This is a genomic window from Shewanella sp. GD03713, from assembly GCF_029843705.1.
Classification (GTDB): Bacteria; Pseudomonadota; Gammaproteobacteria; order Enterobacterales; family Shewanellaceae; genus Shewanella.
The window spans coordinates 57672-173014 of the sequence record NZ_JAOCIW010000003.1 but is presented as its reverse complement, the minus strand read 5'-3'; the positions used below and the strand labels follow the sequence as shown (position 1 = coordinate 173014).

Annotated in this window: 105 protein-coding genes and 3 pseudogenes (2 of these 108 cut by a window edge); 79 read left to right on the top strand and 29 right to left on the bottom strand. The window is 44.5% G+C overall.

Annotated elements, in window-relative coordinates:
• The 3 genes from N5E87_RS23320 to N5E87_RS23310 form a co-directional block, all read left to right on the top strand.
• Positions 1–858 carry the 3' portion of a replication initiation protein gene (locus N5E87_RS23320; protein ID WP_011711564.1) on the top strand. It extends 306 nt beyond the left edge of the window, so the window shows 858 of its 1164 coding nt (coding positions 307–1164); its start codon lies off the left edge, out of view; it ends in the stop codon at positions 856–858.
• Between the two features lie 1274 nt (positions 859–2132).
• Positions 2133–3350 carry an AAA family ATPase gene (locus tag N5E87_RS23315; protein WP_011711563.1) on the top strand — a complete coding sequence of 406 codons (1218 nt, stop codon included), beginning with the start codon at positions 2133–2135 and terminating at the stop codon, positions 3348–3350.
• Positions 3340–4413, top strand: a complete 1074-nt coding sequence (locus tag N5E87_RS23310; RefSeq protein ID WP_011711562.1) for a hypothetical protein — start codon at positions 3340–3342, stop codon at positions 4411–4413. Before N5E87_RS23315 ends, N5E87_RS23310 begins: the two co-directional genes overlap by 11 nt.
• 952 nt (positions 4414–5365) lie before the next feature.
• Here the strand turns inward: N5E87_RS23310 and N5E87_RS23305 are convergent.
• The 3 genes from N5E87_RS23305 to N5E87_RS23295 form a co-directional block, all read right to left on the bottom strand.
• A complete protein-coding gene (locus N5E87_RS23305) occupies positions 5366–6292 on the bottom strand; it encodes an Abi family protein (protein WP_011711560.1) in 927 nt (308 codons plus the stop codon).
• Between the two features lie 259 nt (positions 6293–6551).
• Positions 6552–6899, bottom strand: a complete 348-nt coding sequence (locus tag N5E87_RS23300; protein WP_279776101.1) for a hypothetical protein — start codon at positions 6897–6899, stop codon at positions 6552–6554.
• Between the two features lie 14 nt (positions 6900–6913).
• Complete coding sequence (locus N5E87_RS23295) at positions 6914–8176, bottom strand: PD-(D/E)XK nuclease-like domain-containing protein (protein WP_140906693.1); 1263 nt, start codon at positions 8174–8176, stop codon at positions 6914–6916.
• Between the two features lie 278 nt (positions 8177–8454).
• Between N5E87_RS23295 and N5E87_RS23290 the strand changes: the two genes are divergently transcribed.
• The 3 genes from N5E87_RS23290 to N5E87_RS23280 are packed head-to-tail and all read left to right on the top strand — an operon-like array spanning position 8455 to position 12707.
• Positions 8455–9282, top strand: coding sequence for a hypothetical protein (locus N5E87_RS23290; protein ID WP_279776100.1), 828 nt, complete (start codon positions 8455–8457; stop codon positions 9280–9282).
• Positions 9282–10010 (top strand): TraV family lipoprotein, encoded by a 729-nt coding sequence (locus N5E87_RS23285; protein ID WP_279776099.1) that lies wholly within the window; start codon positions 9282–9284, stop codon positions 10008–10010. The genes N5E87_RS23290 and N5E87_RS23285 overlap by 1 nt, the downstream gene beginning before the upstream one ends.
• A gap of 12 nt (positions 10011–10022) precedes the next feature.
• Positions 10023–12707 (top strand): TraC family protein, encoded by a 2685-nt coding sequence (locus N5E87_RS23280; RefSeq protein ID WP_037426871.1) that lies wholly within the window; start codon positions 10023–10025, stop codon positions 12705–12707.
• A gap of 30 nt (positions 12708–12737) precedes the next feature.
• On the opposite strand, the gene N5E87_RS23275 is transcribed toward N5E87_RS23280, so the two are convergent.
• On the bottom strand, positions 12738–13460 hold the full coding sequence (locus tag N5E87_RS23275) for an HDOD domain-containing protein (protein ID WP_037426869.1): 723 nt from the start codon (positions 13458–13460) through the stop codon (positions 12738–12740).
• A gap of 138 nt (positions 13461–13598) precedes the next feature.
• Between N5E87_RS23275 and N5E87_RS23270 the strand changes: the two genes are divergently transcribed.
• From N5E87_RS23270 to N5E87_RS23245, 6 genes are all read left to right on the top strand, one after another.
• Positions 13599–14090: a hypothetical protein gene (locus tag N5E87_RS23270; RefSeq protein ID WP_279776098.1), complete on the top strand. Its 492-nt coding sequence runs from the start codon at positions 13599–13601 to the stop codon at positions 14088–14090.
• A 68-nt stretch (positions 14091–14158) separates the two neighbouring features.
• Positions 14159–16153: a helicase-related protein gene (locus N5E87_RS23265; RefSeq protein WP_011711552.1), complete on the top strand. Its 1995-nt coding sequence runs from the start codon at positions 14159–14161 to the stop codon at positions 16151–16153.
• Positions 16154–16208: 55 nt separating this feature from the next.
• Positions 16209–17114 carry a thioredoxin fold domain-containing protein gene (locus N5E87_RS23260; protein ID WP_279776097.1) on the top strand — a complete coding sequence of 302 codons (906 nt, stop codon included), beginning with the start codon at positions 16209–16211 and terminating at the stop codon, positions 17112–17114.
• A 185-nt stretch (positions 17115–17299) separates the two neighbouring features.
• The gene (locus tag N5E87_RS23255) at positions 17300–21544 is read left to right on the top strand and encodes an Ig-like domain-containing protein (RefSeq protein ID WP_279776096.1); all 4245 of its coding nucleotides are present in this window, start codon (positions 17300–17302) and stop codon (positions 21542–21544) included.
• Between the two features lie 135 nt (positions 21545–21679).
• The gene (locus N5E87_RS23250; RefSeq protein ID WP_011711549.1) at positions 21680–22141 is read left to right on the top strand and encodes an antitoxin Xre/MbcA/ParS toxin-binding domain-containing protein; all 462 of its coding nucleotides are present in this window, start codon (positions 21680–21682) and stop codon (positions 22139–22141) included.
• Positions 22138–22587, top strand: coding sequence for an RES family NAD+ phosphorylase (locus N5E87_RS23245; RefSeq protein WP_279776095.1), 450 nt, complete (start codon positions 22138–22140; stop codon positions 22585–22587). Before N5E87_RS23250 ends, N5E87_RS23245 begins: the two co-directional genes overlap by 4 nt.
• 572 nt (positions 22588–23159) lie before the next feature.
• Here the strand turns inward: N5E87_RS23245 and N5E87_RS23240 are convergent.
• Entirely contained in the window at positions 23160–23585 is a 426-nt protein-coding gene (locus N5E87_RS23240; protein WP_279776094.1) for a hypothetical protein, read from the bottom strand.
• A gap of 74 nt (positions 23586–23659) precedes the next feature.
• Between N5E87_RS23240 and N5E87_RS23235 the strand changes: the two genes are divergently transcribed.
• The 4 genes from N5E87_RS23235 to traN are packed head-to-tail and all read left to right on the top strand — an operon-like array spanning position 23660 to position 30888.
• Positions 23660–24166 carry a S26 family signal peptidase gene (locus N5E87_RS23235; protein WP_037426844.1) on the top strand — a complete coding sequence of 169 codons (507 nt, stop codon included), beginning with the start codon at positions 23660–23662 and terminating at the stop codon, positions 24164–24166.
• 37 nt (positions 24167–24203) lie between these two features.
• Positions 24204–25442, top strand: coding sequence for a TrbC family F-type conjugative pilus assembly protein (locus N5E87_RS23230; RefSeq protein WP_224022278.1), 1239 nt, complete (start codon positions 24204–24206; stop codon positions 25440–25442).
• Positions 25439–26590, top strand: coding sequence for a TraU family protein (locus N5E87_RS23225; protein WP_279776093.1), 1152 nt, complete (start codon positions 25439–25441; stop codon positions 26588–26590). The genes N5E87_RS23230 and N5E87_RS23225 overlap by 4 nt, the downstream gene beginning before the upstream one ends.
• A gap of 2 nt (positions 26591–26592) precedes the next feature.
• A complete protein-coding gene (gene traN / locus N5E87_RS23220; RefSeq protein WP_279776092.1) occupies positions 26593–30888 on the top strand; it encodes a conjugal transfer protein TraN in 4296 nt (1431 codons plus the stop codon).
• Positions 30889–30936: 48 nt separating this feature from the next.
• Here traN and N5E87_RS23215 read toward each other — a convergent pair whose 3' ends face one another.
• Positions 30937–31776 (bottom strand): hypothetical protein, encoded by an 840-nt coding sequence (locus N5E87_RS23215; protein WP_279776091.1) that lies wholly within the window; start codon positions 31774–31776, stop codon positions 30937–30939.
• A gap of 151 nt (positions 31777–31927) precedes the next feature.
• On the opposite strand from N5E87_RS23215, the gene N5E87_RS23210 reads away from it, so the two are divergent.
• Positions 31928–33727 (top strand): ATP-dependent helicase, encoded by a 1800-nt coding sequence (locus N5E87_RS23210; RefSeq protein ID WP_086904625.1) that lies wholly within the window; start codon positions 31928–31930, stop codon positions 33725–33727.
• 13 nt (positions 33728–33740) lie between these two features.
• On the opposite strand, the gene N5E87_RS23205 is transcribed toward N5E87_RS23210, so the two are convergent.
• The gene (locus N5E87_RS23205) at positions 33741–34796 is read right to left on the bottom strand and encodes an RNA-guided endonuclease TnpB family protein (protein WP_088212891.1); all 1056 of its coding nucleotides are present in this window, start codon (positions 34794–34796) and stop codon (positions 33741–33743) included.
• A gap of 565 nt (positions 34797–35361) precedes the next feature.
• Between N5E87_RS23205 and N5E87_RS23200 the strand changes: the two genes are divergently transcribed.
• The 18 genes from N5E87_RS23200 (at position 35362) to N5E87_RS23115 (ending at position 49802) form a co-directional block, all read left to right on the top strand.
• Positions 35362–35733, top strand: coding sequence for a hypothetical protein (locus N5E87_RS23200; protein ID WP_037426830.1), 372 nt, complete (start codon positions 35362–35364; stop codon positions 35731–35733).
• A gap of 313 nt (positions 35734–36046) precedes the next feature.
• Positions 36047–36244 (top strand): hypothetical protein, encoded by a 198-nt coding sequence (locus N5E87_RS23195; RefSeq protein ID WP_037426827.1) that lies wholly within the window; start codon positions 36047–36049, stop codon positions 36242–36244.
• Between the two features lie 344 nt (positions 36245–36588).
• Entirely contained in the window at positions 36589–36984 is a 396-nt protein-coding gene (locus tag N5E87_RS23190; protein ID WP_011711540.1) for a hypothetical protein, read from the top strand.
• A gap of 178 nt (positions 36985–37162) precedes the next feature.
• Positions 37163–38230 (top strand): DUF3150 domain-containing protein, encoded by a 1068-nt coding sequence (locus N5E87_RS23185; protein WP_011711539.1) that lies wholly within the window; start codon positions 37163–37165, stop codon positions 38228–38230.
• 96 nt (positions 38231–38326) lie between these two features.
• Positions 38327–39301 carry an AAA family ATPase gene (locus N5E87_RS23180; protein ID WP_279776090.1) on the top strand — a complete coding sequence of 325 codons (975 nt, stop codon included), beginning with the start codon at positions 38327–38329 and terminating at the stop codon, positions 39299–39301.
• Between the two features lie 82 nt (positions 39302–39383).
• Positions 39384–41021 carry a hypothetical protein gene (locus tag N5E87_RS23175; protein WP_279776089.1) on the top strand — a complete coding sequence of 546 codons (1638 nt, stop codon included), beginning with the start codon at positions 39384–39386 and terminating at the stop codon, positions 41019–41021.
• 189 nt (positions 41022–41210) lie between these two features.
• Entirely contained in the window at positions 41211–42230 is a 1020-nt protein-coding gene (locus tag N5E87_RS23170; RefSeq protein ID WP_086904913.1) for a toprim domain-containing protein, read from the top strand.
• Positions 42231–42375: 145 nt separating this feature from the next.
• Complete coding sequence (locus tag N5E87_RS23165) at positions 42376–42678, top strand: hypothetical protein (protein ID WP_086904914.1); 303 nt, start codon at positions 42376–42378, stop codon at positions 42676–42678.
• A gap of 327 nt (positions 42679–43005) precedes the next feature.
• On the top strand, positions 43006–43437 hold the full coding sequence (locus N5E87_RS23160) for a hypothetical protein (protein WP_088212894.1): 432 nt from the start codon (positions 43006–43008) through the stop codon (positions 43435–43437).
• A gap of 506 nt (positions 43438–43943) precedes the next feature.
• Entirely contained in the window at positions 43944–44309 is a 366-nt protein-coding gene (locus tag N5E87_RS23155; RefSeq protein WP_011711534.1) for a hypothetical protein, read from the top strand.
• Between the two features lie 111 nt (positions 44310–44420).
• A complete protein-coding gene (locus N5E87_RS23150) occupies positions 44421–44855 on the top strand; it encodes a hypothetical protein (protein WP_279776088.1) in 435 nt (144 codons plus the stop codon).
• A gap of 121 nt (positions 44856–44976) precedes the next feature.
• Complete coding sequence (locus tag N5E87_RS23145) at positions 44977–45264, top strand: hypothetical protein (protein WP_279776087.1); 288 nt, start codon at positions 44977–44979, stop codon at positions 45262–45264.
• Positions 45265–45392: 128 nt separating this feature from the next.
• Positions 45393–46766 (top strand): DNA cytosine methyltransferase, encoded by a 1374-nt coding sequence (locus tag N5E87_RS23140; RefSeq protein ID WP_279776086.1) that lies wholly within the window; start codon positions 45393–45395, stop codon positions 46764–46766.
• A gap of 92 nt (positions 46767–46858) precedes the next feature.
• The gene (locus tag N5E87_RS23135) at positions 46859–47407 is read left to right on the top strand and encodes a hypothetical protein (RefSeq protein ID WP_011711530.1); all 549 of its coding nucleotides are present in this window, start codon (positions 46859–46861) and stop codon (positions 47405–47407) included.
• A gap of 130 nt (positions 47408–47537) precedes the next feature.
• Positions 47538–47969 carry a hypothetical protein gene (locus N5E87_RS23130; RefSeq protein WP_086903605.1) on the top strand — a complete coding sequence of 144 codons (432 nt, stop codon included), beginning with the start codon at positions 47538–47540 and terminating at the stop codon, positions 47967–47969.
• 509 nt (positions 47970–48478) lie between these two features.
• Positions 48479–48703, top strand: a complete 225-nt coding sequence (locus tag N5E87_RS23125; protein WP_279776085.1) for a 2Fe-2S iron-sulfur cluster-binding protein — start codon at positions 48479–48481, stop codon at positions 48701–48703.
• Positions 48704–48772: 69 nt separating this feature from the next.
• Positions 48773–49210: a hypothetical protein gene (locus N5E87_RS23120; RefSeq protein WP_279773653.1), complete on the top strand. Its 438-nt coding sequence runs from the start codon at positions 48773–48775 to the stop codon at positions 49208–49210.
• Between the two features lie 91 nt (positions 49211–49301).
• Positions 49302–49802 (top strand): hypothetical protein, encoded by a 501-nt coding sequence (locus tag N5E87_RS23115; RefSeq protein ID WP_239642780.1) that lies wholly within the window; start codon positions 49302–49304, stop codon positions 49800–49802.
• A 66-nt stretch (positions 49803–49868) separates the two neighbouring features.
• On the opposite strand, the gene N5E87_RS23110 is transcribed toward N5E87_RS23115, so the two are convergent.
• Complete coding sequence (locus N5E87_RS23110) at positions 49869–50522, bottom strand: hypothetical protein (protein ID WP_279776084.1); 654 nt, start codon at positions 50520–50522, stop codon at positions 49869–49871.
• A gap of 287 nt (positions 50523–50809) precedes the next feature.
• Between N5E87_RS23110 and N5E87_RS23105 the strand changes: the two genes are divergently transcribed.
• The 4 genes from N5E87_RS23105 (at position 50810) to N5E87_RS23090 (ending at position 53645) form a co-directional block, all read left to right on the top strand.
• Entirely contained in the window at positions 50810–51424 is a 615-nt protein-coding gene (locus N5E87_RS23105) for a hypothetical protein (RefSeq protein ID WP_279773652.1), read from the top strand.
• Positions 51421–51885, top strand: a complete 465-nt coding sequence (locus tag N5E87_RS23100) for a metal-dependent hydrolase (protein ID WP_037429945.1) — start codon at positions 51421–51423, stop codon at positions 51883–51885. Before N5E87_RS23105 ends, N5E87_RS23100 begins: the two co-directional genes overlap by 4 nt.
• Before the next feature lie 2 nt (positions 51886–51887).
• Positions 51888–52403: a hypothetical protein gene (locus N5E87_RS23095; RefSeq protein ID WP_140907544.1), complete on the top strand. Its 516-nt coding sequence runs from the start codon at positions 51888–51890 to the stop codon at positions 52401–52403.
• A 138-nt stretch (positions 52404–52541) separates the two neighbouring features.
• On the top strand, positions 52542–53645 hold the full coding sequence (locus N5E87_RS23090; RefSeq protein ID WP_088212906.1) for an RNA-guided endonuclease TnpB family protein: 1104 nt from the start codon (positions 52542–52544) through the stop codon (positions 53643–53645).
• Between the two features lie 82 nt (positions 53646–53727).
• Here N5E87_RS23090 and N5E87_RS23085 read toward each other — a convergent pair whose 3' ends face one another.
• On the bottom strand, positions 53728–54258 hold the full coding sequence (locus N5E87_RS23085; RefSeq protein ID WP_086903608.1) for a lytic transglycosylase domain-containing protein: 531 nt from the start codon (positions 54256–54258) through the stop codon (positions 53728–53730).
• Positions 54259–54329: 71 nt separating this feature from the next.
• Between N5E87_RS23085 and N5E87_RS23080 the strand changes: the two genes are divergently transcribed.
• The 8 genes from N5E87_RS23080 to N5E87_RS23045 all read left to right on the top strand — a co-directional run bounded on the left by N5E87_RS23080 (position 54330) and on the right by N5E87_RS23045 (position 59101).
• Positions 54330–55031, top strand: a complete 702-nt coding sequence (locus N5E87_RS23080) for a hypothetical protein (protein WP_086903609.1) — start codon at positions 54330–54332, stop codon at positions 55029–55031.
• Between the two features lie 13 nt (positions 55032–55044).
• Positions 55045–55308 (top strand): hypothetical protein, encoded by a 264-nt coding sequence (locus N5E87_RS23075; RefSeq protein WP_086903610.1) that lies wholly within the window; start codon positions 55045–55047, stop codon positions 55306–55308.
• Positions 55309–55385: 77 nt separating this feature from the next.
• Entirely contained in the window at positions 55386–56108 is a 723-nt protein-coding gene (locus N5E87_RS23070; protein WP_086903611.1) for a recombinase RecT, read from the top strand.
• A 12-nt stretch (positions 56109–56120) separates the two neighbouring features.
• Positions 56121–56768 carry a recombinase RecT gene (locus N5E87_RS23065; RefSeq protein ID WP_086903612.1) on the top strand — a complete coding sequence of 216 codons (648 nt, stop codon included), beginning with the start codon at positions 56121–56123 and terminating at the stop codon, positions 56766–56768.
• Between the two features lie 11 nt (positions 56769–56779).
• Positions 56780–57676 carry a hypothetical protein gene (locus tag N5E87_RS23060; RefSeq protein ID WP_086903613.1) on the top strand — a complete coding sequence of 299 codons (897 nt, stop codon included), beginning with the start codon at positions 56780–56782 and terminating at the stop codon, positions 57674–57676.
• 22 nt (positions 57677–57698) lie between these two features.
• The gene (locus tag N5E87_RS23055) at positions 57699–58007 is read left to right on the top strand and encodes a hypothetical protein (protein WP_086903614.1); all 309 of its coding nucleotides are present in this window, start codon (positions 57699–57701) and stop codon (positions 58005–58007) included.
• A 60-nt stretch (positions 58008–58067) separates the two neighbouring features.
• A complete protein-coding gene (locus tag N5E87_RS23050; RefSeq protein WP_256657336.1) occupies positions 58068–58571 on the top strand; it encodes an HNH endonuclease family protein in 504 nt (167 codons plus the stop codon).
• Between the two features lie 2 nt (positions 58572–58573).
• Complete coding sequence (locus N5E87_RS23045; RefSeq protein WP_279776083.1) at positions 58574–59101, top strand: hypothetical protein; 528 nt, start codon at positions 58574–58576, stop codon at positions 59099–59101.
• 111 nt (positions 59102–59212) lie between these two features.
• Here N5E87_RS23045 and N5E87_RS23040 read toward each other — a convergent pair whose 3' ends face one another.
• Positions 59213–59740, bottom strand: a complete 528-nt coding sequence (locus N5E87_RS23040) for a hypothetical protein (protein WP_256657337.1) — start codon at positions 59738–59740, stop codon at positions 59213–59215.
• A 321-nt stretch (positions 59741–60061) separates the two neighbouring features.
• On the bottom strand, positions 60062–60412 hold the full coding sequence (locus tag N5E87_RS23035) for a DUF3147 family protein (RefSeq protein ID WP_037426010.1): 351 nt from the start codon (positions 60410–60412) through the stop codon (positions 60062–60064).
• A gap of 89 nt (positions 60413–60501) precedes the next feature.
• On the opposite strand from N5E87_RS23035, the gene N5E87_RS23030 reads away from it, so the two are divergent.
• From N5E87_RS23030 to N5E87_RS22990, 9 genes are all read left to right on the top strand, one after another.
• Positions 60502–60879, top strand: coding sequence for a BlaI/MecI/CopY family transcriptional regulator (locus N5E87_RS23030; RefSeq protein WP_011711700.1), 378 nt, complete (start codon positions 60502–60504; stop codon positions 60877–60879).
• Positions 60880–60887: 8 nt separating this feature from the next.
• On the top strand, positions 60888–61868 hold the full coding sequence (locus N5E87_RS23025; protein WP_023266967.1) for a M56 family metallopeptidase: 981 nt from the start codon (positions 60888–60890) through the stop codon (positions 61866–61868).
• 13 nt (positions 61869–61881) lie between these two features.
• Positions 61882–63165, top strand: coding sequence for a TolC family protein (locus N5E87_RS23020; protein ID WP_023266966.1), 1284 nt, complete (start codon positions 61882–61884; stop codon positions 63163–63165).
• A gap of 8 nt (positions 63166–63173) precedes the next feature.
• Complete coding sequence (locus N5E87_RS23015; RefSeq protein WP_023266965.1) at positions 63174–64418, top strand: efflux RND transporter periplasmic adaptor subunit; 1245 nt, start codon at positions 63174–63176, stop codon at positions 64416–64418.
• An 11-nt stretch (positions 64419–64429) separates the two neighbouring features.
• A complete protein-coding gene (locus N5E87_RS23010) occupies positions 64430–67573 on the top strand; it encodes a CusA/CzcA family heavy metal efflux RND transporter (RefSeq protein ID WP_023266964.1) in 3144 nt (1047 codons plus the stop codon).
• Complete coding sequence (locus N5E87_RS23005; RefSeq protein ID WP_023266963.1) at positions 67563–68258, top strand: HupE/UreJ family protein; 696 nt, start codon at positions 67563–67565, stop codon at positions 68256–68258. The genes N5E87_RS23010 and N5E87_RS23005 overlap by 11 nt, the downstream gene beginning before the upstream one ends.
• A 19-nt stretch (positions 68259–68277) precedes the next feature.
• Positions 68278–68808: a hypothetical protein gene (locus N5E87_RS23000; RefSeq protein ID WP_023266962.1), complete on the top strand. Its 531-nt coding sequence runs from the start codon at positions 68278–68280 to the stop codon at positions 68806–68808.
• A gap of 21 nt (positions 68809–68829) precedes the next feature.
• Positions 68830–69162 carry a DUF6488 family protein gene (locus tag N5E87_RS22995; RefSeq protein ID WP_039978051.1) on the top strand — a complete coding sequence of 111 codons (333 nt, stop codon included), beginning with the start codon at positions 68830–68832 and terminating at the stop codon, positions 69160–69162.
• 386 nt (positions 69163–69548) lie between these two features.
• Positions 69549–69938 carry an H-NS family nucleoid-associated regulatory protein gene (locus N5E87_RS22990; protein ID WP_086903617.1) on the top strand — a complete coding sequence of 130 codons (390 nt, stop codon included), beginning with the start codon at positions 69549–69551 and terminating at the stop codon, positions 69936–69938.
• A 132-nt stretch (positions 69939–70070) separates the two neighbouring features.
• Here the strand turns inward: N5E87_RS22990 and N5E87_RS22985 are convergent, their stop codons facing one another.
• Entirely contained in the window at positions 70071–70274 is a 204-nt protein-coding gene (locus N5E87_RS22985) for a hypothetical protein (protein ID WP_086903618.1), read from the bottom strand.
• Positions 70275–70738: 464 nt separating this feature from the next.
• Between N5E87_RS22985 and N5E87_RS22980 the strand changes: the two genes are divergently transcribed.
• The 4 genes from N5E87_RS22980 (at position 70739) to N5E87_RS22965 (ending at position 78378) form a co-directional block, all read left to right on the top strand.
• Positions 70739–74071: a VPA1262 family protein gene (locus tag N5E87_RS22980; protein ID WP_176370332.1), complete on the top strand. Its 3333-nt coding sequence runs from the start codon at positions 70739–70741 to the stop codon at positions 74069–74071.
• A 554-nt stretch (positions 74072–74625) separates the two neighbouring features.
• Positions 74626–75318 (top strand): DUF5677 domain-containing protein, encoded by a 693-nt coding sequence (locus N5E87_RS22975; RefSeq protein WP_217895402.1) that lies wholly within the window; start codon positions 74626–74628, stop codon positions 75316–75318.
• Positions 75319–75456: 138 nt separating this feature from the next.
• Positions 75457–77733, top strand: coding sequence for a P-loop NTPase fold protein (locus N5E87_RS22970; protein WP_086903619.1), 2277 nt, complete (start codon positions 75457–75459; stop codon positions 77731–77733).
• Positions 77734–77817: 84 nt separating this feature from the next.
• Entirely contained in the window at positions 77818–78378 is a 561-nt protein-coding gene (locus N5E87_RS22965) for a hypothetical protein (RefSeq protein WP_086903620.1), read from the top strand.
• Positions 78379–78736: 358 nt separating this feature from the next.
• Here N5E87_RS22965 and N5E87_RS22960 read toward each other — a convergent pair.
• A protein-coding gene (locus tag N5E87_RS22960; RefSeq protein ID WP_086937296.1) for an IS3-like element ISSpu6 family transposase occupies positions 78737–80292 on the bottom strand; the annotation gives its coding sequence in 2 pieces (ribosomal slippage) (positions 78737–79830 and positions 79830–80292; 1557 coding nt in all).
• Positions 80293–80429: 137 nt separating this feature from the next.
• Positions 80430–81536: a hypothetical protein gene (locus N5E87_RS22955; protein ID WP_086903621.1), complete on the bottom strand. Its 1107-nt coding sequence runs from the start codon at positions 81534–81536 to the stop codon at positions 80430–80432.
• 240 nt (positions 81537–81776) lie between these two features.
• Here N5E87_RS22955 and N5E87_RS22950 point away from each other — a divergent pair, with 240 nt between their 5' ends.
• The 4 genes from N5E87_RS22950 to N5E87_RS22935 all read left to right on the top strand — a co-directional run bounded on the left by N5E87_RS22950 (position 81777) and on the right by N5E87_RS22935 (position 85431).
• The gene (locus N5E87_RS22950) at positions 81777–82136 is read left to right on the top strand and encodes a hypothetical protein (protein WP_086903643.1); all 360 of its coding nucleotides are present in this window, start codon (positions 81777–81779) and stop codon (positions 82134–82136) included.
• 217 nt (positions 82137–82353) lie between these two features.
• A complete protein-coding gene (locus tag N5E87_RS22945; RefSeq protein WP_256657322.1) occupies positions 82354–83064 on the top strand; it encodes a S24 family peptidase in 711 nt (236 codons plus the stop codon).
• An 88-nt stretch (positions 83065–83152) separates the two neighbouring features.
• Positions 83153–84310: a Y-family DNA polymerase gene (locus N5E87_RS22940; protein WP_279776109.1), complete on the top strand. Its 1158-nt coding sequence runs from the start codon at positions 83153–83155 to the stop codon at positions 84308–84310.
• Between the two features lie 206 nt (positions 84311–84516).
• Positions 84517–85431, top strand: coding sequence for a DNA cytosine methyltransferase (locus tag N5E87_RS22935; RefSeq protein ID WP_086903624.1), 915 nt, complete (start codon positions 84517–84519; stop codon positions 85429–85431).
• A gap of 524 nt (positions 85432–85955) precedes the next feature.
• Here the strand turns inward: N5E87_RS22935 and N5E87_RS22930 are convergent.
• From N5E87_RS22930 to N5E87_RS22915, 4 genes are all read right to left on the bottom strand, one after another.
• Complete coding sequence (locus N5E87_RS22930) at positions 85956–87302, bottom strand: hypothetical protein (RefSeq protein WP_086903625.1); 1347 nt, start codon at positions 87300–87302, stop codon at positions 85956–85958.
• 73 nt (positions 87303–87375) lie between these two features.
• Entirely contained in the window at positions 87376–88041 is a 666-nt protein-coding gene (locus N5E87_RS22925; protein ID WP_086903626.1) for a hypothetical protein, read from the bottom strand.
• 16 nt (positions 88042–88057) lie between these two features.
• On the bottom strand, positions 88058–88261 hold the full coding sequence (locus tag N5E87_RS22920; RefSeq protein ID WP_037426029.1) for a hypothetical protein: 204 nt from the start codon (positions 88259–88261) through the stop codon (positions 88058–88060).
• Positions 88262–88440: 179 nt separating this feature from the next.
• Positions 88441–89589 carry a GIY-YIG nuclease family protein gene (locus tag N5E87_RS22915; RefSeq protein ID WP_086903627.1) on the bottom strand — a complete coding sequence of 383 codons (1149 nt, stop codon included), beginning with the start codon at positions 89587–89589 and terminating at the stop codon, positions 88441–88443.
• A gap of 143 nt (positions 89590–89732) precedes the next feature.
• Between N5E87_RS22915 and N5E87_RS22910 the strand changes: the two genes are divergently transcribed.
• The 6 genes from N5E87_RS22910 to N5E87_RS22885 all read left to right on the top strand — a co-directional run bounded on the left by N5E87_RS22910 (position 89733) and on the right by N5E87_RS22885 (position 93547).
• Complete coding sequence (locus tag N5E87_RS22910; protein ID WP_086903628.1) at positions 89733–90419, top strand: hypothetical protein; 687 nt, start codon at positions 89733–89735, stop codon at positions 90417–90419.
• Between the two features lie 335 nt (positions 90420–90754).
• Positions 90755–91627, top strand: a complete 873-nt coding sequence (locus N5E87_RS22905) for a DNA replication terminus site-binding protein (RefSeq protein ID WP_086903629.1) — start codon at positions 90755–90757, stop codon at positions 91625–91627.
• A gap of 91 nt (positions 91628–91718) precedes the next feature.
• Complete coding sequence (locus tag N5E87_RS22900; RefSeq protein WP_086903630.1) at positions 91719–92321, top strand: DUF2913 family protein; 603 nt, start codon at positions 91719–91721, stop codon at positions 92319–92321.
• 29 nt (positions 92322–92350) lie between these two features.
• Complete coding sequence (locus tag N5E87_RS22895) at positions 92351–92773, top strand: hypothetical protein (protein WP_086903631.1); 423 nt, start codon at positions 92351–92353, stop codon at positions 92771–92773.
• Positions 92774–92809: 36 nt separating this feature from the next.
• Complete coding sequence (locus N5E87_RS22890; protein ID WP_041413287.1) at positions 92810–93010, top strand: hypothetical protein; 201 nt, start codon at positions 92810–92812, stop codon at positions 93008–93010.
• 213 nt (positions 93011–93223) lie between these two features.
• Positions 93224–93547, top strand: a complete 324-nt coding sequence (locus tag N5E87_RS22885) for a hypothetical protein (protein WP_086903632.1) — start codon at positions 93224–93226, stop codon at positions 93545–93547.
• A 181-nt stretch (positions 93548–93728) separates the two neighbouring features.
• Here the strand turns inward: N5E87_RS22885 and N5E87_RS22880 are convergent, their stop codons facing one another.
• Both N5E87_RS22880 and N5E87_RS22875 read right to left on the bottom strand, forming a co-directional pair.
• Complete coding sequence (locus tag N5E87_RS22880) at positions 93729–95024, bottom strand: PAS domain-containing methyl-accepting chemotaxis protein (RefSeq protein WP_086903644.1); 1296 nt, start codon at positions 95022–95024, stop codon at positions 93729–93731.
• Between the two features lie 324 nt (positions 95025–95348).
• Positions 95349–95927, bottom strand: a complete 579-nt coding sequence (locus tag N5E87_RS22875; RefSeq protein ID WP_086903633.1) for a recombinase family protein — start codon at positions 95925–95927, stop codon at positions 95349–95351.
• 159 nt (positions 95928–96086) lie between these two features.
• Here N5E87_RS22875 and N5E87_RS22870 point away from each other — a divergent pair, with 159 nt between their 5' ends.
• Both N5E87_RS22870 and N5E87_RS22865 read left to right on the top strand, forming a co-directional pair.
• Positions 96087–99071, top strand: coding sequence for a Tn3 family transposase (locus tag N5E87_RS22870; RefSeq protein ID WP_086903634.1), 2985 nt, complete (start codon positions 96087–96089; stop codon positions 99069–99071).
• Positions 99072–99280: 209 nt separating this feature from the next.
• Positions 99281–99550, top strand: coding sequence for a hypothetical protein (locus tag N5E87_RS22865; RefSeq protein ID WP_086903635.1), 270 nt, complete (start codon positions 99281–99283; stop codon positions 99548–99550).
• 9 nt (positions 99551–99559) lie between these two features.
• Here N5E87_RS22865 and N5E87_RS22860 read toward each other — a convergent pair whose 3' ends face one another.
• The 8 genes from N5E87_RS22860 to N5E87_RS22825 all read right to left on the bottom strand — a co-directional run bounded on the left by N5E87_RS22860 (position 99560) and on the right by N5E87_RS22825 (position 106417).
• Positions 99560–100465, bottom strand: coding sequence for a hypothetical protein (locus N5E87_RS22860; protein WP_086903636.1), 906 nt, complete (start codon positions 100463–100465; stop codon positions 99560–99562).
• An 8-nt stretch (positions 100466–100473) separates the two neighbouring features.
• Positions 100474–100836 carry a DUF2511 domain-containing protein gene (locus N5E87_RS22855; protein ID WP_086903637.1) on the bottom strand — a complete coding sequence of 121 codons (363 nt, stop codon included), beginning with the start codon at positions 100834–100836 and terminating at the stop codon, positions 100474–100476.
• Between the two features lie 87 nt (positions 100837–100923).
• Complete coding sequence (locus N5E87_RS22850) at positions 100924–102039, bottom strand: tyrosine-type recombinase/integrase (protein ID WP_256657323.1); 1116 nt, start codon at positions 102037–102039, stop codon at positions 100924–100926.
• Positions 102017–102601, bottom strand: coding sequence for a hypothetical protein (locus N5E87_RS22845; RefSeq protein WP_086903638.1), 585 nt, complete (start codon positions 102599–102601; stop codon positions 102017–102019). The genes N5E87_RS22850 and N5E87_RS22845 overlap by 23 nt, the downstream gene beginning before the upstream one ends.
• Positions 102602–102677: 76 nt before the next feature.
• Entirely contained in the window at positions 102678–103355 is a 678-nt protein-coding gene (locus N5E87_RS22840; protein ID WP_086903639.1) for a hypothetical protein, read from the bottom strand.
• A gap of 104 nt (positions 103356–103459) precedes the next feature.
• Complete coding sequence (locus N5E87_RS22835) at positions 103460–104275, bottom strand: DUF6884 domain-containing protein (RefSeq protein ID WP_176370333.1); 816 nt, start codon at positions 104273–104275, stop codon at positions 103460–103462.
• Positions 104275–104652 carry a hypothetical protein gene (locus N5E87_RS22830; RefSeq protein WP_256657324.1) on the bottom strand — a complete coding sequence of 126 codons (378 nt, stop codon included), beginning with the start codon at positions 104650–104652 and terminating at the stop codon, positions 104275–104277. Before N5E87_RS22830 ends, N5E87_RS22835 begins: the two co-directional genes overlap by 1 nt.
• Before the next feature lie 97 nt (positions 104653–104749).
• Entirely contained in the window at positions 104750–106417 is a 1668-nt protein-coding gene (locus tag N5E87_RS22825) for a DUF4942 domain-containing protein (protein ID WP_279776082.1), read from the bottom strand.
• Between the two features lie 1350 nt (positions 106418–107767).
• Here N5E87_RS22825 and N5E87_RS22820 point away from each other — a divergent pair.
• The 6 genes and pseudogenes from N5E87_RS22820 to N5E87_RS22795 form a co-directional block, all read left to right on the top strand.
• Positions 107768–108239 (top strand): annotated as a pseudogene (locus N5E87_RS22820) (ISAs1 family transposase); the annotation flags it as partial.
• Positions 108240–108900: 661 nt separating this feature from the next.
• Positions 108901–109335: a DUF2057 family protein gene (locus N5E87_RS22815; protein WP_086904885.1), complete on the top strand. Its 435-nt coding sequence runs from the start codon at positions 108901–108903 to the stop codon at positions 109333–109335.
• Between the two features lie 186 nt (positions 109336–109521).
• Positions 109522–109944, top strand: a complete 423-nt coding sequence (locus tag N5E87_RS22810; RefSeq protein ID WP_347881496.1) for a MerR family DNA-binding protein — start codon at positions 109522–109524, stop codon at positions 109942–109944.
• A 27-nt stretch (positions 109945–109971) separates the two neighbouring features.
• A protein-coding gene (locus tag N5E87_RS22805; protein ID WP_086937296.1) for an IS3-like element ISSpu6 family transposase occupies positions 109972–111527 on the top strand; the annotation gives its coding sequence in 2 pieces (ribosomal slippage) (positions 109972–110434 and positions 110434–111527; 1557 coding nt in all).
• A 72-nt stretch (positions 111528–111599) separates the two neighbouring features.
• Positions 111600–113846, top strand: a complete 2247-nt coding sequence (locus N5E87_RS22800) for a heavy metal translocating P-type ATPase (protein WP_086904883.1) — start codon at positions 111600–111602, stop codon at positions 113844–113846.
• Positions 113847–113856: 10 nt separating this feature from the next.
• Positions 113857–114207 carry a cupredoxin domain-containing protein gene (locus tag N5E87_RS22795; protein ID WP_011918418.1) on the top strand — a complete coding sequence of 117 codons (351 nt, stop codon included), beginning with the start codon at positions 113857–113859 and terminating at the stop codon, positions 114205–114207.
• Between the two features lie 60 nt (positions 114208–114267).
• Here the strand turns inward: N5E87_RS22795 and N5E87_RS22790 are convergent.
• Positions 114268–115180, bottom strand: a pseudogene (locus N5E87_RS22790) (IS5 family transposase).
• A gap of 81 nt (positions 115181–115261) precedes the next feature.
• Between N5E87_RS22790 and N5E87_RS22785 the strand changes: the two are divergent.
• A pseudogene (locus N5E87_RS22785) lies at positions 115262–115343 on the top strand (IS5/IS1182 family transposase); its annotated part runs 20 nt beyond the window's last position; the annotation flags it as partial.

Genomic DNA, 115343 nt, shown 5'->3' with positions numbered 1-115343 from the left:
ACAATTAAACCTGTCGCTCTTAGGCTTCAGAAACGAACGGTTTTAGCAGAGCATCCGACGACTCATGAATTTGAATCATCCGTCCTTTTCCCGACAGTGAAATATGCACGTGGAAAGTTAACAATGGTACCAAATTATGACTTGAGAGACTTTTTTCACGACGCGTCAAAAGGATACGCTTCCGTTAACGTGGCTAGATTCCTACGACTGAGGGGAAAATACTCTAAACCAATGTATGACCTATTATCGAGGTTCAAAACCCCTGAGAAGCAGTTGTATAAGACAGACGTTATGACTCTCAAAGGTATTTTCGGGTTAGTTGACGACAAAGATAACTATCTGCCAGGCAAGAAAACCATGAAGGACACATCGGTATTCGTCAATCAGGCGCTGGTAAAGTCGATTGAAGAAATAGAGGAGGCTTGTAGTGACGAGGTAATGTTTTTCAACACAGATCCTTCTGGTAAAAAACGTCATGGCATCATTGAAAACAAAACAGGCAACAAAATTACCAGCATTGAGTTCGAGTACCTTTGGATAGATCAATTCATCAAATTGCATCCAATGGATCTTGAAGCAGCAGCGGAAGTCGCAATGAATGCAGAGAATCGTCTGCGTATGAAAAAAGAAACGCTTACTCAAGAAGAGACTGAGCAGCTGGCCGTAGCTTACTACGTTCTCTCATCACACTATGAGAAATACAGACCGCGCTGTAGAGAATTATTTTACGACATTTACAAACACTACCGAAAAATATCGATTGAGAAAGCAGAAAACGAATCTGAACAAACTGAACGACCAAAACTGAAGAGTTCTGCACTCGATAAGTTAGATTTCTTGTTAAACGTCAATACCTGATCCCCCTCCCCTCCATATCAAACCTTTGGTCTTTCTCAATAGTTTACTCAAATACGAGTAAACTATTGGGTTAGTGCACGAAAAAAATATTGAGTTGGTCACGAATAAAATATAGACATGGGTACGAGTAAACTACAGGTTTAGGAGCGAATGAACTACAGATAAAGGAACGAGTAAACTAATGGTTATAGATGCGAGTAAACTATCGACATGTGAACGAGTAAACTATTGATATAGAGGCGAGTGAACTACAGACATATAGACGAGTAAACTATTGATATAGAAGCGAGTGAACTACAGATACTTGAACGAGTAAACTATTGATATAGAAGCGAGTGAACTACAGATACTTGAACGAGTAAACTATTGATATAGAAGCGAGTGAACTACAGACATATAGACGAGTAAACTATTGGTATCGAAGCGAATGAACTACGGACATATAGACGAGTAAACTATTGATATAGTAGCGAGTGAACTACCGACATATGAACGAGTAAACTATTGGTCTATTTTTGGGTTATTTTAAAATTGGATGCGACAACGAACTGATTTTTCATAAATACGAGTAAAGTACAGTCTTTCACACGAATAAACTCTAGGGGTCACACGAATAAAACACATGAGAAAGTATAAAATTCAATCAATACAGGCGCATCTACTCTGTGTTTAGGGCAATAAACAACCAAAACTCTTTACTGTGGATAACTACACGAGTAATACTTATGGGTAACACGAGTAAAATCAGTGTATTAAACGAGTAAACTTTTGATCTGTCACGAGTTAGATCTTGGTATAAAGCGAGTGAGATCTGGGAACCTGACGAGTAAGATCTAGGTGTAAAGCGAAAAAACTATTTGAAAAACACGCATAACATATTGATTCAAAATAAAAAACCCTACCCTATAGATCTTTATATCTTTAATAGATCTTAATAAAAAGATCATATCTTTTTATATTCCCAAGCAGATAGATCTTGTTTTTGATCCTTTTAAGATCAAAAGAAGAAACAGGATTCTATTCGATTCTAGTTCAACTTCCCGAATGCTCCATAGCAAACAAGTAAACCTACAACCTACAGTCTTCACCTATAAAGCATCATTGCCCTTTCATGATATGAAGCTGAGTGTATATCTAATATCATCAGACACTAACATCCAGGTGAGGAAATTAGCACACCATTAAATAGGTGCGGATTTTAATGTACCAAATATTGAAATCCACACCTTTTAGCTGTAATCTTATACGCAATTGATAAATGGAGTTAAATTGCTATGAATGAACACTTCAAAGCTCGTATGAGAACGACTGCTGACAGGGCACGAAAAATGCTTAACACCATGTCTGACTCTATTACACAGCACAAAATCGAATTTGGTTTAGATACATTTCACCAGCGTTACTCAAAAGGCGCATTAGCTAACCTGAGAGGCCTCACTCGTAAGATCGTAGAAAAATCGATTAATGAGATGGAAGCTACTGGTTACCAGTTCGATAAGAAGCTAAACGGTAGCGTTGAAGTTTATGATCTAACGGTTGAGCAAGTAGTCGATATTTACAAGCATCGTGGACATAAAGCATTGCGTGAGAAATTTGAACGCGGCTATGTAGTATTCCTTTGTAACCTCAAAGGCGGTGTAAGTAAGACTGTATCAACCGTAAATATTGCCCAAGCGTTACGTTGCCATTCTGAAATGCTTCAGCATGATTTAAAAGTGTTAGTACTGGACATTGATCCTCAAAGCTCAGCCAGTATGTTCATGAGCCATAAAAACTCCATTGGTACAATTGATAACACTGTCGTTCAAGCCGTATTTCAAGACTTAACTCGTGAAGAGCTGTTAGACGAGTTTGTCATACCTACTCAAGTGCCTGGTGTTGACATCATACCGTCAAGCATTGCAGATGCTTTTATAGCATCTCAATGGGAAGCTCTATGCGCTCAGCGTTTTGGTTCGGAAATTAATCCGTTTGAGGCGTTATCTCGCAACGTCTGTGAAAAGCTAATCAACGATTACGACTTTATCTTTATCGACTGCGGCCCACACTTAGACTCACTTTTAAAAAGTGCATTGTGTGCAGCTGACGTTTTAGTGACTCCACTTCCGCCCTCAACCGTTGATTTACATTCAACATTGCAATACGTGACTCGTATTCCAGAAATGCTGGATCATTTAGAAGCAGAAGGCGCAACAACGAATTTGAAAGGCCATTTGGCTTTTATGTCTAAGTATTCGCAGAGCGAGCAAGATATTAATAGCTCAATGATTGCCAACGCTGTATTTGCTGAAGACATGATGATGGCTAGTATTCCTGAATTATCTGCCTTTAAGCGCTGTGCAGAAACATTTGATACCGTTGTGTCAGTACATCCTGGAAGCTACACAGGGGACTCAAAAGCTCTTAAAAAAGCAAGAGAGTCGCTAGACCAATTTACTTTGGCGCTATTCCAACACATTTCAAGAATTAGAGGTTCAGAATATGGTATCTAATGCTAAAGAAGCGCGTAAGCGCGTTCCATTTGGCAGAGCCTTAGTTGACTCTGCTGGTTTAAATAGTCAATTACATCCAGAAACTACTGAGTCTGCATTTGTTGCTAATACTGATGTACTGAACGACTCTGCTACTTCAATTAAAATTAAATTGTCCAGTGGGCGTACTCTTACATTCACTCGTAAGCACTTAACGGCGGAAGAACTCAAAACAAAGTCTTTCGTACACCCATTTAACCCGCGTCCAGCCGGTGATGTAAAACCAAATTCATTACTGCGGATCCGTAAAACTATTGCAAAGGTGCAATTTTCTGATGCGTTGGCAACACGGGATTCAACTGGTTATCACTTGTTTGATGGTCAGCGCCGACGTATGGCAGCAATCTTAGAGAATGCTGGATTAAATGTGCTGTATACCGATTTTGTACTAACAGAAGAAGAAGTTCACGAAATCGTTAAATACGTCCAAACCTCTGAAAAGTATAGTTATCGAGATGCGGGTTTTCAGATGAAAAAGGCACTCGCGAAAAACGAGCTCGAGATTGCCAACAACAAAACAGTTAAGTTATCTCTGAGAGAGCTAGCTGCTCAATTCGACGTATCTTATTCGTATGTAACGAGAGCACTTAAAGCCGCAGAAATTCCAGATGAAATTATTGAGTTGTTCCCCTGCCCTTCTGCTTTAAGTTCAACACAAATTATGGCTCTTTATGACATTACTCAAAAGCATCAACTTTCAGCTTTATTGAGCGAGCAGTTACTTGAGAAAATTGAAAACATTTGCATCGATGCAAATGAAGGCGAAACATCGGTAGCGGGACTATTTGATGTCGATGGCCAGAAAAACAGTCAGATACTGAAGGTGTTCGAAGACTTTGATAAACAATCAAAACCCAAAAAGCTGGCAAATGATAAAATTGCCGAGGGTGACGACCGCAATCGTTGGGCTAAATTATCGACCCAAAATCGAAAGACCAAGGTCGAAGTAACAAGATTGTCGGAGCAAGAGATTGAGAAGCTAAAACAATTCTTAATTGATTTAGTAGAAGCAAAAAACCAGTAGTAAAAGAAACTGACAGGCCGACCGCCAAGCCTGACCTGTCATGCACTAACAAACATACTTATTCGGAGTATTTATGTCAGCAGAAGTGATGTTAACACTAGCCACGGCCTTAAACAACGCGATTACCAATAAACTACCATTCAGACTTCCTGCAATGAAGTTCTATGAACTGGAAGAACTAAATCGTTGTAGCGCGAAAATGAGACAAACAGCCAATTAAGAAAGTAAAGCCAGCAGAGATGCTGGTTTTTTTATGGAGTGATTCGGTGGAATCAAGCGTTAAATTCTGAGTTTTTTAGCATAAAAACAATAATTTAACGAGGTTATAGCTTGGTGCTGCTTTTAGATGGAACGAAAATATCTGCACCAAGCATTTTAATGGTAAAATGTTGAAGATAAAGGAAATTTTCGATTATTAAGCCCGTGATTCCACCGAATCAAGCACAGATTAATACTGTCTAGCGCTTACATACTTTACAGGAACTTACTTCAAATGATTGCGCTGTAATGGGTGATGTACCCTATGTGGATTATTGAGATGAGAGTTTGTTATTCAATTCCGTAAATTATGGTGTGTTATTGTTGGTATCCTCTCCGCCTTTTAGGGCGGGCATTCCTACCGCTAGACGATTATACCCGACAGTAAGCATGTTCTTGGCTGTTTCGGACTACTTGCGGGGATTTCCCTACAGCACGAACAAGTTTGGGTTGTGTAACTTTCGTTGACCTCTTCAAAAACAACACCTGCGTGAGCGCATTTGTATTCCATCATTGTTTTCAACATCCACCTGCCTGCATCCAACGCTGATTTGGCCAGCTTGGTTTTGAACATCGAAAGGGAATTGACGTTACCAACGAAGATGACCGCATTGCTATCGACTAGCTTCCGATTTTATTTGTGTAATTCGTTCTTTCGACGTTTGCGGATTTTGGGGTGAATTGCTTTGACACCCTAGTTTGGGTGAATCAAAAAACTAATTTTTCCCATTTCATAGACTTGAATCTTCTCGACTGAGTTAGCATCATGTGCGCTTTGCACTAATCGGCAAAGTTTAGAAATAGACTTTACATTGTGTGTAGCAATATTGTGTTGGAATCGTCTCAATTCACCCAATGTACATGCACGGTAAGCTCTCTCGATAATTTTGTTCTTTTCCAGAAGACGCTTTTTTTCCGGGGATACTAATTCCAAAAGTTGCAAAATTTTGCTTATTTTATCGCGCAAATGTTCGATAGCATCAATTTCAGTCTCTACACCATATTTTTTCCACACGGGTTCGTGATGGGAAACCCTGTTTCGGAATTCTCTTACGGTTTTGACTAGATCTTTTGTATTGATTAGCAGCTCTTTGGTCTTAGTTGTGTTCCATTCTCCTTTGAAAACGGTACCTAGGTGAGTTGGCCAAATCAAACCTGGCCCCATGAACTCTTTACTAAGAATGTACTCCCATGTGGAAAATTCAGTTTTTGCTATTATCTCTTGATGCATCGGAGTTGGATTGGCAATGTTATAACGTTTCTTTTTGTCTTGTTGAACTTGCTTTGTAGCCTTAGAGAAGTTTTTTCTGATAGCTTCGACTTCAAATGGAGGATTCTTATCAGGCTGTTCTGGGTCGAAACTTTTAAAATGGAGTTTGTTCTTCTTCCACCAAAAGTAACCTAAATCCGAAGAAGTTAGTGCAGAGTCAATTGCGTTGCGTAGCGCCACTTCTGTGGCACTAAGCAAAGGGTATATAGCAGAACAAACGTGGGTGTTCCATAAGTAAGCCCCGAGCAATTCAATATCGCTTTGAGTTTTAAACGTGACCTTATAACTTCTTAGACGTTCTTCTGTAATAAAATCTTCTATAATTTCCTTATAGCTAATTGTATGTGGCATTTATCGTTGCTCTCGAACTTCGTTGTTGACGTCGGCGTCAGTATTAAATATAATTTTTGTCAGGTTGACGTCTGGCTCTAAGGATTATATCCAAGACCTTGCGTAAAGACCTAAAGAATTTGCCCCAGCCTTGAGCTGGGGTTTTCAATTTCAGGAAGCCTAAAAATCTTTTCAAGTCTACAATGTTGGATTTAATCTATATATCTGCACCAGCTGAAACTGTGAATAAGTTACTGATAATAAATTGTATTTTTCACTTTTAAACCTCTGATTCCACCGAATCAAGCCTGAGTTTTCTGCCCAGCCCAGGTATAGTGTTAAGCTCTGACGGATTTCGTTCCGCCCAGTCCCGCATTATTTCAATCAATGCTGGATTGTTTTGCTTAAACGCTGCTGCATAAGCCTCCCCTTTTAGCACAAACCCGTTTGCACTGGCATTTAGTATCGCCTTAGCAAGCTCAGGCTGATTTGATGTAATTGCCGCACGCAGCAAAAGACCATCTTTGAAGTTCAATAGATTACCGGTGAGCCCTGCTGAGATGTACTTGGCCACCAAGTGAGGTTTTTTGTCGTAAATAGCCTTAAGTGCTTTGAGTTGCAGATTCATATTCCTTCACCACCCTATCGAGTTGCAGCCAGAGAAGATTTGCGTCTTGCCAATTTGATAACAGACTTACCTTGTTCGGTGTAGCCTCGGTACTCGTTTTTCTTAATGCTATTTTTCATATTATCAAGAATGATTGGCAGATCTTGCTCAGCGATAGCCCAATCATCATCGTGAAGCTCAAACACTTCACAAATTGCACAATCACCCGTTTCAACGGTAATGAGTGGGAATAGACGCTCTGCATACTCGGTTTCATTCAAATGTGGCTTAATCACTTTTAAGTAAAACACAGCTTGCAAATCGTAACGTAAGTCTGCGAACTGGTAGGCCGCTAACGCTGGGTTAGCACTGCGCGTGGTTTTCAAATCGCAAGGAACAATAAAATTTTTAACGGCTGTTAACCAATCCACTTTGCACTTAAGCATCAATCCGGTCTCAGGATCTCTTGTAAAGAATGCGACTTCCGCCATACCGTTTTTACGATTTAAAAATTTGTTCGCGTGAGCGTTGCGTTCAATGGCTTGATTGAGTCCTATAACGCTATCAAACATCTCCTTTGACACTGGCAGCTTAAGCGCCTTCATCGCGATATGTTGATTATCCTGAAGTAATTTAATGATTGCTGCACAGGTCACCGCTGACTGTAGTTCTGTATCACATAACGCAAAACACTCGTCACCAATGTTCGCTTTGATCCACTCCAATTGACGTGACTCAAACGGTTTTTGCGGAGCGTTGGCTTGCTCAAGGCGTTTGATTAATTCAGCAATGGTGCCGCTGGTTGTTAGTTTGTTGGCTGTGCAGGCATCTTTAAGCTCGGTTAATGACTTTGGATCATCTGGGAATTGCTCTGAGTCGAGCAGGGCAAATCTGCGAGCATTAAATACATCGGCTCCCTCTAGTGTTAATTCGTGGCTTAGAACACCGGACTCGCGGGATTTGGCGCTGAACTGTTTACCTTTACCGTTGATATACGCTTGTTCGTATTTCATTGGGCTATCTGCATAGCACTTAACCTGACTTGAGCTAATGGCATCTAATGAGTGATACACATCGTTTGGAATGTCTGAGTAAACACCTTCGATAAGTTCACCGGTGTCAGATAAGAATTGTGGTTTGCCGTCCACATAACCAGGCTTGACTAAATGCGTCAGGCTTGCAGGGATGATGCTTGAGGTTTGCTGGCAGGTGATGGTAACCATGCTCACGCTGGCAGGGTCAAAAAATGCGTTCATAGCAGAATTTAACGCATCTAAATCAAAATCAAATGAACTCATGATACTCACTCCAAAAATCTAACTCTTCAATTGAAACCATCATTACACGGCTTCCTATTGAGGCAAATTTCTAGAAATGGAGCAAAAAAATGCCCGCAAGAGCGGGCTATTGGAGTGAGCTTTTAGCTATTAGCTATAAGTTCTAGTTGTTTTAATAATGACTGCATCATACCAATCAAATTTTAATGCACAAGAAATTCACGAAAAATGACTTGAAAATTGACTTGTGGCGGCAAAACTGCTGAAATATGCAACACACTTTTTAGGTTATAAGTGCTATGAGTATCAAAAGAAAGGTAACCAAAATTGCGTTAGCAGTATCGCTTGGTTTGTGTCATCCGCTGGCTATGGCCAACAGTGGCTTAGATGCTTTGTTAGAGGCAAACAAATCAGCTAAGCAGGCACAAACACAGCCAGAGAAAATGCCGGAAAGTGAGGGTAAGGAGCTTATCAAGAATGCTTTCTCGATGTTAAACGACATCGTATGGTCTCAAGCGCTTCCCGTGAAAGGTATGGTGATGATGGTGTCTCGAGATGGTACTCAAGTGCTCGCCTCCACGGATGGCAGGATTCTCGTTAAAGGCGGCGAGGTATTCGATGGCTGGAACAGTTCACCTATAGCAACTGAAGCCAACGCAAAGGCGGCATGGCTTGCCAAGATTGATAAGGTCTTAGGGGTTTCTGTTAAGGATATGGCTGCATATTACATTGGTGATTTAGCAAAAACAGAGCCCGATCTAGTTGTATTTGTGGACCCTTTATCGAAGTTAAACGCTGACCTATTCAATAAGCTCCTTTCGATTAAAGATAAGCAAATCGCGTTACTGCTTACCCCATTAGTGAATGGTAAAGAGGCTGCGATTAGAGCGAGGGAGCTGTGGTGCGCCAAAGACCAAAGTGAATCCCTACGTTTGCTAGTTAACAGTGATTTCACCACAGCCCCGGAAACCCTCGAAAACTGCGACATTAAAAAGCTATCCACCACGATTGGGGTTACTCAATTTCTACAGATCCGTCGTTTACCCTATTTCGTTAACGGACACGGACTGCACAACGTCGGATTACCCGATTCATTAACTGATTTCATTTCCCAAACGGAGAAATAATGATTACTCGAGCATTAAAATTAGGCATGGTCGCTGTTAGTTTGGCAACTATTTTTGGATGTCAATCGATGTTCGAAACGGGTGAGGAGCCTACGGTTTGTGTAAACACTCAAAACAGCGGATTACCCTGTACCACCACTCGAGAAATTCTGAAACTGGCTGATACACCTGGCGGCATTGAGGCAGAAAAAGCGCGGCGAGCAGCTGAAAGCGATGAAGATTGCCCAGACTGTAAAGTACCTAAAAAGTCAGTGGCTAACTCCGGCGCCATGGCCGGCTATGGCTTGGACGCTAACGGCCAACCAATCACCCTGAATGAAGTCAGTAATGCTTACATGTTTACGGCTGATAACAACCGTGCATTACCCGCACCAGAGCCTATCGCTGTTCGGCAGGCGCCCAAAATGCTTCGTGTTGCATTTGCTCCATGGCAAGACGACAAAGGCCGTTTACAGAACGTCGGTTATGTCTATACCGAAATTGAAACCCGTAAATACACCTATGGCCGTGAAGCATTCAACATGCCTGCTCAAATCACTCCGCTTTATATTCGTCAGCAATCCATTGAAGAAGAGCGAAGGGGTAACCCAAGCGAAATTAACGGAGTTGGCATTAAGACAGGTAAACCTGGGCGTAATAATTTCAATGCTGACCTAGAAGCGGCAAAGGCCACTTTGGATCAAGGGCCAAAAGCTGTTCAAGAAGCGTTACGCGCTAACGGCAATTAACACGGGTGCGAAATGACAACTGTAAATAACTGGAAAAATAGTCTAGGCATTGAGAAATATTCCTCAATCATCCCAATCTTAGATGAATTTGTGAGTGAGGAAGGGGAACATCTTGGTTACATCCTAGAAGGGGGTTACCTTGGCGTAACGTGGCTATGCCCACCGTCAGGTGGTTATGGTGCGAGTACGATTTCCACGCTGGATTCGATTTTCAAAAAAGTCTATCCAGAAGGGACTGTGCTGCAATTCTCGCTAGTGGCTTCAGACGACTTAGTAACAGTGTTAGACAATTACCGACATTGCCGTGGCAAGCGTAATCGGTTCGATACGGTCATTGATAATGACAATATGACCGAATACATGGTTGATTATTATAAAGCGCTTGCTGATACCTCAATCCCTTCGCGAGATATGGAAGGTGTACCGCTTCGCAACTTCGAGGTATGGGCCTCAATCAAGGTGCCTATCAAGAAAGCCATGCCGACTACAGAGGAAGTCGAAGATTTTGTAGATATGGCTAACAACCATGAAGCGTCATTACAACAAATCTTTGGTGTAGCGACCAAAATGCAACCTGAGATCCTAATTAACCGATTGCAGATGATCCACAACCCATCCCCGAATGCAGTTTGGCGCCGTGGAATTAAAGTAGATGGTAGACAAGGCTGTTACCGTTCTACTCAGCCCATCCGTGCGCAGTTGCTTGAACCTGGCACTGAGGTCAAAGTCGATGGTTCTGATTATATGGCGATTAAAGCGGAAGATGGTTCTACACGATTTATTCAAAGTGTGAGCATTAAAGAGTTCCCAGATTCCATTTACCAAGGCACGTTACATTTAATGACTGGCGATTGGTTGAAAGGGGATGATGGAGCTATTCCCGGCAATTTCATGATCAACCTTGTTGTTGAAATGAGCCCTAAGAAAGTCGCTAAGGATTACTCCAAGCGCCGCCTAATGGCCAAACAGATAGGTGAAGGTCCGTGGGCTCGTTGGATTTCGTCTTTGAAATACGGCCTGCAAGATTTTGAATACTACGAGCATTATCTAGAGCGAGAAAAGGCTCAGCATTGCCGCTTTCATTTAAACTTTCAAATGTGGGGACCGACTTTAAAGTCAGTTAAGAACTGCACTAAAAAACTAATCACGCGCATGGAAGGCTTTAGTTGGTCAGCTGGCGTGGATAGCTTGATTGGCCGTTTCACTTGGCTAAATGGTCTGCCAATGTGTACCTCAAGTGAAGTCAGTAGTTTCATTGAACGCTTTGACTTTCTCCCTAGTAACTTGGTCAAGTTCTTCGTTCCTATGGTGGCATCGTGGCCAGGAAACGCAGTTCGACACCCTGTGCTGACATACATTGCCCGTGATGGTCAGTTAATCACCTTTGACCCATTAAAGTCAGACTCCAATTACAACATCTTTATAACCGCAACCTCTGGCGCTGGGAAGTCGGTCTCTGCTAACTATTTGATTGAAGGTCTACTTTCAACCGGAGAAAACCGTTATCCAGATGCACTTGGTAATATCCACGGTGATCCTGATGGTGGCCGCGTATTCATCATCGACTCAGGTCGCTCATACGTTAAAACAACAGAGTTGTACGCAGGACAGTTCGTAGAGGTTATTCCGGACAACCGCTTTGCGTTTAACCTATGTCCTTTTAAGAGTATCGACGAATCTCAAAAAGATACTGATGAAGGCGTTGTAGATAGTGACGCTAACAACTATTTAGGCGCTCAAGGTGAAATGCTGTTGAACATCCTGAAGTTGATGGCTTTCCCACTTGGAGACTGTAACAGCTATCAATACTCTGCAATGTCAGTATTGCTCATGCAACTGTGGAACGAGAAGGGTAGGGAAACCAGTATTGACGATTTCGCTGATGCTTGTGCCAAACATCCCCGAGAAGAAGTTCAACAAATCAGCGACCAATTGACTCCTTGGTGTTACTTACGCGGTGGCCAAAACAGTTGGATGTTCAACCCTAGCAAGCCGCCCATTCAGTTTGAGAAGGATTTAGTGGTGTTAGAGCTAGACGGACTTAACGGTTCAGACCAGCTCAAAGCGGTGTGTATCATGCTGTGTATTCAACGTATTCAGCAGGAAATGTTTAGGCATGATCAACTGCATATTGTGAAAGCCTTTATTCTCGATGAAGCGTGGGAGTTCTTAAAGGAAAACAAGGGTGTAGATGAGCAGACCCGTCAGGTTCTTCAAACTCTGGCAAAATTCCTCGAATCTGGTTGGCGTCGTTTCCGTAAGTACAACAGCCTGGGTGTGTGTATTTCGCAATCGATGAAGGATGCCAACGAGTCGCCTGCGGGTATCGCGATGGCCAGTAACTCGGCTCACTTATTCTACCTCATGCAAAACGGAGAGGAACTGGCCCGACTCAATAAAGAGGGTAAGTTCATTGAGCAGGATTACCTTTTACTGAGGAATATCAAGACTGTTAGGCCGTTTTTCAGTGAAGTTCTGTTATGCAGTGGCGGCACAAAATCTGTAGGCAGGCTATATCTGCCAAGGGCTAAAGCACTGACTTACTCTACCGCTCCAGACGAGAAAAAACAGATTGAAATCATGATGAAAGACAATGGGGTCGATATGTTTACTGCTTGCCAGATGATTGCTGAAAGGGAAGGAAAAGATCTAGTCGGGACATGGCGACGTCGATTCGACGCCGAAAATGAATCTTAGGCCTGCTGCTCGCAGGCCTCGCGTTCTTACTTAAAAGAATGGATTAGCGTTGATACTGGAAACAACTTCTTCAAGCTGTCTCTCAGGGAGGCTCGAATCTACCCCAGGGAAGGGGGATAACAGATGTTTATGGGCAACAGCGGAAATCGCTAATGTGATACTCGAATGTTCATTGGCAAGATACAGCTCTATTGCTTGCAGTGTTTCTTCAGGGAATGACCAGTGTCGAATGAACACAGGAAGTAGTTCTTGGTTGAGTGCTGTGCATTCACCAATTGTGACATTAATACCCATGTGATCAGCGTAACCAGCTACCAGCATAGATCCACCGAATAACGCAATGCCTGTGATATACGAACTGGGTTTGCGCTGAATGTAGTCGAGTGCGATGGCGGTGTCGATTGAATAGTTTATGAGTTGAGTACTGACGTCATAAGCGGAGCTAGGCAACAGTTGTCTTAGCATGTAGGTAATGATCAGATTGACACTTCTGAGCGTTCCTAGTTTGGTGATTGCACGTTTTAAATCATCAAAGTTTTTAATGACGGGTAATGCAGCTGAATTGGCTACACGAAGGAACAACGCAGCGAGAGCAGCATCATTACCAACAAGTCGGTAAAGTTCATTAATGGGATCGTCGTGCTTCAAAATTTCCCTGATCTCCGGTACGGGGACATTTTTGATAAGTAAATCAAACTGAGCGCTTTGGGTTGCGTCAGTTATTGATTTAGCCGATATGGTGTAGTTAGCCATAAATCATCCATTAATTAACAGCTTAGACGCTTAGACTGAAGAGTATCATGAAACACCTGATTGAGTGTAATCGTACATCAGTATCTATGCCGTACAAAAAAATTAATTAGTATAAACTACTTTAACTATGGGGGTCGCATGTTGAGAAATATAAATTGTATGGTGTTAGGTTTGATGTTGGCTGTTTTTTATTCGTTCACGGCGCCAGCATTCGCATCACCCGCGCCTAATGAGGCTGAAAGCTGTGCTGTTGCTATGGCCCAGTTTCGCTATTACGCACATGGTTATGAGACTGGGGCTAAATGGATCCCAGGCAGTTTAGAGGCACCTAAGTACGCAGAAAGCGAAGTCAATCCAGAAGGGGTGATTATTGATTATTATATTGCTAAAGAGTACACCGAGGGTAGCAATCAGATCCCTGTTGAAATTACTCGTCGATTAATTCACACGGCATATAACAACTATCAATCGGGTCATAGCGCATCGTTTGGGAGCTACTGGACGTTGGCCTCGTGTATGGGGGTTATTAATAAGCCAATCGAGTTCCTAGGACGCTGTGACGAAAGAGAAGCGCAGCCGACGAAAAGGGGATTCCAAGATTTCGTTCAGTGTGCTAGTCCCAACCGCTAATTCTCAAAATTTGCCTCAATCAAGAAGCGTGATCTAATGGAGACATAGAACACGAATCGGATTGGGGCATGACAGACACGTCTTTAGAGCAGTTATCCAAGTTTGGCATAACTGAGTTATGGCAAGTTGGACTTGTCATGCCTCTGCAATACAAAGATTTACGCCTTGTTCAATATGACTTGAATCCCTATCAACGCTTCTCTGGGATGACACTTTTCGGCGGTCATATTCACTCTGTATCTGACATCAAGTTAGGACGCACTAAAAAACGCAGTCCCTTCATCATTGTTGAGCTGACAGACCAACTGGGGTTTCGACTTAAAACCTTCGTTTACGACACAGCTGAAAACCTAAAGTCGTTGAGCAACGGGCTCGCGATGGCTAATCAGCATCACCCTATCTATGTCTATGGCTTACCGGAATATCAAAACCAACAACTGATCTTAAAAAATCAGGAGTTTATTGCCCCCGATGATTTAGGGCGGTTGCATGTGTGCTATGAACTGGCCAAGGGAAGGAGCAAAGCGGAACCCAATGTAATCGATTTTCTCAGCCGCTTACTGTCAGAACGTGATGTTATCAAGGAATGTGCTGACAAGATTAGAGAGCTGCTTTCAGCTACCACTGTAAGTAACAAACGACTAAAGCAATTTCTGGGTGCAGCCCCGAGTGACAACATCGAGCAGATGTTACAGGAGATCCATTTCCCCGATTGTGTTCAACGAGGTTACGCACGGATTCGGCAAGTCAGTAAGTTAGCAGCAGTCCTCATTGGTGCGGAGGCAAAGGAATTGGCGTCACAGTGGGGAGTAAAGCGTGTCCCGTTGCATTTTGAGTCAGAGGCGATAGATAACCGCATTAAATCGTTACCATTCCAAATGACCGAGGAACAAAAATCCGCGGCATTTAGTATGGTCACGCAAATGACCTCGGCAGTATCTCAACACATGATGTTAATTGGTGACGTTGGCACCGGAAAAAGCTGTGTGATTGGCACCTGTGCCGCCTCAGTTGTGGATGCCGGTGGGCGAGTGGCCATTATGCTGCCTACTTCGAATTTAGCGCGTCAGTTACATAGAGAGTTCTCTGAGTATTACCCTGACATCAGCCCGACGTTAGTCATTGAAGGGGAGATCATTGAAGAGATTTCCCAATGTCGAATGTTGATTGGTACCACGGCGATTTTACACAAACAGTGGCCATTCACATTTGATCTGACCGTCGTGGATGAACAGCACAAGTTTTCAGTTGAACAGCGCGAGCTGTTTTGCGCTGACGGGGCGCATTTACTGGAATCGACAGCAACCCCAGTACCGCGAACAGCGGCTTTGCTAAAACATGGAGTGCTGAAGGTGTACGAGCTAAAGCATTGCTTCGTAGATAAGCGTATTGAGAGTCGTTTGTTAGAGCATTACGCAGGTCGAGACCTGGCAATAAGAGCGTTAGCGACGCTTCAAAGCGGCCAAAAGTTATTGATCGTTTGCGCCCTAAAAGATGAAAGCAAGTGTGAGGCATTTGCGGATATTCAGAATGCGACAGAGACATACGAGAAATGGTGCCGATTCATCCATAGTAATCGCCACGTCCTACCGGATGGTAGCGGGGTTGTTCTGGCGCATGGAGGGCTAACAAACGAAGAAAATGCAGCTGCAATCGATGCGCTCAATACGGGTGATGCAAACGTGCTGGTCGCGACGACATTAGTTGAAACTGGGCTGACTATTAAAGGGTTAACCCACTGCATTGTGATGAATCCAGACAGGCTAGGTCTTGTCCAACTCCATCAGCTTAGAGGGCGCTTAGCAAGGCACGGAGGGGTAGGGTACTTTGATTTACTGTTACCCCCTGAAATAAGCCCAAAATCAAAGGATAGGCTTGAATTAATTTCTCAAATTTCACATGGCGTGACGCTAGCGATTGAGGACATGAAACTGAGAGGATTTGGCGATTTAACCAAATCAGGTCGCTCGCAAACGGGAGTTAATCAGCGATATTTGTTCGGTTACAAAATCAATCTTGATGATTTAAACGATGCAATTGAGTTGATTGATACCTCAAGTTAGGTCAGAATCAACACAATTTTATTAACTCAAGAGCTTTATGGTTTATGGGTAAGGTATGAAACTACAATCGTTAAGTAAAAAATCGTTCATCGCATTTATTGTTATCTTGGCTCTTGCCCTTCTCGTTTGGGTAGTGAGCCAGTTCAACAGCTATAAAACATCACTACCAACGGGTGTCGCCAAAGATGGCCCTCCGGCCCTAGCAACTTTGTTAAGCAGTAACGCCAATAACAAAGTGATCCAGAAATGGAGTGTCACCGACGGTTCGCAAAATATCACGGGTTGGCTGGTGGATCTGAGTGGCCAAAAACAAATTTATTGGAGCACGGGCGACTTTGTTATTGCTGGTGGTCTGGTGGATGCGAATGGCGTCAACTTAACGGAGCAGTGGGCGACGACGCTGGGCATCTCCGAAGCCGATAGGAATCAGCCACAACAAGCAGGTCGAGCACAACGCGCACCTGTTGCTCAGCAAACTTACACTGAGCAGGATTGGCAAAGTCTCACTGCGGCGAAATACATTCAACTGGGCTATGAACAAGCGTCAGCTGAGAAAGCGATTTATGTATTCTTTGAACCCTTCTGTAGTGCTTGCAGTAGCTTACTCGCACGTTTGAAACCCGAGATTGAAAGCAAACAGTTGGATGTGCGCTTGGTGCCGTTAGCGTGGATCAGCGCCAACTCTGTCCCAGCAATCCAAGCCATGATTGATGGCGGTAAGGACGCGGTGTGGAAGCACGAAGAGGCGAAGCAAACTAAAGCTGCTTATGCCACTGCAACCCCAACCCCAGAAACTAAGATGGCCATCATCCAAAACTCTGAGCTCATGGGTACACTGGGCATCCAAGGTACGCCGACGCTGTTTTATCGCAATGGTGGTGAAATGGTCAAAGTGGTGAATAACTTTGCCGCAATCTCCCAAGCCATAAACTCGCTACAACTCACCGCATCAGTCAATTAATTTCCCAACTCCATAAGGAGATCCCATATTGGGATCTCCTTGGTATTATAAGCACATTTGATTAATTTAATGTGCATTAATTCATCGCAAAATTCCCATTAATTGCTCAAAAAATGGGTAAATAAATTTATCCATTTATATAATTCTGATAACCTATGTAATCATAAAAAAATGTTGGGTTCAGAATGCGCGACTTAACTTTCAGTAAATCCGCTATAGCGCTACTTATACTAGCGCAATCGGCGTGGTCATTTAACGCTTTAGCTGTATCCGGTGTAACCATCACTGGTGAACTGTCTGCAAAAATGCCCGAAATCGTCTTGACCCCACCTTCAGGAGTGGTGGCTAACGTCCAGCAGGTGCAAATCAAACCAACTCAAGGATCCGGTGCGGGTTGTAGCTTAACGACGGATGTAGCGGCGGCAAAAGCCTTTACGCAGTCCCAAGGTAACATGCTCTGTTTACTGGAGTGGAGCTTGCCATCAGGGTTAAGCACTTACAGCGATGGTATTCAGGGTTACTTGAATAACTCTGGCAATAACATCATCGGGTATACCGTAAGTATTTATTCTGGGAGTGGCAGAGAAAAAGTGCTGGTTGAAACAGGCTCGATGACTGTGGAAGCGGCGCAAGCTATTTCCCCAAACATCGTTGAAATCGTAAGTGACTTAACCACTGGTATCCAGTTAGGTTCGGACGTAACCAGCAACAGCAAGGGAAACATCCTCAAAACCGTCCAAGTTAAGACCGATTCAAGGCCATATACCCAAGTAGTTAATGCGCCGAGTCTCGGGGCGTGTACCATCCCGATTGGCAGCACATCATGTACCATGTCCACAGCTGGCACGACTATTGTTACCGACACAAGCAGTTCGACGGGCTCAACCAACTACAGCATGAGCGTAGATTCGGATAATGGCTATTTCAAAACCATCAATGGCCAATATCAGTCGCAATACAATCTCGCATGGGACTTCAGGACCGCGACACTCGACGATTATATGATGCAAGCGGTGGCCTCGGGTAACGAGGTGCCAATCACTAAAACATTTGCTGACGGCACGACACTAACTATCGATAACGAAAAAGCGCTATTAACAGTAGCTACCCCTCACGCGGGTAAATCCGGTACGTGGTGGCATCCACAGGCGACTATTACGCTAAAACCAGATCCACAGTATTCAATCAAACAACCAAGCTATAACCTGGCAGGAAATGACATTCTCTCTACCGATGTTATTACCTTACCTACGGGAGAACTTAAGCTGAGCCCTAAGCTCGTTGAGCAGCATTCCGATGTATGGGCATTCGAGTTTGACCTGTCTTCGCTTCCAGATGGCGTTTACATCCCATACGCGACGTTGACGGACGCTTACAGCAACACCTGGGAAGGTGTCGTAGGTGAGTCCAGTAACATCGATAGAAATCCTCCAACTATCAGGATTTACAACACTAACGGCGGCATTGTTAACGCAGCCGACCCTATTTATTTCTTTGATGATATTCTCGTTGCGGCTGTTGATTCCATGTCTGGTGGGGGGAAGGTGATTGCTGCGTCAGTGGATGGCCAATCAGTTCTTGGAGATGGTATTGATGAAGGGATTGAGTATTTAAAAATGCTCAAAACTCCAGATACTCCATTAGAGCCCAATACTGATAAATTACTATCTGTGGTAGTCCAGGATAATGCTGGTAACACATCAGTACAGGAAGTCTCAATTCGATATATGCCAGTAAAATGGCAGATAGATGACAGAAGCCAGACCTATCGAAGAGGTGTTCAAGCGGTCTCTATGCCACTCAAAAACACCGAGGGGGTTGGTTGTCGCATGTATGCGTCAGCTGAGCAGGCACGTAAAGCTGGTGGTCAGTTAAATTATCGCTGTTTTATTGAATGGCTACAATTCCCTGATGGCACAGGCTCTCAATGGTCTAACTCTCAGCAAGTCCTCGCGGGTACGTTCCAAAAAGCGACCAGTACATCCTCACTTAACGAGGCTAAGTACAAGGTTTGGATGATCAACCGAAAAAACTCAGAAGCGCTCAGCTTTGTGGGTTCGCAAGCATTTAAAGTGACTGAGCCGGAGCTGCCAGTAGTAACTGTTGCTAAATACCGTGAATTTAAACCTGACATTTTTACGACGACAGTTGATGGTGGGGTGATTACCACCACGTCAGCTGAGTTTATTAACGGTGATTTAACTTTTTCAATCACTAGCAGTGATGGCACTCAGGTGTCATACCCTTACACACAATCAGGCTCAGCTCAGTCTAAAAAGCGGATTGGTAAAGTTTTAAGTGTGGGGGCATCTGCCTTGTGGACCACAAGAGATATTGAGCTAAAAGCTCAGTACACTGGGGACAAAACCGCGTTAGGCACTAAGAAGGTTAAAGTTCTGACTGTGCCAGCTAATACTATTGTAGCGAAGCTAGAAACCCCCGAGGTACTTCAAAACACTCAGTCTACGATCACTGCTAAAGTGAGTATTGGCTCTCTGGACTTCTTAACTCGAAAAATGACTTACGATAAAGAGACTATGGGTGATTGGTCTGCGGTCATTGCATTGGAGTCGCGAAACAAAGAAGGTACTAGCTATCAAAACCTAACAGAGCCATTAAAGCTTAACAGTGAAGGTGTGGCATCTGCGGAAATCCCATTCAAGGACTTTTCTATCGGCAGTTCTCGCTTAGTGGCTCTGGTGACTGTGGACAGTAAACTGGCTGATTACCAAAAAACGATTAAGAGTAATTCTGCATTTTTCCAGATTTATAAAGGTGAGGCTATTGACGGAGATATCCTGATAAAGCGCATGGCGGGTAAAGCGCCATTCGCGGCTCAATTGCTATACGTACCTAATACACTAAATGACCGTCGTGCTAAAGGCGACGTGACTTGGGAAATGTCGAAAGATAGTGGCGGTACATGGGAAGAAATTGCCACTAACAAAGACTTTGTGCAAATCCTGTTATCTAACAAAGGTATCTATCAATTTAGAGCCCAGATTGCTAACAAGTACAGCGGTATTAAACAGACCACCGATTTCCAAGAGGTGTTGGTGTACGACCAACCAGAACTGAAGATTGAGGGTGTTAGTGCATTACATGCTGGCGAGATTGGCCAATATAAGCTGCTTGATAATGATGAATCAGTCGATTTGACATCAACCGAAGTAGAATGGTCGTTAGATGGCGTGAACTGGGTGAAAGGTGATGATAGTTTCACGTTAACGATGGACAGTGAAACTCGCTATAACATCTATGCTCGCGCAGCTTATGTGAATACTGATTTGGCTGGCGACGCCAGGTATGCGAAGGCTACTAAGATTGTACGTGCCGCACGTTTACAACCTGTGCGAATGGCATTGCCGGTGATCAAGGCGATGGAAGAAGGCGTTCCGTACACACTGGAAGCGACTACGAAGCTAGCGGATACCGCTGCGGGTACGCCAATCATCACTGAGTGGACATTACCAGACGGCACCAAGACGTTAGCGCCGTCCATCAGTTACACGCCAACGGCTGAAGATGTCACTAATAAACTGGTGAATATCCAAGTGCGATCATGGGCCGAAGGCTATCAGACTGAGACAGAAAACCTGAAGCGCTTAACTCCAGCAACATGGCGTTATAGTTTCCCATCGTTTGAGATTATAAGTAAGACGAGCAGCAGCTATGCGCCGACGTCAGGCTCTATGTTGATTAACACTCCGACTGACCTTCCTCCGTACTACTCGGGAGTGACGTTCTCGGTTGAGTGGACAATTCCCGAGACATTTGAGGTGGTGCGCAAGACCGACAAACAAGTAGTGTTCAACGTAAAAGAAGCGGGTACAGAGAATGTGCAGGCGACTATTACTGACAACCGTGGTAACGCTAAGGTCGTTTCTAGCTACATCGGCACCAACCAAGCGCCGGAGCCGCAGTTGAACATTGAGCCACGTTATAGCAACACTATGATGCGTGAGCCACTAACCGTGATTGCAAACTTGTCGGGTAAAATGGGCCACCCATTAGACCGCATTAATACGGTCAGTTGGTATCTCGATGGCAAGCTGGTGGAGCCTACCAATCTGAGGGTGGTGGTAAGTGGCGTTGAAGCGGGTGTACATAGACTAAAAGCGGTTATGACATCTGTATTCAACATCCAACGGGAGTACGAAATGGAAATCCCCGTGGCCAAAAACGTAGAACCCAAATGTAACGTGAAGGAAAGCAATTATTCCAACATTCGCCGACTAGATCTGATATGTACTGACGAAGATGGTAAGATGGCGAAATACGAGTGGAGCATTAACGGTGAAATATCACCCTACATTGGCTCTTATATTTACGTAAGTAAGTCGACTGGTTATAGCGCTGTGATTATCGCTAGAGGCGTGGATGACTCTGGCGCTTACTCAAATTCTATTGAGAAACATTACACAAATTAAACCGTTCAAATAAAGAATCCCGCTATTGTTGCGGGATTTTTTATAACTAGATTATCATGTGAGACATTAAAATTTGTCAAATGAGACTTGTAGTGCGATAATTATTCATAAATTTGGAATGCAGGAGTCATTGATATGGCAGTTCAACAATTACGTGAGTTCAGATTAAAACCTAAAGTACATCAATCTATCTGGGCTAAAGTGGGGTTGCCTGCTGGCGAAGGCCCTGTGCTAAGTGACGCAATTAATCATGGGTTTAGTATTGATGTTGTGAATCGCTTTGCCGAAGCCGTTTCCATGCCCGTTACGAACCTTGTCCAGTATGCCGGTTTAAGCCGGGCAACCTTCGCCCGTCGGGTAAAGGATAAAGAACATCGACTGAAGCCTAGTGAAAGCGAAGCGTTTGCACGGATGATACGAATGTATGAAGCAGCAACTTTGATGCTTGGTGGAAACAAGGCAGATGCTATTCAATGGCTCAATGAACCCGCAATTGGATTGAACGGTAAAAGACCAATTGAGTTAATGGGCTCTGAGTCGGGCACAGTAGATGTCATTCGTCTAATTAATAGATTAATGCACGGAGTTTACATGTGAAGCTCTATCGCATTGTATCAAAGCAGTACGTGGATTCTGCATGGAATGGACAAGGGGCTGCAATGTATGGGGGGCGCTGGAACTCATTGGGAGTACCGATGGTGTATACCTCTCCTACACTATCTCTAGCAATCCTAGAAGTCTTAGTGCATCTCAATTCACCCCGAAGATTCGATAACTTCGTCACGCTTGAACTGGAATTGCCCGAAAGTGAATTGATGATGTTGCCACAAAGCGAATTGGCCGAGGGGTGGCATAACGAAATCATGTCCAGAGGGCTTGGAGATTCGTTTATAGAGTCTGAATCGGCGGCTGGACTGATGGTGCCCTCGTTTATTGTGCCCTTGGAGCACAATGTGTTGGTCAACCCTTCCAATCCAGTTGTAATTGAGTCGGTTAAGAATGCCGTTGATTTAAAATATCAAATCGATCCAAGACTAATTTAAGTTGTTGATTAGCTAGCATAGTCAACTCGATTAAGCAGGTTCTCATTTTATTTATGACAAGTAAAATCGGCTATCCGGATTATCCGGTTGATACCCAAACTATAATCCGATTTTGGAGAGTGTTGAATGAATGAAACTACGATAAGCCTAATGCAAATGTTCTTCTTTTTGTGCTTCATTGGGGCAGGGTTTTCTATGATGCTTCATGCAGTAATAGCCTACCGGATACTCGCGGCATCCGCCCTGTTTGTCGGAAGCCTTCTAAGCTGCATCACATGGGGGTCATCGGCGGTTGTTGGCGTCTTTGTAACTATTTTTATCGTGCTTCCCATTGTTTGTTTAGCGATAGTGAATTTTGGACTTTTCCTTACTTGGAGAGCAATCCGAAATAATGGGTATTCTCAAGAACCTAATCGTCCGCCAGGTGGATATGTGAAGCTCGCGAAGGTGTATCGAACAATGTTGCTATCAAAAGGATAATCAGAATACCCGTAAAATCTAACCCAACCCCAAAAAAAACCGAGGTGGTTGAAGCCTCGGTTAAACGGGTCTAAACGGAAGATGGTTGTACATTATCGAGCTAGTTTGCTTAATGAATCGATCGAAATATCGGATATTGAATCATTAGCAGCATTTGCGGTTGCAACTTCAATTTGCATAAAGTAGCTAAGAACATAGGTATCATTAGGGCTGCTGGTGCTGTTGAATAAACTAAATGTGGGGTCTAAATAGTAGTCGCCTCGCTTTAACCATCGATGATCTAGCGCGATTAAATTATCACCTATTGCGACAATCACGATCCCTTGCACTATAACGTCAGCATTCAATATGCTCTGAGTCCTACAGCAATTAACAAAACTCTTACCACATTCTACGTGTGCGGAAATGCGGTCCAACTCTTCAATTGTAAGACCTGTAATATTCACTGGGATCAGTGTTGTCGGGTCAATTCCTAGTTGATTCAAAATTAGCTCTAAGTCATTCGCAGTAGATTTCATCGCCGCTCTCGTTGTTGCTGAACTGCATTCTGTCTAGTAATATACATGAACTGTATGTCAATAGAAATGTGTAGATGATCAAATTCGACAAGGCTCACTGGCGTCACACGTATTTACTTCCATTTTGTATTGCTGCCGTCATTACAGCTGCTACTACGTGGTTTAGTCATAGCTATAAACTGATATTGGTACTCAACAGCGATAAATGCATTCCTGGTTCTGTATTCGTGGTAGACACACGACAAAAACACGTTAATAGCGGCGAGCTGGTGATGTTCATGTCTCCTCAAACCGACATTCTTCCGTCAGGGATCAACATCATAAAGTTAGTGGCAGGTGTCGAAGGAGACCTCGTAGAAATAGGGAGGTTTAGTGTGACCAACAAAAAACACAGGTTCCCAGCACCTATCGACAATGCGGCGAATGCGCTGAATATCGATGTGCAAAAGCTCATTGGTACTAGGACTGTAGAGAATGGCGGGATCTTTGTGTTAGGCACAGAACCTGGCAGTTATGACAGTCGTTTCTTTGGTTCAATCAAAACTCAGCAGGTGATTGGTCGTGCTTACCTCATTATCTAATAGACAGTTTCTTGTTAGCTTGTTTGTGGCGGTAACTATGTCTGCCATTTATTTCGATGCAATGGCTACAGACGATAACCAGCAGTTTATTCTGGATGCAAAACGACAGATGGATGAAGTCCGTAGCCAAATCGAGGCTATGAGGCAGAACAATACCCAGCAGCCCCAAGGTGGCCTCCCCGCTGCTTGGGGGCAGCAATCTTACATTTCACAAGCACAAATGCTCACCCAGCAGGCCGATGCGATCAGGCATCAAGTGCTGCCAAAGCCAGAACCTGTCACGCCTGTTGTGCAGCAAGAGATAGCCGCAAACGGAGAGGTATTCATTTTCGCTTCATTCGGTATGCCAGCATACACGCTGAAATCAGCGCTGAGAGCAGCATCTCAAAGCCAAGTTAAAACAACAGTCGTATTTAGAGGCCTGAAAGATGAATCTGAAAGTCTGCGTGATGCCTCCAACGCCATTCATAGAGCGATAGATGAAGCAGATTTAGATGTGACTCCAAGAGTTATCATCGACCCTCGTTTGTTTAATACCTATGCAGTCGAAGTAGCGCCAACAATGGTGTATCGCAACGGTGGCAAAGTGGTTACCGCGACAGGGCTACAGTCATTAGAAGATTTCGTTAAGCAGTCAGAAGGCTTGTTGCAAAGCGGCTCGCTCGGGAAGTTGTCAGACACTTACGACATTACTGAGATGGACATGCTCGAACTTATCCAACAGAAACTCAAAAAAGTAGATTGGGAAGAGAAAAAGCACGAGGCCGTTAGCCGATTCGTTAACCGTAAAGAGGTTCAGTTGACAGAGAGCCTTAAAGTCGAGGATGTGCGTTACAAAATTGACCCGCGTGTTCGCTTTACCCAAGACCAAACAACGCCGGATGGCCAGTATTTTGCCAAGGCCGGTGATGTTGTAGATCCTACAGCATTACTCCAAATGGAAACCCGCTTATTCATGATTGACCCAACCAGTGAGCGTCAGCTGGCGTGGATGAATGATGTACTTTCCGTGACTGATCACAAGCAAGTTTACGTGCTGCTATCAGCTCTGCCAGCCGGTAGCGATTTAACCGAATTTAACCGGTTGCAGACAAAACTAGGCCGTCGCTTGTACTTGATGCAACCGACGATGGTGTCTCGTTTTCAGCTTGAGCATTTACCCGCATTAGTTGATTTGTTTAAGGGAGAAATCCGCGTCACTGAGATTGGTCAACGAACTCTGAGTAATGCGGGATTACCGACACTATTAGTAGCTCCAAATGGCGGCGCCAAATGATGAAGAAGTTCGCAAAAGTAGCTGTTTTTCTGGCTTCCATGATGTCCGTAAATGTGAGTGCGAACAGTATGCCGGACTCGGTTTGCCCCGATGCTGGCTATTTCTCAAACCTGATTAACTCTTTTTGCTGGTCATGTACGCTACCTTTTAACCTCGCCGGATTCTCGGACAATGTGCCTAAAGGGGCTAATTCGAGTCGTTTATGCTCATGCTCGGATGCTCTGGGAGTGCCGGAGCTTGGGGTATCTCTGGGTTACTGGTCACCTGACCATTTAGTTGAAGTCTCTGCAACGCCATGGTGCAGTCCAACGCTGGGTGGAACCTTGCTACAAAATGACATGACGATGCGGGGGAGGGCATCCAACCCAGATACTCAATCTGCCGAAACGGTATCGTTCTTACATTACAACTACATCATCAATCCGGTTTTTAAGATGTTAGGTCTTTTCTTGTTGCCTGAGTGCGACACATCCCCTGGTTACTTTGACCTCGATATTGCGTACATGTCAATTCTCGATGTCACCTACGAAAACTCGGCGCTATCATTTCTGTTCACTCCTGACGCAATTCCGATTGCTAATCCTGTTGGCCGCGCCATTTGTGTTGCCGATGGGATGATCACTGCTAGTAGCGGCAGTGCTAACGAGGCGCTGTGGTTCTGCGCTGGTTTAGATGGTCCCTTGTATCCATTAACCGGCTTTATTGGGGCCGACAATGATTTTATCCGCAATACCCAGTTAATCACGACTCGTTCACTTGCTGCGCTACATCGCAGGGGGTTAGCGCGAAAAACTTACGGTAAAGAGGCGATGTGTAACGCCGAGTACAGTCCAATGATCCCTAAGGCGCAGTACAAAATTTCTATGATGTTTCCGTCTCCTGAAGCGAATCCTGCAGCAGCATCAGCCGTGAAACCCACGAAGGCTTTTAATATTGAGGATTTACAAAATCCTGAAACTGGCAATTACGACAACAGCGAAGATAAAAATAAATCAACCCTAGATGGTTCATGGGATGAATGCTGTCACCCTCTCGGTTGGCCTACGATTTGGTGGGGTTCAGGTAGAAAGTCTCCTGGTAATGGAAAAGACCAACACGCGGTTTATTCAATTTTCAGATACACCGATTGCTGTGTGAGGGTTCAATAACAATGGAAGATAAACTGGTTACGTGGTGGGAAAAGGTAATCTCTTACGGAATAGGAAGCATTTACTTATTCAATATTTTAACTATGAGTTTTCTGGCGCTATTTCTCACAAGTAGCCCTGCATTTGCAGATCTCCCATTGCCAGTATCTCTTCAGTATTCCTGCCCAACAGGGTGGAGCTATTCCAATGGCACCTGTATTAAGTACACTTATGCAGCTCCGGTAGTGTCATGCTCGACACCGGGCTATTCAGTCACCACGGTAAATGGCTTACAAACATGTGCCAAAAACGAGTCCCGGACAACGATAAACAGTTGCCCCACTGGGACAAACTGGTTGGACTCTCAACAATCGTGGAACTATCATGACCCTCTGTATCCTAACCTTTGTTCAGCAAGGCAAAGCGCTTCATCTCAGGCCAGTTGCCCCACAGGGTACACAACATTTAGCAATGGAATTTGTTTTAAACTGCAGACCCCATTGGGTAAAACTTGCCCGGATGAAGGTGGGGCCGCAGAAACAGTAGAGCAAATTTGCCCACAAACCTATGTAGACCTCGGACTCTGTAAAAAGGACGAGACGGTCTCAGTTTCACTGCCTGATCAAAGCTGGCAAAAGCAAAACGAATCAACCTGTAAGCGAACCTTGTATGAGGGAACCATTTCCACTTGTCCAACTGGCTACACGCCTGCCGGTGATGACAACTGCCAGAAAGTCGAAACCACTGTATCAACTGTAAGCTGTCCGGCAGGCTACTATCAAGATGGTAGTCAGTGTATGCCTGGGACTGCCCCGAGCTGCCCGGCAGGAACGACGTTAATGAACGGTTCATGTGTTAATTCCTCGGGTTCTGTCGCCAGTTGTCCAACTGGAAAAGAGTTAGATCCCTACAGCAATACCTGTATTACGGCGAAGGGAAACTTATCAGATCCTGATTACTTTATGCAGATGGGCCGCGATTTTGGCAAATCCGCGGTAGGCGCCATTGAGCTGCCAGGAGGCACAACTAACAATATTAAGCTTAATTACCGGAATGTTGGTCAAACAGATATGACCACATCTAATATGACCAATGCTGATATGCTCGGGCTTGACTCCAATAACGGTTACAACGTATCTGCAACAGGTACTTATCAGGACGAAAAGGCGCAACAAAAATCGATTAAAGAGGCCGTTGAGCGAAACACGGCTTATGGAAAGTCAGAGCCCGTTGTAGGGGCAAATCAAGATGAAACGAATGATGCGCAAGATCATAGTGCCAATGCTTATCTAACCTTGCTTGATGCTCAAAACAAGAACCCGCCACACACTATTGGAAAGGATGCTTCATTCCTTAAATCTGGATCACAGGAACAGCAAAACATTCTTAATGGTAGTGGAGGACAATTTTTCGGGGATTGTTCGACGGACACTGTCACTAAAACTACTATCGATGACTCACTGATTAAAAATACTATCGAAGAGTGCTTTAAGCCAAACAGAAACAATCTTTCAAGCTGTAATAGAGAACGAATTTTAACGCCACCAAACGAGAATAAAATCTTTGGCAGTGGGTTTGGGTATTGCGGTAAACGCTGTATTTCAATCATTTTGGGAGATGAAACGGATAACGCTCTGCCAGACAATGATGATGGTACGTGTAAAGTCTATCGCAATGCTTCATCGTTCAGATTGCTTGACGGAATAAACATTGTTTCCGCGACTATAGGGAAATCGAGATATGACGATTATTTTAAATTATCAGTTAATGACACAATTCTTAACCAGTCTTCGACTTTCCCACTAGATGGACAGTCTTGCTCCGATATTGGTAACACCATAACTGCGTCCCCCATTGATGTGACTGTGCCATTCCAGACTGCATTAGCAAAAAATCGCACTCTGACCGTCGAACAGTTGCTATCCGTAAAAAATTTGGGGGAAGGGTATACCAGTATCACTATCAATTTCGATCAAGACTTGCTTGCAAACTGGGTTGAGGACATTGTTGAGTCACCAGAAGGATGTGAGGCATCGTTGTCAACGCCAGACAGTTTTTGTACGGCATCTGATTGGAAATGCGATGCTAGATTAGATTCTGAGTTAATCAATAACGGTGGTGTGCTAAACCTTTCGGATATAGATGGTGCTCCGGGGGTTCAGGCGGTGTCTGGGGCAAATGACGTAATATTAATGGTTATGCGTAGGGATTTTGACCCAAGTTTGGCAAATGGGACTAAATCAAACTGCGGTAACATAGTTGGTACCACTGATGATGAAGGTGACAATAAGAACGACGACGGTCTATGGGTATGCAAAGAGGGAATTGGGTTTCAAACTCATAGTATCTACAGTGGCCCAGGTATGTATGGTACAGAGTTTGTAAACGTCCTACCCAAGCGGAATAAATGGTCTGTATTTGCTGTCAAAATAAACAACGGTGTTACATCTCGGTTTTACAATGAGAATGGCCAGATTTTTGATGCTAAGCAGATGTACGGTGGAAGTTTTGACTCTTTAAAGCAACGTCGAATTATCATTGGGCGAGGGAATACCTCAGAAGATTGGACCAAACGTGCTAACGCACCACTTTATCTCGCTCATTGGGAAGTACTGCGTGATATATCCTCAGACCAACAAGTTATCGATGCGTTAGAAAAAACCAAGGATATGTTTGCACTTGTCAATCTAGATCCTTTATACGAGGGGGACGATGGCCTTACTCCTTGCATGTATGCGCACATGGAAGATTATGTGTGTGATCCTCTTAAGGGTAATCGACTACCCTTTAATGGTGGAACAGTTGGGTATTCTGACATTCGGACAATGGGTGATCAGTGCAGTCAGTATACGTCAGATGAAAAATGCAGTATTGAGTCATCTACGTGCGCGGAGGGGTGGCTTGATTCGGCAACTAATACATGTTTTGGGTGGGATGTGACTTATCGCTGCGAGAGCGGTTCAGTCATAACTAAAACTGAAATAGTAGAGAATAATACCTGTTTTACCGATATTTCATGTGTGAATGGCAATTGCGAAACAAAAGCAAAAGAGACCAATACAGACTTTGTTCAAACTGCTGCGATGTACGCGGCTATAAACGAATTAGACAATGGGTCATCATGTACGGACCCTACTAATCCTGATACCTGCCAAGTGTTCGTTGGCAGTGTTGAGCAATGTAGCTGGGATCAACTCAAGGTAAATGATTGCTGCTCCACCAAAGGCACCGATACCACATCCAACCTATTTAAACTGTCATTAATGACCTTCAAAGCTGGGCAAAATGCAGTGTCCAGTGAGAACGCGTGGGTGAATGAGTATTTAGGCGGGGAATATGCCAAAAAAGGCTGGAGCATGGTAAAAAGTGGTTGGAATGATGCTGTTGATTGGGTATCTGACACAACTAAACCAGCGACGGAGGCCGCAAAAGGTGCATGGGATTATCTTGGTAAATCCTTTTCTTCCGAAGCTACGGCTACAGCTGGCAACGCAACAACCACAGTTTCTGGAGAAGCCGGATCCGTTGTTACTGACTTTTTCACTGATTTGGCTACCTCAATCGATACGGTAAAAACAGAAATCTACCAGTGGGTTTACGATGTGATGCCGCAGGCGATGCAGGAAGCTATAGTTTCTGGGGCTGAAGCGCTAGGGGTTGAAGTAGCCAAAGAGCAATCAGGTGCTTTAGCAGAAGGTGCTGGCGCACAGGCTATGGAAGGTGTTGTAAGTAACCTCATAGCAGCGCTTTCTTTCGTGATGATGCTTTACACCATTTATAACATGCTCAAATTGCTTTATACGATTCTAACGGCCTGTGACGAGGAAGAGCTGAAAATGGGGACCGAGCTGAAAGAACGCAAGTGCTTCTTCGTCCGTAAAGTGCCTTGTAAAAAGACATTAGGGATATGTACTGATAAGGCGCACAACGAGTATTGCTGTTTCAAGAGTACCTTAGCTCGAATTATCATGGAGCAGGTGATTGTTCAACTTGGGCACAATCCAGTGTCATGGCATGACAACGAAATGTGCCGTGGATTAACCCTAGACGAATTATCGAATATCGACCTAGGAAAAGTAGACTTCAGCGAGTGGGTGGGGTTAATGACTGAATCTGGTATGTTCCCTGAGCCTGACATGGAAAAAACGGGTGAAGATGCCATAGTTAACCCCGATGCGCGAGACAGCGCCGATGACAGGATTAAAAATCAGTTAGGGGTGGATACTGGTGTCAAAGTTCGAGAAGCGTTTGAAAACGCTTCCCCTGCTACTAACCTAGATTGTTCAGGTTTCCCAAGACCACCATCTTGCCCAATCTAAAGTGACAAAACCCCGCAAGCATTTTGTTAAATGCTTGCGGGTATAAGATTACATTTTGACGAAGAAGCGCTGAGTTTTGGTATTAACGTCAATGATATATGGATAATCAGTCAAGGAATTATCAACAGACTCACAAGTTTTGCGTGAATTAGGTGCCTTTGGTGGCATATAAAAGTAGGATGGATATTCAAAGGTCTGAGCTAATAACTTACTGCTCTCAACTTGGTAACAAGAACCAATGCCTAACTTTAAAATCGCATAACTACCGTTTCCATCACCAATATTCAGCAATGATTTCAATTCAGCCCCACTAAGCAAGGTAGTTGTAGAAATGCTCAATGCAGCAAATTTACCTTTGTATTGGGGTAATGGTAAATCTGAATAATTCGAATCTACCAGCACTACAGTTCTGCCATCAACTCCAGCTGTGAGTTCAAATTTCTGACCATCTGGCAAGTAGGCTTTGATTAAGTCAGCTTTTGCTTGTTCCATCTGATCTGCTGGCACAATTTGATAAAACATAAATGTTGGTAAAGGTGGGATCTCCCCTGAACCTAAGAAAAATAGACCCGCATTTAATAGACCACCAGATAGGCCGGAACCTGAAATGACACCTAAGCCAGCTGCGCCAGCTGCCGCGTTCATTGCGACAACCGAGCCACTAGAGCCGTTAATTTTCTCCCATTCAGCATCAGAAACAATTTTGTCTTTGATATTCCCATGCCCCCCATGACCCAACTTGAAAACTTTAAATGCAAAAGAATCATCAGATTTAATATCGAGTTGAGAGACTGTTTTAGGTGCTGATTTGTCAGTTGGTGTTGACGCGCAACCAGAGAACAAAGCGGTGCAAGCAAGAACAGCGGCAAGTGAGTAGGTCTTTTTCATGGTGAACTCCTGATAGAATTACCAACAATGTTAACACAGGCCTAATACTTGGCAAATTTCTTGAAATATAAGAAGAGTGGTTAAAAGGTTGATTGTTTAGCTTACGAAACTTATCATTCGCGCAACACATAAATTTAATGGTGAAGTTTAAATGGGCTCAACAAAAGATCAGGGGTTAGTCATCGAACGTGACGACAATACCCTTGTTTGTGCATTACCTGGAAGTGGTAAAACCTATGTTTTGGTAGAGCTGACTAAGCGTTTACTGTCCAGAGATGGCGCCTATTCTGTCCATTTACTTACGTTCACGGATGCGGCTCGTGTTGAGCTCACTGAGCGAATGCTTCACGCCCTTACCCCACGAGCTATGGAACGGGTAACTATCAGTACCTTTCATTCAACTGCGTTAGCGATGACTCGCGGCAAACTTAATCGCCGGTTATTAATGGCCAATGAGTTAATGCTGTTCGTTAAGTCGGTGCTCAATGAAGCTGACCATTTAGACCTCATTGATAAGTTCAGATTTAAGGTGCCGGACGTTGTTAGGCTGTTTGATGAAATGGGCCGAAGCCAAGACCTGTCAAAAGAGTATAGTGGCACAGAAGTTGCCTTGTACGAGCTTTACAAAGATATGCTGATTAAGCAGGGCAAGACGGATTTTAACGTCGTATGCCAACTGTCCGTGAGTTGGCTGGCGCAAAGTGAAATCCCTCCTGTGTCGGCTACGCATATTCTGGTAGACGAATTTCAAGATACCGATGCACTGCAATACATGTGGCTACGTGAACACGCGCTGCTTGGTAAAAAGCTGGTGGTCGTTGGTGATGACGATCAAGCTATCTACTCGTTCAGGGGTGGCCAAGGATACGACAATATGGTGGCCTTTCAGTCAGAGTTTAACGCAGATGCTTACGTGCTAAGAGACTGCTTTAGATGCTCAAAGGAAATCCTGAATCGAGCGGGTATGCTGATTAAGTTCAATAACCCCGATAGGATTGATAAGCCGATGAATGCGGTTAGGGAAGAGCAAGGGACTGTCAAAATCATTAAGTCTGGCACGATGGATAACCAGCTTAACCAGATTTTAGATGCGGTGAGCAAAGAGCCTCATACGTGGGCAGTAATTGCGAGGAATAATGCCATCCTTGATCGCGTTGAAACGGTTATTCAGGGTCATGGCATTGAGTACAATCGACGCGGCGGTAAGTCGTTTTTTGATGGCGTAGCACCCTACAGCTTGATTCAAATTGCCTCTGTGATTTCAGGCAAACATGATGACCATACCCTACATCGGGCTTTGGCGGCTTTGTCAGTGCCAGAGGCGGAAACGGCAAGAATTATTGGTTTATGCCGGACGGCGAAAACGACCTTTGGCGGCCTTAAACATGCGGAGATTGGTCATCATGCTGACCTGCAAAAATTCCACTCATTAGCTGAAGGCTGGCATGACATACCTGCAGGGCGTGAGGATGCTAAGCGAACCTACATGCAATCTATCGTTAAATTGTTAGCCATACACCTCGATAAGCGCGACCAAAAACATGCTCAAGTCGTCGGTGATGTCATTGCTGGACGTCACTGGGAGAGCCTGGGAGAAAGTATTGCGCAACTGAAGCCTTCGTTAGACAGCAAAAAGCGTAAAGACCAATCAGAAGAGGCCGCACCTAAGCTGTCATTGATCACTATGCACTCTTCAAAAGGTTTGCAGTTCGACAACGTGTGGATTGTGGGGAGCGACACAGGAACCATCCCGAGCAAAGAGGCGTTAGCAGAGGGTAAGATAGCGGAAGAACGTCGATTAATGTATGTGGCCATGACCCGCGCTATCTCGTCGCTCACTATGAGTTACACCAGTGAGCCCAGTGAGTTTCTGTACGAGGTTAACAAAGAAAGGGTTGTAGAGCTGGAGTCTGGATATGAAGACGATGCTGACGATTTTGACGCCGCTTGACATCCTCCACCCCCTAAAGGGGGTGGATTCCTACAGCTAGACGGTCATGCCCGACCGCAAGAATGTTCTTGGCTGCATTGACATCTCTATCATGCGTAGCGCCACAACTGCTACAAGACCATTCTCTTATTCTCAAGCCTGCTCTACCTTTCGGACTGCTTGCGGGGATTTCCCCGCAGCACGAACACGTTTGGGTTGTGTAACTCTCGTTGATTTCTTCAAAAACAACGCCTGCGTGAGCGCATTTATATTCCAGCATTGTTTTGAGCATTCCCCATCCTGCATCCAAAACGGACTTAGCCATTTTGGTTTTAGCTAAAGAAAGGGAATTGACGTTACCAACGAAAATCGCCGCATTACCATCTACTAGCTGGCGACTGTATTTGTGCAAATCGTCCTTGCGGCGATTCTTGATTTTGGCGTGAATTGCCTTAACTCGGTGTTTCTTGTTAGCCCGTTGCGCAATACCTAATTGCTGTTCGAGCTGGCGGTACTGGCGGCCAACAACTTTATGACCGTTGCTATCAGTGGCCGCTTCTTTACAACCAAGGTCGATACCGACACTCGCTGTCCCTGAGCTTGCTTGAGTTTCGATTTCAACCACCACATTGAAGTACCAACGCCCTTGAGCATCTTCGTTGAATGAAGCGGTTTTGAACTGATATTTGCTTAGGCCGTAGCTATCCCACACGCTGTAATAGTGACCATTGAAGAACACTTGACCGTTTTTCCACTTGGCCGCGCCCGTGTTAATTGGTATCCAGCCAAGGGAGCGTTTCGCACCACCCGACTTGCGCCAGTTAAGGCGAACCTTTTTGAATTGGACTCTGCGAGTAACGTACTCTTTGGCGATACATTGAAGCGTCTGACTGTGAAGTCCTAGCTCTTTGTTCGCGCCTTTGGTGTAAGGATGAATATCAAATGCAGACAAAAACCGCCCCCGCTCTTTGATGGAGCGTGAGCTTAATTCGTTGATGTAGTTCCAGACAAAGTTGACCGACCTCGCTTGCTGAGTGAGCACGATTTGGTGTTTGTCTTTTACTCTGACTTTTAGGGTTTTTGTGTGCATGGCTGTATATTTATACAGACATCAATTAAATGCAAGGGCGCTTACATCCCCACCCTAGAAGTGTGGGGTTTTACGCTTAAACTGACAGATTGACAAACCTGTGAAATTAAAATAATGTGTATGTAGGCGGATGCCCTTCGCCTTTCTAAGTGTTCTACTTTTCAGTAGGCATTCTTTTCAGGGCCATGATGTACACACCTGTTCATGGCTTTCGTATCGGTGGCTTTAGCTATTTCTGATTTACCTCCAGTTTCACTAGGAAATAACGATTTCCTAGTGCAATTGCGCAGCCGAACCTCCCACCTAAACGTCTGGCTCGCTGAATATCAGCTTTCCATTTCTTTACGAAAAATCTATCACTGAAAAATTCAGTTAGATAGATTCGGCGTTTAGTTCAAAAGGTGTTGCTACGCAGCAACCAAAAGTCTCCGTTAGCCTCGGACTCAGACTCAATTCAGATTAGCGACCTGAAACCAGATGTTTAGATTTTCTAAATATCTTCCCTTGTGGGTGAATATTCCCCCACAGGGATTGTTCACCCAATTTTTAATTATTGGAGTGAACTATGAATAGTATTTTTTCGGCCGAGAGTGTTCTGCATCAGATCACCCTTAATCAAAAAATCACACTTTGTGACGCTGAAGGCGAGATTCAAACTGCTTCAGCTCAGATTGCCTTGCTTAACGATTCTCCGTTTCGTGATGTCAATTCAAAAATTCAAAAAAACGCCAAATTCCATGCTGATTTAGCTGGTGAGTTGTGTGGGACCCTTTATTTATCTGCGGCTGAATCTTTGAAATCAGAGATGGTTGCGACATTTAAAGAACTAATGAATCGACTCCCTTTAGAGCTTCAAGACAGTTTTACGTATGCCTTGCTTGACTCTGGCGCACGTACACGCTTGGCCAAACGGAATCTATTCAACTTGTTACATTGATTAACAAACCTACCTTTTTGGGGTGATGAATTGCCCTAAAAGGCGTTCTCACCCCTTTTCTTTTTTATTTTATTAAAACTGGAGTGAGACTATGGACGCTATCGTATTTGCGGCAATCTTTATGGGTTTTATGACTATCTATCTGTTTTTAGTTAGACCTGTATTAGAGAGATTGGGCCTAGTTTGGTAATGCCAAATTAACCACTGTAAATCGACATCACTTAAGCGTCCTCTAGGACTGTTTATGGGGTGTCACTAATGCTCTTTCGCAATAGACAGCACTAGCGACACTCTATAAACAGGAATTTTACTTATGTCTACACTATCTGCGATTTTCTTCTCTGATCTGAATGTGCTCGTTACCGCGTCTGAAAAATGTGTTGCTATTACATCAAGCAAGGTTGGTTTTGATGTGAGCAGCAGTGATCATGGCGAACTGGCTGAGCGTTTATCAGTTTGGGCAAAATCTCAAAACATTCTGTCACCAGAGGAAACTCTAGGTGTTATCTAACCGGCTAGTAAGACCGTCTTACGGACGTGTCAGCCAATCAGTGCCGGTGCTGATTGGCACAACTAACCAAAGTGGGTTTTTTCAAGCCTATTTTGCTTAGTACCACTCCATGCTTCCTCACAACAACTCCCAATTAAGCGCTGAACATCAGTATTCCAATCGCCTACGCGAAACTGGAATTTAATTGCCGAGTTGTTGTTTGGTTGTGGTGCGTCTACTAGAGCATCTAGTTTGACCATCACAATCTCCCGAAAGGGCGCTTTGATGCTGCGTTAAGCATTTTTTCCCTTGTGGGTTCTGCCCACTAAAGGGCCGTACCCGCAACTTATTTATTTGGAGTGGGTATGGCTAAAAAATATCAAACCCGCGAGAAATCGTTGGGTGAATTAGGCATTCATGAATCTGTTGATTGGAGCGCTGAACAATGTCGCGCTTTTTGGGACGGAATCATTTCTGCAAATCTGGAGTTACTGAGAGATTCGGTGACTGAAGCGGAAGACATTCTTGACTGGGTGTTTTCAGAGCAGTTTCTAGTTGCTTGTCGTTATGCTGGTTTAGATTGTGATTTACTGAGGGATGGTGTCTTAGACGTCGTTGACCCAGTTGAAATCGTCAATGCCAGAATAAAGCTCAACAACGAAACTTGGTCTAAAAAACGCACTAAGCAGCAATCGCAATTGCGAAATGGCGAAGGCGTTTGGCAGACTATTTCTTGGGGCGAATCATTGGCACTATTTTGAGTCAGTATCGCTCCAGCATATCCAATTGCATCAGTAAAATCCGAGCCATAAAACGCCAACGGAGTTTGACTGCTGCAGCTGGTGAACAAATCAATTTATTAACCCTTGGGGTGAGTTTTGTCCCCCCGGGGCAGACTCACCCTTTTTTTATGCCTAACGGGCATATTTGGAGTGAGTCATGAAATTTAATACCGCAGGTAACATCGCTGCACGTCAGGCCAAAATTGCTTCATTGCAAGGCCAAAAAGGTCTCCATCTGTCTTTAGATTTCTCGTCCTTTTCGGGCAAGAAGTCAGAGAAATCATCAAAGGTATTTGATGATCAAGGTGGGGACGTGTCAGAAGTCACAGAGAAGCCTCGTAAGTTCTTGGTTGATAAATCAGCCCTTAAATTCGTCAGTAAATATTACATGAGAGCTAAGCGACTCATGGATACTGCTGGCATTCCTGTTTGGGGTGGGTGGTTAGTCCCTGAGAGTGAGTTCGATACCTTAAAAATTCGCTTTGAAGCAATTCAGCGTGCTTTTAATGAGGAAGCAGAAGCCTTCGTGAAAGATTACGAAGAGCTGCTGGATAACCAGTGTGCGGCACATCCTGAAGCGGCAAGATTCATTCGCCGTGATGCGCCTACTGTCAGTGACGTGGAATCACGCTTCTATATGAGCATGAGCCCACCAATGTCTATCGTTATCGGTTCTATGTCCGATGATGAATCGGCTGCTGCTGATACTCACTTGGATAAAAAGCTGCTTCAAGAATTTGCGGATTTGTCAGAGGATGTGTTGAATAAGATTGGTCGCGGCGACGTGATTGGTCAAAAGGCAATTTCATTCCTTGCTGATATGGAAGCAAAGGCGGCGAACTTCAGTTTTCTTTCTGATACTTGGGTCGGACTTGCGGCATGTCTCAATGAGATGCGCAACTCGTTCCCTAAGAATGGGCAACTGGATAGCAAATCGTTAGGTTTGTTACGGCTGTTACTAACGTCATTAAGCAACAAAACCGCGCTTGAAACTCTGTTAACGTCATACGACGAACTAGGCTTGGAAGCGATGGTTGAGCCTGAAATTGTTAACGAGCCTATGGCTGAGATTGATGAAGATGTCGCTCAGTTGCTACATGCGTTACGCGGATCCACAGAAGACAGTGGTGAAACGGAAGTTACAACGGCAAAAGTGACTGAAGAAGTGGAGCACTCGGAATTAAGTGCCGAGTTAGATGCCGCTTTTGCTGCGTTTTTTAATTAATTTTTAAACCCTTGGGGGTGAGTTTTGTCCCCATGGGGCAGACTCACCCTTTTATTTTAATGCCTTACGGGCATTTCTAAAATTTTGGAGTGAGTTATGTCTATTAAAGCTAAACAAGTATCCGGTGCAACAGTATTCCCATTATGCCCAACTTTAAGCGGTAAAATGGTCGCTGTTTTTGAAGGTATGGCTAACGTGCCAAAAGTGAACCCCAAGTACAGACCAAACGAGCGTAATTTGCTCATTGCGCTGACTTGGATGTTCGGAAAGAGCCGTAACATGTCACTGGCTTGTTATGGCGAAACAGGTACGGGTAAAACGGAGTTTGTCGCGTTTCTTGCGGCTTCTCTTGGCTTATCTCTGCACCGAGTATCCGTGAGTGAAACCATGCGCCCCGAAACGCTGAAGGGCAACATTGGTATCAAAAATGGTGAAACCGTTTTTGAAGAGAGCGTGGTGGTCAAAGCGTATCGCGAAGGCGGTATTCTGTTGCTGGACGAGCTGGATAAAGGCTCATTCGACCTGCTAGCTAGTCTTCACCCAATCCTCGAGGGCAAACCTCTTGCGATTGAGAAAACTGGCGAGGTGGTAAATCCTCACCCGCTCTTTAGAGTAATTGCAACGTGTCAGACCCCAGGTATAGCCGACATGTCTGGCCGTTACGGTTCGATTTCATCCGATATGGACGAGGCGGTTAAACGTCGCTTCCTTTGGATTGGCTTTGAATATCCAGCAATTTCTGTGGATACAGATATTCTCGGTGATATGACTAAGCTGTCTTATCGTATTCGTCTTGCGATGGCGAAATTTGCCAAAACGGTACGTGATGCGACGAACACCGATGCTGTCAACGGCAATTCTCAGCACTGCATTCAATCAGCACTATCAACTCGTGTTTTAGTTGATTGGGCGGTAATGTGGGAGTTGTTGCCTGACTTCACGATGCAGGAGGTGTTTGAGATTGTGTTTACAGCCGCTTCAACTCCTGAAGAGCGTCTAGCGCTTAATGAGTTGGGCAAGCTGCATTTAGCTGAAATGTTTACGCAATCGCTAACAGCTGCGAATGCTTAATTTAACCCTTGGGGGTGAGTACGCCCCCAAGGGCTTTCTCACCCCATTTTTTTGTACCTTACGGGTGCAATTGGAGTGAGAAATGAAAAGAAATACTGAACAAGCGTCATTCTCGATGCTGTCGAATGCGTTAACTCGCAAAGGCGTTAACGTCACGATTGCTGGTGGCAGTTCTTACACCAACGGTAAAAGAATTGTCATTGGGGTTGGCCCGTGGGATCAGATGGTTTGCTCGTTACTTCACGAGTCGGCCCATCTCAATCACACCAACTTCAGTGCAATCGGAAACGTCATGCAGCAGACCAGTACAGCGTTGAAAAACGCAATCAACGTGCTTGAGGACATAAGAATCGACTTGCGCAATATCAGGGAATTTCCTGGCGCAATACAGTCTTATCAATCAAGCCGAAGAATATTGGTAGACATCATTACCAAGCGTGAGTTTACAAACTGTCTCGACGACATTTTGTATTACGTACTTCTAGTCGGAAACCTTGAAAACGGGATTACTGCGATCAAACCAGCATTAGCTGGATTTGATTGGGTAACACTGGAGCTTGATAAGTTGTGTTTGAAATACGCACAGCTTGCACAAACGGCGAAAGACACCTTAGAAGTGCGTGAGTTGGCAGAAAACCTTCTGTTAGAGCTTGCGGCAATGCAACAGGCTAATCAGCAAGAAGCTGAAGGTGAAGCTGAAGGTGAAGCTGAAGGTGATGCTGAAGGTGAAGCTGAAGGTGATGCTGAAGGTGACGCTGAAGGTGACGCTGAAGGTGACGCTGACGCTGAAGCTGAAGGTGATGCTGAAGGTAAAAGCAACGGCAATACAAGCGGGAAGACTCTTAGCAATAGCAAAGGGTTCAATGAAATCGATTTGGAGCAATCCTTCGAGGACTTGGACGTTGGCAAACTGTTAGAGGCTCACCGATATCAGCAAGATATGAGTAACTATTCTCGTGTTCCTGAACCAATCAAAGTCGTTCCTTACACAGTGCAGGAGTTGCTGCGTGGTAATCCAAGCAATGTTTTCCCTGCGGCAAATCTGCAGGTGAATGGCGCTGTCGCCAATGCTGTTAAGGTCATGTTCCGACAACGAAACATGAAATTATCCGGCGTGACGCAGTTTGGGGAGTTAGACGAGGATCGGTTGGTCGATGCTTTTCTGGGGAATCCTGGCGCTAAAAATATCCGTCGTGATATTGCGGCAAACCTTTCAGTTGGTGTGTTGCTTGATGCTTCAGGTTCTATGGGGTATCCGTGGGACGACACACACCGCTCTTATGTAGCAACAAAGGCGGCAATGGCAATGACACAGGCTCTTGAAAAACAGAGTGGTGTTTTGACGTCATTATCGTTGTTTGGTGATTTTTATCTGGAGCTAAAAGGTTTTGCTCTGAAGAAGACTCCTTCGGTTTTGCCATATGTAGAGCTCGGCGGCACAAGTACTGGAAGTGCGATGATGGAAATGGGCAGCAAGCTCATTTTACAGTCATCGCAAAAAAAGGTGATGTTTGTGATTACCGATGGTCAACCGGACGTTCCGCAGGAAGTGGTTGGTTCTCTCGATTGGTTAGCTCAGCATGGCGTTGTGGTTTTGCCTGTCATCATTGGTCAGGTGGAAGTAAGGTTTACTGGTTTTAAAGACCTTAAAGTAGCCTGTATCGACCACGTCAACGAGTTACCGAAACAGTTAATGCAGTTGCTTAAGCAACACATTTAACACTTTAAATCCCTAGAGGGGCGTACTTCCCCTCTAGGGAGAAGTGCGCCATTTAGCGCATGAATACGCAGTTTGATTGCTTCCCTGCAATCGCTCTCTCTGTGTGTTCGTCCTAGATTTCCCTCGGGGGATCTTTGATGCGTTCTCTAGTTAGTGGGTATCAAAGATCCCCTGAGTAAAGGAGCATTTATGGACGCAATACAAAAAATCCAAGCTATTCGGTCTAGCGTTAATCCGTTAGATATTTACGGCAAAATTCCGGCGCTCAGCGAAGCGCTACGCAAGAAACCATCTCAAGTACCTGATCCTCGGACGGGGAGTGGGACAACCGTGTTTCGAATTGCATCCAATGGTTCAACTTACCTCAACGGGGTTGGTTACATGGATGTGATAGATACGGTGGCATACGTACTTGATCTACCGAAGATGAAGGCCTGCGATGAAATCAGTCGTTTGGCTAATCTGAAATTAGATTCTGAGTACGTGGCATCGGGTTCTAGCAAACCTGCCGAGTACACATTACCTCCGGAAGATGTTGCAAAACGTACCGAGTCATTACGCAAGGTGTGGTCAAAATCCGTTCACGCAATGGAAGCTGATTATGTGAAGGCTTATCTGTCTAAACGCGGTTTAGATGTATCTGACTTACCCAATACACTGCGCGGAATTAAATCGTGTCTGAACGTCAGCAATGTCGATGGGAAATTGGTGAAAAGCTGGACTCCAGCGATGTTAGGCGTTTATTTCGATAAAGAAGGCAAGCCCCTGACATTGCACCGGATCTACCTGACACCCGAAGGTAATAAGGCCAATGTGGAAGACGTAAAAAAAATTATGTCGCCACCAGGTGATATAAGAGGTGGAGCTATCCGCCTTGATTATCATCCTGGGGAACACTTGGCTGTTGCTGAAGGCATTGAGACTGCTCTGGCAGTGCGAGAGATGTCCGGTTTACCGACGTGGGCGTGTTACAGCGATAGATTGTTAGAAGCTGTTCACATTCCATCGAGTGTAAAACGAGTCAGCATTTTTGCTGATAAAGACGTTTCTGGCGCAGGTCAGGCGGCAGCGGAAAATCTCAGGAAGCGGTTAGAATCGCATGGTGTTGAGGCTCGGGTATTTTTCCCCAAGCAAGCAATACCAGCGGGTTCGAAAGGCATTGATTGGCTTGATGAATACAATCAACTATCAAAACCGACAGCGGCTTGAGTCGTAAATGAATACCTTACAAAAGGTGTTCATTTTAAAGTGGATTAATAACAGTCTACTTTGAGATGAACACCTAAATACCACACACAGCGAGGGCGAAAGCCCTCAATGGGAAGCCCTCACTCTATAAACTAATGGAGTGAATATGAGTCAAAACGGCTTTCCAAACTGCCCAACGAACTACGTTGATGAAGTGAGCTTTTTCCTTGAGTTTCAGCCGATACCGAGCAAGAAATCTACAGGAGAAGAAATCCACATCAACGGAAAAAACTACCTGCACCCCGGCGTGAAAAAGGAGGAATCCTGTAGCGTATGGCGGTTCATTGAGACAGACGGTGAGCGAATGATCACAAGCTCTCACACCGATTGCGGTGAAGTGCTTGGATACGTTCTTAGCCGGAAGTCACCCCCCGCAGGTATCACTATCAGGGTTCCCTTTGATAGTTAATTCCAAAGCCCTGCCAACGCGGGGCCGTTACCGAGTGGCCAACTTTGATGACTACTCGGTAACGGCCTCAGTGCTAACCGAGCAACCCTTCCAACCTTGTTTAAGACCGTCGTAAATCGACTACTTTAAATACAGTTGGATTTTGCATGACTAATGTACTTGATGATTCTTGTACTGCGGTCATGTATTGGCGAAAGCCCGTCGAACCTACGTTAAGGTCTAACAATGCTTTAAGTACCGCTTAAAGCCAAAACCCTTGAGGTGTGCATAGCCTCAAGGCCTGCGCACCATTTTACTTTTTTACTAATTAATTTTTAGGAGTGAGTTATGGGCGCAGGTCATTTTTGTCTAGCAAACGCAAGTACCGTACATATCGAATTACCATTTGATGAAGCTTGGGAACCTTGGGAGTTGCACGACGAGACTCAGTGGTTTATTGAGAACGTAAAAAAGACAGTTCAGTCTCTTTTACCGAAATCATTCACTGAGCCAACATTTAATGTTCGCACTAGAGATGGAGAAATTATCGCTGAAAACGGCTTTTATAAAGTGCTGTTAACCAGCTGGTGTAGCTACATCGCTATCAGCGTACAAATCAAAGAAGCGAATTGGTCAGAACCTTGGGAATTTAATCCTTTGGCTCTTTTCCATCATGCTTCTGCAAGTACAAAACTTTTCGATGAGTTAAGTGAGCAATATGAAGTCCGAATCGCGACAAGCGCTTGGACTTCTGGTGCTTACATTCGAGAAGCCGCATAAATATAAATCAACATAGATTAACCATCCCTAGGGAATTTTGCCCTAGGGCGGATTCCCTTTAATTAACTTTATAGGTATCCGCTATGAAAAAATTCATTTGTGATGGTGAGAACTCAGCAAGGGTGATTGATGCCACTTCACTGAAAATGGCTCAAGAATCTTTTGAGTTAGCTAATTATGTTTAGTTGTTCCACAGGAGAATATTCATGTTACAACAGAACGTGCTACGATGCTCAAGTAAACTTTTTATACGAGTATCTAACATGCCATCAATCACAATTCGATTTGATGATCGTGACACTCTTCTTGCAGAATTGGAGGCCAAAGCTTCTCAGCTCGGTATTACAACTGAGCAATTGGTTCTACGTTTCGTTTCAGCAGGAATGCAGAGTGACTGTTCGCCATCGATCGCAGGAGAGTCCATTGAGGATTTCTTCGCGAGAAATGGGGTATTCAGCAAACCATAATTCAATCAAATTATTTCCTACAACTAGGTCGAGGTTCCTATGAGTAACCCTACGGCCCTAGTTGGGGTCATTCTATTTGCCTGGTTCCCTTCGGATGAACATCCTAATCGGCCAGGCCCCAAATTCCGTCCTGTTTTAGTTGTTGATGCAGACCCGTCTGGTACACAGTTGCGCTTGGCTTACGGCACAAGTCAACGAGTGGACGAAAACCACCGGGGAGAGCTCACTTTTAGAAGTCACGAGATGGAAAAATTAGACAAAGATACAAAATTTTGCCTCGGAAGAACTCGCTGGGTTCCTGTGACACCGGAATACTTTGTCAAAGATGGCAAACAAGTGATCATCGGCACCATACCTAAAAATCGCGTTAGAGACCTCTATTTGCGAGTACAGGAAGTGCTGTAACCTTAACGAATTTGATTTTTAAACCCTTGGGGGTGAGTTTTGTCCCCATGGGGCAGACTCACCCTTTTATTTTAATGCCTTACGGGCATTTCTAAAATTTTGGAGTGAGTCATGCAATTACAGAAAATCAGTTTCAAAGAAGCAAAACAATTTGTGGCTTTGACGGCACCACATTTGGACGTATTGATAAACCAAAAGCGTCAAACAATCGTGCTGTTTTACAAGGGGATGGAAGACATCCTTTATGTAAAAGGGTCTCAAGTCATCGTTGTAGATGATATAGAAAACCTGACAGGTTTTGGATTAGTTAATTCAATCCAGAACCTGAACAACATCATAATGAGAGCAGACTTTGATGATTACATATCCCTTATGAATTGGGCATCTTCGGAGCATCTTCAAGATGCAGAGAAGGTGGTCAATCAAGACAGGATATTGGAGTTTCATCAGAATGCCTCCCGCACTGCATTATTAGCCGCTTCGATTTATGAAAATCTTAAATTGATTCAAGCCGAAATGCGTAAATTCGAAACAACAATGGTTTGACACCTTTCAAGCGAGCCCAGCGCCGCTTAGTGAAAGAGCCTTTGTAGTCGATATTTAACCCCCAAGGGTACACAAGTGCCTTTGGGCTGCGTGTACCTTTAATCAGTAGTGAGGACACGCTATGAGTAAATTAGAAGGTGGCAGTAAAAGCGAGATTATGGATCGTCGAGAGCAGCGTTTTTTTGCGATTTTCGATGCTTCTTTTTTAATAACTGGGCTTTTGGGATATGTACTGCTTTTTAATGCGACCAAAGAGGATTTAATCGTTTTAATTGGGGTCGTTAATTCGTATGTGCTATTGAATCAGCTTGTTAAGGCAAGTTTCAACTTCAATTACATCCTCAAAGTGGCAGTTATATCTATCGTCTTTAGCGCGATATACCGCTTTTTAGCTTCACTAGCAATTTAACCAAGACAGTTAATGCTGCCATTGCAGCTTAACATCAAAATTTAACCCTTGGGGTGAGTAATGTCCCCTAGGGCCATAGCTCACCCTTTTTTGTTTTATGCCTTACGGGCATTTATGGAGTGAGTCACATGGCAACAATCATTAATACTAAAATTGGTGATTCCAAAGGCCGCGCTCGCGTGTGGGTCGAGGGTTCCAAGCTATCACGAGAAGGGTGGGATGCAGGTCGAAATTACACTATTCACGCAAACGGAAATGAAATCCGCTTAGCGGCAGATGAACAGGGTAAGTACATCGTAAGCCGTCGCAGTAAAAACGGTAATATCACACCCATTATCGATTTAACCTGTAAAGCGATTACAGAGGTTTTTGAAGGCATTAGCAAACTCAGAGTGTTGATTAAAGCAGGGGTAATCATTATCTCAGCGCATCATCAATCTGAGCGGGTTAAGAGTCGGGAATCACGATTAATGTCACGCCTGCAAAATGGTGAGTCATTGAAAGTGGCCTCGTTATTCCATGGCGGTGGCGTGTTAGATAAGGCTGTCCATCATGGATTAGAGTCGGCGGGGATCTCCAGCAAAATAGCTGTCGCTGTTGAGCTAGAGTCCCAGTACCTAGATTCGAGCCTGACCAACAATCCAGAGTTGTGGGATAGCAGTTCTATTGTGATTGAGTCTCCGGTTCAAGATGTGAACTTGCAGCAATGCAATATGGAGGTCGATGTGCTGGTTGCGGGTATCCCTTGCGTCGGCGCATCAAAAAGCGGTCGAAGTAAACTGAAGCTCCAGTTCGCAGAATCTCACGATTCGGCAGGCGCTTTGTTCTTCTCGTTTCTTCAGTTCGCGCAAGTGTTAAATCCGGCGATTATATTGATAGAAAATGTGGTCGAATACGCCAACACTTCATCAATGACAGTCATCAGGTCTGTGCTGGGTTCGTTGGGGTACAACCTCCACGAAACCACATTAGATGGTGGCCGCTGGGTTTTAGAACGTCGTAAACGCTTAGCCGTTGTCGCTCTGTCGTCGGGAATTGATATGTCAGAGTTTGACATCTATTCACTTATGCCTTCTCGCTTTCCAGAGGCCAGTCTAGGGCATATTTTGGATGCGGTGCCGGATGGCGACGACAGGTACAAGCCGTTTGATTATCTGGCGGCGAAGGAAGAGCGCGATAAAGCGGCAGGTAAGGGGTTTGCTCGTCAGTTATTGACAGCAGATTCCGATGGCTGTGGTGTGATAGGCAAGGACTACGCGAAATGCCGTAGCACTGAGCCATTCATCATCAATCCAGTTGACTCCGCGTTATCAAGATTGTTCACACCGGTTGAGCATTGCCGCGTGAAGGGAATCCCAGTTGAAGTCATTCAGGGATTATCTGACACAGTGGCGCATCAAATCCTTGGGCAATCGGTGATATACCCTGCCTTTAAAGACTTGATGCAATCAGTAGGACAAACGCTTTTAACCAATACCGTTAAAGCTGCCATTGCAGCTTAACATCAAAATTTAACCCTTGGGGGGGGTGCCATGCCCCCAAGGGCCATGCTCACCCCTTTTTTATACCTGCCAACGGGCAATAGGAGTGAGTTATGGGATTTTTCTCTTGGAAAACAGCTGACAAAAACGAGTCTATCTACAACATCTATTCTGGCTGCGAAGTCAAAGAAGTTTATATGTTGCAGCCTCACGACCAGCCACCAATCAAAGAACCCGAATATGAGGGTTGTGGCGTATTTGGTGGTGTAGATGCGTATGTCTGGCTAGCTCAAGCCAATGCGGAGCATTACGGTTTCGACAGTAATGAGCTAGACAGCGAAGAGCTACGCGGTCTCGGGATTGCGATTGAGTTAGGTGATGTCTTACAAGACACGCAAACAGGCGATTATTGGCATCTATGCAGTGATAATCGCATGTTAATACCTGGCAAATATGCAGCATGTAATTACGCTGAAGTGATCCCCGAGTTAGGTGATTGTGCAAACAATCTGATCCAATCAGGTCGTTTTAAGCAGGTGAGAATTAAGGCGATAAAGCCTGCACTTTACCTACTTAAGTTTTCACATAACCCTCGTGCCATTTACGAAGATTTACCGCCCTCAAAGCAATGCCCAAAACAGGGATTTTTCGTAAAGTGGTGAGAGCGAGTAATCGTTCCGTTGTTAGTCGTTTACTTTTTTAACCCTTGGGGGTGAGTTTAGCCCCCTCCGGGCCATAACTCCCCCTTTTTTAGTTTATGCCTTACGGGCATTTTTGAATTTGGAGTGAGATATGGAACATTTAGTAGTTGGTGCCTGGGAAACAAGCACTAAAAAAATCGTGGCCTATGCCACTTTACAGGGTATAGAAATTGACCGTCGCCCTAAGCGCCATGTTTATCACATTGGTTTATATGAGATAAAACAATCAGGCGACGTGAGACTTGCTGCAGTTGAGACCGTGAAACTCGAAGGGAACCTACTTCCGTTTGAGATTCAGGATGAACTAGAACTCATGAATTTGTGCTTCTGGGGCTTCCGTATTGCGAAAGCAAAACCTACGTCTTTGAAGTCAATTAGCCGTGATGACATCGGGCTTATTGAGTTCTGCTATGCAATGTCTTCGAAACCTCAAGCCATTCCGTTGCCACTCACTGAAGAAGTGAGCTGGAACGGGATTGTGAGCTTCGGTCAAAACGCAGGGAGATTAGCACATGCTAAATAATTCTCATGCAAGCAAGAAAGCGTCATTGTTAAACATTAACGAGCTTAAAGAGGCGTTAAATAGTATCGATGGCAACCTGTATTGGTTCAGAAAAAGAGGTCCGAGATACATCTCAAGTAAGGAAATTGCTCAGCAACGATGGTTACGCCGACTCATTAAGAAGCGTATCCAAAAAGGGAGAGCAAAACCGGAGTTAAGTATGTATGGGTCTACAATGGTCAGAGATTTCTGGCCATTCGGCGGCTCATTAAACTTTGAGACCTCGCTTAAGAGTGGATGGGAGCGGGAGTATTGCGACGAGTATCAAGGATTATGGGTTAACCCTCAATCTCTCATGTTATGCACTTACACCGAAGGGGACGTGGTTTGCGTCAACGCCCCTGACAAGCTTACGTACCAATCGGAATACAACCGGCACATCTGTTTCATCAACGATCTTTAGTCACGATTAATAACTATCGGGTAAGACCTTACCCGACGGGTGTGGCTTACTTTAAAAGGAGCAAGTCATGCTTATATCAATTGAGTCAGATAATAACTCCACTCTTCTTTTGCAGCTTGAAGTTAAAGGTATTTCTGTTTTTACTGAATGCCGAAGCGGATACTGCTGGGCTTGCAGCACCAGATTAGTTAAAGGTGTTGTAAGTTATCAGTCAAAGCCTTTAAGCGTTAAAGATGGCCATGTGCTTGTGTGTTGTGCAATAGCACATACTGACGTGACCTTAGAAGTTTAATCTCTATTACCCCTTGGGTGAGCAATCACCCTTGTGGGTTGCTCACTCTTAATCCATTCGGAGTGAGTTATGCAAGTAGATAAAGTTATTCGATTACCAGAGGAAGACGAAGGTGGTATGGGTATTGTTCGAATGTGCAATTATAACATCGTCAGTAGTCCTTCTCGCCGTCAAGTGCTTACTAAGCGATTTATGCGTAAAAAGCCAGTTACGATCCAAAACCTCGACAACGGGTTCTGGATCCTGCGCTATGCAATGGGTAATTCGGGAAATCTTTCACTAACGATGAATCAGATAGCGATAGATTACGACGGGATTCAGCAGTTGGGATTAAAGCTGCATACTAATCCTGTCAATTTAAAGGTGACTGATTCGACGCAGTTAGAGATTTTCAAACATTTTTGGGATCATCAAGACTTAAACATTCGTATTTCTATGCGAATGGGCGCAATAGGTCTTGTTCTTGGCACCATAGGTTTTGCAATCTCGATAATCTCGATTTTTTAACTTAACAATGTAAAACGGTTACGCCGTTACAAAGACCCTAGGGTGAAACGACCCTAGGGCGTTCACCCATTTAAATTTTGGAGTGAGCACCATGAATTACGAATCAGAAATTAATACTGTTTTCGCTTCTATGACATCTGAATCGAATCGATTAAACCTGCCGATTGTCTATAAAGATGATTTAAAGGTCGATCTCGAAACGCTTACAAGGTTTGCTGACAAAGGTATCAAGCAGTTCTTGTGGCAGCTGCGCGAAGGCGGTTCGGTGTTAATCCCTGTGGGACTTGGCGTAAACCCTGTATATGTGAGCTTTTGGCACAATGCAGGTTACCCCACAAGCCCTTATTTAATCTCAATTGATGACGGGAAATCATCGATAGAACCGATCTCAATTGAAAAAATGCTTAATATTGTTCACCGGAAACCGCATGGTCAGTTGGAGGATATTATTAAGCGTGGATGCGATTTAAATATCTGGGGACTATGGAACACTCCCAGTTTTGAATCATTTTCAGTGGCAGGCTGGCTCGATTATTTTCAGTATGCAGGCAATAAACTGATGGTGGATTTAATCAAGCAACATCTGCACTAAAGTATAGAACGACGTTGGAATGCTACGGCATCCCTTCGTCGTTTTTTTTTGGGATTTTTTGGCTAGTTAATTTGAATAAACGGTCTTTAACGCGGCTCTTGCCATCGAAAACCAACCCGCAAAGGCGCTGGTGGCGGGTGACATTTTAAATGCACGATTGACCTTGAATAAGCGATTAAACGCGAGGCCTGCGCCGACTTCTGCCAACGACAAACTGCAGCGGTGGAATCGGTGGAGCACATCTTCTACTTCATCCACTGAAATAACCCCCGTTAACAGCAGATTGCTATTATCACTGTACACGGCGGCAAACCCTTCCAGTTCCGCATTGGGCGCAACGTTATATTGCTCAGGCTCGCTCATGGCATCAATGTTAGCTGTAGTGAACTCTTCCCCTTTGGAAATGGCTTTGACGCGGAATTCCCCAGCTTTATCCGATTTATACAACTGGTTGTAGCCTCGAGCAGTGAGTATTGGGTAAGGCTCTGCAATGCCTGGTATTGAGACTAAGGCCAAGTCTGAATGGTGAGGGTGCAGGTTAATCTCTTCGTCAAATAGGAGCTTAATCAGTTGCTTTAAATGCTCTTTGTTGACCTGTTCTGGCGCGAGACCAATCAATCTTAAATGAACCTCCAAGAACACCAAACGACTCGGCGCACTGTTGCAGCCTAACTCCACTGCCAATTCGGAAAATAGTGGGTGAATCGTAATGCGCGACATGCATACCTCAAGATGTAAATTTGTTATGTGAACTTTATCTCACAGAAAATTTTTTTCGCAAATTTAGAAGCACTGACCAAGTTTTAACAAAAAATATCTACCCAATTTTTTGTTATCCTGTATTATTCTCGTTATTGGGTAGATATTTTTTGATGCACGTCACCAAGTTTGTAAAAATAATATTATAACCAACTGATTTAACAAGATAATGCAGCAAAATTTGCCACGTTTTAGAACTGTGATGAAATGATTCTGGTCGTAAACTTTAACAAACAAGGAATTACTAGATGAAAACTCAACACAAATTAACAACCGTAGCATTATCTGTTTTAGCTCTGTCTGCTTGCAGCTCAAACCCTGTTTCTGATTATGTCGAAGCACAACAAGAGCTAGTAGAACAAAAAAATGAACAAATGAACGACGCTATTGAAGAGGCGCCTGAGTGGTTCTTAAACCCTCCTGCTTCGAATGGTGATGGCGTTTACGCGACGGCAATGGGCCGTGCTGATAACTTGATGGCCGCTCGCAATATTGCGAACTTAAATGCGGAATACGCGATTGCTAAGACAGTATCGCAGGAAGTTTCTGGTCGTGAGCGTCAAAACACTGAAGTGCGCAATGGTCGCACTAATCAGTTGAATGATGAAACAATTGTTAAGCTAGTAAATCGTGCAAAAGTCGTTGGCTATAACCACGTTAACACCCAAGTTCGCGTCGATAACGGGCTGTACGTAGTGTATATGCTGTTACACCTGCCTTACGACAAGCTGGAGCGTATGATTGAACTAAACGAGCGCAGCTTTGACGAGCGCTCGCAAAAGGCCTATTCAGAAGTTGAAGCGTTAGTGAAACCTTCTCCGACTGTGGGAAATCTGACAGCTGCGGAAGTTGTGACCCAATGAGATATGCTGCTCATGTGGGCCTAGGAGTGGGTTGTTGGGGCGTTTACGCTGCTATCGTCAACTCCTATGCCCCTGAGACAGTAATCGGTGTTGTAGATGCGTGTTTGATGTTACCCGTGGTGGCGATAGCGTCGTTATTACCTGACATAGATCATCCTGAGTCGAAATTGGGAAGAAGGATTAAACCAATATCAACGATTCTTTCGCTCTTCTCACATCGTGGTATCACTCACTCATTGTGGGCTGTTGGGCTAATGGTCTGGCTTTTAGCCAGCCATCAAGCTGACTCTATCGCATCGCAAGCCCTAGTCATTGGCTATTTAAGTCATTTACTTGGGGACGCGGTGACTCCGGCCGGAATTAGACCATTTTGGCCATTGGGTAGAGCGCAACGAATTGGGCTAAATCATGCAGTAGTAGCAAGTGTTGGTATTATTTTATTTTTAAGATGGATGTATTGAAGATGGGAAGTTCTGGTGCGCAAAACGTAGTGATGATGTTTAGAGCTCGCGAAGAGAAAACTCTCAGAGATTCAAGATTTTCTGAGATTGTTGATTCTGCGACGCCAAAAGATGTCAAAGCTATGATCACTGTTGTGTTGGAGCAACTACTGAATCGCTCAGTCTTTGTAATTCAGCACGACTCGCATCTTGAGTTTGTCGCCGGTGACACTCGATTAGAAGTCGGGGTTAACGGTAATTACTTCAACGAAAAATTTTGGAACGATGAATACCCTGCGGCTGAGCTACGTTTAGCGTTAATGTTTAGCTCGGATTCGGTGAAATGTACGCCGGAATGGAATGCAATGGTGAATTTCAAAGCTAAGCACATTCGTGATTCTATTCGTGTATCACTCGCCACTGGTGTCGTAACGTGCGCAAGTTGTGCAGATTTCTGGGGTGGGGCAAGTCTGCTAAAATTGAAATTTTTAATCACTAACTTAGTAAATAGCCTGCATCACATCACGTCTTCAGTCTAAATTATTTAACTAAATCCCGCGAGAAACCCCGTCCTTCTAGGGCGAGGAGGGATAGCGGTTGCTCCGAAGGAGCAAAAACTACCCGATTGGTTAATGTTAATATTTACTTTCACAAAAACAACTGTATTCTTGTGAACTATGAAAGAGATCGCTATTAAACAACGCTTTTACCCAACGACTGAACAGGCTCAATTGCTTGCGCAGACTTTCGGCTGTGTGCGTTTCGTTTACAACGCGATCCTTAAATGGCGTACCGACGCTTTCTACAACGAAAGCAAAAAGGTTAACTACAACACGGCAAGCTCTAAGCTGACCGAACTCAAGAAGCAAACTGAGTTTGAATGGCTTAACAGCGTGTCGTGTGTACCGCTCCAACAATCTTTGCGCCATCAACAAACTGCGTTTAAGAACTTCTTTGAAGGAAGGGCGAAGTATCCAGCCTTTAAGAAGAAGCGCAGCAAGCAAAGCGCAGAATTCACGAAGTCGGCGTTTAAGTTCAAAGATGGCAATATCTACATTGCCAAGTCCAAACAGCCGCTTGATATTCGCTGGTCGCGTGAACTTCCTAGCGAACCAACTACCGTCACTATCTCGAAAGACAGTGCAGGCCGCTACTTCGTGTCTATGCTTTGCCGCTTCGAGCCTAAACCACTGCCTGTTACCAAAAAGACAACGGGTATTGATTTGGGTTTGACCGACCTTGTGATTACCGCTGACGGGTTTAAATCTGGCAATCCCCGCCATACTGCAAAGTACGAGAAGAAATTGGCTCAGGCGCAACGCCGCCTTTCCAAGAAGAAGAAAGGAACTGCCAACTTCCACAAAGCCAGAATCAAAGTTGCTCGCATTCAGGCGAAGATTGCCGACTGCCGCCGCGACTTTACCCACAAACTCACCACTACGTTGATAAACGAAAACCAAGTGATTAGCTGTGAGAGTTTGAGCGTTAAAAACATGGTCAAGAATCCGCGACTTGCTAAGGCCATTGGTGACGCCAATTGGGGCGAAATGGTTAGGCATCTTGAGTACAAAGCAGAATGGCGCGGCAGAACACTTGTCCAGATTGACAAGTGGTATCCGTCTAGTAAGCGTTGTAATTGCTGTGGTCACGTAGTTGATTCTCTACCGTTACATATAAGGCATTGGACTTGTCCAGCGTGTGAAGCGCGCTTAGACCGTGATACCAATGCCGCTATTAATATCAAAGCCGCTGGGCAAGCGGTGTTAGCTTGTGGAGCGTAAGTAAGTCCCGATTGTTCTAATGAACTTCGGGCATAACGCCTTGAAACAAGAATCCCCTTCCTTTAGGGAGGGGAGCAGTCAATTAGCGCTCTGATTCTCTATTACTCCAAGTAAAGAAGTGCTTTTGCTTGTGGGTAATGGTCATCCAAGGACGATATTCAGTCCCCTTGTTCTGTGAAAGTCTGGTATAAATCTGCATTACATTCTGTAAGTATTGGATTTTTACCGTGGCAGTTTTAGAGTTGTAATGACCAACCGCCTCCCACACCGACTGACCTACGTTCAATTCTGACATACGGCGCAGCAATACGTCAGCGGCAGCAGCAACGCCTGTACACGTATCCTGGGCCACTTGACGCCAATCAGGGTAGCGCGACTTAAACCATGTCTCCGTATACTGAATCGTGTTGATTTGACCAACGCCCAGATCAAACGAACCATTCTTATTCTGAACAATCGCCCCACGTCTGCCGCCCTCAGCAACCAGTACCGCGAGTAATAAGTCTGGGTCGATAGGCCGAGCAGCTTTAGCAATACAAAACTCAAGTTCCTGCTGGGGTACTCGATAGCCATTACTTAAGTAAGTGTCGTTCAAATCTGCAATAGTTGACATGTTGTTTGTGTTTTAAAAAGTGTGTAATATCGGCGAGTATAACACGAGATATTTATTAGAGAAGCATTCGAATGGCATTCAGCGGTGCAACGATTTTGGAATCATTGGTTAAGAATATTAAAGCCAACAAATTCCGTTTTTTAGATTCGCTTAAAAACAAGCTAAAAAACAAATCGCTTGCGGATAACTCTCGCAAACGGAGAGGTCTTGATCCGGTAATTGTCTCCGTGGTGTCGGTATCTGTCCTGGCGTATTTTATGTATTCCGGCGGTGTCGATAGATTTATCTTGTGGTACAAACTGGCGAGTAATGCAGACAACGCGTTGTTAACTGATCCTGTCAATGTTTCTATTCGCTCACTCGACACATTGGCTGCAGCCAATCCTGTGGCCAAGTCGAATTTGACTGTGCAATTCGATGGGGTGACCACTTACCTTGCCGACGATACAAAATTTAAAATCAGCCTCGTGTTTACTGATTACCCTGACTGCGCTGTCGTTATTGACGGGTATATGGCTGAGACCACTGGCGGAATTAAAGAGGACAGCAAGGCTCACGTAAGCTGCTTATTCTACGAAAGAGAGTCAATTTTTGGCACTATTCCACTCACGAGCATTACCACTATACAGAAGCCAGGCCAAGACAATGAAGTGAACGCCGAACAAAGTAATCAGCGTAAGTATCTCGTAGATGCAGAGCCCCTTCCCATGGCCAAAATGATAGGGTGGAACCAACTCACTTCTCCCGAGAAAATCAAATTTGGCAGAGAGTAGTTAAGGAGTACCTATGCTGTCAGTTTTGCATATCAATGACCTTTACATCGTTTTAGAAAATCTAACGTCCAACCGAATCCCTGCGACCTATATCTCAGAATTTTTGCCGGAAGCGAAAATGCCTGCAATTGTGTACCTAATTGACCGAGGACGACTGGTGAAATTATGTCGTGAAAGAGGTCAGATTGTGGGATTTGAAGCCTGTTCAGTCAGCCAGTTTTCATGGATGCACACCATGATCGCCGCGACAACCATAAATCAAGTGGCTGGTTTATAAAGAAATGTTCCAAAAATTTGCCAGAAAAAAAGTGTGTGGCTTAATACTCATAACAGTAAAAACAAAGCGATTACGTTATGAAAGCGAGTCAGTACATACAGTTAGCTATAGCCAACAATCGGCAAGTGACCGTTCCTGAGATAAACATCGAAAAAAAGCATATTCAGTATGTTATCGATGAATCGGGTTTTGACCTTCCCAGAGACCAGTTAGAAGCCTACATGCTCAGTGTTTACGCTGCGACAGGCCTGTCATGGAGCCCAGGTGAAAATCAGCTGTATTTGGCGCTGAATGACGAAGGTCAGATTGAAACCAAACTGACCTATATCGGCGGTCTGGATTTAGCGCTGCAATCGGGTGAAATTCAAGCATATCAGGCATGGGCCATTCGAGAAGGGGACTCTATTCGAGTTTTTAACGACAGAATGCCTTTGGTCAGCTTGGTTGGCTTATCACCTAAACGTGGCGAATTGCGTGGCGGTATTGCTTCAGCGCTTTTGCCGTCAGGCGAATATGTGTCCTTTGAGATTGACCAAGTGGAACTGGAATCTGTAGCTCAGAACGGCTCAGAGGTTTGGCAATCTATCTACATCGATGAAATGGTAAAGAAGCAAGCGCTGTGGCGCCTATTAAACCATGTCGCGATAAGCGCTTTTGACGGCTTTTATAACACCCTTGCTGCGCATTGTGAGCCGTTGAAGCCTCTCCGCAAAATTGAAGCTAATACCAAGAAATCAAAGTTTACGGCTGCTGGCGTGGTAGAGACTTCAGCATGTCGTTCTGATGCACTATTTGACTAAACAGAGGTGTTTATGAGTACCAGATATTCCTCGGCAGATGCCGCGCACTATGTTCAACATCTTTGTGTCGAATTTAATACTGCATACCCAAACAACAATTTTCCGTACTCGGAGCTAAACATTTTATTTGCTCAGTTGCAGCGCTTGTTAATGCTTAATCCATCCCAAATTGGCTGGGTAAACATTCATAGCATTTTCGATGTCATGACTGAGCTGACACAGGCACAAATCAGTCTCAATCCTAACCGAAAGCAGGCTTCCATTGTGTTAGGGGCTTACTACGATAGTGGTTGGTTAGGGGTGCAACTGTGCTGGACATACCGTGGTTACCGTGACGCGGCGGCAAAGGCGGGGATCATCCGTTCTGCACGACCAGTGATTGTCTATGAAGTAGATGATTTTCAGTGGATTGACTCGTTTACTCCACCTCGCCACCAATATGACCCATTTAGCAAGAATCGTGGAAATATCCGCGGTGCCTATTGTGTAGCAGAGCTCGCTGGTGGCGGTGTGTGCGTAACACATTTCACCTTTGATGATCTCATGACGACCTTTGAACATCGTCAGGTGGCCACAAGAGCTTGGAATGAATTTTTTGTAGGGATGATCTTAGCTAAAACAGTGAGACTGTCCGAAAAAGCATGGTCTGAAGCGGCTTAAGAGGCGACAAAATGGAATTACAAGTAAAGCCGACAACCCGTTTAAAAACACCCTTCACGATTGCGTCTAACGTGACATCGACTTTCACCGTTGAGGCGTATGTTGAACATGACTCGATAACCATTGCCACTAATTCGGTGAATCAAGGCGTGAAAGCGCTGGAAGTGATCCCGCGTGACGACAACTCCGTGTGGGAGGTCATTCAAAATCGATTCGCGGTGTGGACTCAGCATTATATCCAGTTAGGGGCTTACTTCTTACAAGAAGGGACGTTGCCGCTGCCAGCGACCAAAGCGAGTGAGCAATTAGAGATCCTGAAGTCAGTGCCGGAAATCTGCGCCGGTGATTGGATTGTAGAGAGCGGAACTAGCCAGATTTTTACGCTGGTTAAAGATCAGGGAAAGTTAAGTGTATTAACCACGCATCACTGTGAGAGCTTCCATGTTTGCACCAAATTGATTGCATGGTTTGTGGGCCAAGAGCAAGTCACGTCTGCGATGTTTGAGGAATCAAATAGCGGTTATCTCATTTTGGACGTGGCAGAGGATGGGGAGCCATTATTGCCCAAGTTAACCCCAAGTCTGAATGCACGTAAAGCAGCTGCAGGGCGATCTCTCGCTGCACTGCGTCATTTGCCCTCGGTTGATATTCGGGTGCCGGTGATGGCTCCTTTGCCAAATATCGAAGTGCTGGCCAAGATGCCGACAGCCTATGAAGTGCTGAGCAAAGTTAGCGCCTTACAGCGCAGAGTCGTGGCGATTGGGACTGTGGTGAAATCGAACCAGACAAAAGAAATTATGGGGAACACATTACAGGGTTTGGCGGGTTTAAGAGACTCTGGTTTGTACGATGTAGAGCTTATTCTAAAAGGGAAAAAATTGCTCCGTTGGAAGTATCTGTCAGAGTGATTGAACATCAAGAGAGGTCAACGTGAACGCAAAGCAAGTCAAAGTGTATATGGGGCAGCATCAGCCATTTGCGAGCCAATTCCCGCTAACGCTAGGCAGTGGAAAGATTGTCAGTGAGTTCAAGATGGAGTGTAAGTGTGGTGAAGAATTTAAAGACGAATTAGTCAGGGGCAGTATTAATCTCGTAGAGAGTGACATTCTCTATCGTGGAATCGGTATCTGCGACTCATGCCACAAAATCGTGTGTCTAAGCGGCACAGCGACTATGAATGGTGATGATTTCGAGCTTGAGCCAGACCCGTTTGTTGTTCAATCACTGTTTAACCAATAAGGCGCCAGTATGACCATGACCAGGCTAAGTTCACTCGCATTACTTATGATTTCCTTGTCCATGACTAACGGTTTGGCTGCGGCCGAGCTGAAGTATCACCGTGAAGATTACCCGCATTGGAGTGATCTGGATGGCAACGGCCTCAATACGCGCCATGACTTACTCGCAACCCAATCCACGGTTAAACCAAGTTTTAGCCGTGATGGTAAAACCGTGACTCGGGGAAGATGGGTGTCACCTTGGACGGGGCAAATCTATCTCGATGCCTTTGCGCTCGATGTGGATCACACTGTACCGCTTGGCTATGCCCATGCTCGAGGCGCTAAATATTGGGATCGCTATCAGCGTGAAATGTTCGCAAACGATGTGAGAAATTTGCAGGTAGTCGAAAAGGGTTTGAATAAAGAAAAAGGGGCTGCGGGGATCACAGAGTGGTTACCGCCCACCAATCAGTGTCAGTATATCTTGCGATTTCACCGGATCATGAAAACGTATCATCTAAAATATTTCACTAAAGAAGAGTCACGGGCGCTGGCGCTGGTAGCTCAGTGTCAAAGGGAGTAAACGTGGTCAAACTTAAATCCTCATTTGATGTTCGGCATCTCTCAGACACGCTAATTTTGTTAACAGATAACGACGCTGGTGGGCGTTCTGTTACTAACGACGCCGATGCGGTAATTGAATGGTTAGAGCTTAACATTGGAATTGGCCGTCGCCGGGTCTATTACCGGGACTCAATGGAACGCTTTGATGAATTGCAGGTGCAGGACGGCAGGTTTAAAGACTTTAAGGCCTGTACCGAGTCACAGCAGCAGTTTTTAGCTCAGATCTGTGAGCGTGGCAATCTTTCTGCTATCGAAACGTATTGTGAGGAAGATAGGGTACTCTTGGCGGGAATGGAGCCCTGCGAACTACAGATCTTTACAGCGTGGTATCTGGTGCTGAATCTATTGAACGGTCAAGAATGCCGAATGTACTACAATGTCGCATTGCTAGAACGAATGACGGGCGTCAGCTGTTGGTACCAATATTTCAGTATGGGCTTTACGCCGCAGCAGGCTCTCGATGCCGACTTCCAGAAAGCGCTTAGTTAGCGGTAGGCCGGCACCTAACTTTGGGAGAGCAATAAAGGGGCGAACAAGTCACCACTCTATATTACTCTCCCACAACCGCAACATTATTCAGGGCGACAGTAGTGCTGATGCCTATTTTGTATCAATTGATGCCAAAGCTTGTTTAAAATCATCGGCTTGGGATTTGTGCACCTGCACCGGAATAAACGACACTCCCAGATACTGAGCCAGGCGTGCACTCGCGGAGCCATATACGAAACTGAGTCCCATAAATTTGTCTGGAAAAATTTTCCCTCGTGTTTCGCGTTCAGCCCAGCCGATTCGCGGAATTGGCAAACATGCCCGTCTATCAGATCGGTTTTCCCTGATTTGGTACAACCGCTGCTCCTCAGTCCACTCGTGTGCCGGTCCTGATCGCTCAATATCCAGCGGGTCAGGTTTCAGTGCAAACAGTTTGTCAGGGGAGACAGCTATCAGCAGGTATTCGTCACAAGTATCCTTGTGCCAAACCAGAGGCCCACCTAGGAGGTCGCCGGGTATGGGGAGAATGACGTTCCCGTAAATGTCCTTACAAAATTCCATGATATATACCTCAGTTTGCCCGATAATCCACAGTGGTGGCGGTAACAACAGAATAATCAGGATGGATAAATTTTGCAAGTAACTGTTTACTCACATCTTTTTTGTGTTTTATGAAAAGGCTTCTCCTAGCGAATACATTAACGGGATTTTCGACGTTTATGTGGGAGAGTAATAAGTCTCATACTAAGTAATAAAGAATCATACTGAGTATTAAAAGATCATACTGAGTATTAAAAGATCATACTGAGAGGCAGCGACCAGATCGGTGTACTGCCATTTCTAAAACGTTTATGCCCCAAAGCGATTTAGCCGCCTTCAAAAAGTCATAATAAATAATCGTTGATTGACCAAATTTTAGTAATCTGAAAGAGTGCCCCTCTCATTAAGAATACTGTGCTTTCAGATTAAATTTATCCCAAATAATTTTACGAGCAGTGCAAACAGCCCAAAGCAAAGTACGGTTATCACTACACCAATGAGTAAGGATGGCCAAAAATCAAAGCGCTGCAATAAAGAGGGAAAGATCAAAAACATAGGCAAAGTCGGTACAACATACCAAAATGTGTACCACGCGTGGTTTGCTATTTTCTCCATTGGCTGTTTTTCAACATAGAGCCAAATCATTGCCAAAATAGTGACTAATGGTAGCGCGACGATGAGCGCTCCTAGTTTATCGCTGCGCTTAGCAAGCTCAGAAGCGGCGACGACTATAGCAGCTGTGATCAGATACTTCGTAATTAACCAGCCCATAGTGTCCTCTCCTTGAATAGACAAAAACCGATTGCCTATCGGTTTTTGTTCTGTCATTATATCGTTCATTATGGAAAGAGAAAAGTGTTATGCAGTTAGGTGAACTAGAAAAACAGGTTTTGCAGCATCTGTGGACAGAATCTGAAGCTGATGCAAAGCAAGTACATGCTGTGCTTGGTGTCTCTAGAGGGAACTCTCTTAATACCATTCAGAGCACTTTAGAACGCTTATTTAAAAAAGGATTGCTGAGTCGAACCAAGCAAGGACATGCCTATTTTTACAGGGCAAAAGTCGACCGAGAAGCGTTGATCGCTACACTTATTACCAATATCACTAGCGACTTTGTCGAAGAAGGTGAGCATAGTCTCATTGCGGCATTTAGTTCCGCATCAGCTAATCTGAATGATGCCCAACTCGATATGCTAGAACATTTAATTGAAGAACAACGTAAACTTCGGAAAGGATAATTAGGGTTATGTTTGTTGGCGATTTAGCGATAGCACTAAATTTATTGAGTGTTGCAGTGCTGGCATTTGCTATCAGTGTTGCGTGCATCTCGATCGCCCTACGATTAACTTTGCCAAGATTCGAGCATCTTACTTTTAGGTTACGTAAAGTTATCCTATGGGCTTTGGTTACTGTACCTTGGTGGGTAGCCATAAGCTGTGCTGCCTTTTTCTGGCCAAGGCAGCAAGAGTTGTTTTCTACTGCTTGGTTAAATGAATTCGCTCATTGGCATCACGTCGACATCTTTAGCTTCAGCAGTTGGCATGCTTTTACCTTGTTGTCGGCCTTCGGTTATTTGATATGGTCGATGATCTCGACCATTTATGTACGTAAAAAGCAATCATCAACAATGGCATCTCTGATTGGATTATCAGAGTTCCAACCTCAGGTGACTATAACTCAGCAGCGCTATTATTCGTTAGCACAAGCAATTCCTGCGGCCTTCACCACAGGTCTAGTGTCCCCTAAGATTTACCTGACCACAGGATTGCAAGAAAAGGTTACAGAACAGCAACTCGATATTATTGTTCGACATGAAATGGCGCATGTCGTGGCTCGAGACCCTTTATTTAAAGTCATCTTTGCTGCATTTGCTGGTTTTTATCCGAAAGCGGCCAAACGCAATTTAATCGGACATTTTACCCTGTTGACTGAACAGCTTGCAGATCATGCTGTGACCACTGAGCATGACAATCTAGATGTCGCTCAAGCCTTGATAAATGTAGCTCGAATGCAGCGAAGCGTAACTCTTGGTTGTGATGGTTTACAGACAAGTTATTTCGGTAACGATCAAACCAGTGTTCGAGTACAGCGACTGATTCAACCTAGGTTAACGTCTTCCCGATTGGCGATCAGTTTAACGTTGTTATTCTTAGCCATCGTCCCACTTTTAACCGCTTCAACTGTCGATAGCCTTCACCACATTATCGAAACCTTCTTCACCCATTAATTAAGGATTGGGAATGAGAGACTTGCTTTTTAACGTCAGAACTAAAAAACCGATTAGCTATCGGTTTTCCGCCATTGTGCTAGGAATGTGTTTAGTATTCCCTGCCGTTGCGGTATCGAATGAAGCGCCACAAACACTCACCTTAGCCGATGCTGTGACTTTGACACTTCAGCAACACCCAGAATTACAGATTTTCAACTCGCAGCAGCGCGTGATGGAAGGGCGAATACAGCAGGCAAGTGTCGGTGAGCGGCCTGAAATAGGTTTGATGATTGAGGATGCCCTGGGTACTGGTGAACACAGTGCTCTGAAAAGTATGCAATCTACGCTCAGTTTTTCATGGTTACTGCAACAAGATTTGATTGATAGTCGTGTTAACACGGCTAAAACAGAGGCCACTCAATTAGAGATAGAAAAACAAATCAAAGCCTTGGATTTGTCTTCACAGGTGGCTAAACATTTTATTGATTTGTTAGTGAAGCAAGAACGCCTCAAGCTCAATCTGATAGCAGAAAAGCAGGCAAAAGAGGTTGTCAAAACCGTTGCTAAACGTGTGCAAGCGGGAAAGAGTTCTGCGGTTGAAACACAGTTGGCAAAGGCTGAGCTTATCCGTCGTGGCTTGGCCGTCGAAGATATCGAGCATGAACTCAAAGCCAGCCAATATCAATTGGCATCACAGTGGGGAAAGCCTAAGGCATCCTATCGTTTCAACGGCAATCTGCTTGATATGCCTGCTGTGCCATCAGTTGACAGTCAGCTTAACTTGTTAAAAAAGCATCCTCGTTTTCAACAGTTTGCGACTGCGCAACGCATTGCTCAATCGCAAATGGAGCTCGCACGAATAGAAGCTAAGCCGCAGTGGCAAGTGACCGCTGGCGTGAGGCGCTATGAGGCGAGTGATGATTTTGGCTTAGTCGCGGGTATTTCTATCCCTTGGGGTTCAAGTGACCGTAATGCGGGAACCATAGCCGCCTTACAAGCACAGCAAGATGTACTCGCCAATGAGCAAAACGCATTAATGCAGGCTCAGGATGCCCAGTTGTATGTGCTGTTACAGGAAATGGCACATTCTGCACATGTTATCGATACAGTGCGCAGTGACATAGTGCCAACCCTTGAAAAAGCTCTGTCTGAGGCAAGCAATGCCTTTGATAAAGGTCTGCTCAGCTACAACCAATACAATGACGTGTATCGGGAATTACTCAGTGCTCAATATCAGTTGCTGGATGCCTTTGAAAGTTTGCATTTACAACACATTGAAATTCAACGCCTAACAGGCACATCCATTTCTCAGTGAGATTACCTATGAAGAATAACAACACCTTTTCGTCATTGAGTTTGGCGATACTGCTCAGTCTGGGTATTAATGCCGTCGCTTCAACACCTTTAATGGCATCCTCAGCGCCCGTTGCCGAGCAAGCTGAACCCGAAAAAGGGCCGCATCGTGGACGTATGCTGCGTGAGGGCGATTTTGCACTAGAGCTCGCCATTTTTGAAACGGGCGTTCCCCCTGAGTTCCGTGTTTGGACGAGCTTTGAGGGGAAACCGCTCGATCCTAAGACCGTCGATTTGAGTGTGAAATTGACCCGTTTAGGCAATGTGGTGGATGACATTCGCTTTAATGCGCAGGGTGATTTTCTCCGTGGTGATATGGAGATCTATGAACCCCATTCGTTTATCGTCACCATTGAGGCGAAATACCAAGGTAAAACATACCGTTGGCAGTATGACAACTTTGAAGGCCGTACCACTATCGAGCAGGCTGTTGCCAGTGCGATGGAGATTCACACTGGTTTTGCAGGCCCTGCCACATTGCATCAAACCATCCCAGCCTATGGCACATTGGCGCTACCCGTCGGGACGCAACGTGCAATTGCGGCACGTTTTGACGGCGAAATTACCCAGTTACATGTTGGACTGGGTGACAGGGTGAAAAAGGGGCAAACCCTTTTGACTGTAGAAAGTAATGAGAGCTTAAAACCCTATCAAATTAAAGCGCCGTCCGATGGCGTGGTGTCAGCATTGTTCGCCAACAATGGAGAACAAACCCTAGGGCGTCAGTTGTTGACACTGACCGATAACAGTCACTATATCGCTAAGCTTGCTGTGTACCCCATTGATTATCAAAGTGTCATCTTAGGTGCACCTGTCACTATCAACGTCGAGGGTGTGGAGGAAACCTATCAAGGTTCCATTAGCTTTATTGAACCAGAGGTTCGTGACGATCAAGCCCGTATTGCGTGGGTCAAACTTGCCGATCCTAACAGGGTTTTGACTGCGGGCAGTTTTGTAAATGCCAGTATTGAAGTCGCAACCATTGAGGTGCCATTGGCGGTTAAAAGAGTCGGATTACAAGGGTTTCGTGATTTTACCGTCGTCTTTGCTAAGGTCGGAGAGCAGTACGAAGTCCGTATGCTGGAGCTTGGCCGTCAAGACGGTGAGTGGGTCGAAGTGCTTGGTGGCTTAAAGCCTGGTACTGAATACGTGACCGATAATAGCTACATCTTAAAAGCCGACATTGAAAAGTCTGGCGCATCACACGATCACTAGGAGTCCGAGTCATGTTGGAATCGATTTTACGCTTTTCGATAAAGCGCAAATTCCTCGTATTGGTGATGGTATTGGCCGTGGCCGGTTTAGGAATTTGGAACTTCACTAAATTACCCATCGACGCCGTACCGGATATCACCAATGTGCAGGTGATGATTAATACCGAAGCGCCGGGATACACGCCACTTGAAATCGAGCAGCGTGTGACCTTCCCTTTGGAAACCGCATTAGCAGGCTTGCCTGGGTTAACCTACACCCGCTCGGTATCGCGCTATGGCTTATCACAGGTGGTGGCCATTTTCAGTGATGAGACGGATGTCTATTTTGCCCGTCAGTTAGTCAATGAGCGTTTATCGGCGGCACGTTCCGAGCTGCCGCTTGGGCTTGAACCACAGCTTGGCCCTATTGCGACTGGCTTAGGTGAAATCTTTATGTTTACCGTGGATGCATTGCCAGATGCTACCCATGCCGATGGAACGCCTATCACGCCAATGGATTTACGCACGGTACATGATTGGACAATTAGGCCGCAGCTCATGCGTGTGCCAGGGGTGGTTGAAGTTAACCCTATCGGCGGCTTTGAGCGTGAGATTTTGGTCGCTTTCAAACCGGAAAAACTGCTCGCCTTTGGTTTAACCCAAGCCGATGTTGTCGATGCCATAGCCAAGAATAATCAGAACCAAGGCGCAGGTTTTATTGAGCAAAACGGTGCTCAGTGGTTACTGAGAATGCCAGGCCAAGCCGAAGACATTGTGGCCATTGGCAATATCCCACTCAAATCAACGCAAGGCAGTGCGCTGACCATTAAAGATGTGGCCGATATTGAAAATGGTCAGGGGCTACGCAACGGTGCTGCGACTCAAAATGGCCGCGAAGTGGTCATGAGTACCGTGTTTATGTTGATTGGTGAGAATAGCCGCACCGTTGCCCATGCTGTAGGTGAGAAACTCAAAGAAATCAACGCGACCCTGCCGGAAGGGATTGTCGCCACAGCGGTTTATGATCGCACTAAGTTAGTGGATAAAACCCTACAAACGGTGCAGACCAATCTATTAGAAGGCGCACTACTGGTCATTGTGGTGTTGTTTGTACTGCTTGGGAATTTTAGGGCTGCATTTTTAACTGCACTGGTGATCCCCTTTGCTATGTTAATGACGATTACCGGCATGGTACAAACCCGCGTTAGCGCGAACCTGATGAGTTTAGGCGCTCTGGACTTTGGTTTGTTAGTCGATGGCGCGATCATTATTGTTGAAAACTGCTTGAGACGGTTAAGTCAGGCAGGAGACGATCCTTTACCGTTAAAAGAACGTCTAGAGCTCGTGTTTGAAGCTACCCGAGAGGTCATTCGCCCCGCACTATTTGGTGTATTTATCATTACCGCCGTGTATTTGCCGATTTTTGCACTAGAAGGTGTAGAAGGCAAAATGTTCCACCCGATGGCGATTACGGTAGTGATTGCGTTGTTAAGTGCCATGTTGCTGTCGGTGACTTTTGTGCCAGCAACCATTGCCTTGCTGTTTAAGAAACCAGTGAAGGAGAAGCATAGCCCGCTTATCCGTGGTGCAGGCGCCTTGTATCGCCCTGCGTTAAACTGGGTAATTCAAGGTCGCTGGGTCGTGGTGATTGCTGCCACGTTGTTGGTCGCCGTTTTTGGTTACCAAGCGACGAAATTAGGCAGTGAATTTGCCCCTAATTTGGATGAGGGGGATATTGCAATGCATGCCCTACGTATTCCTGGCACCTCACTGAGTCAGGCGATTGCCCTGCAAGAAACTCTAGAAGATAAAATTAAGCAAATGCCTGAAGTTGAAAGGGTATTTGCCAAAATTGGTACTGCGGATGTGGCGACCGATGCAGTGCCTCCGAGTGTGGCTGATAACTTTATTATCCTAAAACCTCGTGAGCAGTGGCCAAATCCCAATAAATCGAAGGAGCAAATTGTAGAAGAGTTGGCGGCGATGGTGGAACCTATCCCTGGCAACCGCTATGAGTTCTTACAGCCTATTCAAATGCGCTTTAATGAGCTGCTTGCAGGGGTCCGGGCGGAGCTTGCAATTAAGGTGTTTGGTGATGATTTCGATACGCTCACTTCGCTTGGTGCACAAATCGAGGCAGCTATCGCTCAGGTCGATGGCATTGCCGATGTGCAAGTGGAGCAGACAACAGGTTTGCCTATGCTGAATATCATTCCGAAACGTCAACAGCTGATGCAACATGGCTTAAGTATGTCCGAGTTGCAGTCTCAAGTGGCAACCGCAATGGGCGGCACTGTGGCGAGTAAATTCTATGAAGGAGATATTCGCTCAGACATTGTTGTACGTCTGGGTGAATCACGTAGGCAAAATCTGGACGGCTTACGTTATTTACCGATTTCCTTACCCGACGGGCATAGCATCCCACTTCAGGAATTAGCGTCCTTGGAATTGGTTTCTGGTGCTAACCAGATTAACCGTGAAAATGGGAAACGTCGCATGGTGGTCACCGCCAACGTACGTGGACGGGATTTAGGTAGCTTTGTCGCTGATATTCAAAACGTTATCGGGGAAAGAGTGGATATTCCCGCAGGTTACTGGGTGGAGTACGGAGGCACCTATCAAAAATTACAATCGGCATCGCAACGCTTGAGTATTGTTGTGCCTGTGACCCTGTTGATGATTGTCGGTTTATTGATCCTCGCCCTTAGCTCCTTCAAGGATGCGATGATTATCTTTACTGGCGTCCCCTTAGCCCTGACGGGCGGAATTGCCGCATTATTGTTACGGGACATTCCCTTTTCTATCTCAGCCGCAGTGGGCTTTATCGCCCTCTCTGGTATCGCGATTTTAAATGGTCTTGTCATGGTGTCATTTATTCGCGAATTACGTAAAGAAGGTATGGGACTCGATAGGGCAATTTTTGAGGGGGCACTAACAAGGCTTCGTCCAGTGTTAACCACGGCTTTAGTGGCATCACTCGGGTTTATTCCAATGGCACTCAATACCGGTATCGGTTCAGAAGTCCAACGTCCGCTGGCAACGGTTGTGATTGGGGGAATTATTTCATCAACCCTGTTAACGCTGTTTGTTATTCCAGCGTTATATCGCATTTTACATAAAGAAAAGGAGTCGATTTTGACTGAAGTAGAAGTAATGGAGATTGCGGATGCCAAATAAGCTATTAAACATCAGCTTGTTGCTGATGGTTGGATTATTAGGTTTGGTGAGTATTGATGTCATGGCCCATGGGGTGGACGACAATACTCGCGCCTTTTTAGAACAAAACCAAGGCGTGCAATTTATCCCCTTTTTGTACATTGGGGCGAAGCACATGATCACGGGCTACGACCACTTATTGTTTCTCGTGGGTGTGATCTTCTTTTTGTACCGCAGCAAAGATGTGCTGTTGTATGTGACCATGTTTACCCTAGGTCACAGCACCACATTATTGCTTGGTGTAATGACCGATTTGCAAGTTAACGCCTATCTTATCGATGCGATTATTGGCTTATCAGTGATCTATAAAGGTTTTGATAACTTGGGGGGATTTAAGCGCTGCTTTAATTGGCAACCCAATACCAAAATAGCAGTGTTGGTCTTTGGTTTGTTCCATGGCTTTGGACTGGCAACCAAATTACAGGAGTTTCAGTTGTCACAGGAAGGCCTATTTACCAATTTATTAGCATTCAATATTGGGGTGGAGATCGGACAATTTGCTGCGCTGGCCATCATCTTGATTGTGATAAATGCCTGGCGTCATTTCCCTTCATTTCAACGATTTTCAACGCTGACTAACACCGCTCTGATGAGTGTAGGGGTGATGCTGATGGGTTATCAGCTCACAGGCTATTTCGTCAACTAAACGATTATAAGAGAAGATTATGCAACACACTGTAAGTACAAAAACCTTGGTCAAAGCGAGCGTATCGGCAACGGTAGTGGCGGCCATTGCGCTGGTCACTTTTATTCTGCCAGCCGAGTACAACATCGATCCTACAGGCGTAGGTCAAAAACTGGGATTAACCTCAATTGCACAGGCCGCTGAAGCGGATGGTGCTGTTGCGGTGACGGGAGCCCAAGCAAGTAATACGGAGTTTCAAACCATTGAAGTGGTGGTTCCGGCGGGTCGCGGTGTCGAATATAAATTTGCCATGCCACAGTATGCCAAAATGACCTACGAATGGATGACCGATGGCGATGCTTTGTATTTTGACCTACATGGTGAACCTGAGGGAGATACCACTGGCTATTTTGAGAGTTACACCATAGCGACATCAAACGAAATGAAAGGGAGCTTTACTGCACCTTTCGCGGGGTCGCATGGTTGGTATTGGAAAAACAAGACAGATAAGCCTATTGCCGTTCAGTTACAGGTAAAAGGACAATATGAAGTCATTGGTTTAAAACAATAATTGGCAAAATTGGAGAAAACGATGAAACAATTATTATCAGTATTCACCCTATGCACAGCGTTAATGAGTGGCAATGTATTGGCCCATGCGGATCACGGAGTGATCAGCGGTCAAGGTGCCTTAAAGGTGGCAGCTAAATCGCTTAATCAAATGACATTTAAAGACTTTGGTTTTGAGGTGGGTAAATTAGAGGGAACATGGAAAGACTTGCCTGAGGCACAATTATCAATCGTCAGCTTTGAAGGCAATTACTACGTGGTCAGTGCCGTTAACCCAACGACTCAAAAACAAGTTTTTCTCAAAATAGCCAGTAACGGCGAGCTTTTAGAAGTCAAAGACACGAACAAGTTCTAGTCGCCAAGATTGCACTGTCTATGTTATGGGCAACAGACAGTGCAATAACCCTGCAAGCGGTTTACTTTTATTAAATCAAATATCGTTCTTAGCAATACATTTTGTAATCTGAAACCAATTAATCTGAGTTAACAGTCTAACTCACTTTTGTCCCTAAGCGAGTTAGACGTCAGTGATGAGTCAAAATTTAACTATTTATGTTGTTTCATATACATTAGTGAAGTTTATCGACACAATCTAGCTGTTTGCTTTTAAAACAACTTAGTTCAGCTCGCAAACTCACAATGCTTGCATGTTAATAACTATTAAAATTGAAACTCTACGTGTATTCATACAAACTGGAAATCAGCTATATTGCAGCAATATAAATTGATTAGGGAAATACTATGTCAGAATTTTTAGAGATCTTAACTCATGCACGTCGTTTAAAAGCATCGGTGAAAGAGTTATCTGTTACTGAACTTAAAGATGTGTACGAAAAGTTAGGCAAGATAGTTGCTGAAAGAGAAGAAGAAGCGAATGCTGAAGCTGAAGCAAATGCTGAGCGTATCGCAAAAATTGCGGAACTTCAGAAGATGATTGAGTCAGCAGGTTTGTCGCTTGTTGATCTTGGCAGTGTTACTGCTAAAGTAAAAAGCACAAGAGCACCACGTCCAGCTAAATATTCAATCGTAGTAAAAGGTGAAATTGTCACATGGACTGGGCAAGGTAGAATGCCAACTGTTTTCAAACATCAAATTGAAAATGGCCGTTCAATCGAAGACTTTTTGATCTAAATTCCCCGCCTATAGCAGAACAGGCTAATGAGAGTTTTTTCGCCTCATTCAGCGTAGCAGAACTGGTTTAAGTACGCGATAACAGCCGCGTAATCTACCAAAAATTGCCTATGTTACAATATTTGGCAACGGTTAATTAAGAATGTCTACTGTAACCCAAGGGAAATGTTTACGGAGGATAAATCTTTCACTCTCAAGTATTTCTTCGTCAACTTTGATTTCGAATTGACCTGCTTCCTTGACGTAAAATTCATCATGCCAAGTGTTAATGTAATCGAGCAAAGCATCCATACAGACAGGCGCTTCCTGCGGACAGATAATCGATAGCGTCTTCATAACGTATCTCCATCGCAGAGTTGAGAGAACGATCCTAGTGATTCAAATGTAATGCGTTTGTAAATTCAGAGCAACATAAGAAAGCTTTTGTCGGCTAAAATATCTCTTTTGTAGTAGCTGCAAATATTAGAAAATACGGCAAGCTAATCTCCTCGCCGCCCTCGACTAGCTTTTGCCCCTTTTCATTTAGAGTTGTTGCTCATAACAACTCTAATTCTGCTCGTTTGACCAAATTTATCTAATACCCCTAATATGCGCATATCTATATGCTTTTAGTGGCATTCAATCGACCTTTTGACCTATCTCCGCTATTACTGAAAAAAGTAAGTCGTGAGATATAGGCGGGGTGAAGTGAGTATGTGGCACTATAAAGAGTAGTAATTTAAGTACGGCAAACTCGAAATGAACCTTGGGGTCATACCAATTTAACTTATAGCACTGTTTGCAAGTCCAAAGGTAGCAAGATGATACAAGATTTCAATTCATTGTCCTCAGATTTTAGGCTTTATGATTTGTTTGGAGATGCTAGCAACTCTAGTGTTACCCAAATTTGGGTTTTAGAGATCGAACGCGAAAATGCTAGCGAGCTTCGGTTTCTTTACGGCAGAACATTGCCCGGAACCTTTCAGTCAAATGCATGGAACGGCACGAATACTAAGAATACACCATTGTATGAAAATTGTTCGGTAAGAATTCATACGTTGACATTGCATACATCAGCCGAAAAGCTCAAGGTATTTTTCCAAAGCTTCATCGACGGCTACTCTCTCCATGAGGCGAGTCAACATGCAGATCTCATACTAAGGGATAAGCTGAACGCCAAGATCGGTTCAGTCATTTTCGGCACCAACCCTTGCGTGCGCCCAGTAATGCATCTGCCAACACGAGATGGCTTTCCTTTGCAAACCAAACGCCTAAGCCATACCAGCTATGCTAGCGTCGACAGCGGTGCTGTTTTTCCAGAAGAAAAGCCCAGCATTTTCACTGTCCCCGAAGGAAAAGATCGTCAGATTGCCGAGGCAGCTTGCAATGCACTTGATACTGACACTGGGATGGATTTTGCAACACTAGATGCATGGCGCTTGGGTGATTTAGAATTTATCTGCGCCCCAGGCCTGACCAATTCTGAACGCCGAAAATTCGAGATCATATTAAAAGGCAAACACTCCTCTCTCAATCTCTTCGAGTCGCTCACACAAGAACCAGCCGACCTAATGGTTATAGTGAATGCATATAGCAATGATAGCGTGCAAGCTTCATACGTTGCTCGCCTTGATCAAAGTATTTCTTACCCGCTAGAACACAAATTCATCATCGAAGACTTCAAGAACCAAGTGACCACAGCATTCACTCTAGAGATCTATGCATTAGGGAAAGCAGGCGAGGAATCATACCTGCTTCTAAAGACAGGGAATTACTTTGTCCGTGGTGTCAATCTGAACATGCAGGTGGTTGAGCCGATTAGCTCAACTGATCGTATGGGTTGGTTAGAGAAGCAAGTGCCACCCCGAGAGAAGACAAAACTTGACGCTACAGGACGTGTTGCGCGGGCAGTTCGGAGTTCACATTCGGTTATTGGTGGACACTTCAATGACCCATGGGTTAGTCAAAGTTGCCTGATTGAAAGTAATGTGCATAATTTACTTCCCAAAGCATCGACTGGAGGTTTCTTTCTTACACTCTCTAGTAGTGGTGGTACAAGTCGTCTTCACTTGGTCGATTGGTTACGCCGCATATTCGAGCGTCATCATGATGCTAAAATAGCTTGGTTCGATCCGTTCATGGAAGATGTCGGAATAAATCTTCTAAATAGACTCGGTACAGCAAACGGAGACTATCTCATAATCACCACCGAAAAGCAGTCAAATGAGGACAGCGAGCTATCGCCTGAAAAGCCAACTCGCATCCAACGATTGCTGGCGAGTTGTGATGGATGGAGCAATGGTTACTTCGGCAACGTTCAGCTAAAGGTGCTGGCTGTGCCTGATAGCAAGATACATGATCGAATGATCTTGATTCGATCAGTCAATGGTAAACCACTCGCAGGCTATCACCTATCCAACTCGATACAGCGAGCCAATGACAACTTCCCATTGCTCGCAACTCCAATCCCACTTGATATATTGCCCAGCGTATTCGAGTTCGCTGATGGAATAATCCAGAGCGCTTTACATGGGGATAGGAAGCAATCCCCTACAGCAAAGCTAATTTTTGACTCGAATACCTATAGTCCTGAAATTAAAACATGTGGAGTAGGACTAAACCATCAATCCTCCTTTATTGACATCAGCCGGTCAGGTGACGTTTTTGCGTGGTGGCTGAACGACCAGGAGTTAGCCGGGCTCTCTGGCTCAGTTCTGCTCGATATGATGCACTCTAAGAAGTACATGAAAGATGGAGAGCTTGCTCCTGAACGCTTCGAAGAGCTTCCGTCGAATTTCTGGAATGAAGGTTTTCCACTCCAAGATTTTCACTCTGCTTGGGATGTACTTGGTTATGTTCTGGCTCACTCACATGCAGGAAGCTTATTCATAGAAGATAACTCCCCTTTATCAGATGAGTTGAAACAGAAGCTTCTGGAACACTTGAATCCGTTCAGAGTCGATGCTCTACCGGCAAAAATCAAAACTAGTTACCTTGATATAGAGCATTACCGAGCCAAGAGCCTACGCGAGCTTCTCCTGTCTAACGATGAACCAAGTAGAGTGTTCTGCGGCTCGGAGTTTGAAACTGCATGGAGTGACTATTACGCACTCAAGATTTTATGGTCAAGAGCTCCTCAAGACCTTATAGACTGGTTGAGTATTGCATGTTCTAACACTGTTGGTGAACATCACCGAAAACGTGCTCTGGTTGAGCAAGCACTCAATATTATTTGTTTGGAACTAGAATTTGATAAAAATCCCGAAAAGATCGAAGCGCTTCTAAAAAGCGATGCTAGCGTAGTAATTTGGGTGGGGCTTCATGCCTTTAAGAATGCCATCAACAACGGTAATTTCAGTTCCGATGCACTCTCTAAACTCAGCCTTATCAAGCCAACCGATGAACAGAAAACTGTCTTATGTTGGTTTATCAACGAGGCAAATAACGATAATTCTGATGCCAAATCACAATTGATCATCAAACTCATTCAGTTGTTTGAAACCCCATTGAATGACAAACAACTACAAAACACCCTTCAACCTCTACGTGACAGACTTGGTAAACTTCATCACTTCACGCCGTGGATTCTAGAATCGTTGCTGATACCTATGATCGAAATGAAGGTGATTGATGTAGCACAAGTGTCAAGGATATGGCTGGGAGAACTGATGAACCAGTGGCGATTGATACTTGATGGTGGTGACAACCTGTACTTTAAAATTGACGGTGATGGTGCATTCACCGATGAGCTAGCCACTTTGATGGCACATATTGACACAACAGACCAAGCATATATCATCAGTGAACTCTGGAAAATATTCAACTCGCTTGCTCGAACAATCAGGAAACCATTTAGCGCTCAGATCAGTTGGTCATCCTACATCGACGCGTACAATGTTAACCTCTGGCTCTATGCTCTATCTTGTCGAATTTCTTTTTTCGTTAATTGCGATGAAAACCAGCAATTAAAGGTGCTTTTAGAGCAAAGCGAATCGTTGATCGAACGCCTGTCCGATTCTGAGAGGGAAGACTTAACGAATCAAGACCTTTTGATATACTTCAGGCGCAAACCTGATCAGATCAAGTGCAATAACATCTTAAATACTGTTGATACTGCAATTGTAGTGGATGCTCAAGTTTGGCCACGAGATTAGAATTATTTGCAATACCTTAAATGATCCGTGAAATGCTAATTTAGCAAAATAGCCAATACAGAAATGTTCAAAGGTGAGCCATTGAATCAGACTTTCCTAGTCTGATTCACACCCTGAGTACCATCATTTTACGCAGGCTTTGGGCTAACGCGCTTTTGCATCTTCCGCGTTTTGGCTCGTTTGCTTAACCGACAATTTCCGCCCGAGTTGCCCTACAAATTCTTATCTATTTATCTAATGTTTAAAGCCTGCCGTAAAACGACACAACGATGGATGGGTATACTGTCATATTTGAATTTAGAGATTTTTTTGTGATTTGAAAACAATATCAGTGTGTATTAATTCAACTAAAAACATATAAAATCAGTTTATTATATTTTCCAGTTTTTAGTTAATAGGTTTTGAAAACGCACATGTCCATTTTTCAAGATGGGCTATTTAACAAAAATATGATTATTCACATATAATACAAATATTTAATTGTTAGCGACTACACTGGATTAGCGTGATAAACACGCATACGCACTAATCAAATGTTAGGGTATTGATATCGCATGTCTACAGAGACACCCACTTTAGATGAACTTGTAAAGTCAATGCATGAACAAGCCGCGCTGCTAACTATTGCATCCAAAATGGAAGCTGTTGGCCAAGGTGACCTGCGCGACGAGTTAGTACGCCAGCAACTTTGTCGCACTGCAGAGCTTTTGCGTGGAGCGGCCGCACTAGGCGCCTCTCAAAACGCCGCTTGTCTAGGCATTCTTAGCCGCAGCTTACTGGAACAACTAATCACATCTCTGTGGTCTATCCGGTCTATTGAGAACGCCCAAGCTCACCACGGTGCTGCTAAGATGGAGTTAGCAAAAGCTATGAGAATTAACCTCAAGGCCGGTAAAGCTAAAATCAAAGATAAGCGCACAGGCCTGGATGTTACAACCAAGTTTCTAGAAACAGAGCAAATGAAAGGCATTCCTAGACGAAAGAGCGTTGAAGAACAAGCTAAAGAAGCTGAAGTATTGGATATTTACACGGTGTTCTACAGGTTCATGTCATTAGAAACTCATGGACATAGTATTGCGTCACAAGAAACTTCTGAAACCAGTGCTTTATGTGAGGTACAACTCCAAGGCATCGGAGCCATCAGTCGCGCAGTTGGTCAGGCATGCGTATGGTGGTTATTGCATCGAGGCTGGCCTGACAATGAATCCATTCGCAGTGTTTTGGGGCTAAATTCCGCAGAACCCTAAAAAGCATTTAGTGTGATTCCCAAAGCTTAGCATTCTCGGTTTAAAGTTGGGTTTCGTGTTTATGTCGTAATGGTTTAAATTAGGTGGCAGTGTTGCTTACACCTTAATGTGGCGTTAGATTCTCCTTAGAGACTTCATATGGAATCAATAGATTTACACGGATTCGCTTCTGATCGGCCTATTACAAAAGCAGAAGATGACTTGCTAGGTCGTTCAGGTTTTTCCTCCGACTTGGCGAATGCGATGGCGAGTTGGCATGGAAACGACAGTTTAGTGGTAGCCTTACATGGTGACTGGGGTTCAGGAAAATCTTCAATTAAAAATATGGCTTTATCTCGGCTAGAGGCAATTGCCGAAGATAAACCAGATGTAATTGAATTTTCTCCATGGGAATGGGCGGCACAAGATAAAATAACTGCTTCCTTTTTTCAAGAAATATCAAAATCAATTGGCAGAAATGATAAAAGCAAATCAGGAAAAAAATTAGCGGCAACCCTTAAAAAGTATGGGCGTTATCTAACTACAGGTGAAACTGTAGCCACAGGTCTTTCATCGGCCCTTCCCACATTTTTCGTGCTAGCGACGCTTATTGGCGTTGGCGGAAACTTTTCCAACGAAACTTGGGTAAACAATATTAGTACCTTTATGCTCCTTGTTTTAGGCGGTTGGGCTGCTGCATTGAAATGGGGGAGAGGTTTACTTGACACATTAAAAGGAAATGCTGAGGAGACGGCAAAAGAAAAAGAACAGAGTTTAAGTGATATAAGGCAGGAGCTATCAGACTTATTGCTAAATCGTAAAGTTCCTTTGATTGTAGTCATGGATGATTTAGATAGGCTAACGTCTTCCCAGTTAAGGATGGTTTTTCAGCTTATAAAAGCGAATCTAGAGTTTCCAAATGTAGTTTTTCTTCTTCTATTTCAGCGAGATCTAGTAGAAGATAAAATGAATGATGGTAAGCAACTCGGTCGTGATTATTTGGAGAAAATAATCCAAGTACCTTTTGATATTCCTCGAATAGAAACCACGCGACTTCATAGTCTCTTGTTCAATAGGCTAGACAAAATCATTGAGCAAGATAAATCAGCAGCAAGTATGTTTGATACCGGACGATGGGGGAATATCTTTCATGGCGGTCTGAACAAATACTTCGACAATTTGAGAAGTGTCTATAGATATACCTCAACTTTATCCTTCCACTTTACCTTACTTAAAGGAAAAAGTGCTTTTGAGGTTAACCCTGTTGATCTAATTGCGATTGAATGTTTAAGAGTATTTGAACCTGATGTTTATAAAGAAATTGCGCGTGCGAAAGAAATATTTACCCAAAATGGCTCGGATAGATATGGGCGAAACAAGGATTCAACAGCAAGCTTAATTAACGGAATCTTGGATAAAGCCTCACCTAACAAGCGCGAAGCCGTAAAAAACATTGTTGAACAACTATTTCCAACAATTGAATGGGCTCTGGGAGGAACACACTATTCAGGAGATTTTGCCAGAACTTGGTTAAGGGGAATGCGTGTTTGTCATCCATCTAACTTTGAAAAGTATTTTCAATTTTCTATTCCAAGCGGTGAACTTTCAAACTCGGATTTACGAGAAATGCTTGTTCTTACTTCTGATTCTGAAAGATTTTCAGAATTTATCTTATCCCTTAAAGTCCGTGGGATTTTAAAAAATGCACTTTCACAGTTTGAGTCATTTGCAGATGAAGTTCCGTTAGTTAATGGCAACGCCTATATTAAAGGTATTCTGGATATTGGTGATAAAGTAGACCATGAATCAACTGGGTTTACGTTTTTCAGTTCTTATACACATGCTATAAGGCTTGTTATCTGGTTTTTAAGACGTATTGATGATTTGAAAGAAAGAGGAGAGCTTTTGCTTAACTGCTTTAAAGCCTCAAACGGAATTTCGATTGTTGAACATATTTTGATTAGTGATGAAAACAGCAGAGAAAAGTCTGATGCAGACCAAATTCTCCAAGACGTCGAATTTGATCTGCTTAAAGCTGAGTTTGTAAAAAAGCTGGATGATATGTCTGTTAATTCTCCTGATGAACTACTTGCTCATGAACACTTGGTTTCCTTTTTATACAGATGGAAGCGTTGGGGTGATGAGGCTAAAGTTATTGATTGGTTAAAGCTTCAGACACAGAGTGCCGAAGGTTGTATAAATTTACTGAAAAGATTTGTGAGCAAGTCATCATCTCAATCTATGGGAGACTACGTAGTAAAAATTACGACTTATATAAAACTTGAAAATATTGAGAACTTTTTAGAAATTGCGCCAATTCAAGAAAAGATGCGTGAACTTGACGAATCCAATCTAGATCCCGAAGCTCAGAAAGCGCTAAAAGCTTTCCAAGATGCTCTGGACAATAGAGCGAAAGGAATCACTGATGATTGGTGATGAATTTTATAAAGCAGTGTTGTCGGGCATTTTCCGTTTTGCTCCCAAATTGCCACAGATGCGGCTTCATTTTTTTGAGGCATTATGAGTCAAGAAAGAGAAGATAAAGCTCGTAAGTATTTAAAAAACTTCTTAAGAGAATACTTCGAAGTCAAAGAAGAGGTCACAGGTACTTGGCCTCTTGATGACCGTCCTTTGAGATTAGATTTATTGCTACTGCCCAAACAAAAAGCGTTAGATTTAGGTTTTGATGTCGAAGCTGTTGGTGTCGAAATTAAAGACCCTCAAAGCAAGGAAAGTGTCAAAAAACTTCTTGACTGTGTAATGCAATCATACACTTATACTTTTTGTGAGTTTGACGGAGTACGGCCTGCTTTTGTTCTTATTTACCCAGAGATAGAAAAGTTTTTTGAAGAAGATTGGGTGAATAAATACGGTAGTAATATGCAAGAAGCACCTACTTCAAGAGAAAAGCGGCTTTTGCGCAGACTGATGCAACGAGCTAACGTTGGTGAACTGAAGATCAATGAAAACCAAGTCTTTATATTTGATTTTGGCGCTGGTCCTTTCTTCCGCTCAGATAAGGGGCGGTCAAAAATTAAAGGCATTGGACTTAATCGGTACGTAGGTTCTCAGAAAAACTGAATAAAAATATTAAAAAGCCTCAAGATGGACTATTACGCTTGGCATCTCCATCCCCCCAAAGTTTTGAGACGGTTGCGTTGTTTGTTTGAGTTTAGTGGCTGTGCTTTGCCAGCCACTTAGGCGGGCATTACTCTATAGAAATTTTAATCCGAAACTGACGAGTTAGAGCAAAGGGTCTATCACGCTTTTGTCCCGAAGTAAGCCACAAGGAGTATGATACTTTAATACTCGATTGTGGCACGGTTCGGACTAAGTTGTGGCAATTAGTATGAATCTTTATTTTTGGCCATATTTAATCTAGAACGATACGAGCTAGAGTCGGTGTTTTTCAAGATAGTTGTCACTCTTTGTTTAAATATTAAGCTGCATTTATTACGCCTTCTTCTGGTGCCTTATCTGGGTTGAGTGTTACAGCGCCAACCGCTTCACAATTTCTGATCTCTGTAGACCAACGCATCGGTTTTCTTTCCTTCGCCGCCTCAAGCACTTTCTTGCGCTTCGCTAAAATAGCGCCATCTTGCAGTGCATGACGTTGCCCTGGTGAGACAAAATTTAGCTGGCTGTGTTTATGCTCATCGTTGTACCAGGTTACAAACTTTTCCACCCATTCTCTTGCTGTTGCTAAGCAGCTAAAACCTGATGCCGGCCACTGTGGGCGGTATTTCAACGTTTTAAATAACGACTCTGAAAAGGGGTTGTCATTACTCACCCGCGGCCGACTTAATGATGCCGTAATACCAAGCTCTTCCAGCTTGGCTTTCATGGTCAGTGACTTCATCGGCGCCCCATTATCAGAATGCAGCACTAATGGCGTGTTAAAGCATTGCTCGCGTAACAGACAGCGTTGGATTAGCGCAGCGGCATATTCCCCACTTTCTTGCTCATGAACTTCGTAACCCACTATTTTTCTACTGTAAATATCTTCAAACAGGTACAAATAGTAGAACTGGCCTTTGACGATTGAGGCTAAATAAGTGATGTCCCATGACCACACTTGATTCGGCCCATCTGCCCGATAACTCAACGGTTTGCTTCGATTGACCGCAGCCTGAGTGCGGCCACGATGGTTAAGTTGACCATGAGCATTTAACACTCTGTAGAAGCTGGATTCCGAGGCGATATAAATCCCGTTATCTAATAATGTTGGCACAATTTGCGACGGGGGTAAGCTGGCGTACTCCGCTTGATTGCACACACTTAATATCTGTTGTCGCTCATGTTCTTCGAGTTTATTTGCTGGCTCTGGTCGAGCTGCTGTTGGCCTTAAATCAGCTTGCACTTGACCTTCTCGATACCAACGTCGATAGGTACGCTTACTGAGGCCCGTTTCAGCACAAGCCTTATAAAGGCGAGCACCATTGGTATAGGCCTCTTGGATTAAGGCAATCAATGCTATGCGCTCAGGCAAGGGGGTTAGCTCTCCTCGCTGTCGTCCCCCCAGAGCGCATTGAGCTTTTTTCTGAGCACCAGTAACGCAGCAGCTTCAGCCAGCGCTTTCTCCTTATAGCGCAATTCCCGTTGCAGCGATTTGATTTCGGCTTTGTCAGCCTTAGCCTGCTGTTTAATGGTTTTAGTTTGTACTTCTGAGGTTTGAAAACCAGCTAAACAATCCTGTTTCCACTGCTGTACTTGCTCGCGGAACAAGCCCTTTTCACGGCAATACTGGTTTATCTCCGCTTCCGACAGCGGCGCTGTTTCAATAATCACGGCAAGTTTTGCTTCAGCCGACCAATCATCGGCTGTTAATGTTTTACCTGGCACGGGGCGACCTTCTTTTCTGGCAATATCTCGCCAATGATACAAGGTTTGCACCGCGATGCCTTCTTCCCGAGCGACCTCTGCGACCGTTAAGTTGTGAGGAGGTAATAATTTTTTAAGGATCGCTTCTTTACGTTCTGGTGAATACCGAGCCATATCGTTCTCTTTTGCCGCACCCTGTCTTTAAACATAATGATTATTTAGGGGTGACAACAATCCTGACACAGGGGGGAGTTCTTGGCTGTTCAGTTTCAAACTTATTCCTCTCCAACACTAACATCCTTCGAAATGTCTTATTTTTTCTCGGTCTGACTGCCCGCCACACGGTTGGCAGCAAGCGCTTGGGATAAAATCTCCCGTTCACGCTCCGATTGCGATAGCTCCAACCGCAGTTGGGTCAGTTGTTTCTCGGTAGTCACAAGCTCAGCTTGGACAGCGCCCAGCTGGTTAGCCTGTTGGCGATAGCTGTTGAGATCGGTATTAAGTCTCTGACTGTCGCGCTCAAATGCTAATCTCTCTGCATTCACCTCTGCGAGTTTTGCCCGAGAGTCCGCGAGCTCGCTGCGCACAGTAACTAAGGTTGCCGTTAATTCCTCTACGTTTTTACTGAGTTTAGTTTCAGTGGCCTTGAGCTCTTCACGATCCTGCGTCAACCGCTCTAGGTTAGCAGTAGAGTAAGTAATTTGGTCTTGCTGCTTTGATAGCGTTGACTGAAGTGTAGCGATGGTTACCTTCGCTTGCTCTAGCTCTCGCTGTTCTAGTTCTCGTTTAGCAACATCGACGCTGAGTAGCTTGATTTGCTCTCGATATGCCCTTAATTCGGTCTCTGCTTGTGCAACGCGCCCATTCGCTGCGTCCACTAATGCTTCTGCTTTTAATACTTCGGCTTTAGCGTGATTTCTTGCGTCATCAATGGCCTTTTCGCTGGTGGCCTTTAACTCTCGCAGTTGTTGCTCTATCAGGCTTACAGCGGATTGGGCCTTTTCGACCTTGGATGCTGTGCTGGTTTCAATCTCCGCAACTTGAGCCGCCGTAGTATTCAAGACGCTTTCTAACTTATCTTCACTGTCACTTAACAGCGATAGCGTTTCATCAAGGTTTCTCGTCAACTGGGCAACTTGCTCGGTCAGCGATTCGTTACGACGGTCAATCATGAGCAATAGTTCTTGAGACAGCAACTTAGCTACGGCAAGGCTTCCAACCTCTTCCGCGATAGCATTTTTTCTATGCTCAAGATTATTTTTGTACTCAATCAAGAACCCTTGGATCGACGATGTTCTGCCTTGCAGATGAACGCTCAAGTTACGTGTCGTTGGCTCGACACCGTTTTTAAGCATTTCATTAGCGAGCTTAGTCACTTCCTCAAGAGTTGCCTTCGGTTTAACTGCCAATTGTTCCATTTGTTTGCCTCAAACATCTTCAAAGTTAATGACTTACATCGATAAATTCCAGTGTAGCCAGTTACTCAACCCTCTGCAAGGGAAACGGTGTTTTCATGGAAACAGTGTTTCCCGTTTCCCTTTGTATTTTGCGTCCTTCGTGCTGCTTATGATGCTGATATATGAGGGTAAATCCTGAAATTTGCCAGAATTGGGCGGCGTAATAGAATGTTCCTACATCAACTGAATGGGACAGAAAAAGTGACCGAACTAGCAACTACGCCAACAGCACCGCGCAATCATGCAGAGGTCGCTATGTACCACTACTATCTGACCAATGCCGTGTTGACGACGAGCCCCAACGAGCAAGTCATTGGTGAAGTGTTGGGGATGGGGGAAGATGACTTTGTGATGGAGCTGTTTGCGCTGTCTGAAGCGTTTTGGCAAAAAGGAGAAGATCTCTATGCCGAGGGTAAAGCATTCTCAGGGCTTGCGGTATTCGACGTTGTGGCTGAGCTTGCTGAGTTCTTCTGGGGGTACGTAGAGCATACTGGAGAAATGCCTGACCTAGATGCGTTCAAGCTGGATATTGAGCGAGTGTTTGAGACTTACACGCGATAAATCACCTGTCTAATACTCTTCAAAACAGTGAGGCCTACAACCCCGATGGTAGTAGGCCCAACTTCCAAGCAGTAGTTTCTAACCCTGTAATGGGGTGCTTATCTTTTTAATATTTGTTCCTTCCATGTATTCTTTACGCAAAAAATCATCTTCGGGATTTTCGATGTTTCAATAATTAGCTATACTGTATTTATGTACAGTGTTTGTGACTTATCCTATGAACGTCATCATTGGTCTGGCATCGGCAGGCATACACGGCTTTGAGAGCCCCGCCGCTGGATACCAAGAGAAGGCGCTAAGCCTCAATAATCTTATTGTCTCACACCCATCAGCAACGGTATTTGCAGAGGTTACCGACGACGCTATGACGGGTCTTGGGCTATTTACCGGAGATCTACTGGTCGTTGATAAGTCATTGACTGCGACGCGGGGAGATGTCGTTTTGGCGCTCGTTGACGGCGAAACCGTTTGTCGACAGCTAGATCATCATCAACTTCATGCCAATACCAATGCTCATTATTCCGAAATATCAGTCACAGACGGGATAGAGATTCAGGGCGTGGCCATTTGTTCCGTGCGCTTTCATCGACGCAAACGCGATCCTCTAGTGTTGAAAAGCCTTGATGACCTTCTGATCGAATCCACGTTTGTGGGCCGTGCGAGAGGGGAGTCTATGACGGGGGTGGGCATTCACTCAGGTGACATCCTGATAGTTTCACGTCAACTCACCGCAGGTTCTGGCGATGTCATCATTGCGATTTATGAAAACGAATTTGTCTGTAAAGTTCTCGATCTCACAAATAGCAGGTTGTTATCGGCTAACGACGATTTTGAGCCGGTGTTAATAAAGCCGGATGATAGATTTTGGTGTGAGGGTGTTGTGCCAGCATCAATTCGACTGCTTAAACAACCGAGTTTATTGCTATGAGCAGTATTATCGCGCTTTGCGACGGTAATAATTTTACAGTTCATGCGAACAGATTTTTAATCCGCTGTATCGTGGTAAGCCTTTGATTGTGGTCTCGAACAATGACGGCATGACCGTGACGTTAAGCCCTGAAGCAGCCGCGTTGGGACTAAAGAAATTCACGCCTTACTTTCAAGTGGCCGAGTTCTGCAGGGCAAATGGCGTGGTAGTATGCTCGAGCAATTATGCGTTGTATTCCGAAATCAGCACCCAGTTTATGAGAGTCGCCTCGAGAGAGTGCTATTCGTATTTTCCCTATTCGATAGACGAGATTTTTGCTGAATTTGGGAATGATGACACACCACAGAACCTCTCAGTATTAGGCCGCAAGCTCAGGCACGATGTCTGGCGCGAGGTCAGATTGCCTATTGGTGTCGGGCTAGGGGATACTTTAACGCTGGCGAAAGCCGCAAATCATGCAGCGAAGCGCTTAGGCTATCGCGGTGTTTGCGTGATTAAAGCGCACAATCGCGAAGCCATCTTAGGGGCGATGTTGACTACCGATGTGTGGGGAGTGGGTAAACGAATTGGTCAGCGGCTAAGTTCGATGGGGATTCATACTGCGCTGCAGTTGGCCCAAATGAAGACTAAGACCGCGAGGAAAATGTTTGGCGTTAACATCGAAAGAACAATTTTCGAATTGAATGGGACAAAGGCGTTTAACTGGGACGATATGCCCGTTAATAAGCGACAGATATTCTCCACACGCTCAGTTGGCCAGCGAATAACGACGATAGCGGGGTTAAAAGAGGCGTTGTCATTCCATGCGTGTGAAGCGGCTCGAAAGCTAAGGGGTCAAAAATCGGTAGCACGTTGCTTGGTATTTTTTGCTCAAACATCCGCGTATGACAAGCATGGTGTTAGTGGTTTCAGTCGGACAATTCATTTACCAGCTCCCACCAGTGACAGCATGATCATCAGTCAGCAAATTACCTCTGCGGTTGAGTCATGTTATGCCGCAGTGCCGTACTATCGCGTTGGGGTAGGGCTATTAGATATAGAACCAGGCTTGCAGCTCGATATGTTCAACGACAACCTGGGAAAACCAGCGTTGATGTCAGTCATGGACAGATTAAACGAGCAAATGGGCAAAGGTGCCGTGTTCGTCGCCGCCAATGGCATTGAGAAAAAATGGCAGATGCGGCGAGCGTTCTTGAGTCCATCTTATCTAACAAATTGGAATGAAATTCCAACCATTCGCTGTTAGCAACGTAGTAAAATTTGCCTCATTTAAAGCTAGTGTGATGATTACTCTCAACGAATTTAGGAGAGCATCATGCAGTTAAAATCAGATTTAGAGTTGCAAATTGAGTCTTTGGCCAAAGACTATCGAAAAATAGATAAACGGCTATCCTGGGAGACTTGTAAGAAGAGAGCGAAAGAAGCACTCCGTAGGTTTAACGGGGTGAAGCCATGCGGGGAATAGACCTATTTGCTGGAGCAGGGGGGAACACAACCGGCGGAAAGATGGCTGGACTACGCATGTTGTGGGCGGCTAATCACAACCCGTTAGTAGTTAAATATCATGAGCTAAATCATCCAGAGGTCGCACATAAGTGTCAAGATCTGCATCAAGCAGACTGGTCGTTAGTACCAGAACACGATATTTTGCTTGCTTCCCCTTGTTGTCAGGGACACAGTCGAGCAGCGGGAAAGAAGAAATCCAGCAAGAAGGCTGATTTGAGTCGGTCAACTGCTTGGGCCGTTGTGAGTTGCCTAGAAGTGCATAGGACCCCAATAGCTGTGATTGAAAATGTGGCAGATTTTCTGAGTTGGGAGCTTTTTGGTGCGTGGGAATATGCGATGCGGTCATTGGGATATTCTCTATCGTTTAACCATGTAAACGCAAGCCGCTTGGGAGTGCCACAGAATCGCGAGCGTCTATTCATCGTAGCCACTAGAACAACGAAACCGATAGTTCTAGATCTGCCAGAAAAAAGGCCAATAGCAGCTAGAAGTTTTATAGACATGGACATGCATGCGTACAAGTGGGACCATATTTCTAATCGTGTGTTAGCTACACAGAAAAGAGTCACTAATGGACGGAAGCAGTTTGGTGAGGTGTTTCTTGATGCTGCTTACGGAAGCGCTAGGTCTGGACGTTCGATTGACAACCCTATAGGCACTATTACCACTGTCAACAAGCACAGTCTGGTCATTGGCGATTTAATTCGGCCATTGAGTATTAGAGAGCTAGCAGCAGCACAAACCTTTGATGAATGTTATCAGTGGCCGGCATCTGCTACGGCAACAAAAATGATGATTGGCAACGCTGTACCGCCGATCATGGCAAAAGAAGTTATAAGCGCTGTTTTAAAAGCTGCGTAATTAGCTGGGCAGATAAAGTAACAGCAAGATTTTGGAGTTTTCATTGAAAATCTACTGGAAAGAGAGCGACTAAAGTGCTGTGGTATCATTCCACCAAATTTAAATGCTTGTAGTAAGGATCACCTATGAAAAGTATAAAAGTTATGATCTTAAACATCCTATTACTAGGAGTGGCGATAATCTTGTCAATGGTATTTGACCAACACCAAGCGGCACTATGGTTTGTATTTGCAAGTTTAATTATGGCAACACTCAACATCGGCAAACGAACATAGTGCAACGCGAAATAATTCAGATAAATCTTTTGAGGTGTTCATGTACAAGGCAGTATTTTTAGGTCTTTATATCGTGGCTTCAATCCTGTGCGGGTTTACCTTCCACGACTTAATAGGATGCGAAAATGCGTGGTTAGGCTCAATTGTTGGGTTTGCCTTAGGCAGTGTTGCTTTCTTCTTTGCGTTTAAACCTGCTTCAGAATTGATATTTTCAAGTGGCCGGTAATAGACTTAGATGTTAGTACGATATTACTCTTCGAAGGGATATTTCGAAGTGAATTCTGACATGATTGCAATGTTGTTCGTAGGGTTTACTGCAACTGCCGCACAGGTACTCACTGCTTCTCGATAAAGTTTTGCGTCAACACGCCTAACGCCTTCGTAGTTAAACAATAGTTCTGGAATACGGTCTGCAATTGATGAACCCCGCGGCACCATCAGTAAGCTAGGCAGTTTGCTGTAAGGGCAAATCAACATATAACGATAACTTGGGTCGGCATGCGCCTTATCAGGGATAATTTCAAAAGAACTTGCATTACCACCGTTTGTATATTCGTTATAGAAATCTGAAAGTGCTTTTGGCTTGTTGGCCATCAAGACGTATGGCCCATTGATTGTTTGGGCTAAGTATTCAAGATCTATCCCAATCCCCAGGATACGCTTTAGCTCAAATAGGGAGGCTGGTGGCAATGTTGCCGCGCTTCGGAGATACCAATTAAGCTCTTTTAGAGTAATGTTGCATTGCTTGGCAATATCAACCATCTTGCCTGGCCAATTTGCGAGAAGCATTTTTATCAGTTCTGCAGTGTTATCGCTGTGTTCATATTCATCATCATCGCTCAGTTCGATATAGTCAGCGTTCGTGCCGCTCATTAACCACATGAAGTTGTCAATTGAATCTCTCTTGAAATAGCGAGGCCCGGATTCTGGTAGCGACTTTTCCCACGACGACAACCAATCCCCAGTTTGCCAATCGAGTTCGGTGTCATTGAGTGGTGCGCTCAAGGGATGAATTGGTTGCTGTAGCCATTGCATAATTTTAAATGCCTCTTTACCGCTGTGATAACTTGGCGCGATTCGGACATTTAGTAGATGATCATCTTTCGCATAACGAGATAAGGTATCAAAAGGTGTTTCTTGCGGTTGGGGCGGAGCCGAACTCGATGTCATGGAGATATATTGCGCACTTTCTTGCGCAGACCTTAGTGAGCCTGGGTGTGATCTATCATTAGGCGCAGTAACTTGCAGTTCTACGCCAAGTGGTTGCAGTGCTTCGGCAAGTAACGGGCAAGCTTCATGTAGATACTTGTTTACGCGCACAATATCTGGCAAGCCCCTTAACCCTTTGGCGAGCTCCCAAGCATTGGCCAAAAATCCTTTAATTGCAATTGGCGCGTCAATTGGTGCAAATGTCATCCAGCGAATGGGTAGGCCCGCGACTGTGAGACCGTAAAGTAAAATAGGGCTTAGTTGGTAACGCTTGGCGTCACTGACCGTCATTGGGTCAAGGAGTTTAACGATACCGTGCTTGGGATGAGCAAAAAGGTATTTCGCCGTTGCTACATAGAGATGATGAATACGCGGTTCTTTTTGCATCGAATAACACTCTTATTTGAGTTAGTTTTACTCGGCTCTAGTTTCGAAATTTGGAGATAACCGGTAGTGATTACTAACGTGGCCACATGTTGATGTTTGAAAGCTGTCTCCAGAAATATACTCCTGATAACGCTGCAGCAAAGAGTGACACTACAAACAAGCATAATGCCATGATAGGGCCAAGTAAATTAAATAGAGGGGTGTAACTGAGCGGTAGAGATCCAATCACAAAACACAGGCAGTACAGAGCAATATAGCTGTTATTCAAATCAAACTTGCTTGGAACGGCATTAGCCACGACTGAAGAAGTGAAATACATCCAGAAACCAAACCGCATCGGTTCATCAACGGCGAAATTATAAAGTGCAGACCAGTCAATGGCTGCTGGCGCCTGGAATAACCAATTAAGTATGCACACAACAGCATATCCGCCGAAAAGGGGGGCTATTCCGACGAATAAACGTAACACAGGGCTAATCAATGATGGTCGGTACTGGTACTGCACAAAGCCAAGTGTACCGTCAGGCTGTGGTGAGAAAAAGGATATTTTGGTAATAGTAAACCGAACCAGAATTGCAGTAAGAGCATGACTGAGTTCATGGACAAATACACCAGGGGCCGCATAAAGACGAAACAACAAACCACGCCCAATGGTGGAAAATACCCTGTCGCGCAATAGCGATAATAACGTTAAGGTTACCCCTAAACTAATTACGGCTAACCAGCCTTCATTTGCCATAAGTGGTTACTTAAGCTTAGTCAATACTGTTAGATATCTCCATCTCCCTAATGCTGTATGCATGGGCGATGTCGGCTCGTTCATCGGCGTTTTTTGCATCTGCCTCCAAGCGCTCAACCATCACCTCCAGAGTTTCCATTTGCTTGGCACGGCGTAAGCGCAATACATAGGTTTTCACTGTGTCACTAGCACTATTGAAGTTGAACATCTCACGTAACATTGTTTCGTCCCGAGCAAAAGATTTCCAAATGTAATTCTGGGGAAGACATTAACACCAAATGATAATTCCCAATATAACCGATGCCAAAATAGTTTGATTTAGACCATCATGCAAACTAGAGAGAATGAATAAGCAAGAGCACGGAGTACACCTGATAATTCCGTTAAACTCTGACACAGTTAATCTGACCTTTCCTTGGATATAACTTGTTTAACCCGCTTCACCGTCGAGGTGCTATTAAATGTCATTCTGGCGATTTTCTCTTGAGAGAGATTGCCTGCCTCTAACAGATCAATCACATATTGATACTGCTTGCGCCATTCCTCGCTGCCGACCTTGGTTGTTCCCTTGGGGCGCCCGAAACTGCTACCACTTTCTACAGTCTGCTTAATCCCTTTGCGTACCGCGTCTAATCGCTTGGGTTCGTAACGCCAACGCCCAGATGCAATAAAGCGCTCGTCCTTATCGAAGGGGGCTAAGTCATTGGCTGCGCGGGTGAATGCCGCCTTAAGCTGTTTCAACGCTGACGCATCGAGGCTCAGATATTCTTGATGCTTTCCTATCTCTCTCTTTGATAGCCGGTATCGATACAATACATACTGCTCCAGATAACCGCCGTTAGGGATTAACCGCAATACTTTGGCGCAGATGCCTTGGTTAAAGTGGGCTTTCATCTCGGATTCAACTTCAGCTAGTCTCACGTCTACCTCACGACGAGTCCGGCCCACCTTATAAATCACTTCACCATTGTCTAGGGTTAACTCAAATAAGTAGGTGGTGGCTACCATCAGCTGTTGTTGGCGCCAAGCCTCAATCTCAAAGTGTGCTCGATGTAGTTCGTTGTTAGCCACTAACTGCGATTTTCTATGTATCCGGGCTGTGAGTTGGCGGCGAAACCAGTTGCTGAATTTACTCAGCGATAGTTGGCCGGTGATGATTAACGCGGCATCGGTCAGTCGATATTTACCCGTGTAACTGTCGGTCTCAATAAGATTGTGCTTTAACAGATCACGAACATGCTTAGATTCATACCAAAATACTTCCCCAGGATGGGCTTCGGCGTAATTCTGTAAGACATTAACAAGGAAATCCGGCACGCAGAGGTGAAAGTGATCCCAGCCTGGTATTTGTGGCAGCTGTTGCAGTGACTCATGGCAAGTTTCGCCATCATGACGAAAGTGATGAATATTGACTAGCCCCTTTGCTGCGATCAACGGCACGGCACAAAAGGGGCAGGCGAGGTCAGTTTTACCACTCTTCACCGCATCGATACTAATTAATTCTCCGTCTGCGGCTTTTCCTATCGTTAGAAAGGCATTAGAAGGCATACTTAATTGAACCTATAGAATTTCCAATAAATATAGCTCAAATAAGTATGGTGTCCAATGCCAATGAATAGGTCATTAAGAGTGACGTTGAATAATAAAGCTACGAATGTACAATGAGTTATCTTTATTCGTAAGGGATAGTTATGTACAAACTGAAGCAAGAAGTGCCAGTTTCACATGCCCTAGATTTTGCTGATGTGAGCGATGCATTGATCCACATGGAGCGCCACGCTGACCAAATACAAGAAATTTCAAAAAATGCCACAGATAACGCTGCGATGGTCGTATCTGCAGCTACAGATATTGATGCAGATATTGGCAGTATTATTAGCAGCTATTTTTTTGCTAGTCAGAATCACTCTGAAGAGGAATACAACAGACATTGTTTATTTGATGAATTACTAATCGAATCTACAGTAATGAGTTACAACACAAAGCGTGATATTTTATTGAAAATCCTCAATGTAACCTCATATTGCACCGGTAAGAAGAAGGCTAATTTACAGGAGGACTTGAAGAAAATTCAGGAATGGCGAAATGCCGTTGCTCATGGCACGTTTCAAATGATGGTAAAGACCTTTGAGGTTCATTTAAATTACCAATCAGGGGGAGAAAAAGTCCTACTGCTCTCCGATGAGTTCTGGATGAATGTTGACCAAACAATTGAAAGAACCAAGTCAACTCTGTCTCAGATAGAGACCTGTATTCTTAAAGAGCGTGGCTGTTATCAAAAGACAGGTGATGATCCTGAATTTGATAAAGAGTTGGAACTCGAGTACCAATCAATTAATAACCAATTAACTGAACGATTTGATGAAGGATGGAAGTAAATATTGACCTTATCTCCCAACATACAAAGATTTATACAGCGGTATCCTCACAGCATTTCTAACATTCACAACATACCAATAATTAGAAAAAAACCAGACTATCAACGTCCTAACTCGAATTTGGCGGAAATTTCCAAAATCACGGCGCACCTAGGCTTTTCTAAAATATCTCTTACATTTTCTTGAATAAGGCCATCGCCACTCGATATGCACAATTAATTATCTATCCAGGTACTCGGGAGGTGGGGGTGTACGCCTATCTTTGTTAGTCAACAACATTGCATGATGGACTAAATAGGATTACAGTAAGACAATAACAGAAATACTTTAAGGTAATGACTTTGTGTATTCTATCGGTTAATTATGAAGTGATCCAATCCACATTGTTGCAGCTCAATCACCTGCTGGATTCGAATACCCCTGTTCGTGCCAGCGTTACCCCTGTCCCGCCCGTACTCAGAACAGTTGAGAAGGAACGTGAGCCGGTGACGGTTATCTCGGTTAGCGAAATACTAGGGCAGGCGGCAGTATCGAAAGCCAAGCTCGCCTATGGTGACTTACACATTCATCCTGATTACTCGCAGCGGTCAGCTCGCAGAACACCTGGGGTGCTCTGGTACTCCACATCGCCGTTAGTCACTAACAAAGTTATGGATGTCATTGCCCGGATTAACGTGGCGAAAGCGGCTATCGAGAAGGAAATCACCACTCAGTACAGCGCCCGTGCAGACAGATTTGAGAAACTACGCGAGGTTTGCCCTGGTGTCATGGCGTTACATCTCTATCGCCAAATCCGCTGCTTTAACGAGCCAATGACCTCGGCGCGGTTCAGTTGGTTGCGAAAGGATGTGGTGTCGAAGGTCGATAAGGCCAAATTGCTTGAGCGAATTAACGCGGATATTAAGCGCCTAGGTGATGAATGCCCAAGTCAGCTATTTCTGTTAAAGGAGAACATCGTAAGCACCCCAGAAGCGATGATTCGGGCGCGTCGGGATATTCAGCCGCAGCCTGTGGCCAATCTCATGATAAAGGGTGAAGTTAAAACCGTCACCGCCACCATGCCACTTATCGTACTGCAAAGTGTGCCATTAGAGATTAAGCCGCTAACCACGTTTGAGGCTTCGATTAAACGCGGTACTCGTGCCGATAAGCTACTGACAACAATACTGGGGTCATTTAATGGATCCATCTATGAAGCGCGGGTTTAAAAGCCGCAAACGGAGAGTAATTAGGTCAATTTTTGCGTAATTCCCATGACGTAATACAGTGCGTAAAGCAATGTAATTTGAAGGCTTATGAATGAACAGTTACGAAGAGCAGCTTAAATCCGTCTTTCACACATCGCAGATGCACTTGTATATGACTTGTGCTGAGTCAGACCGATTTGTGCCAATGCAACGCCGCAATGAGATCCTGATAAAAAGGTTAAAGCCTTTTGTGGATGACAAGTCATACCGTGAAATCAAGAGTCATATTAAGCGTGTTATCCAGCTTGGTCGCAAAGGGCAGGATATGGAGGCCTGCATCAATCAAATGCTATCAGCAATCAATAGCTCCAGCGTGAAATACGATAGGATGATGGCGTTGGCTGAATGGTTAGTTACTGCGATAGAGGTTATCGAAACGCCGATTCAATTCCGAACCAGCGAGCAACCAGTAACAGTGGACCACAATGTCTGTGAGATCCGCTTTAATCGCTTAGAGATTGAAAATTGCTTTAATGAAGAAGGCCAACAAATTGCTCCGATGATAATTAACTATCGCTACACTTCAGAGGACAATTTAATTGCACTTAAGAAGGTGTTTAACTCAGATTATCAATTGATTGAATGTATGGTTTTAACAAACAACACTGCCAACTTATTTGTCATCGATAGCGCTCATTGGATGGATGCTCAATAGTGCTCAAATAGCTGAAAGGTACTCTCGCTATGATTCAATTATCCACTCTCACCTTACATGATATTGTACGCAACTTATCCGGCTTAGGCTTCTTTTGGGCGTTGTGGATGATGTTCCCTTATCGACATAATCACGCAATACCTCTACTCCGGTCTGGCGCCGCTATCGCTTTGATGGCGGCTGGGTTGTATATGCTAAGTGATAAAGGGCTTATTGAGTTTCACACCCCTGCTTTTCTGGCGCTGGCCACATTACTGGTCACAACTAAAATGGATAATACCAATACATTTCCGGCGATGGTTATTCAGAACGTGTTTCTTGGTAGCACGTTAATTTCGTTATTTATTTATGGCATTGGAACCGTAATTACCACCTGCACTTCGGCGGCGATTTTCTTGTATATCCTCAACAAAGCAATGCCGGAAGATATTCACAATCAATATAGAGCGTGATAATGTCAATCTGTGTACAGTATTGGACGTAACTCTATGAATCCTTCTATCCTGCCAGACAGAGCCCTTAACGCGAGCGAGCTGTTTAATCAACGTGTCCTGAACGACCCCTCTACGTCGAAATGGGTGAGGGAACAGTGGGGGAACCTGTCGAAGCGTGATGTTGTTGATGCGCTGAATGACTTGGAAATTCTACAGTTGATGCTGACCAATAAATTGCATGGACTAAGCCAATGATTATCGCCAATAAAAATGGCTGGATCATACCCGTCGAGCTCAAGGTTTAGACTCCGAAATACTGGGATGTTAAGCCTTACGATGAACCAAACACCCGTCGAATGTGGAAAAGCGATAGAAAATGTCAGGTATTTACAGACGTAAAATCCGCGGAAGCCTTTGTGCTTTCCTGAAACACTTAAATCGCTGGCAATACCTGCAAGGAAATGAAAATTGAAAATAAATCTCAGAGAGCTTAATGCTCTTCAACTCGCCCCTCTCAGCGATGCGGTTTTAGTAAACCTAACTGAATTAGCATTGGAAAGAGGCTGGGTTATCGATAAGGGCCACATTACCTATGAAACGGTGCCATACGACCTTATTGTGGGACACGAACAAGGGATGATTCCTGCGGTTTCCTGGGGAAACCTGTTAAATGGTCACCATACTTCTATGGGGCATTATTTGGGGATTTTAGAAGATAGACCCAATTTTTTTACGGACCAACTTTGGCCCAAAGTGGGGTCCGCTTGGAAAACGGAAAATATCCTACGTTAAGGCCGTTTCTTAAGCAGACATGACAGGCAGCTCTGAGCGAAAAGCGGTCTTTCAGATCAAAAGCTCACAAGTAAAACGAATCTCTGCTTTGCCTTATTTGCGGACATTCGATTTTTCGTGAACCCAGAGCGTATCCTCTAATCAGGAGGCCAATTTCAGTGTGGCACTACACTTTACTTCCTCAATGGATCGCAGACACAGACTGTACAACCTCTTTTGCGCCTTTTTCTATATCCAAAATTATGCTGGAAAGGAGAGCAATTTTCTCACCATTTTGACCACTGAGACCATCGATAGAATTAATGGCTTGCATAACCTGACTAGTTACTTCCAGATTTCTTGCAACAACACTTGATATCTCATCAGTCGCTGAGCTTGTTCTTGAAGCGAGCGATCGGACTTCATCTGCGACAACAGCAAATCCACGTCCAGCCTCGCCAGCACGAGCTGCTTCGATAGCTGCATTTAGAGCAAGCAAGTTGGTCTGCTCTGCTACGCTACGAATGATATTGACCATACTAGAGATTTCTTTTGCTTGGTCACTTAATCGTTGAATAACTTGATTAGTAGTTAAAACTGTTTCGGATATCTCGCTTGCTAAATCTAAAGAGGATTCAATATGACTCTTCCCTTGTTCAGCGATATTAAAGGTTTGAAGCGCTGTTTCGTGAGCAACCTGGGCAGCTTTTTTTGCCCTCATTGCCTGCATAACACGATCTGTAATTGCAGTCGCAAATTTGATAACTTTGATGACTTTGCCGTCATTATCTTTTATAGGGTTATAACTCGCCTCTAACCATATATCATTACCTCTGGCATCATATCGCTTAAACTTACCAGAGCTGAGTTTACCCACAGCCAGGTCTTTCCAGAACTCTGGATTTTCTCTATAAAAACTGTCATCACAAAACATCTTATGGTGTCTGCCTACGATCTCCGACAGTTGATATCCCATAGCTTGAAGGAAGTTTTTATTTGCATTAACGATCTCACCACCAGGAGTGAATTCAATAATAGCCATAGCTTTATCTAGGGCGTGATATATCGCGTTTTGGTCCGTTAACTTTAATGTCTGCTCAGTTACGTCTGAGGCAATTTTGATCACGCTTGATACTTTCCCTGTGCCACTATGAACGGGAAAATAAGTCGCCTCTAACCAAATAGATTTTCCAAGCTTTGTTTTTCTGTTGAATGAGCCATGCTTCGCTCTGCCTGAGGCAAGCTCAGACCAAAAGTTCTTGTACTCATAGCTTGCGGAATATTTGGGATCACAAAAAATTGAATGATGCTTGCCAACAATTTCCGATAGTGAATACCCAACAGTGTGCAGAAATAAATCGTTTGCATCCTGAATATGACCATCAGGGGAGAATTGTATAAACGCAACACTGCCTCTGATTGAGGCAATCACCGAGGTAGCCTCTGACAAAGCTGTACTCAGCCTTTCGTTTTCCTGTTTGATTTTTTTGTTGAACATCGCAGTCATCTGTACGATTGAAAATGTAACAAATTATACCTGAATAGAATGAATTCGAGATGAATTTTCGACAATTACCAAATTTATCAGATATTTGTCTATTTAATCAACGATTTGGCATTTAATGCTGTTTAATAACGACATAAAGGAAGTGGAGGGGCATAGTTAAGGCAGCTGAGTAACTGGCCTATTGGTAAAAAATATCAGAAAACTTCGGTCTATGATGGTCCGCTTTCAGTGAAAAGCGCCGATTTTGTCGAATCTCAGTGAATTTCCGCTTTTGGCACTGAGCAGACTGTCAACGCTGGAATCTTGGGTCTGGGATTATTGCTTACCTGCCTTTACCCGAAGAATTGTTTGCCGGGTGGTATTAAACTCCCGGGCAATGGCGCTGATACTGACCCCGGTGTTAATGCGTTCAATCACAGAAAGTTGCTGTTCTTCATTCAGTGTGGAAGGACGGCCAAACCGCTTTCCTGCCGCTTTTGCCCTCGCAATACCTGAATGTGTGCGCTCAAGCAACAGATCCCGCTCAAATTCCGCCACCGCTGAAATAACCTGCATAGTCATTCTCCCGGCAGCACTTGTCAGATCAACACCTCCGAGCGCAAGGCAGTGAACTCGAATATCTGACGCAGCCAGTTGCTCAACTGTTTTTCTTATATCCATGGCATTACGCCCAAGACGGTCCAGCTTGGTGACAATCAGCACGTCGCCATTTTCCATGCGATCAAGCAGTCGGGTGAAGCCTGGTCGTTCACCGGCGGCAACCGAACCGCTGATATGTTCTTCAATCAGTCGCTGGGGCCGGACGGTAAAACCGGCAGCCTCGATTTCTCTGCTCTGATTTTCGGTGGTCTGATCCAGGGTAGAGACCCGGCAGTAAGCAAAAACACGTGACATAGTGATATTTTATGTACGAAATGGATGTACGAATCATAACGCATGTACGAAATGAATTTCACTTACTTTCGGACAGATTTGCAGAGTAGTGTACGAAACCGACCGGTTTCGGTCAGGGCAAGAAATAACGTAAATAAACTATATGCAGAGGAAGCATTTATGCCACGGAGACAAATACTCAGTAGTGAAGAAAAAGAACGCTTGTTGGTTGTGCCGGAAGATGACGTTCTTCTGACGCGCATGTGCTTTTTGAACGAACATGACCTCGCGCTTATTAATAAACATCGCAGACCAGCTAACCGCCTGGGCTTTGCTGTTTTACTTTGCTATTTGCGAGGGCCAGGATTTCCACCCGACAATAATGAGTCCCCTCACTACGGGGTTGTTTCCCGGCTTGCGGCTCATTTGAAACTTCAGCCTGATCTGTGGGCAGAGTATGCATCAAGAGAGGTCACCCGCTGGGAACATCTGGCTGAACTCTACCGCTACCTTGAATTATCCCCCTTCAGCCGGGCGCTGCAAAAAAACTGTATTCGCCACCTTTATCCCCACGCCATGCGGACAGACAGAGGTTTTTTACTTGCGGAAGAAATGCTCTCCTGGCTCCACAGTAATAAGATTATTTTCCCCTCTGTTGAGGTGATCGAACGAACCCTTGCTGAAGCAACAACGCTTGCTGACAGAGCGGTTTTTTCTGCGCTGACCGAGCAGCTTGAACCGGGGCAAAAAGCGGCACTGGACCGCCTGCTGGTATCTGAGGGTGAACAACCTTCACGGCTGGCCTGGTTGCTTCAGCCTCCGGGAAAAATAAACGGCAAAAATGTCCTGCAACATATCGACAGGTTAAATGCGATAGAGTCGCTGGCACTGCCTGACGGTATTGCGCTTTCCGTGCATCAGAACCGGCTCCTGAAACTCGCACGCGAAGGCAGGAAAATGAGTAGCCGGGACCTGGCAAAATTCACGGATGTTCGCCGTTATGCCTCGCTGGTTTGTATCATATCGGAAGCCAGAGCCACCCTGACTGATGAAGTTATTGATCTGCACGAGCGTATTCTGGGCAGTCTGTTCAGCAGGGCAAAACGCACTCAGGCCGAGCGGCTCCAGCAAACGGGAAAGCTGATTCAGAGTAAACTGAAGCAATACGTTACCGTCGGGCAGGCCTTACTTAACGCCAGAGAGTCTGGGGAAGATCCCTGGACCGCAATAGAAGACGTGCTTCCCTGGCAGGAATTCATCAACAGCGTGGAAGAGACGCGGTTCCTGTCACGTAAGGACAACTTCGATCCGTTGCATCTGATCACAGAAAAATACAGTACGCTGCGTAAATACGCGCCCCGGATGCTGTCAGCGTTGCAGTTCAGGGCTGCTCCCGCTGCAATGCAGCTCGGTGACGCGCTGGATACCGTCAAAGAGATGTATCGAAAGCAACTCCGAAAAGTACCACCTTCCGCACCAATCGGTTTCATCCCGGAAAGCTGGAGAAAAGTTGTGATTACCCCCACCGGCATTGACCGAAAATATTACGAATTTTGCGTGCTGAATGAGCTGAAGGGAGCATTACGTTCTGGCGATATCTGGGTAAAGGGATCACGCCGTTACAGGAATTTCGATGATTATCTGATCCCGTCCGGCGATTTTGAAAAATCACTCAAGGATAACCAGTTACCCCTTGCTGTTCCGGGCGATTGCCATGAATACATTGAGAGCCGTTTGACGCTTCTGGCATCGCGCCTGGAGGAAGTTAATGCAATGGCGCTGGCCGGTGATTTACCCGATGTTGATATATCGGATAAAGGCGTGAAAATTACCCCGCTGGATAATAGTGTTCCTTCAACAGCATCCCCTTTTGGCGATCTGGTTTACGGCATGCTACCTCATCCTAAAATTACTGAAATGCTGGATGAAGTGGACGGCTGGACTGGTTTTACCCGCCATTTCACCCATCTCAAGAACAATCACATCAGACCTAAAGACAGAAAGTTGTTACTGACCACCATTCTTGCCGATGGGATCAACCTTGGGCTGACAAAAATGGCCGAATCCTGTCCGGGAACGACAAAATCGTCACTCGAGGGCATTCAGGCCTGGTACATCAGGGATGAAACCTATTCAGCCGCGCTGGCCGAGTTGGTTAATGCGCAGAAAAAGCGGCCTCTGGCAGCATTCTGGGGCGATGGAACAACGTCATCGTCTGACGGACAGAACTTTCGGGTGGGGAGTCACGGGCGTTATGCGGGTCAGGTCAATCTGAAATACGGTCAGGAGCCAGGCGTGCAAATTTATACACATATTTCGGACCAGTACAGCCCGTTTTACACCAAAGTCATCAGCCGTGTTCGGGATTCAACACACGTACTTGATGGTCTGCTGTATCACGAAACCGATCTGGAAATTACAGAGCATTATACTGACACCGCAGGTTTCACTGAGCATGTTTTCGCGCTAATGCATCTGCTCGGATTCGCTTTTGCGCCAAGGATCCGGGATCTTCATGACAAGCGGCTGTTTATTCATGGGAAAGCTGAGTTGTATCCGGGGCTTCAGTCAATCATCTCCTCAACCAGCCTGAATCTGAAGGAAATTGAAACCCACTGGCATGAGGTACTGCGTCTGGCAAGTTCTATAAAGCAGGGAACGGTAACAGCATCACTGATGATGAAAAAGCTGGCCAGCTATCCTAAACAGAATGGTCTGGCAAAGGCTCTGAGGGAGGTTGGCCGCATAGAAAGGTCATTGTTTATGTTGGACTGGTTCCGGGATCCTTCGCTGCGTCGACGAGTACAGGCTGGGTTGAATAAAGGTGAGGCCCGTAATGCCCTTGCGCGAGCAGTCTTTATGCACCGGCTGGGGGAAATCAGAGATCGGGGACTGGAAAACCAGAGTTACCGGGCAAGTGGGTTGACATTGCTGACTGCGGCGATCTCGCTGTGGAATACGGTCTATATAGAAAGAGCGGTAGATTCATTGAGACGGAAAGGGATCGCGATTAATGAGCAACTGATTACCCATCTGTCACCGCTGGGATGGGAACATATCAACCTGAGCGGGGATTACGTCTGGAGAACAAACCTCAAACTGGGACAGGGTAAATACCGCGCATTACGCTCAGTGAATAGTAGTCTGTACAAAAAACAGGCTTAGCGTAGGATATTTTCCGTTTTCCAAGCGGACCCCAAAGTTGGCGTTTCACTCGCAAAGCTGGAAGGTAAGTATTACTTGGTTGGTGGTAAACACCGAGTCACTATCAATTACTTCCTCCGACATTTCAACCCCGAGACATTCAACCATTCAATCGTGATCCCGAATGTCAAAGTCCAGCATTACACACTTAAATAAAATGAGGCATTAACATGCAAATAGGCCAAAAATATTTAGCGGTGTCTCCTGCTACATCCTTCGATGACATTGATGGCAGTTTAGTGGAATTTCCCGAGAAACGGCTCCAATTAGAGGTGCTTCCAAAGCCAAAGAAAGTGCTGGTGGATGACGGTGAAATCTCCACGATTGAGCCCCTACCAGCACACCTTAAGTCGGAAGATTGGTATTTTGTTCGCAATTTAGACACGGGCCGTAGGCATTGGTTTACACCGCTTGACTATAAGTTGACGTTACTTGAATAAATCATAGAGTCATCGATACCGATACTTGCCTTTAGGTGGATGTGGAGTTTGAGCCGCAATCTCCGATTTTCTTTTCACACTTAGATGGTCATTACACTTAGGGCAGTAGTTGAGTAACGCACTGCCTTCAAAGTCCAACTGACAAAAAACGCAGCGATATATAGCGACTACGTTCAACCTGTCCATTTTGGCAATCTGCTCTTTAATCCGATCACGGGTAGTCTTGGTTTGTTCCTGAACTTGTTGCGGTTCCTGAACAGCTGGAGCTTTAGCCTGTTGATGCTCAAACCACGCATTGCGCCTTGGATTGTAAATCCAATGCTTGCCCTTAATGGACGTTTCAAGCCATTCGCGCAGTAGTGTTTGAGCTGATTTTAGTTTGTAAAACTCATTAAATATCTTTGAGAAAGGAATCAAATCAAGTCCTAGTACCGCCGTGTGCTGATCTCTTGATAGGTTGTTATATATCGGCGCGGGGCGACCAGGATGGCTAATGTATAGGCATAGCTTGCGACCTGAGACCGTAAAGATTAAGTCAAAAATAATATCCTGCTCATAACTATCAGGCGTTATGTCCTTGGGTTCCACCGTGATTGGCAAACTTTTGGTAATGACGTGCGTTTGGCCGTGATGGTCAATCTCGAGAGGTGGCAACATTAACAAGCCTGTCCCCTGCAGCAGCTGCTTCAGCATGTAGCGTACTGAAACATAAAACGAGTATTTGCAGGCCTCTATATCTTCCTTACTCGCACCTTTGGAGTCATGGGCAAAGTGGGACGCATTAACGTCACCCTGCCGTGCGATTAAGGCAATACCGCATGATGGGCAAGTACAATCACAGGATTTACCCCGCGTTGCGTCCTCTGCATCTATATACACGCCATCACTACGAAGGCCGAAGGGGATTAGATTCATAAGGTAAGCTACTTACAAAGTTTTAAGCCTTCTTGAAGGATCGGTCCGATATTAACGCGGGATACACCCATTTCATCCTGAACTTGTCGAAGAGTTTTATTTTCCTTTTTAGCTATTGCCTTTTGGTATTCCAATAAAGAACTATCCTCTTTCCAAATTGGCTCAATAGCAGCATAACCCTTGCTTTGGGCAACACCGTTTACCGCATATTCCTTATCATTTGCGATAAAAATCACTGCCTGTTCGTAGCAGCCAAGTTCTCCGCTTTCGACAGTAAACGGCCAACTTTCCCCATAACTACTTTGATGAATTTCTTTAGCGTTTAAAGTTGGGCTCAATGCCAGTAGTGAGATAATAATCGCTTTTTTCACAGTTCACTTCCCTGTTTTAAATTGTTTAACTTACTAATATTAAGTCAATAATTGTCAGGTTCATATAGAAATGAAGGTAGAATCTGACTACCGTCTTTCTGCCAACATCTTGGCCATCGCACTTTCTTTTGCCTTAATGTCTTTGCCGTACCGCAATACCATCATTGGGCTTTTCCAACGGCCGTTCTCTTGGATTTGGGCTATCGAATAGCCCGCGGCAAGTAAGTCCTGTGCGGCGCCAATCCTGGCACTATGCCCAGACCAAGCAGAATGACGGTCGATTGCTAAACTCTCGAATGCCCACAGAAATACTCGGTCCACTGTACGGGTGTTCATCGGCTTGGCTTGAACCGAGACTTTATTGCTCCGGCCAATCGGCTGAAACAAGTAGTCTTCCTTAGTCAGCCCAGCACCTTGGATGTACCTCTGAATCAATTTGAAGCCTAGCGGCGTAATGTTCACAACCTCTTCTTCACCCGAGTCATTGGTTTTGGTGTAAGGCACTGACAACACATAATCGCCTTCAAAGGTGGACTTGAGATGGCCTACTTTGATCCGAAGCAGCTCTGATTCACGAAGCAACGATTCATAGGCGATGTTCAGCAACGCCAAATTGCGCTTGTCTAATAACCTCTCACTTTCGCCATACGATTCTATGAGCATCTGCAGGTGATGAAGTCTAAAAGGCGTTGCCTGCTCTTGCGCTAAGCCGCCTGACTCGAGCTTTACTATTCTGATTTCATTCTGCTTGTCTTGCACGGTCTTACTGCTCACAGGGGACAGCAAACCACACTCCACATGGAAACTGTTAATCGCCCAAGCATATTGAGATAAGGTAGTGTATGACGACGCCTGGTAGTACTCAATAAATGTGGCCACTACCTCGGGGGTCGCAGGCAACGGGGTAAGGTTATTTGTAAGACACCAACTTTCAAACTTAGCCCACCGGCTCATTAGTGCTCGCCATGTATTAGCCCTGCGGGTACGGTGGCCATTCTCAAGAAAGTGCTTGAGTTTTGCCTGAGTAATCTCCCGAATGCGGAGCTTGTCTGCATCGGTTAAGTGAGCCAGAGGCTTTGACAATAGCGCCTGTAGCTCGTCAGTAGAGCGCTGATAGCTGTCTTTTAACGAATCGTTAAGCGTTGACGGAGGTTCGCCGTAGGACAGTGCAACGCTGTGATTATTCGTGGTTAATAAGCTCACCTAATGCCTCCCTGTCTGCTGAAAAAGCGGGGTGTTCGTCCTTGTAAAAACTCAGTAATTCATCAATCGCAGCATCCACGGATTTGGCGCCAATCGTATCCTTGAAAAGAACTAGCTTGTCGTATTGGGTCTTGCTGATCACAGGTCGAGTCGTCTTTTGAACCCGCTCGATTTGAGAGATGCGCCGACGTACCAGCTTCCAGCCAGTATCCGAGAATATGGAATTAAGACAGACATTCAATGAATGCAGCGCGGTTTCCTGTGGTAACGGCTTGGATTTGGTGGGTTCGGTTTCTCGCATTAACTGACGGAATGACACAGTGAGGGTCGGAGTGCCATCTAAGAACTGCGAAGTAAACCACTCGGTTTTCTCTATCTGGTTGAGAGTGTTACCGATCATGCGCGAGAGTAAATCACGTACTTGTGGGCTCGCAGCTTCACTTGCAGCTAACAGTCTTAATGTGCGTCCCTTGGGTCGCGAACTGACGTCAGAGGGGAGGGCGTGATACGTCCAAGCTGGGCCTAATGAGTCAGATTTGAGTGGGGAGGTAGTGTCATTCATTTTAGTATGGTGTCTCTACACTAATATTTATATTTTTAGTATAGAGACGCGCACTAATTAAATCAAACAACTTGAGTTAGATTTCTGAGCTGCCTACCCATTGAGGTAATACACCGTTAAGTAGATACGCATTCCATGCTTGACCACCTGCCAATGCATCACAGTCCAGCTCTTCAAGGCTGTCATGAGTCCATCCACCTTGCGGCGCTGGTACAATAGCTATTTGTGTGCCATCTAAGTCCTGAATTTGGAGATCACATTCAACAAGTGCCCCTGTCAAAAAATCTGTTTCATTCGGGCTTGATGGTCGGGTGATGATGCCAGAGACGCTTTTTGATAGCTGTTGGCTCACCACCTTCCAGACCCGTGGATTGCTTTGCAAGGCACTAACAATCTTATCCAGCATAGGGATGGCCCCTTGAAGTAGAGCTAAGTCAACCGAGTTAATTGGTTCGAAGTCGCCGGACTTGATAGCCTCGATGTCCTCGACGTAGAAATTGGAACCATCCTCAATACCGTTACCTTGGCCAAGGTTAATGCCATAGGTGAACACGATGGGGGCGTGGTCGCTATCGGTCAGGACCTCGGCGTTGACCATCACTGCGAGTTCGAGTTTAACCTGGGGGTTAGGCGTATCGACGTAAAAGCTGTATTCCTGATAGTAGCTATCTGCGTCGCCGTTGTCCTCTAGGAACGGCAGGGGAGCTAACAAACTGGTCGCTTGGTCAAGGTAATTACTTGGGCTAATTTGCATCTTATTCTCTCAGTTATGAATGTGAGATCATCATTGCATGGGTTCAATTTCTGGCAAATTTTGTATAAATTCAACAGGATTTTGATATTACAACCTTGCTTCAATCATGTCGCAACCGGCATTGATTCACCGCTCAGGCCAAATCGTTTAATCCCCGCGCTAATGCTATACCCGCTCCATTGCTTGCCGTTTGTATCCCAGAAAGCAACGCATCCGGAGGGTGAGCACTCAATAAACGCAATCTCGCATGGATCGTCAAATGTGGCATCCTGACACGCTCCAGCAAGCCAAGGGCGCACCCAATCCCCAACGCTAACGACGTGATGCAGCTCTTGTATTGGGAGAGAATCGGTAAACGTCCTCACAACCGTTTGGGGCAATCTTGAGCGCTGCCTAGCTAAATCAATTTCATTTACGAGAAGCCGCTTTAACTGGCTACGCTGACTTAATATCCCGCCTGTAGCTGGGACGATTTGGCTAAATCTGCCAACTGCTTGACCAGCTAACTCAGAAAAGGCCTTTTGATACCGTTTTGGCACTATGAGGTATAGAGGGGCGTCGTAGTTCATGGATTGGATATGGCGCTGAGCTTTGCTAACCAGAACTTTGTTAGCACCTAACATCGATACCCGTTCATCAGTCATAACCTGTTCGTAGGGCTCAATCAGCTCCGATGCGTGGATTAACCCATGCTTGGCGCTAAGGAAAAATAGGTTGAAAACCTGCGATAACTCTACTTGTGACCATTGCTTCACGATACTCAGATACCCCGTGCCTTGGTACAAATCAAAGGCGAGGGCGCGGTGGGGCAGCTTATTCTCACTACAGGGCAAAATTAGCGTCGGCTTCAACGAAACCAGCTCTTGCTGTAACGCATAGAATTGGCCTGCAACCGCTTGAGTAGTCCCCAATAATTCCATTAAAAATCACTCCCCAAATGATTCATACCAAAGTCATGGTCAATGTCGTGACCGCTATAGATGCCTGAATGAGTCAAGTCAGCTCCTAAAGGATTACCTGCCACATCCAAAGCGCCGTTCAGCGTAAGCAACCCTGTAGCTGGATTGATAAGATAATCATGGTAAGCGCCCGTTCTACGATTAAAACCAGCCGTATCATCATCAACATCATCACATCCATCTTGGTATTGAATAGCCACACATGGGATCGTACTTGGGATGATATTAAGCGGTGCTGCACGAGGAATTGCCGCTGGTAATGGGTTACCTTTGTTGAGCAAAACAATTAGGCCAGCGACGAACACAAACACACCTATAACCAAATATGCAGCAAACATTGTCACCTCTAACAACTGAATTTCTCATCTGAGTAAAGGATCTCACAAATGCAAAACGGCGCAAAAATTGTACTTTGCGCCGTCTGAATGGGAGGGATTAAGCAGCCATCAAAAGGTTTTGATAGTTATGCGTCAACGATAACGAATGGCCAAACATTTCAGTAACTTCCACGACATGAGATGCTGGAACCTCCATTTCAGCCGCCGCTTCTTCTGCGCTACGAACCCAGCCAAACAACTTACCAGCCACTACATTTAACTTGAGCGCCAACTTAGGGTTCATCTTAATATGCAGGTTACCGTTAAGGAACGCACGAACTGAGAACAGTACCTCGCTAGAGCCGTTAGATTGTATGTATCTAAAGTCGTGGGCTTTGTTGCTGGCCCATTTGAACTCATAAGCCTTTGGTGTGCCGCGTGTATCGAAACCAAGATTACCAGCGATGGTGACCAAATCAGTGATAAATTCGATTGCACGACAAGACAGACCGCATTGGTTGTAATAGCTGTTATAGTCGTAACCATTGACGATGCCGCCAACATTTTCCATTACACAACGGTAGTCGAGTCTAAAATGAGAGATTTGACCATTCTTTAGAAGCTCCCGATAACGCCATCGGTCGTATTTGAAGGTGCGTTGGTTACTAATATAATTCACCACGTTTGCAGCTTGGCTCATGGATAGGTAGAAATCTTTGAACTGATCATCTTGAAGCGCATCAGCATGTTTTATTGCCCATTGGGCTATCGCGTATGCGTTCTCAGCGGTGAAATCGACGCTAACGTGACGCTCCAACAGTTCTAATAACGCTTTACGATTAGATGATGTCAGGCGAGAAGTCAGGGCATCAAATTTCGCGAATAACTCCTTCCAAAACAAACTCTTTAGGCTCTTGATTTTGAGTTTGAGACTTTCCAGAACCGAAGATTTAGATACTTCCAGTTCTCTCAGTAAATCAGGGTCAATTTCAGCGAGTGCTGAATAAGTACCCATTAGCTTGGCCATCTGGTGATCGTAAAGCGATTGCATAGCCTTAACCATGTCACCACCTGGCACCAATTCATTGAGCTTTTGCTGAGTAGAATCGGATGGCCCTCTGAATTTTGCAGAATAATCACTTTCAGCCAAATCTAGGTCAAAGTTAGCGTCAAAGAACGCTTTGAAGGGGTCTACCTTGCATTGATGATGGTTTTTATACCCTAAATTCACCCGAATAATGTCAACCGGCACTGAATAACGGGTTTCGCGATCACAATCATTTTGGAAATCGAATGTGCCAATGACCTCAGCTTCGGCTTCACGTACTTTAATCGCGATTTCAATATCTCGACTGCCAGACCAACGCTGTGGCAATACCAGATAGCACACTTCGGCATTCGCCTCGGTGATGATGCGGGTTGCCCATTGCTCAAAGGCTGAATATGGAGGATTAGAGAAAATGACTCCAACTGGCTTATCCACAAGGGTTTGCTGATTAAAGTCAGTGCCAATAACCAGCACTTTTTTATCGAGCTGGCTGCAATGGACTAGGCTCTTTTCAATGGCGTACAGGTTGTAAAATGGTGGGCTCATTTCGCCGCGACGATCTTCAAGTGGCATGTTAAGGGCGCTTAAAACTCGGCCATCTCCGGCGCCAATATCAAGCAAGGATGACTCTCTGTTGTAAGACTCTAAGAACTTAGACTCAACCAAGTCGCGTCGAACTACATCAATGATATGCTCAGACGAAGGATACCACTCAAAATCCTGCTCTTCCGCCTTCAAGTGCCTTACACGTTGTGCGGTTGAAAAGTTTAACTCACCTTGTTCGGCTAACATGACGGAATGAGACATTTTGAACACCCTCTTAAGTTTCGATGTTCAAACTATCTCACGCTTTAAAAATCACGCAAACTTTGACATTGATATAGCGTCACTATACTAAATAATTATAGTTTAGTGCGTAACACACACTAATGAACCATGAGAAATCACGGTTAACGCCTGACAAACATACAAGGTTCGAGTCAAATAGGGTTAGATTGGGTAAAAACAAGCACAAAATCATCCATACCACCTAGTTTAATATGGTGACACCACACTAATACATCATGGCACCAACACCGCACGAACCCCTCTGTATTGTTTAGTATAATGACATCACACTAATAGAGTTTTCGGCTGGCGGATACTCGTGTCCGATAACTGTAATTATCGGACGCGAGTAAAAACAGACGGGCAGGGGCAAGCATTGACTCCGCGGGTGTACTGGTATCGATTGCTGAGCTTCAGATCCCACATCATGAAACAGAGAGCGCTTATTGTCTTTTAGCTGTATTGAAAAGACGAATCTAATAAAAGAGTAATAAATCAGTGACGGATCAGAAAAATGCCTAATTATAAGGAACATCGTCAAGAACTATTAACCAATTTAACAATGTATAATCCGGCCCTGCAGAGTATCATTCGCTTTATGGAATTTTATTTTCAACATGGTATTTTGCTGCGCAAAATAGAACGCTCTGTTTATTTATTCTGATAAATAAAAGACTTTTCATCCTCACTGTTTAACAGGCTATGTGCACGGCTTAGGAGGAGTTATTTATGTACATATATGCTATGAGTATTGATTTTAAGGACTTCTACAATACATATGGTCCAATAACAACATGTATTATATTGGAGCGTTTATTAATAACATGAATTTTAATGTGTAATCAGTAGTCCTTCACTGCTAAAAGATTGCTTCGTGTTTAAGTTAACTTACGTGAATAAAGTAATAATAAAAATTTGTTCCAGTCACTGTAATATTCTTCAATAATGAGCTAGCTAATGATGATCGTTAGCTACAATCCGGTATGATGTGATTAAGTTGGCTTACTCAAGCTCGATATACCAGAAATCTCTATAAGAGAAACTGTTGCACTTACTTCAGCTCAGATTAATGGACAGTATTTATTTTGATAAAGTAACAAAATCAAGTTTTTGAAACGGAATGATGATACGTTAAGATCTTGTATGTGAGTATTTTTTTTAAAAATGCTGCATTTACTTAAAACTTTGTACAGAGCCTGTACATATACCGTTCCAGCAAACAGTTTCAAGTAAACCAACAATACGGACAAATCCGCAATTGAGCACGGTCATGGGTGAACTGAATGTCGCCAGCGCTATGTTATTGATAGTAAAAACTTAGTCGGTGACTTTTCAACGTGGAAAAGGTTAAAAAAACGTTATGGTTGAAAGTTGTCGCCTTGAGAAAGGAAAACCAATCGAGCTGGAGTATCGTTATTATATTAGTTCTGAGGCGTTAATTGCCGAACAAGCAGCGATAGTCGTTCGAGAACATTAGGGCATAGAATCGATGCGCTGGGTGCTTGATGTCAGTATGAGTGAGGATGTATGTCTGATATACAATGCTCACGGGGCGGAAAATCTATCATGCCTGCATCATATGAGCTTGAATATGTTAGGAGCAGAGCCGACGAAGATAAGCATTGTTAGAAAACAAAAGCGATGCATGATGAATCCATCGATGCTTAAAGTAGTATTAAAGACTGGATTTAGTAGCTCGGTTACAAATAAAATACTCATGCGGTGGCCCTGAGTCCTGTGCTCTCTGCAATATCCCTTGGGCATATCTACATAGTACAGAGCACATATCCCGCCCAGGTCTGCATCTCCCCAGTGTTATGTCAGGGTAAGGATTCATTGAATAGTTTAATAATTGTAAGTTGAATATCTTAATAGACCTAGGATTGTGACTTACATCATGGAATTTTATTCTAAAATTTGCTAACGTAGTCCATATGATTAAATTCAGTATAATAGCATGATTAAGATTTTGCTGAATTTAGCAGTTATATTGACATTAATAACACAGTTATTAGTGCCAAGTAATGCTATGTCTAGCGATATATGTGAATCAAGTATGCAATCTAACTCTATGTCACATTCAGTTATGATGGACAATGATTGTGATGACGATAACTATAACTGTTGTGCCGAAGATTCAAGTCACTGTATTAGCCATTGCCATGTAGTCGCTAATGAATTTGTTTTGTTATCGGGCTCAAATTTAATTAACAATCCATTCACAAGTTCTAAAGTTGACTCGACTTTATGGATATCAACTCCGGTTTCGCTTGGAAGTCAAAATCCCCCTCCAATTGCTTAATTCTTTATTTTAATTAATCACTTACTATTAATTTATAAAGAATTTTGTTGCTCGTTTACTTATGAGCATCATAAAGCTTCTGGAGTTTCTTATGAAAAAATTTATCGCAATTACACTTTTATCTTTAGCTAGCACAGTTTCAATGGCTGCTACTATTACATTACCTGATTATCTTATTTTTACTTCCGTTGATGGCCAGTCTGTGGCTAATAAGGGACAGATTGACATTGAACCTGGTCAGCATTTGCTTGAACTTCAGTTTTATGATGATTACTCAAGGGGAGCAGATGACACTAATTTTGTAAAATCTGATGCATTATATTGGAGTTTGAATTTAACTAAGAACGAAGATATTCAGGTTAGAGCTAAGGATATTTTCACTACAAAATCTGCTCGCAAATTTATCGACTCCCCTCAGATCACAATAGACACGGCTAGCTTAAAAGGCGAATCAGTTAGGCTGGTTAACCATGCAGAGTTAATGTCTATCATTATGAAACAACACAGTAAAATGATGAATCATTAATTGGATTAATAGGGCGCTATCATAGCGCCCTATCAATACCTAATATACTTCTTGAGCTGTGTGTTACACACAGAGTTATAGTTGAACTATCGTAGTTATTTATGATGGTTTGGAGGTTGTATGAAAGTGGCTCAACTCGCTAATAAATTGGGTGTATCCGCTGATACTGTGCGTTTTTAAACTCGAATTGGATTACTCAATCCAAGGAAATCTCCCAATAATGGTTATAAAACATTCAACCATAAAGATATGGTGAGGATGCAATTTATTTTGAGTGCTCGAAATTTAGGATTTTCTGTTGAAGATATTAAAGTTATTTTTTCTAAGACTGATCTTGGGGATAGTGCATGTCAACTTGTACGCGAATTAATTAAAGTAAAGCTGCTTGAAACTGAGCAACAGTTCAACGAAATGGTGAAATTAAGAAGTAAGCTTTCTAAGGCGGTACAAGATTGGTCTCAAATGCCTGACAACATACCCACAGGAAACATGATTTGCCATTTAATAGAGAATACAAATCAAGAGGATATAGTTTCAGAAGAATTAGGAGTTCCCCATTATCCCCCTGTGTCAGGATTGTTGTCACCCCTAAATAATCATTATGTTTAAAGACAGGGTGCGGCAAAAGAGAACGATATGGCTCGGTATTCACCAGAACGTAAAGAAGCGATCCTTAAAAAATTATTACCTCCTCACAACTTAACGGTCGCAGAGGTCGCTCGGGAAGAAGGCATCGCGGTGCAAACCTTGTATCATTGGCGAGATATTGCCAGAAAAGAAGGTCGCCCCGTGCCAGGTAAAACATTAACAGCCGATGATTGGTCGGCTGAAGCAAAACTTGCCGTGATTATTGAAACAGCGCCGCTGTCGGAAGCGGAGATAAACCAGTATTGCCGTGAAAAGGGCTTGTTCCGCGAGCAAGTACAGCAGTGGAAACAGGATTGTTTAGCTGGTTTTCAAACCTCAGAAGTACAAACTAAAACCATTAAACAGCAGGCTAAGGCTGACAAAGCCGAAATCAAATCGCTGCAACGGGAATTGCGCTATAAGGAGAAAGCGCTGGCTGAAGCTGCTGCGTTACTGGTGCTCAGAAAAAAGCTCAATGCGCTCTGGGGGGACGACAGCGAGGAGAGCTAACCCCCTTGCCTGAGCGCATAGCATTGATTGCCTTAATCCAAGAGGCCTATACCAATGGTGCTCGCCTTTATAAGGCTTGTGCTGAAACGGGCCTCAGTAAGCGTACCTATCGACGTTGGTATCGAGAAGGTCAAGTGCAAGCTGATTTAAGGCCAACAGCAGCTCGACCAGAGCCAGCAAATAAACTCGAAGAACATGAGCGACAACAGATATTAAGTGTGTGCAATCAAGCGGAGTACGCCAGCTTACCCCCGTCGCAAATTGTGCCAACATTATTAGATAACGGGATTTATATCGCCTCGGAATCCAGCTTCTACAGAGTGTTAAATGCTCATGGTCAACTTAACCATCGTGGCCGCACTCAGGCTGCGGTCAATCGAAGCAAACCGTTGAGTTATCGGGCAGATGGGCCGAATCAAGTGTGGTCATGGGACATCACTTATTTAGCCTCAATCGTCAAAGGCCAGTTCTACTATTTGTACCTGTTTGAAGATATTTACAGTAGAAAAATAGTGGGTTACGAAGTTCATGAGCAAGAAAGTGGGGAATATGCCGCTGCGCTAATCCAACGCTGTCTGTTACGCGAGCAATGCTTTAACACGCCATTAGTGCTGCATTCTGATAATGGGGCGCCGATGAAGTCACTGACCATGAAAGCCAAGCTGGAAGAGCTTGGTATTACGGCATCATTAAGTCGGCCGCGGGTGAGTAATGACAACCCCTTTTCAGAGTCGTTATTTAAAACGTTGAAATACCGCCCACAGTGGCCGGCATCAGGTTTTAGCTGCTTAGCAACAGCAAGAGAATGGGTGGAAAAGTTTGTAACCTGGTACAACGATGAGCATAAACACAGCCAGCTAAATTTTGTCTCACCAGGGCAACGTCATGCACTGCAAGATGGCGCTATTTTAGCGAAGCGCAAGAAAGTGCTTGAGGCGGCGAAGGAAAGAAAACCGATGCGTTGGTCTACAGAGATCAGAAATTGTGAAGCGGTTGGCGCTGTAACACTCAACCCAGATAAGGCACCAGAAGAAGGCGTAATAAATGCAGCTTAATATTTAAACAAAGAGTGACAACTATCTTGAAAAACACCGTTATGTTGATAAAGCTTCAATGGAGATTAAGTGATGACTAAAACAGGCTATACTACAATACAACTCAATATCCTCGGCGCAGGTTGCGCGAGTTGTGTTGGCAAAATTGAAAAAGCGATTAACTGCGTGCAAGGCGTTGATTCGGCCGAAATGAACTTTGCCGACAGAACAGTACTTGTTTCGGGTAACGCATCTGCCGAGTTGATTATAAAAGCAGTAGAAAGCGCTGGTTATAATGCCACTCAAATACAGGCTGAGTCGGCAGAAGATGCCATGAACGAGAAAGAACAGGCTGATTTACAACATTATAAAAGTTTATTACGCCATACCATTATCGCTTTGTCCGTCGGTATCCCGTTGATGATTTATGGACTGTTTATTGGCGAAATGACGGTATCAACCCTATTAGAGCAAACTGTGTGGGGACTGGTCGGTGTGGTGACTCTGGCAATTATGCTTATATCAGGTAGGCATTTTTATATCGGCGCTTGGAAATCATTTTTAAACCATAATGCCAATATGGACACCCTCATTGCCTTAGGTACCGGTACTGCTTGGGTTTACTCGATGTTGATTGTTTCATTTCCACAATTGTTCCCCGAGATGGCAAGACATGTTTACTTTGAAGCGACCGCGATGATTATTGGTTTAATTAATCTTGGTTTAGCACTAGAAGTTAAAGCGCGCGGTAAAACCTCTGAAGCGATTAAGCGTCTCATTGGTTTGCAAGCTAAAACTGCTCGGGTTATCCGTGATGGGAAAGACCTCAACATCGATATTGCTCATGTATTACTTAATGATCATGTAAAAGTTCGCCCTGGCGAAAAAATTCCAGTCGATGGGGTGGTTTTTGAGGGTAACAGCACCATTGATGAATCAATGTTGACCGGTGAGCCAATGCCTGTTGAAAAAGTGATAGGTGACGATGTGTTCACTGGCACCTTGAATAAATCAGGCTCAATCATATTTAAAGCCACTCGTGTAGGTAAGGATACCGCACTGGCTCGCATTATTAGTATGGTCAAACGGGCGCAAAACTCTAAGCCGCCGATTGGGCGTTTAGCAGATGTCATAGCCGCTTACTTTGTGCCCGCTATTATGATCATCGCTATAGTCAGTGCCATGGTGTGGTTTAATTTTGGCCCTGAGCCGTCAAGTGTATTTGCCATCGTGTCTGCAACAACAATATTAATTATTGCTTGTCCTTGTGCGCTAGGTCTCGCAACGCCAATGTCAGTGATGGTTGGCGTTGGTAAGGCAGCTGAATCGGGGGTGCTTATTCGTAACGGTGAAGCATTGCAAACCGCGTCTAAAATAACCGCCATGATAATAGATAAAACCGGCACCATTACTGAAGGTAAACCGCAAGTTACCGATATTATTTTGGTTAATGCCGACAGTGAAGAGCAGGTACTTGCCTTGTCTGCTGGAATCGAAAGTCACTCCGAACATCCACTCGCGCAAGCTATTGTAGAAAGTGCGAATGATAGAGGTATAGAAGCCATTGACACTGAGCACTTCAATGCCATTTCAGGTAAAGGTGTAGAAGCTGAAGTGGATGGCCAGACATTACTATTTGGTAATTTAAAACTGATGTTAGACAAACACATTGATATTGGCCTTCACGAAGCTAAGGCTCAAGTGTTAGCTGAAAATGCTAAAACACCAATGTATTTAGCGCTTGCAGGGCAATTACTGGCTATTATTGCGGTATCAGATCCGATAAAGCCTGATTCAATTGAAGCGATTGCGAGACTGAAACTCAATGGCATCAAAGTGATTATGTTAACCGGGGACAATAAAGCGACCGCCGCAGCAGTGGCTAAAAAAGTTGGTATTGATGATTTTTTCGCAGAAGTCATGCCAGAAGATAAAGCCAATAAAGTAGCTGAACTTCAGCAACAAAATGAAGTGGTTGGCATGACTGGCGATGGGATTAATGACGCCCCCGCATTAGCGTTAGCCGATGTTGGCTTTGCTATTGGAACAGGCACTGATGTGGCGATAGAAAGCGCTGATGTGACCTTAATGCGCGGATCACTTCATGGCTTAGCCGATGCGATAGCCATTAGTAAAGCAACGCTGCGCAACATTAAACAAAACTTGTTTGGCGCGTTTATATACAACGTCGCGGGTATTCCCTTAGCAGCAGGTGTGCTTTTTCCTGTTTTTGGTATTTTGCTAAATCCAGTGATTGCTGGCGCTGCGATGGCCTTTTCATCACTTACCGTAGTGAGTAACGCTAACCGTTTACGTTTGTTTAAAGCCAAGGAACACTAGGAGGCATAATATGTTAATTAATTTACTGTGTATCGCATTAATCGGTTTTATCATTTGGTGGTTTTGGCTATATAAACCGGCAAACGATTCTAGTGTTGACGCTAGTACATTGATACTGGTTAAAGACGGTGTGTATACGCCAGCACGAATTAAAATTTCGGCTAATAGACCAACAGAGATAACCTTTTTACGCCAAGATAAATCCGGATGTTCAGCCACAGTCTTGCTACCCTACTTGGAGATTAGCCAAGATTTAGCGCTGGATAAAACGACGACGATAGCCTTACCGGCACTGGAAAAAGGTGAGTATCCATTTCATTGCCAGATGCAAATGTATAAGGGTGTATTGATTGTTGAGTAAACACTGGCTTTGTTTCCTAAATCGATTCAGCGAGCAAAGCTCCTCATAATCGTTTGAATATTAAACTACACGGTAAGTTTCAGGCATGCCTAGCCCAGTGAGTTTGTTCAACGCCTTTATCATCGCGTAAGTTTCTCCTACCTGACCGTTATAATTTCGCAGGCTCAATCTGCCACCAAGTAGTTGCTTCACTCTGTACATTGCTGTTTCTGAGATTGACCGCCGATGATAACCATACCGTTTTTTCCACTGTTTATTTGAACCATGAAGCTGTTCCAACTGACCGCTAAGTTACGCGGATGACCTTGTTCCCAGAGCGCGGCACCTTCCCTCGGTGGAATGAGTACTAAAGCCCGTTTTCTACGAACGGCATCGTGACAGGCTCTTGTGTCGTAAGCACCATCACCTGAGATATTGCGGATTTTGCGATGGGTTTGCTTGAGCAAATTCGGCATAACTTCAGCGTCAGTGACACCGGATAAACTCAGTTCCGCTGCAATAATTTCATGGCTATGGGTATCGACAGCGATATGCAGCTTACGCCACACGCGGAGCTTGCCATCTGTGCCATGTTTCTTCACTTTCCACTCACCTTCGCCATAAACCTTCAAGCCTGTCGAGTCGATAGCCAAGTGCTCAATGGTGCCACGCGTCTTGGTTTTAAAAGCAATCTTGACGGTTTTAGCGCGTTTGCTGATGCAAGTGTAATGTGGGCACGAAAGCGGAATATCAGCCAGTTTAAACACCGAGTTGATAAAGCCTTGTAACTCTCGTAGTGGCATCGAGAAAACACGTTTAACCATCAGCGCGGTGGTAATGGCTAAGTCGCTAAATACGCGTTCCTTGGTTGCTCGGCCTTAGCTTTCCACTGGGCGATAGCGTCCTCATCAATCCAGAAGGTAAGTGAGCCACGATTGATCAGGGCTTGATTGTATTGCTTCCAGTTGATTGTTTTATATTGAGGTTTTGACACGATTGATGGGCGAGTTGATGGGCTATGTCGATCAGATCACCAGCTATGGTTTTAGTTCAACTGATTTAGGAAACAAAGCCCCTGCGGGACTACAACGGCCAAGTCGGCGAGGCACTGGCTGGTGTGAAAGTGATGAACAAAGTCATAGGACTGGGTATGCCTA

Bases quoted from the DNA above. Each gene is read 5' to 3' on its own strand.
- N5E87_RS23315 (WP_011711563.1), top strand. From the start codon at position 2,133: ATGAATGAACACTTCAAAGCTCGTATGAGAACGACTGCTGACAGGGCA.
- N5E87_RS23310 (WP_011711562.1), top strand. From the start codon at position 3,340: ATGGTATCTAATGCTAAAGAAGCGCGTAAGCGCGTTCCATTTGGCAGA.
- N5E87_RS23305 (WP_011711560.1), bottom strand. From the start codon at position 6,292: ATGCCACATACAATTAGCTATAAGGAAATTATAGAAGATTTTATTACA.
- N5E87_RS23300 (WP_279776101.1), bottom strand. From the start codon at position 6,899: ATGAATCTGCAACTCAAAGCACTTAAGGCTATTTACGACAAAAAACCT.
- N5E87_RS23295 (WP_140906693.1), bottom strand. From the start codon at position 8,176: ATGAGTTCATTTGATTTTGATTTAGATGCGTTAAATTCTGCTATGAAC.
- N5E87_RS23290 (WP_279776100.1), top strand. From the start codon at position 8,455: ATGAGTATCAAAAGAAAGGTAACCAAAATTGCGTTAGCAGTATCGCTT.
- N5E87_RS23285 (WP_279776099.1), top strand. From the start codon at position 9,282: ATGATTACTCGAGCATTAAAATTAGGCATGGTCGCTGTTAGTTTGGCA.
- N5E87_RS23280 (WP_037426871.1), top strand. From the start codon at position 10,023: ATGACAACTGTAAATAACTGGAAAAATAGTCTAGGCATTGAGAAATAT.
- N5E87_RS23275 (WP_037426869.1), bottom strand. From the start codon at position 13,460: ATGGCTAACTACACCATATCGGCTAAATCAATAACTGACGCAACCCAA.
- N5E87_RS23270 (WP_279776098.1), top strand. From the start codon at position 13,599: ATGTTGAGAAATATAAATTGTATGGTGTTAGGTTTGATGTTGGCTGTT.
- N5E87_RS23265 (WP_011711552.1), top strand. From the start codon at position 14,159: ATGACAGACACGTCTTTAGAGCAGTTATCCAAGTTTGGCATAACTGAG.
- N5E87_RS23260 (WP_279776097.1), top strand. From the start codon at position 16,209: ATGAAACTACAATCGTTAAGTAAAAAATCGTTCATCGCATTTATTGTT.
- N5E87_RS23255 (WP_279776096.1), top strand. From the start codon at position 17,300: ATGCGCGACTTAACTTTCAGTAAATCCGCTATAGCGCTACTTATACTA.
- N5E87_RS23250 (WP_011711549.1), top strand. From the start codon at position 21,680: ATGGCAGTTCAACAATTACGTGAGTTCAGATTAAAACCTAAAGTACAT.
- N5E87_RS23240 (WP_279776094.1), bottom strand. From the start codon at position 23,585: ATGAAATCTACTGCGAATGACTTAGAGCTAATTTTGAATCAACTAGGA.
- N5E87_RS23235 (WP_037426844.1), top strand. From the start codon at position 23,660: ATGATCAAATTCGACAAGGCTCACTGGCGTCACACGTATTTACTTCCA.
- N5E87_RS23230 (WP_224022278.1), top strand. From the start codon at position 24,204: ATGTCTGCCATTTATTTCGATGCAATGGCTACAGACGATAACCAGCAG.
- N5E87_RS23225 (WP_279776093.1), top strand. From the start codon at position 25,439: ATGATGAAGAAGTTCGCAAAAGTAGCTGTTTTTCTGGCTTCCATGATG.
- traN (WP_279776092.1), top strand. From the start codon at position 26,593: ATGGAAGATAAACTGGTTACGTGGTGGGAAAAGGTAATCTCTTACGGA.
- N5E87_RS23215 (WP_279776091.1), bottom strand. From the start codon at position 31,776: ATGAAAAAGACCTACTCACTTGCCGCTGTTCTTGCTTGCACCGCTTTG.
- N5E87_RS23210 (WP_086904625.1), top strand. From the start codon at position 31,928: ATGGGCTCAACAAAAGATCAGGGGTTAGTCATCGAACGTGACGACAAT.
- N5E87_RS23205 (WP_088212891.1), bottom strand. From the start codon at position 34,796: ATGCACACAAAAACCCTAAAAGTCAGAGTAAAAGACAAACACCAAATC.
- N5E87_RS23200 (WP_037426830.1), top strand. From the start codon at position 35,362: ATGAATAGTATTTTTTCGGCCGAGAGTGTTCTGCATCAGATCACCCTT.
- N5E87_RS23195 (WP_037426827.1), top strand. From the start codon at position 36,047: ATGTCTACACTATCTGCGATTTTCTTCTCTGATCTGAATGTGCTCGTT.
- N5E87_RS23190 (WP_011711540.1), top strand. From the start codon at position 36,589: ATGGCTAAAAAATATCAAACCCGCGAGAAATCGTTGGGTGAATTAGGC.
- N5E87_RS23185 (WP_011711539.1), top strand. From the start codon at position 37,163: ATGAAATTTAATACCGCAGGTAACATCGCTGCACGTCAGGCCAAAATT.
- N5E87_RS23180 (WP_279776090.1), top strand. From the start codon at position 38,327: ATGTCTATTAAAGCTAAACAAGTATCCGGTGCAACAGTATTCCCATTA.
- N5E87_RS23175 (WP_279776089.1), top strand. From the start codon at position 39,384: ATGAAAAGAAATACTGAACAAGCGTCATTCTCGATGCTGTCGAATGCG.
- N5E87_RS23170 (WP_086904913.1), top strand. From the start codon at position 41,211: ATGGACGCAATACAAAAAATCCAAGCTATTCGGTCTAGCGTTAATCCG.
- N5E87_RS23165 (WP_086904914.1), top strand. From the start codon at position 42,376: ATGAGTCAAAACGGCTTTCCAAACTGCCCAACGAACTACGTTGATGAA.
- N5E87_RS23160 (WP_088212894.1), top strand. From the start codon at position 43,006: ATGGGCGCAGGTCATTTTTGTCTAGCAAACGCAAGTACCGTACATATC.
- N5E87_RS23155 (WP_011711534.1), top strand. From the start codon at position 43,944: ATGAGTAACCCTACGGCCCTAGTTGGGGTCATTCTATTTGCCTGGTTC.
- N5E87_RS23150 (WP_279776088.1), top strand. From the start codon at position 44,421: ATGCAATTACAGAAAATCAGTTTCAAAGAAGCAAAACAATTTGTGGCT.
- N5E87_RS23145 (WP_279776087.1), top strand. From the start codon at position 44,977: ATGAGTAAATTAGAAGGTGGCAGTAAAAGCGAGATTATGGATCGTCGA.
- N5E87_RS23140 (WP_279776086.1), top strand. From the start codon at position 45,393: ATGGCAACAATCATTAATACTAAAATTGGTGATTCCAAAGGCCGCGCT.
- N5E87_RS23135 (WP_011711530.1), top strand. From the start codon at position 46,859: ATGGGATTTTTCTCTTGGAAAACAGCTGACAAAAACGAGTCTATCTAC.
- N5E87_RS23130 (WP_086903605.1), top strand. From the start codon at position 47,538: ATGGAACATTTAGTAGTTGGTGCCTGGGAAACAAGCACTAAAAAAATC.
- N5E87_RS23125 (WP_279776085.1), top strand. From the start codon at position 48,479: ATGCTTATATCAATTGAGTCAGATAATAACTCCACTCTTCTTTTGCAG.
- N5E87_RS23120 (WP_279773653.1), top strand. From the start codon at position 48,773: ATGCAAGTAGATAAAGTTATTCGATTACCAGAGGAAGACGAAGGTGGT.
- N5E87_RS23115 (WP_239642780.1), top strand. From the start codon at position 49,302: ATGAATTACGAATCAGAAATTAATACTGTTTTCGCTTCTATGACATCT.
- N5E87_RS23110 (WP_279776084.1), bottom strand. From the start codon at position 50,522: ATGTCGCGCATTACGATTCACCCACTATTTTCCGAATTGGCAGTGGAG.
- N5E87_RS23105 (WP_279773652.1), top strand. From the start codon at position 50,810: ATGAAAACTCAACACAAATTAACAACCGTAGCATTATCTGTTTTAGCT.
- N5E87_RS23100 (WP_037429945.1), top strand. From the start codon at position 51,421: ATGAGATATGCTGCTCATGTGGGCCTAGGAGTGGGTTGTTGGGGCGTT.
- N5E87_RS23095 (WP_140907544.1), top strand. From the start codon at position 51,888: ATGGGAAGTTCTGGTGCGCAAAACGTAGTGATGATGTTTAGAGCTCGC.
- N5E87_RS23090 (WP_088212906.1), top strand. From the start codon at position 52,542: ATGAAAGAGATCGCTATTAAACAACGCTTTTACCCAACGACTGAACAG.
- N5E87_RS23085 (WP_086903608.1), bottom strand. From the start codon at position 54,258: ATGTCAACTATTGCAGATTTGAACGACACTTACTTAAGTAATGGCTAT.
- N5E87_RS23080 (WP_086903609.1), top strand. From the start codon at position 54,330: ATGGCATTCAGCGGTGCAACGATTTTGGAATCATTGGTTAAGAATATT.
- N5E87_RS23075 (WP_086903610.1), top strand. From the start codon at position 55,045: ATGCTGTCAGTTTTGCATATCAATGACCTTTACATCGTTTTAGAAAAT.
- N5E87_RS23070 (WP_086903611.1), top strand. From the start codon at position 55,386: ATGAAAGCGAGTCAGTACATACAGTTAGCTATAGCCAACAATCGGCAA.
- N5E87_RS23065 (WP_086903612.1), top strand. From the start codon at position 56,121: ATGAGTACCAGATATTCCTCGGCAGATGCCGCGCACTATGTTCAACAT.
- N5E87_RS23060 (WP_086903613.1), top strand. From the start codon at position 56,780: ATGGAATTACAAGTAAAGCCGACAACCCGTTTAAAAACACCCTTCACG.
- N5E87_RS23050 (WP_256657336.1), top strand. From the start codon at position 58,068: ATGACTAACGGTTTGGCTGCGGCCGAGCTGAAGTATCACCGTGAAGAT.
- N5E87_RS23035 (WP_037426010.1), bottom strand. From the start codon at position 60,412: ATGGGCTGGTTAATTACGAAGTATCTGATCACAGCTGCTATAGTCGTC.
- N5E87_RS23030 (WP_011711700.1), top strand. From the start codon at position 60,502: ATGCAGTTAGGTGAACTAGAAAAACAGGTTTTGCAGCATCTGTGGACA.
- N5E87_RS23025 (WP_023266967.1), top strand. From the start codon at position 60,888: ATGTTTGTTGGCGATTTAGCGATAGCACTAAATTTATTGAGTGTTGCA.
- N5E87_RS23020 (WP_023266966.1), top strand. From the start codon at position 61,882: ATGAGAGACTTGCTTTTTAACGTCAGAACTAAAAAACCGATTAGCTAT.
- N5E87_RS23015 (WP_023266965.1), top strand. From the start codon at position 63,174: ATGAAGAATAACAACACCTTTTCGTCATTGAGTTTGGCGATACTGCTC.
- N5E87_RS23010 (WP_023266964.1), top strand. From the start codon at position 64,430: ATGTTGGAATCGATTTTACGCTTTTCGATAAAGCGCAAATTCCTCGTA.
- N5E87_RS23005 (WP_023266963.1), top strand. From the start codon at position 67,563: ATGCCAAATAAGCTATTAAACATCAGCTTGTTGCTGATGGTTGGATTA.
- N5E87_RS23000 (WP_023266962.1), top strand. From the start codon at position 68,278: ATGCAACACACTGTAAGTACAAAAACCTTGGTCAAAGCGAGCGTATCG.
- N5E87_RS22995 (WP_039978051.1), top strand. From the start codon at position 68,830: ATGAAACAATTATTATCAGTATTCACCCTATGCACAGCGTTAATGAGT.
- N5E87_RS22990 (WP_086903617.1), top strand. From the start codon at position 69,549: ATGTCAGAATTTTTAGAGATCTTAACTCATGCACGTCGTTTAAAAGCA.
- N5E87_RS22985 (WP_086903618.1), bottom strand. From the start codon at position 70,274: ATGAAGACGCTATCGATTATCTGTCCGCAGGAAGCGCCTGTCTGTATG.
- N5E87_RS22980 (WP_176370332.1), top strand. From the start codon at position 70,739: ATGATACAAGATTTCAATTCATTGTCCTCAGATTTTAGGCTTTATGAT.
- N5E87_RS22975 (WP_217895402.1), top strand. From the start codon at position 74,626: ATGTCTACAGAGACACCCACTTTAGATGAACTTGTAAAGTCAATGCAT.
- N5E87_RS22970 (WP_086903619.1), top strand. From the start codon at position 75,457: ATGGAATCAATAGATTTACACGGATTCGCTTCTGATCGGCCTATTACA.
- N5E87_RS22965 (WP_086903620.1), top strand. From the start codon at position 77,818: ATGAGTCAAGAAAGAGAAGATAAAGCTCGTAAGTATTTAAAAAACTTC.
- N5E87_RS22955 (WP_086903621.1), bottom strand. From the start codon at position 81,536: ATGGAACAATTGGCAGTTAAACCGAAGGCAACTCTTGAGGAAGTGACT.
- N5E87_RS22945 (WP_256657322.1), top strand. From the start codon at position 82,354: ATGAACGTCATCATTGGTCTGGCATCGGCAGGCATACACGGCTTTGAG.
- N5E87_RS22935 (WP_086903624.1), top strand. From the start codon at position 84,517: ATGCGGGGAATAGACCTATTTGCTGGAGCAGGGGGGAACACAACCGGC.
- N5E87_RS22930 (WP_086903625.1), bottom strand. From the start codon at position 87,302: ATGCAAAAAGAACCGCGTATTCATCATCTCTATGTAGCAACGGCGAAA.
- N5E87_RS22925 (WP_086903626.1), bottom strand. From the start codon at position 88,041: ATGGCAAATGAAGGCTGGTTAGCCGTAATTAGTTTAGGGGTAACCTTA.
- N5E87_RS22920 (WP_037426029.1), bottom strand. From the start codon at position 88,261: ATGTTACGTGAGATGTTCAACTTCAATAGTGCTAGTGACACAGTGAAA.
- N5E87_RS22915 (WP_086903627.1), bottom strand. From the start codon at position 89,589: ATGCCTTCTAATGCCTTTCTAACGATAGGAAAAGCCGCAGACGGAGAA.
- N5E87_RS22910 (WP_086903628.1), top strand. From the start codon at position 89,733: ATGTACAAACTGAAGCAAGAAGTGCCAGTTTCACATGCCCTAGATTTT.
- N5E87_RS22905 (WP_086903629.1), top strand. From the start codon at position 90,755: ATGACTTTGTGTATTCTATCGGTTAATTATGAAGTGATCCAATCCACA.
- N5E87_RS22900 (WP_086903630.1), top strand. From the start codon at position 91,719: ATGAACAGTTACGAAGAGCAGCTTAAATCCGTCTTTCACACATCGCAG.
- N5E87_RS22895 (WP_086903631.1), top strand. From the start codon at position 92,351: ATGATTCAATTATCCACTCTCACCTTACATGATATTGTACGCAACTTA.
- N5E87_RS22890 (WP_041413287.1), top strand. From the start codon at position 92,810: ATGAATCCTTCTATCCTGCCAGACAGAGCCCTTAACGCGAGCGAGCTG.
- N5E87_RS22880 (WP_086903644.1), bottom strand. From the start codon at position 95,024: ATGTTCAACAAAAAAATCAAACAGGAAAACGAAAGGCTGAGTACAGCT.
- N5E87_RS22875 (WP_086903633.1), bottom strand. From the start codon at position 95,927: ATGTCACGTGTTTTTGCTTACTGCCGGGTCTCTACCCTGGATCAGACC.
- N5E87_RS22870 (WP_086903634.1), top strand. From the start codon at position 96,087: ATGCCACGGAGACAAATACTCAGTAGTGAAGAAAAAGAACGCTTGTTG.
- N5E87_RS22865 (WP_086903635.1), top strand. From the start codon at position 99,281: ATGCAAATAGGCCAAAAATATTTAGCGGTGTCTCCTGCTACATCCTTC.
- N5E87_RS22860 (WP_086903636.1), bottom strand. From the start codon at position 100,465: ATGAATCTAATCCCCTTCGGCCTTCGTAGTGATGGCGTGTATATAGAT.
- N5E87_RS22845 (WP_086903638.1), bottom strand. From the start codon at position 102,601: ATGAATGACACTACCTCCCCACTCAAATCTGACTCATTAGGCCCAGCT.
- N5E87_RS22840 (WP_086903639.1), bottom strand. From the start codon at position 103,355: ATGCAAATTAGCCCAAGTAATTACCTTGACCAAGCGACCAGTTTGTTA.
- N5E87_RS22835 (WP_176370333.1), bottom strand. From the start codon at position 104,275: ATGGAATTATTGGGGACTACTCAAGCGGTTGCAGGCCAATTCTATGCG.
- N5E87_RS22830 (WP_256657324.1), bottom strand. From the start codon at position 104,652: ATGTTTGCTGCATATTTGGTTATAGGTGTGTTTGTGTTCGTCGCTGGC.
- N5E87_RS22815 (WP_086904885.1), top strand. From the start codon at position 108,901: ATGAAAAAATTTATCGCAATTACACTTTTATCTTTAGCTAGCACAGTT.
- N5E87_RS22800 (WP_086904883.1), top strand. From the start codon at position 111,600: ATGACTAAAACAGGCTATACTACAATACAACTCAATATCCTCGGCGCA.
- N5E87_RS22795 (WP_011918418.1), top strand. From the start codon at position 113,857: ATGTTAATTAATTTACTGTGTATCGCATTAATCGGTTTTATCATTTGG.